Genomic DNA, 114064 nt, shown 5'->3' with positions numbered 1-114064 from the left:
CGACCACAACCGCCACCCCCGCCGTCGCGCCGCCACCGCCGCCGATGGTTGTCGGTTCGGCCACCCCGGGTCCGGCCGCCGAGCAACTGATCATCACCGACACCAAGGTCGGCACCGGCAAGGAAGCGAGCACCGGCGCCACCGTCTACATGCACTACACCGGCTGGCTGTATCGTCCACTGGCGAAAAACATGCACGGCAAGCAGTTCGATTCGTCGATTCCACGCGGCGAACCGCTCGACTTCGTGCTCGGCGCCGGCCGCGTCATCAAGGGTTGGGACCAGGGCATCCAGGGCATGAAGGTCGGCGGCAAGCGCACCCTGATCATTCCTTCCGAGCTGGCCTACGGCTCGCGTCCCTCGCCGGGCAGCGGCATCCCGCCGAATTCGGCACTGATCTTCGACGTCGAACTGATGGATGTGAAGTAAGCCATTTCGATTTGGTTTTCGATTTCGTAGGGCGGATTAGGCGGAACGCCGTAATCGGCCCTACGTGATTTAGAATTTGGCGGGAAGACGTTATTCGCGCGCGGGAGGAGTAGACTAACTACTCCCCATCGCGCGGAGGTTTTTTCCATGAAAATTGCCAACGACGTTACTGAACTGATCGGCCGCACCCCGCTGGTGCGGCTGCATCGATTGACCCAAGGCCTGGCCGCCGAAGTACTGGTCAAACTGGAATACTGCAACCCGGCCCACAGCGTGAAAGACCGCATCGGCCTGTCCATGATCGAAGCGGCCGAGGCGGCCGGCCAGATCCATCCCGACACCATCATCCTCGAACCGACCAGCGGCAACACCGGCATCGCGCTGGCGATGGTCTGCGCCGCGCGCGGCTACCGCTGCACGCTGGTCATGCCGGATACCATGAGCCGCGAGCGCCGCATGCTGCTGCGCGCCTACGGCGCCGAGTTGATCCTCACGCCGGGCAGCGAAGGCATGCTGGGCGCCATCCACCGCGCCGAGGCGCTGGCCGAGGGCGACCGCCGCTACCTGATGCCGCAGCAGTTCAACAATCCCGCCAATCCGGATGTGCACCGCCGCACGACGGCCGAGGAAATCTGGAACGACACCGACGGCCGCGCCGACATCCTGGTGGCCGGCGTGGGCACCGGCGGCACCATCACCGGCGTGGGCGAGGTGATCAAGGCGCGCAAGCCGGAGTTCCGCTGCATCGCGGTCGAGCCGGAGGCCTCGCCGGTGCTGGCCAAGGGCGTCAAGGGACCGCACCCGCTGCAGGGCATCGGCGCCGGTTTCGTGCCGGCCGTGCTCAATACGCGGGTGTACGACGAGATCATCGGCGTGAGCAACGACAACGCCTTCGAGACCGCGCGCCAGGCGGCCAGCCAGGAAGGACTGCTGGTGGGAATATCGTCGGGCGCGGCGCTGTGGGCCGCGCTGCAAGTGGCGCGCCGACCGGAAAGCGCCGGCAAGATGATCGTGACGATCATCCCGTCGTTCGGCGAGCGCTACCTGAGCACGGCGCTATATGCCAAGTTTGTTGATTAGTGCGCCGGCTCCTGCAGGCAGCACTCGTGCACCGTGGTGCCGAGCCGTACCTGCAAGGTGCTGTGCTGGATTGAAAAATCCTCGCGCAGTTGCCGGGTAATGTCATCGACCGCCATGTCGCCCGGATAACCGGCCGGCGTGACCAGTTGCGCGGTAAGGGCGGTCTCGGTGGTGCTCATCGCCCAGATATGCAGGTCGTGCACCTCGGTCACGCCGGGGCGGTCGCGCAGGAACTGCTCGATCTCGCCGCGATCGACATTGTCCGGCACGGCCGCCAGCATCATGCGCAGCGATTGCTTGAGCAGCGACCACGTGCTGTAGACGATGATGGCCACGATCACCATGCTGACCGCCGGATCGACCCAGTTCCAGCCGGAATAGCGGACGATCACGCCGGCCACCAGCACGCCCAGCGAGATCGCGGCGTCGGCGGCCATGTGCAGATAGGCGCCACGGATATTGATGTCGTCCTTGCTGCCCGACATGAACAACCAAGCCGAGAAACCGTTGATCAGAATGCCGACGCCGGCCACCACCGACACGGTCAGGCCGCCCACCGGCTCGGGACGGGCCAGTTGCTGCACGGCCTCGAAGGCGATGCCGCCGCAGGCGACCATCAGCAGCATGGCGTTGAACAGCGCCGCCAGCATCGAGGTGCTGCGCAGGCCGTAGGTGTAGCGCTGGTTGGGCAGGCGCTTGGCCAGGATCGCCGCGCCCCAGGCCAGCATCAGACCCAGCACGTCGGACAGGTTGTGGCCGGCGTCGGCCATCAGCGCGGTGGAGTTGGCCAGGAAACCGTAGAAGAACTCGACGCCGACGAAGGCCAGGTTGAGCACGATGGCGATGGCGAAGGCGCGGCCCATGGTGTTGGGATCGCCGTGATGGTGGTGGCCGTGCGCGTGATCGTGCCCGTGACCATGATCGTGGGAGTGGCCTTTCGCGGCCTTGGCGGGCGCGTGGCCGTGATCATGCTCGTGATCGTGGTGGTCATGGCCGTGATGGTCGTGGTGCTTGCTCATGCTTCGTTCCCGTTGGAAGGTTCGGCGATATGTTCCAGCATATCGTTCAGGACGTCGCTGATATGCGCATCGGCGGCGGAGTAGAAAACTTGTTTGCCTTGCCGCTCGGCCTTCACAATGCGCGCCGCGCGCAGCAAGCGCAAGTGGTGGCTCACGAGCGAACTGCTCAGTTCCAGGGAAGTGGCGATGTCGCTGACCGCGATCGGCGCCGCCACGCAGGCGAGCACGATGCGCAAGCGGGTCGGATCGCCCAGCAGGTGGAACAGGTCGGCCAATTGCGCGATGGCGGGATCGACGCCGGTATAGTCGTGTTGGCAGCTCATGTATTTTGTATAACTCATCATGTGAACAGGTATTCACATGTTAGCACGAAAAAAGAAACGCACAACGCGAAACGGCGGATCACGCGTCCGCCGACATCCCTTACTTCTGCAACTCCGCCTGCAACTGGTTGCGCACCTTCGGGTCCAGCTTCTCTATGGCCTTGGTCAACTTCTCCGCGTTGCGCAAGGCCAGCGTCTGCTCCGGCGTCAGCGCCTTGGCCTGCTCGATCACCGGCGCCGGCGGCGGTTTGGCAAACACCGCCTGCGCGCCGACGACGATCAGCGCACTGAGAATGGCGATGCCGGCGGCCGCCCCCAGCAAGCGCAACTCGCGCGGCGTGATCGCCGGCGACTGCGTGGCGATCGGCCGCACCGGACCGGGCGGCGTCGGCACATAGCCGGGGGAGGCCGGCACCGCCGACGGCTCGTTGGTCGCATCCAGCACCGCCTTGCGCGCCACCTCCGGCACCGGCGGCAAGCCGCCGGCCTGCCGCGCATGCCGGGTCAACTCAAGCGAGGCCGCGTCGATCGCCGCGATATGCCGCCCGACCGCCTCCTCCAGCACCGCCTCGTTCAGCGCCACCAGCGCAAAAATCGGATCGTCGATGTCGATCTTGACGCCGGTTTTTTCAAACACCAGACTCCGCAGCTTTTGCTGATCCATGGCCGCTTACCACTCGACCTTGTCGAGCTGCTCGAACAAGTCGCGGAACACCACCTTGATGCGCTGCTTTTCCATCACGTTGAACTTGTCGCTTTCGCGCACCTCGTTGGCGGTCAGGCGCGCGGTGTTCATCTTCTTGATGTCGGCGCCGAAGGTGTCGGCGTTGCGCGCCGACAGCACGATGCGCCCGCGCACGCGCGACGAATTGTCGGCGTAGGTCTGCGACTCGGTGAACTGCTTGCCGGACGCCGACTGCAGCAGGCCGAAGTGCTCGTTTTCCCACAGCACCAGCGGCACCTTGGTGGCCTTGGCGGTCGAGACGAAGCCCATCGCCGTGTCGTGCAGGGTGTCGCCGCCGCCGACGATGGTGTGGATGTAAACCTTGCGGCCCGATTCCTCGAGCAGCGCGAAGCAATCGTTTTCAAGCAGATAGCCCATCAGCGGCGAGAAGGTGTTGGCGCCGTTGTCGATGACGCAGTTGCCTTCCTCTTCGAGGATGTCGATCATCAGCGCGTCGAAGCGCTTGGGGTCGATGGTGCGGCTGTCGGTCATCACCGGCACGTGCTTGACGTCCATCGCCTTGTAGCGTGAAAACGTGGCGTTCTCCTGGTCGGTGTCGTAGCAGCGCAGCGGCTGGCGCTGCTCTTCCATGTCGCCGGCCGCGTCCTTGCTGGCGAGCCATTGCGCGAGGATGGTCGAGACCAATGTCTTGCCGATGCCGCCTTTGCCCTGGAGAATAAAATGTACCGTGTTTTGCATCTAAATCACCCCTGAATCTGCTTGGAATAGGCGCGCCATCGCGCTCGAACGCATCGAGAGTAATTGTTTTGTGGCAGGAAGGCAACCATCACGGGCGTGATGGCGCCGTCGGGGAGATAGCGCGCGTTAGTCTATGAAGCGCAGCAGGCCCTGCAACGCGTGGATCACGGTCTGTTCGCGCACGGCCTTGCGGTCGCCGGTGAAGACCAGGCGCTCGGTGTGGACGGTGTCGGCGTTGGCCCAGCCGAAGCAGACGGTGCCGACCGGCTTGCCCGGCACGGCGCCGGTCGGGCCGGCGATGCCGGTGGTCGAGACGGCCAGATGGGCGTTGCTCGAGCCGAGGGCGCCGCTCGCCATCGCCGCCGCCACCTCCTCGGAGACGCTGCCCATCTGCGCGATCAGCGCGGCCGACACGTCCAGCAGCTCGGTCTTGGAGGCGTTGGAATAGGCGATGAAGCCGCAATCGAACCAGGCGGTCGAACCGGCGATCTCGGTGATGGCCTGGGCCACGCCGCCGCCGGTGCACGACTCGGCGGTGGCCAGGATCAGACCCTTGTCCTGTAGCGCCTTACCGACCTGCGCGGCCAGGTCGAGGATGGTGGTGGCATTATCGGATTTCATCTCGGTACTCATGTAACTCTCCTTCTGAAGCGGCGTTCGGGAGCCGGCTGGGATATCCCGCAGGGGTGTGCTGCCACTGTACCATGCAGATTACAATCGTTGCCAGCGATGCACTGCTGATTAACAGCAAACCTAACTTTGCATAAAAACATTAGACCGGCGATTTGAACTTGCGTACACTCAATAGCACTGGGTGGCGTGTTCTGTCCAAAACAACGCGGAAACGCGCGCCCGTCAAGCAAGCCGAAGTCGCTTGCGGGAAGAAAGCGGACTGATCCGGCCAGAACGCCGGTTCGATAGCCCACCGGAGGCGCATCCCATGATAAGCCAGACCGATATTTTTCACGCACGCATCTTGATCGTCGACGACCAGGTCGTCAACGTGGAGCTGCTGGAATTTCTGCTCAAGTCGACCGGCTATGAGGCCGTCACCTCCACCACCGACCCGCGCGTGGTGGCCGACTGGCACAGCCGACATCGATACGACCTTATCATCCTCGACTTGCAGATGCCCGGCATGGACGGCTTCGAGGTGATGGACGCGCTGCGGCCGTTGGAGGCCGATTCCTGGCTGCCGGTGCTGGTGGTGACGGCGCAGCCGGACCATAAACTCAAGGCGCTCGAATCGGGCGCGCGCGATTTCCTGAGCAAGCCGATCGACCCGGTCGAGGTGCTCACCCGCATCCGCAATATGCTCGAGGTGCGCCTGCTGCACCGCGAGGCGCGCAACTACAATACGCGCCTGGAGCAGACGGTGCGCGAGCGTACCCTCGAGCTGCAGCGCTTCCGCAGCGCCATGGACGCCACCGCCGACGCCATCTTCCTGCTCGACGCGGCCACCGCCGAACTGGTCGACGTCAACGACGGCGCCTGCCGCATGCTCGGCTACCCGCGCGACGAGATGCTGGGCCAGACCGCCAGCCGGCTGGGGCTGGGCACGCAGGCCTTGCTGCGTGCGCAGGCGCACCGGCTCGACGACTACGCCGCCGCCATCGGCCAGCCGCGCACGCCGGAGCTGGCCGAACTCGAATTGATGCGGCGCGACCTGGTCTCGGTGCCGGTGGAGATCTACTGGCAACTGCTGACGCGTCCGGGCCAGTCGAACATCATGCTGGGCGTGGCGCGCGACATCAGCGAGCGGCGCCACGCCGAGGAGCTGCTGCAGCACATGGCCCATTACGACAGCCTGACGGGCCTGCCCAACCGCACGCTGTTCTTCCAGACCCTGGCCGACGCGATCTCGCTGGCGCAGGAAAAATCGTGGCGCATCGTGGTGCTGTTCATCGCGCTGGACCGCTTCAAGAACATCAACGACTCGCTCGGCGCCGCGCTCGGCGACGAGCTGCTGCGCCAGTTCAGCAACCGGCTGGTGCAATGCGTGCGCCTGCGCGACACGGTCGGGCGCATGGGCGGCGACGAGTTCGCGCTGATCCTGTCGATGCCGCGCGACCAGCAGGACGCCGTCCACACGGCCAACGAGGTGAGGGAGGCGCTGCGCCTGCCGTTCGACTTGAACGGGCACCCGGCGGTGCTGAGCGCCAGCATCGGCATCGCCATGTACCCGGATGACGCCACCGATCCCGAAACGCTGCTCAAATACGCCGACACCGCGATGGAGCGCGCCAAGCAGGCGGGCCGCGACGGCTACCGCTTCTTCACCGCCGGCATGAACGTGCAGGTGCTGGCGCGGCTGGACATGGAGCTGGCGCTGCGCCGCGCGCTCGACAACGACGAACTGCTGCTGTACTACCAGCCCAAGGTGAACCTGCACACCGGCGCCATCGCCGGCGCCGAGGCGTTGCTGCGCTGGCAGCGGCCCGGTTTCGGGCTGGTGTTCCCGTCCGAGTTCGTGCCAGTGCTGGAGGATACGGGCCTGATCGTGCGCGTCGGCGCCTGGATCATCGACGCCGCCTGCAAGCAGATCGGCACCTGGCTGCGCAGCGGCGTCGGCGCCGTGCGCGTGGCCGTCAACGTCGCCAGCCGCCAGTTCATCGAGGGCGACCTGGAACAGGTGGTGCGTTCGGCGCTCGTGCGCCACGAGGTGCCGCCGGAGCTGCTGGAACTGGAGCTGACCGAGACCGCGCTGATGTCCAACGCCGAACGCACGATCATGGTGCTGACCAATCTGAAGGCGATCGGCATCAAGGTCGCGATCGACGATTTCGGCACCGGCTACTCGTCGCTGGCGTATCTGCAGCGCTTCCCGATCGACAAGCTCAAAATCGACATCGCCTTCGTGCGCGAGATCACCACCAATCCGAACGACGCCGCCATCGCCACGGCCATCATCAGCATGGCGCACAGCCTCAAGCTGCGCGTGATCGCCGAGGGCGTGGAGACGCGCGCGCAGCTCGAATATCTGCGGCGCAGCCGCTGCGACGAAATCCAGGGATATTTTTTCAGCCGTCCGGTGGCGCCTGCCGACATGGGGGTGCTGGTCGAATCGGGGCGCTGCCTGCCGGTCGATCCGGCCGCGCCCAACCAGCCGGCGCAAACGCTGCTCATCGTCGACGACAATCCGGATATATTATGGTCGCTCGACCAGCTGTTCCAGCGCGACGCCTACCAGATTTTGACGGCCGGATCGGCCACCGAGGCGTTCGAGCTGCTGGCGCTGCACCCGGTGCAGGTGATCCTGTGCGACCAGCGCCTGCCGGGCATGAACGGCACCGAGTTCCTCGGCCAGGTCAAGGACATGTACCCCGAGACGATACGCATCATCCTGTCCGGCTACATGGGGCTCGACGCGGTGCTCGACTCGGTCAACCGCGGCGCCATCTACCGCTTCTACACCAAGCCGTGGGACGACACCCAGCTGCGCGACAACATCCGGCTGGCGTTCCACCACTACTGGCTGATGCACGGCAGCGGGCGCAGGGTGGGGCAGCCGGACGAGGATGTGACCGCGCTTCAGGACGTGAAATGATCGAAGCCGCCAAGTTTGAGGTCTAGCGGCTGTCCTGCGGCGTCCACCAGGCGCAGGCCCGGTTGCGCCTCGATGCTGCCGACGCGCGTGACCGGCGTGGCCACGCTGCCGGCGGCCGCGATGACCGCCGCGCGCGCCGACGCCGGCGCGGTGAAGCACAACTCGTAATCGTCGCCGCCGGCGGCGGTGTACACGCGCCGCAGCTCTTGCGGGAAGGCCGTCAGCGCCTCGCCGGGCGGCAGCGCGTCCACATTCAAGGTCGCGCCGACGTTCGACATCGCCAGGATATGACCGAGATCGCCGACCAGGCCATCGGAGATATCGATGGCCGCGCGGGCGATGCCCTGTTCGGCCAGCACGGCGCCCAGTTCCACCCGCGGCACCGGCGTGTGCATGCGCACCGACGCCGTATGCAGGCTGGCCGCGTCCATCGATTGTTCCAGGCGGTAGCCGGCCAGCGCCAGGCGCGCGTCGCCCAATGTTCCCGACACCCAGATATCGTCACCCACTTGCGCGGCATTGCGGCGCAACGCCTGGCCGGGGCGCAGCTCGCCGAACACCGTGATGCAGATGGTCAGTGGACCTTTGGTGGTGTCACCGCCTATCAGCTCGATGTTGAAGGCGTCGGCCAGCGCGAACAGGCCTTGCGCGAAGCCGGCCAGCCACGCGCGGTCGGCCAGCGGCAGCGCCAGCGCCAAGGTGAAGCCCACCGGCCGCGCGCCCATCGCCGCCAGGTCGGACAGGTTGACGGCCAGGCTTTTGTGGCCGAGCCGATACGCGTCCTCGCCGGCGAAGAAGTGGCGGCCCTCGACCAGCATGTCGGACGAAATCGCCGTCTGCATGCCTGGGGTGGGGGTGAGCAGCGCGCAGTCGTCGCCGATGCCGAGCGTGGCCCGGCCCGGCTGCTGCGGGCGCTGGAAGTATTCCTTGATGAGGTCGAATTCGGAGAGCATGCCGTATTGTACCCAGCCGGCTGGCGAAGGGTACAAAAATGCGCACGACGAGGCCCGCATTGAGCCCCCAACGCTTCGATATACGAAAACGCAATGGGTTGCGTTAAAAGCATGATACCAGTTTCATAATTGACAAGGATAGACTTGAATTGCGCACACTATTGCGTGGACCCCGTTGGCACGGGCGTCAGGGACCTGTTGGACCCGAGCGGCGTTCCGGCCATAGCTGGAATGTGCTTTATATCGAGCCGACAGCATAAGAGGGCACCGCCCGATAATATTAGAGGAGACTAGCTGTGCGAAACGACCATAGAAAAACGATTTTGGCTCAAGCTTGTGCGCTGGCAATGGCAGCGCCATTTGCCGCGAATGCGCAAGAGGCCAACCCTGCCAGTGCGAGCGAGGACACGAACACCCCGGTCAGCGTTGTCATCAGCGGTCAGCGAGCGGCGTTGAAGTCGGCGCGCGATCTCAAGCGGGACGCCAATCAGATCGTCGACTCGATCCAGGCAACCGATATCGGAAAACTGCCGGACGTGAATGTTGTCGAGTCGCTGCAGCGGGTCGCCGGGGTTCAGATCCAGCGCCGCTATGGTGAGGGAGGCACGGACTACGACCATCGCACCGAGCCCGCGATGACGATCCGTGGCATTACACAGGTCCGCAACCTGATCGACGGACGAGACTTTTTTACGGCCAGCGGCGGTCGGGCGCCGGACCTGGAAGGGCTCCCCTCCGAACTCATGGCCGGCGTTGATGTCTATAAGAACGCAGCGTCCAACTTGATCGAAGGCGGTATCGGCGGCGTGGTCAACATCCGCACGCGGATGCCATTCGACTCGAAAGAAGACCTCAACGTTCTTACGCTCAAGTCCAACTACTACGATCGAGCTCGTAAATCTTCACCCTCGGTGTCGGGCCTTTTGAGCCGGCGGTTCAATACGGGCGTCGGCGGCATGGGCATCCTGGTGAATGCAACGGTCAGTGAGACCTACTACCGCCAGGATGCCGTTCTTCAACAGCAGCAGCACTGTCTTACCGCGACGGTTGGAAGATGTTCGAACGACCCGGCGCAAGCTCCCTCGGCGGCGAAGGTCGCGGCCTTCAATTCGATGCCTAACACGGGAGGCCTCTCCGAACTCTATGTGCCGACCTCGTTCGAAATGTACGCGGACTCGGGTAGCCGAAAGCGCGAGGGCCTGGCGCTCGCCTACCAATGGCAGGTGAACGACGACATCCTTTTCACGGCGCAGAATCTTTATTCGAAATATAGGTTTATTCGTCGCGGAGAATACATCTACGGCGACGACAAGAACAGCGACCCGCACGCGGCGGCGGGTTCCACCTGGACTTGGGCAGCCGATGGCAGCGCGACGAGCGGTATTTTGTCGCCGCAAATTTTCTCGGCCTCCCGCTTTGACCAGGATGTTCGCAATCGCACCAACTTATCCGCCGTGAACCTTAAGTGGCGCATCTCGGACAAGCTCAGGTCGAAGACCGACTTCGCTTACCAACGCGCCAACTATGACGCTGAGCGCAATGGCGACTCCGTCAAGCTTTACGACAACGAAAGCAGAAGCGTTGCTAACATCCCCAATCTGAATCTGGCCTTCGACGTGCGCGGCAAGATCCCCGCCTTTTCAATCATCGATCCAGCCAACCCAAGCGCCCCCTACGCGCGTTTTGGCGATCCGAAGAATTGGTACTATGAGTGGCTTGCCAATGGGTTCGACCGCCATGAGCTGAAAATGTCGGCGCTGAGCCAGGATTTCGACTACCACCTGAGTAATGGCTTCTTTTCCAAGCTGCACGCCGGCATACGCCTGGCCGATACCAAGGTGCACTTGCGGGGTAACTGGAAGAATACCGGCGTCTGTAACGATACGGGCACCAATCCTAGCTGGGGGGCATGCCCGCTGATTCCAGTGGCGCAACATCCGAATCTCGCCTACGTTGGGCCCCCAAGCAACTTCATGAAGCCGGGCGTTGGTTTCCCCGTTGCGGTGTTCCCCGAGTACGCCGATCCCAACTCGAGCGTTTACGATCGAACCGTCAAGACTTACGCGCAGCTATTCGACGGAAAGCCAAATTCTTATACGTTCGATACGTCGTTTGCTCCCGGGGATATCAACGAGCAACGCGAAAAGACGCGGTCCCTTTTCCTGACAGGGGACTTTAGTACAGCCGTATTCGGTTACGAACTCGATGGCACCGCCGGTGTCCGAGCTGTAAGGACCGATCAGACTTCCATAGGCTTTATCCAGGAAAGCACCGGGGCGCGCCAGGCGACTCTCAAGAATAGCTACTCGAATATTCTCCCTAGCCTCAACACACGCCTGCACGTGAACGACGATTTGCAGCTCCGCTTCGGCTATAGCAAGACGATGACGCGGCCAAACTTTAGCGATATGGCCGCCCATGTCCAGCTGAATCCGAACATCCCCTCGCAGTACAACGCCAACGGACGCCCGACCGGCAGTTCCGGTAATCCCTTCCTGCAGCCAATGACTGCGACTGCGTATGATTTGACGTCGGAATACTATTGGGGGCCGTCCAATCTGGCGTTCCTTGGTGTATTCAAGAAGGATATCAAGGGTTACCTGGCCGGCGGCATCGAGCCGATGAATTTCGGTGGAGTTATCTACGATGTTGGAACCAGCATCAATCTGGGTAAGGGTTCGGTCAAAGGCATTGAAGCCGGCTTTACTCAATTCTTCGATTTCCTTCCGGGCCCGTTCAGTGGATTGGGCGTACAGGCCAACTATACCTATGTGGACTCGAAAGTTGAGATCAAACCCGGGTCTCTCGCTCCCTTGCCGAAGTTGTCCAAGAATAGCTATAACTTGATCGCCCTCTATGAATTGGGAGCTATACAGGCCCGTGTGGCGTACAACTGGCGTTCCGCTTACCTGGACCAAATCAATGGTAGCGGGGTTTTTGGTGCTAACCAATATGCAGCGCCCTATTCGTCTATCGATGCTTCGGTGAGCTACCAAATTAACAAGGTCTTCACGCTTTCGGCGGACGCCGTTAATTTGAACAACTCCATGTACCGTACGTATGTCGAGCGGCCCTCGGGCGGGCTGTTGTGGCAACTTAACGACCGCCGGTATAGCGTGTCGCTGAAAGCCAGCTTCTAGCATCTCGCGGGGTTCCCCACGCAAGGCTGACATGAGCGAACGCGCCGCGCGTCTTTCCGCGGCGCGTACTTCCAGTCTGGTGAGGGTCACCAGGAATGAAGTATTGCAACCAAAGGATTCCAACCATGATCTCCCGCTCACTGCGGATTTTTTCGTTACCGGTTTTAATGGGATTGTGTTCCCTGCAAAGCGGTGCGCATGCCGGAAACAACGAGGAAAAGCCGGAGTATGTGTCCGCCGTTGTCAACGTCGACCGGCGGCATGCGGGTCCTCCCTTCGAAGGATGGGGAACCGCACTGGCCTGGTTTGCCCATGTGTCAGGGAGATTCGCCGAGCCACATCGTACGCAATTGGCCGATTTGCTCTATGGACGGGACGGTCTTGCACTTAATATTGCGCGGTACAACATTGGCGGCGGCAATGCGCCCGAGACGCCCGCGTATTTGCGCCTCGGCGGAGATGTCCCTGGATTCTGGCGCAAGCCGGGTGAGCGATCCGGGACCGACGGGTGGAATCCGGACTCCGAAGATGCCTGGGAATGGTCTGCGGATATGGGGCAGCGCTGGTGGCTTGATGCAATAAAAGCCCGCGTGGCACCGCAAGAATTGATACTCGAGGCGTTTTCAAACTCCCCGCCATATTTCATGACGCGCAGCGGTAAAGTTTCCGGTAACGTCAATGCGTTGGACGACAACCTTCTTCCAGGCTTTGAAACCAAATTTTCGAAGTATTTGGCGCGGGTAACAGCGGAGCTTGAGCGGCGCCATGGTGTTCGTTTTAGGACATTGTCTCCGGTCAATGAGCCCAATACGCCCTATTGGTTTTCCACCAACACACAGGAAGGCGCGCATTGGTCGCCGGAAGCGCAGTCGCGAATTTTTATTGCGCTGGCTCGGGTGTTGAACGAATACGGCATGCAGACAGAAATAGCCGGGCCGGACGAAACCAATCCCCAGACTTTTTTTGTCGATTGGGCTGGTTTGTCAGCCGATGCGAAAGCCGTCATCCGGCAAATCAACGTCCATACCTACGAATGGATCGGAAAAAGTGGGGTGAGGGATATTGCGGAAGTTTCTGGAAAACGGTTGTGGATGTCGGAAGCCGATCTATCGCCCAGCAATGTGCGCGAAGACGTCAACGACATGCGTCCAGCCATCGCGCTGGCCCAGCAGATAATCACCGACATCAACAGCATGAACCCCAGCGCTTGGGTTCTATGGCAAGCCATAGAAAACAGGTCTTCCTCCGATCCCAAGAACAGCTCTAACTGGGGATTAATCAAGGCCGACTTTTCGAATCTGGAGCGACCGGAATATCAGGTAACGAAGAAATTCTGGGCGTTTGCGAATTTCACCAAATTCATCAGGCAAGGATATCGGTTCTTGAAATCTGACAACCCGGATGTGTTAGTTGCTGAAAATCCCAAGACGAACGAAGTGGCGATCGTGATGGTCAATCCAGGTATAGTTTCGCGCAGGCTGGACATCCGGCTGCCAGACGCAAAACGCGGCAAATTGACATGCAAAACTTTTATTACGCAGGCAAAAGATGACCTCACGACTTTGGAACCTGCGCCATGCGCCGCCAGGTTGTCCGTGTTTTCCCGCCCCATGTCGGTGGTGACTGTCGTTGCGACGCCCCAAAAATAAGGTGTTTCCTCCGATCCTCGTAGCGACGCTTGAGCGATCACCGGGCTTCACCCGGCAAAACGATTGATAATTTCAATCGAAATAACTATTTCGATAGCAAATTAGGATGATCTGGCAAAAATGATTATATTGAAGCTATTGATAGCCTAAAGCCGCTAAAAACGCCGAAAATTCGGTCAATTGCCCCCGGGAACGATAAGTTCTGCCAATAACCGTTATCACCGTTGGTGAAAATACCTACTTAAATGAAAGAATTGGTCTGATAAAATCGTAGGCTTTCCGACCGCACAAACAGGAAGGCAGCACAGCATGGATTCGTCATCTGAGAAAAAAGAAGAAATTCGTCAACAATTGCGCGTCGCAGCGCTCGAGTACCACGAGTTCCCGACCCCAGGCAAAATCAGCGTTACGCCGACCAAGCAACTGACCAACCAGCGCGATCTGGCCCTGGCCTACTCCCCGGGTGTGGCCGCCCCGTGCGAAGAAATCGTCATCGACCCGGCCGCCGCCTATAAATACACCGCGCGCGGCAACCTGGTGGCCGTTATCACCAACGGCACCGCCGTGCTGGGCCTGGGAAACATCGGCCCGCTGGCCGCCAAGCCTGTCATGGAAGGCAAGGGCGTGCTGTTCAAGAAGTTCGCCGGCATCGACGTCTTCGACATCGAGATCAACGAGCTCGATCCGGACAAGCTGGTCGACATCATCGCCTCGCTCGAGCCGACCTTCGGCGGCGTCAACCTGGAAGACATCAAGGCGCCCGAGTGCTTCTACATCGAGCGCCAGCTGCGCGAGCGCATGAAGATCCCGGTCTTCCACGACGACCAGCACGGCACCGCCATCATCGTCGGCGCGGCCATCATGAACGGCATCCAGTACGTCGGCAAGGACATCAAGAATTGTAAACTGGTGGTCTCCGGCGCCGGCGCGGCCGCGCTGGCCTGCCTGGACCTGATCGTCGACCTCGGCTTCCCGCTGGAAAACATCTACGTCACCGACCTGGCCGGCGTGGTCTACAAGGGCCGCACCGAGCTGATGGACCCGGACAAGGAACGCTTCGCGCGCGACACGTCGGCCCGCACCCTGGCCGAAGTGATCCCCGACGCCGACATCTTCCTCGGCCTGTCGGCCGGCGGCGTGCTCAAACAGGACATGGTCAAGGCCATGGCCTCGAACCCGCTGATCCTGGCGCTGGCCAACCCGAATCCGGAGATCCTGCCGGACGACGTCAAGGCCGTGCGCGGCGACGCCATCATCTGCACCGGCCGCTCGGACTATCCGAACCAGGTCAACAACGTGCTGTGCTTCCCCTACATCTTCCGCGGCGCCCTCGATTGCGGCGCCACCACCATCACGCGCGAGATGGAGATCGCCGTGGTCCACGCGATCGCCGAACTGGCGCACGCCGAGCAGTCCGACATCGTCGCCACCACCTACGGCTTCACCAACCTGTCGTTCGGCCCGGAATACCTGATCCCGATGCCGTTCGATCCGCGCCTGTTGATCAAGATCGCGCCGGCCGTGGCCAAGGCGGCCGAGGAGTCGGGCGTCGCGACGCGTCCGATCAAGGACCTGCAAGCGTACGCCGACAGCCTGCAGCAATTCGTCTACCGCAGCGGCACCTTCATGAAGCCGTTGTTCCAGGTGGCCAAGAAGACCGAGATGGACCTTAAGCGCATCGTCTACGCCGAAGGCGAAGAGGAGCGCGTGCTGCGCGCGGTGCAGGTCATCGTCGACGAGAAGCTGGCGCGCCCGATCCTGGTCGGCCGTCCGGCCGTGCTGGAGACGCGCATCGCCAAGTTCGGCCTGCGCCTGAAGCACGGCGTCGATTTCGACGTCATCAACCCGGACCACGACGACCGCTATCGCGACTACTGGCAGACCTACTACGACATGACCAGCCGCAAAGGCGTGACGCAGGAATACGCCAAGCTGGAAATGCGCCGCCGCCACACCCTGATCGGCGCCATGATGATCAAGAAGGGCGACGCCGACGGCATGATCTGCGGCACCTTCGGCACCACCCAGCTGCACCTGCACTACATCGACCAGGTGCTGGGCAAGCGCGAAGGCGCCTGCGTCTACGCGGCGATGAACGTGTTGATCATGCCGGAGCGCCAGCTGGTCATGGTCGACACCCACGTCAACGAGAACCCGACGGCCAACGAGCTGGCGGCCATCACCGTCATGGCGGCCGAGGAGATGCGTCGTTTCGGCCTGTCGCCGCGCGCCGCGCTGCTGTCGCACTCGAACTTCGGCTCGTCCAACAGCGAGTCGGCGCAGAAGATGCGCGCCGCGCTGGCGCTGGTCAAGAAGCTCGATCCGACCCTGGAGATCGACGGCGAGATGCACGGCGACACCGCGCTCGACTCGAAACTGCGCCACGCCATCATGCCGGAATCGACCCTGACCGGCGACGCCAACCTGCTGGTGGCGCCGAACATGGACTCGGCCAACATCGCCTACAACCTGGTCAAGACGGCGGCCGGCAACGGCATCGCGGTCGGCCCGATCCTGCTCGGCTGCGCCCAGGCGGTGCACATCCTGACCCCGTCGGCGACGGTGCGCCGCATCGTCAACATGACCGCGCTGTGCGTGGTCGACTCGGTGGCCCAGCGCAAGGTCTAACCCGCGCTGCGCGCCAAGCCGGCCGCGTTCCCCTCGGGGTGCGGCCGGTTTTTTTATTGTGCGGAGTCTGTAACTAGATGTAATTTATGTAATGTTCGCTTCCCCCGCGAGCCGCGGGATGTGACGACCCTGTTACAATAACCGACTATTTTTACTTAGATTTTTTGCCACATACTATGACGACAACAAAAAAAGCTCTGATCACAGGCATCACCGGTCAAGATGGCGCCTATCTGGCCGAACTGCTGCTGGAAAAAGGCTATCAGGTCACCGGCACCTATCGTCGCACCAGCTCGGTGAACTTCTGGCGCATCGAAGAGCTCGGCATCCAGTCGCATCCGAACCTGAACCTGGTCGAATACGACCTGACCGACCTGGCCTCGAGCATCCGCCTGATGCAGACGGTGCAGCCGGACGAGGTGTACAACCTGGCCGCCCAGAGTTTCGTCGGCGTATCGTTCGACCAGCCGCTGACCACCGCCGAGATCACCGGCGTCGGCCCGGTCCACCTGCTCGAGGCGATCCGCATCGTCAATCCGAAGATCCGCTTCTATCAGGCGTCGACCTCGGAAATGTTCGGCAAGGTGCAGGCCGTGCCGCAAAAAGAAGACACCCCGTTCTATCCGCGCAGCCCGTACGGCGTGGCCAAGCTGTACGCGCACTGGATGACGGTGAACTACCGCGAGTCGTATGGCATCTTCGGCTCGTCGGGCATCCTGTTCAACCACGAGTCGCCGCTGCGCGGGCGTGAATTCGTCACCCGCAAGATCACCGATTCGGTCGCCAAGATCCATCTGGGCCAGCTCGACGTGCTCGAGCTGGGCAACATGGACGCCAAGCGCGATTGGGGCTACGCCAAGGAGTACGTCGAAGGCATGTGGCGCATCCTGCAGGCCGACGAGCCGGACACCTATGTGCTGGCCACCAACCGCACCGAGACCGTGCGCGACTTCGTCAGCATGGCGTTCAAGGCGATCGACGTGGCCATCGAGTGGAGCGGCGCGGCCGACAACGAGATCGGCACCTGCAAAAAGACCGGCAAGGTGCTGGTGCGCGTCAATCCGAAGTTCTACCGTCCGGCCGAAGTCGAGCTGCTGATCGGCGACCCGGCCAAGGCCACCGAAAAACTGGGCTGGACGCCCAAGACCACGCTCGAAGAGCTGTGCCAGATGATGGTCGACGCCGACCTGCGCCGCAACAAAGCCGGCTTCTCCTTCTAAGGCGGACGCGGTGACGGCGGCGTTGGAGGGCAGCGAGGGCACGGGCAAGCGGGCGTTGATCACCGGCCTGTCCGGCTTCACCGGCTGGTACGTCGAGCAGGAGCTGCGCGCGGCCGGCTATCAAGTCTTCGGCACCGTTTCCCCGGACGGCGCGCCGGCCGAGGGGCGCTACCCGATCGACCTGAACGACCGCGCCGGCCTGGCCGCCGTGGTGCAAGAGGTGCGGCCGGACGTGGTGGCGCACCTGGCCGCCATCGCCTTCGTCGGCCACGGCGACGTCGAACAAATCTACCGCGTCAACGTCGCGGGCACCCGCAATTTGCTCGAGGCGCTGGCCGGCCTGGATAAAAAACCGTCGGCCGTGCTGCTGGCGTCGAGCGCCAACATCTACGGCAACACCGACGTCGGCGTGATCGGCGAGGACGTCCCGGCGGCGCCGGCCAACGATTACGCCGTCAGCAAGCTGGCGATGGAATACATGGCGCGCCTGTGGCAGGACAAGCTGCCGCTGATTGTGGCGCGGCCGTTCAATTACACCGGCGTGGGCCAGCACGAGAACTTCCTGCTGCCGAAAATCGTCTCGCACTTCCGCCGCAAGGCCGCCGACATCGAGCTGGGCAACCTGCACGTGTGGCGCGACTTCTCCGACGTGCGCATGGTGGCGCGCAGCTACCGCCGCCTGCTGGCCGCGCCGGCCGCCGCCGGCCAGGCGTTCAACATCTGCTCGGGCCACGCTTATTCGCTCGGCGAGGCGCTCGACATGATGGCCGACATCGCCGGCTACAAGATCAACGTCCACGTCAACCCCGCCTTCGTGCGCGCCAACGAAGTGGTGCGGCTGGTGGGCGACAACAGCCGCCTGGCCGCCGTCACAGGTCCGGTCGCCACCGTGCCGCTGGCCGACACGCTGCGCTGGATGTACCAGGCTTGAGCGCCGTGGGCGCCACGCCCCGGCTGCGCGTCGGCCTGTCCACCACCACCGTCGAACCGGTGCTCACCGGCGGCCGCCTGGACGGCATCGGCGTCTACAGCCGCGCCTTGCTCGAGCACCTGCCCGGCGCCGGCTGCGAGGTGCTGCCGTTCAGCTTTGCCCCGCCCGGCGACGCCGGCCGCCTGACGGTGGGCCGCGCGCTGCCGCTGTCGTTTCCGCTGGCGACCCTGGGCGATCTGATCCTGCCGGCCGGCGTGCACCTGCACGCGAGCCGCGTGATGGGCAAGGACGCGCCGCCGCTGGACCTGTTCCACGCCACCGACTACCGCATCGTGCGCATGGATTGCCCGGTCGTGGCGACCCTGCACGACGCGCTGCCGATCTCCCATCCCGAGTGGTGCAGCCCGAAGATGCGGCGCCTGAAGAACTGGCTGCAGGCCAGGGCCGCCCGCAAGGCGCGGCATGTGATCACCGGCTCGCGCTATTCGATCCGCGAACTGGTCGAGTGCTTCGGCGTCGACGAGCGCCGCATCAGCGTGGTGCACCACGGCGTCGGCGCCGAATGGTTCGACGCCCCGGCGGCCGAAGCGCGCGACGCGACGCTGGCGCAGTATCGGCTGCAGGCCGGCTACTTCCTGTTCGTCGGCACGCTGCAGCCGCGTAAAAACATCGCGCGCCTGCTGGAGGCCTATCTGGCGCTGCCGCCGGTGCTGCGTTCGGCGCGCCAGCTGGTCATCGTCGGCGCGCCGGGCTGGCGCAGCGAGGAGCTGGTCAACCGCGTCAAGGCGGCGCGGCAGCGCGGCGAGAACGTCGTCTGGCTCGACAAGCTGACCGACCATGGCCAGTTGCGCCACCTGTACGCGGGCGCCGGCGCCTTCGTCTTCCCGTCGCTGTACGAGGGTTTCGGCCTGCCGGTGGTCGAGGCCTTCGCCAGCGGGATTCCGGTGGCCACCTCCAATGCCACCTCGATGCCGGAAGTGGCGCAGGGCGCCGCGCTCGAATTCGATCCGCTGTCGGTGCCGGAGATGACCGCCGCCATGACGTCCATCGCGCGCGACGACGCGCTGCGCCAGCGCCTGGTCGCCGCCGGCCGGCGCCGCGCGCTCGAACTGACCTGGGACGAGGCTGCCCGCCGCACCGCCGCCGTGTATCATGGCGTCCTGTCACACTAACGCCACATAACCCCGGCTGCGCCGAGCAGCCCGACCACCAGCCATGCGCGTCCTTCATTTCTACAAGACCTACTACCCCGACACCTGGGGCGGAATCGAGCAAGTCATCCGCCAGATGTGCGTGGGGACCGGCCGCCTCGGCGTGACCAACGAAGTGCTGACCCTGACCCGCGACAGCGGCCCGGCGCAGATCGAGTTCGAGGGCCATACGGTGCACCGCGTGCGCATGGACTTCGAGATCGCCTCGACCGGCTTTTCGTTCGCGGCGATCCGCGCGCTGGCGCGCCTGGCGCGCAAGGCCGACGTGATCCACTACCACTTTCCGTGGCCGTTCATGGACATCGCCCACTTCATGGCGCGCATCGACAAGCCGAGCGTGGTGACCTATCACTCGGACATCGTGCGCCAGAAGAACCTGCTGCGCGTCTACGGCCCGCTCAAGCGCCGCTTCCTGCGCAGCGTCGACGCCGTCATCGCCACCTCGCCCAACTACCTGGCCTCGTCGCCGGTGCTCAAGCGTTTCGAACACAAGACCCGCACCATCACCTACGGCCTCGATAAGAGCATCTATCCGCAGCCGTCGGCGGCGGTGATGGACAAGTGGCGCGAGCGCTGCGGCGGGCGCTTCTTCCTGTTCGTCGGCGTGCTGCGCTACTACAAGGGCCTGCACATCCTGCTCGACGCCATGGCCAACATCGATTATCCGGTGGTGATCGTCGGCGCCGGGCCCATCGAGCAGGAACTCAAGGAGCACGCCGCCCGCCTGGGGCTGACCCACGTGACCTTCGTCGGCGCGGTGGAGGAGGAGGACAAGATCGCGCTGCTGCGGCTGTGCTACGCGATGGTGTTCCCGTCGCACCTGCGCTCGGAGGCGTTCGGCATCTCGCTGCTGGAGGGCGCGATGTTCGGCAAGCCGATGATCTCGAGCGAGATCGGCACCGGCACCACCTACATCAACATCGACAACGAGACCGGGCTGGTGGTGCCGCCCAACGATCCGCAGGCCTTCAGCGGCGCCATGCGCCTGCTGTGGGAGCAGCCGGAGCGCGCCGCCGAGATGGGCCGCCGCGCCGAGGCGCGCTACTGGGAGCTGTTCACCGCCGAGCGCATGGCCGAGAACTACCACGCGCTGTACCGCGAGTTGTCGGCGCGCCACGGCGGCAAGCGCGCGGCCCCGCGCGACCGCGCTGTTTGATCTGGCACAAATCTTTCGGGGAGGCCGGCGGCTATCATGGTCACCGAACTCCGCGCCCCGCCGACGGTCCTCATTGATGGCGCTACCAAGATGGTGCCACCCCCTGTGCGACGCAACGACGTCTGCCGGGCGGGAGTTCACCACGTTGTCCTTGTCTCCAAGCCACCAGCCGCCGACGGCGCCCCAAGCCGCCCACTCCGCAAGCAGGTAGAATACCGCCATCGCCCCAATCTGACGGAGAACCGCGTGCGCTGCCTGGTCATCGAAGATGAAGTAGAAACCTCGAACTACATCTGCAAGGGCCTGCGCGAAGCGGGCTATCTGGTCACCGCCTGCGCGACCGGTCCGGACGGACTCGATCACGCCACCGGCGAGCAGTGGGACCTGATCATCCTCGACCGCATGCTGCCGGGCCGCATCGACGGCCTGTCCATCGTCGACAAGCTGCGCGCGCTGGGCAAGCAGACCCCCGTCATCATCGTCAGCGCGCTGACCACCATCGACGCCCGCGTGACGGGCCTGCGCGGCGGCGCCGACGACTACCTGTCCAAGCCCTTCGCCTTCTCCGAGCTGCTGGCGCGCGTCGAGGCGCTGCTGCGGCGCAGCGCCCCCGGCGCCGACAGCACCCAGCTGCAGGTGGCCGACCTGACCCTGGACCTGCGCACCATGCGCGTCACGCGCGGCCCCAGGGTCATCACCCTGCAGCCGCGCGAGTACCGGCTGCTCGAGTACCTGATGCGCAACGAGAACCAGGTCGTCACGCGCACCATGCTGCTCGAATCGGTGTGGGACTACCACTTCGACCCGCAGACCAATGTGATCGACGTCCAGATCAGCCGCCTGCGCGCCAAGGTGGACAAGGATTTCCCCGTCATGCTGATCCACACCTTGCGCGGCGTCGGCTACCGCATGGGCGCCGGCGCGGCCGGCGACACGGGGCAGGCGCTTGACTGATTCGTCTTCCTCGGCCCCCACGGCCCCCTTGTCCAGCCGGTCCGGCGGGTTGCCGGCCAAGCGGCCTTTCGGCCCGCTCGGGCGGGCCTCGATCGCCGCCAAGCTGGCGCTGGGCTACGGCCTGCTGGGCACCTTTTCGATCGTGGTGGTGTCGGCGGTGTTCTACACCGGCACCATCGGTGTGCTCGACGATAACCTCGACGGCAAGATCGTCATGCAGTCGGAGCGCCTGCTCGAACACGCCGGCTTCCCCGGCCACGGCTCGCTGGTGGAGGAGGTGCGGCGCCAACTGGCCGACGGCATCGACACCGACCGCGAGATATTCCAGCTGCTCGGCGGCGACGGCCTTCCCGCCGCCGGCAATCTCGACGCGGTGCCGCCCGGCGCCGCCACCGGACCGGGGCGGCGTGCGGCGGCCATGCTCACCACCGTCGTCCAGCGCCACGGCCATGACCGGCCGGCACGCCTGTACCTGCGGCCGATGGCCGACGGCGGCCTGCTGATCGTCGGGCGCGACCTGAGCGAGCAGTACGCGGTGCGCGAGGTGATCTGGCGCGCGCTGCTGGCCGGCGCCGGCGTCTCGCTGCTGCTGACGGTGGGCGGCGCGCTGCTGTTCCGCCGTGGCATAGAGGGGCGGCTGGGCGAGATCCGCCGCACCGCCGCCCAGATCGAGGCGGGCAACCTCAGTCACCGCATTCCCGTCTCCGGCGGCGACGAGTTCGCGCTGCTCAACCGCGATATCAACCGCATGCTCGACCGCATCGAGCTGCTGATGGAGGGCATCCGCCACGTCTCCAACGCCATCGCCCACGACCTGCGCACGCCGCTCAGCCGCATCCGCGGGCGGCTCGACGACGCGCTGCGCCACGAGATGACGGTGCCGCGCCTGTCCGGCGCCGCCCACGACGCCATCGACGACATCGACGATCTGATACGCCTGTTCGAGCGCCTGCTGCAGATCGCCGAGGCCGAATCGGGCATGCGCGCGCGCCTGTTCGAGCGGCTCGACCTGGGGCGGGTGGTGGCCGACATCGGCGAGATGTACGAGGCCATCGCCGAGGATGGCGGCATCGCGCTGACGGTCGACGCGCCGGCCTCGCTGTACGTCGACGGCGACCGCAACCTGCTGGCCAGCGCCGTCGCCAGCCTGCTCGACAACGCCATCAAGTACGCCGGGCCGGGCGCCGCCATCCGCGTGCGGGCCGGCCTGCACCACGGCCAGGCGTCGATCGCCATCCACGACAACGGCCCCGGCATCCCGGAGGCGGAACGCGGCAACGTGACGCAGCGCTTTTATCGCCTCGACAAAAGCCGCCATTTGCCCGGCAACGGCCTGGGATTGTCCATCGTCAGCGCCACCGCCACCTCGCACGGCGGCTCGCTGGCGCTGGAGGATGGCGCGCCCGGACTGGTCGCGCGCATCCTGCTGCCGCTGGCGCCGGGGTGACGGCGAGGGGGCGCGGCGCCAAGCTATCCTACCCGTAATGTGGCCGCAAGCTTGCGGAGAGGCGTGCGCTCCTATCATGGATACACGATCACTCGACTCTCCAAGACCATGCATGATTTAAGCGACATCGCCCACTGGCTGCAACACCACCCGATCCACCACGACTCGCTGGTGCACAGCACCCTGCCCGATCCGACCTTCGTCACGCGCGGCGAGACGGTGGTCTCCTTCAGCACCAACAATTATCTGGCGCTGGCCAACCATCCGCGCCTGGTGGCGGCGGCCAAACAGGGCCTGGACCGCTACGGCGTCGGCAACTGCGAATCGCGCCTGCTGGGCGGCGACCTGGAAGTCTACCGCGAGCTGGAACGGCGCCTCGGGGCGCTCAAGCACAAGGGCGACGCCGTGCTGTTCGTGACCGGCTACATGACCAACATCGGCGTGCTGTCGTCGATCGTCAAGGCGGCCACGCTGGCGCGGCTGCACGGCTTCCGCACCAAGAAGCGCCACAAGTACGCCTACTACTCGGACGAGTTCAATCACATCAGCATCCGCGAAGGCATCCAGATGTCGGGCGCGCTGCGCTACAACTACCGCCACTGCGACATGAACCACCTGGAGGCGCTGCTGAAGTCCGGCGCCGAGGAGGGCACCACGCCGCTGATCGTCAGCGACGGCGTGTTCAGCATGGAGGGCACGATCGCGCCGCTGCCGGACCTGGTGGCGCTGGCCGAGCGCTATGGCGCGCTGCTGTACATCGACGACGCCCACGCCACCGGCATCCTGGGCGCCAACGGCGGCGGCACCTCCGAACATTTCAACTGCTACAGCGAGAACATCATGCAGATGGGGACCTTGAGCAAGGCGCTCGGTTCGATCGGCGGCTTCGTCGCCGTCGAGCCCGACGTCGCCGACGTGATCCGCCTGACCAGTTCCGCCTACGGCTTCACCTGTCCGCCGCCGCCGGACCAGGCGGCCGCGCTGCTGGCGGCCCTGGATTTACTGGAGGAGGAGCCGCAGCGCCGCCAGCGCCTGTGGGACAACCAGCGCTATTTCATCGAAAAGATGGCGCCGCTGGGCTACACCATCATCTCGACGCAGACGCCGATCCTGCCGGTCTTGATCGGCGACGCCGAGACCTGCCAGCGCTACGCCATCGAACTGCGGCGCGAGGGCATCCACGTCGACGCGATCCAGTTCCCGGCCGCGCCGGTGGGCCAGGCGCGCCTGCGTTTCATGATGAACGCCGGCCATACCCGCGCGCAGATCGACCACGTGGTCGGCGTGATGGCGCGCATGGCGGGACGCGAGTTGCGCCTGGTGGCCTGAGGCCTACCACTCAATGCTCTGCCCAGCGCTCCTTGACCTCAAGGAGCGCGGGCATCTGTTTCAGGAACAGGTCGACCAGCTCCGGCTGGAAATGCTTGCCGCGCTGCTGCAGCAAATGCTCGGCCGCCTTCTCCACCGGCCAGGCCTCCTTGTAGGGCCGCGCCGACGTCAGCGCGTCGAACACGTCGGCGATGGCGACAATGCGCCCCACCAGCGGAATCCGTTCGCCGGCAAGGCCGTTCGGATAGCCGCTGCCATCCCATTTTTCGTGGTGCGTGACCGCCAGCTGGTGCGCCATCGCCAGCATGCCGTGCGCGTGCTTGCCGATGATTTCGCCGCCGATCGCGGCGTGCGATTGCATGATCTTCCATTCGTCCGCGTCCAGCGGCCCCGGTTTGCGCAGGATGCTGTCGGGGATGCCGATCTTGCCGACGTCGTGCATCGGGGCCGCGTGCAGCAGGTCGTCCGCCTCGGCCTCGCCCATGCCCAGCGCCAGGCCGAGGATGCGCGAATAGTGGCTCATGCGGATCACGTGGCGGCCGGTCTCGTTGTCCTTGTATTCGGCGGCCAGGCCGAGGCGCTGGACGATCTCCAGGCGCGTGCGTTTGAGTTCGTCCACGCGCACCAGCGACAGGTGGGTGCGCACGCGCGCGCGCACGATCGCCGGGTTGACCGGCTTGGTGATGTAGTCGACGGCGCCGGCGTCGAAGCCGACCAGTTCATCGTCGCCCTCGGTCAGCGCGGTGACGAAAATGACCGGGATGTCGGCGGTGGCGCCGCCGGCCTTGAGCGCGCGGCAGACGTCGTAGCCCGTCATCCCCGGCATCATCACGTCCAGCAGGATCAGTTGCGGCAGCTCCTGGCGCGCCAGCTCCAGCGCGCGCGCGCCGTCCTTGGCGTACAGCAGGCGGTAATGGTCCTGCAGGATGTGGCGCAGCAGTTGCAGGTTGTTCGGTTCGTCGTCGACCGCGAGGATCAACGGCATGTTCGGTTGGTGCGTCGTTATCATTGATTTTCCTCCGCCAGGCTTTCAAGCATGGCTTCCAGTGTCGCGTGCGCGAGCGGTAAGTCGAAGTCGTTCAGGGCGTTCTCGATGGCGGCCAGCTGCCGGGTCAGCGCGGCCGGCGCGCCGGCGCCGTCGATGCCGGCCGCCAGCGCCGCCAGCGCGGCGTCGTTCAATTCCCCGCGCTTGAGCGCCGGCAGCAGCAGGGCGGCCTTGGCGCGCACCAGCGCGGCGTCGTAGGCGGCCGGCGGCGTTGCGTCCACCGTTGGCGGCGGCCGTGGCGCGGACCAACCCGCGCCCGCGCCGGCGTGCCTGCCGGTCTGGTCGCCGGCCGCCTCCAGCGGCAGCCTGACGTGGAAGGTGGCGCCCTGGCCCGGCGCGCTCTCGGCCCAGATCCGTCCGCCCATCAGGGTGACCAGCTGGCGGCTGATGGTGGTGCCCAGCCCGGTGCCGCCGAAGCGCCGCGTCATCGAGGCGTCGGCCTGGGTGAACTGGTCGAAGATCGCCTGCAGCCGTTCCGGCGCGATGCCGATGCCGGTGTCCCGCACTTCGATGCGCAGGCAACCGTCGTCGCGGCGCGCGCGCAGCGTGACCGTGCCGGCCTCGGTGAACTTGATGGCGTTGTCGACCAGGTTGCCGATGACCTGGCGCATGCGCAACTGGTCGCCGCGCAGCCACGCCGGCAGCGCGGTGTCGTAATCGACCTCGATGCGCAATCCCTTGTTGCGGGCGTTGCCGCCGAAGGTGGACGCCAGTTCGTCGATCAGCTCCGCCAGGTTGTAGTCGGCGTTCTCCAGTTCCACCGCGCCCTTGTCCAGCTTGGCCGTGTCGAGCACGCCGTTGAGCAGGCGCAGCAGCGAGCGGCCGGCCTTGTGCACGGTGCCCAGCTGGTGGCGCTGGCTGGCGTCGAGATCGGTGTCGAGCAGCACCTTGGTGAAGCCGAGGATGGCGTTGAGCGGGGTGCGGATCTCGTGGCTCATGTTGGCGACGAAGCTGGCGCGCGCCGCCGCCGCCCGTTCGGCGATCTCCTTGGCCTCGCGCAGTTCCTGCTCCATCTGATGGCGTTCGGTGATGTCGAGGATCACACCGTCGATCCAGACGATGTCCGGCCGGTCCTCGTCGCGCGTGACGGCGCCGTTTTCCCACACCCAGCGGGTGCCGCCGCCGGCGTGGACGATGCGGTATTCGATCTTGTAGGGGGCCAGCGCGGCGATGCTGCGCCCGATCTCCGCCGCCACACCGGCGCGGTCCTCGGGCATGATCAGCGAGCTCAGTTTGCGGGTGCGGCCGGCGCCGGTGAAATCGCTGGCGGGGTGGCCCGTCAGGCGCTCGATGCCGTCGCTGATGAACAGCGGTGGCGCGTCGAACTCCATGCTGCTGCGGAAGGAGATGCCGGGGATGTTGCCGACCAGGGAGCGCAATTGCAGTTCGCTGTCGCGCAGGGCCTGCGTGATGGCGCGCCGCTCGGTGATGTCGGTGATGAACAGCACGAACAGATCGCGCTCGGCCAGCGCCGCGTGGCCGACCGCCAGCCGGATCGGCACGATGGAGCCGTCCTTGCGCACGCCCAGCACCTCGCGGCCCTTGGTGGTGAGCGTGGCGGCGTCCTCGCCCAGGTATTTGAGCAGGCCCTCGCGTTCGGCGCGCTCCTGGTCGGCCATCAGCAGGCGGATATCGCGGCCGACGATCTGGCCGCGCGTCCAGCCGAAGATGCGCTCGGCCGAGATGTTGAATTCGTGGATGGTGCCGGCGCGGTCGATGGTGATGACGCCGTCGATGGTGGTGGTGAGCAGCGCGCGCATCCAGCTTTCGCTTTCGCTTTTCTGGCGGAACAGTTCGCGGTAGCGCAGCAGGCCGTTGGCCGACATGATGAAGATGGTGATGGCGACGGTGATCAGGCCGATCGCCAGCGCCAGGAAGGTGGCGCGTTGTTCCGGCACGGCGCCGGCCGGCAGTTGGCCGACGAAGCGCGCCGCCGCCATGCCGGTGTAGTGCATGCCGGCGATGGCGCAGCCCATCACGCTGGCGCTGATCAGATCGAGCACGTGGCGGTGCAGCCGGCCGCGCAGGGTGCGCAGGCCGAAGCGGATCCAGATCGCCAGGGTGGCCAGCACCACCGCCACAATGATCGACATCGCGAACATCGCCGGATCGTAACGCAGGGCGAGGTCCATTCGCATCGCCGCCATGCCGGTGTAGTGCATGGCGCCGATGCCGGCGCCCACCAGCAGGCCGCCGCTCAGCAAGGTGGCGGTGGTCAGGTGGCGGCGGCTGATGATCGCCAGCGCGACGCCGGAGGCGCCCAGGCTGGGCAGCACCGACAACAAGGTGGTGCCGGGATCGTAGTCGACCACGGTGCACAGGTTAAAGGCGAGCATACCGATGAAGTGCATGGCCCAGACACCGCAGCCCAGCGCCAGGCTGCCGCTGCCAAGCATGACGATGCGCAGGCCGCGCCCCCGGCTGGTGCTGGCGTGTGCCAGGCCGATTACTTGCAAAGCCATCCATGATGAAAAGATGGCAACCAGGATGGAGAGCGCGACCAGCGAGGGGGTGTAGGTGCCGTAATTGATCAGCGATGGATCGGCCGGCGGCGAGAACAGTTGCGGCAAAGAGTTGATAGTCATGAGATAGCTGGTGCTGCATGGTTACTGCAGAACCGCGACCATATCATATAAAAAACCGCCCGTAGGCGGTTTTTGGGGAACTGTTGTTTCGCGCCTTGCGGCCGGCGGTCTGCCGGGATCAGTTCAGGTGCCGCTTGAAGAAGGCGTCGGTGCGGCCGTTGGCCAGGGTCGCGGCGTTGGCGTCGTAGTGGTCGCCGCCCGGGCGGGCGAAGGCGTGGTTGCAGCCCGGGTAGGTGTGCATCTCGATGTTGGCGTTGTCCTTGAGCGCGGCGTGGATGGCCGCCTGCGCGTCCTTGCCGATGTATTCGTCCTCGCCGGCCAGGTGGTAGAGCAGCGGGCGTTTGATGGCGGCGCCTTCGGCCGCGTAGTTTTCGGTGGCGCCGCCGTAGTAGGCGACGAAGGCGTCGGCGTCGGCGCGGGCGGCGGTGAGGAAGGTCATCAGCCCGCCGAGGCAGTAGCCGGTCACGCCGACCTTGCCGGAGGCGCCGGTCATCGCGCGGGCGGCGGCCACGGTGGCGGCGATGTCGCCGACGCCGGCGCCGACGTCATAGGCGCTGTACAGCGCGAAGCCGCGCTCCCAGTCGCCGGGGCTGGACTCGGACATGTCCAGGCCCGGCGCGGCGCGCCAGAACAGGTCGGGGCCGACGGCGATGTAGCCCTTGGCGGCGTAGTCGTCGCAGATGCCGCGGATGCCGGCGTTGACGCCGAAGATCTCCTGCAGCACCACTATCACCGGCGCGCCGCCACTGCCGGCCGGACGCGCGACGTAGCACTGGAAGCTGCCGTCGGCGACCGTGACGGTGAGGGATTCTTTAAGGGATGCGTTCATGTTTTTGCTCCGTTGTATTAGCCGCCGCCAGGCCGTCATGGCCTGGCGATGGAGTACATGGTAAGGCCGATTTTCGTCGCTGGGAACGGCCATTCCTGCAAAGTTGGATTGCAAAATTGCCTATCCCGCCATCAGGGGGCGGGCGGCCATCCCCTAAGTGATACGGGCCTCCCTTCCGGTGTGCGGGATGGCGATTTCCGGCGTCGGATTGCGTTTTTTGCAAAACTGCTCAATACTTGCCGGGTTGATCCGCATATGGCCGGGTCTCCACGATGAGACAGATAAAAAACGATGGCCTTTTTCACCAAGAAAAAGATCGCGCTGGCGGTTGGCGTGATCGTGATCGGCGGCGCCGCGCTGGCGTTCTATTCCAAAAGCCAGACCCCCGTGGTGGAGCCGCCACGATTCCGCGTCGCTGCCGTCGATACCGGCACCATCACGCAGACGGTGACGGCCACCGGCACCATCAACCCGGTCGCCCTGATCAACGTCGGCTCGCAAGTCTCGGGCACGGTCAACGTGCTGAAGGCGGATTTCAACGACCGCGTGAAAAAGGGTCAGCTCCTGCTGACGCTCGATCCGACCATCTTCAACGCGCAGATCCGCCAGGGCGAGGCGCAACTGGCATCGGCGCGCGCCTCGCTGCGGCTGGCGCAGGCCACGCACCAGCGCAACCAGACCCTCGTGACGCAAAGCTTCATCTCGCCGTTGGCGCTGGACCAGTCCAAGCGCGAGGTCGACGTATCGCAGGCGAACATCCAGCTGGCGCAGGCGCAGCTGGCGCGCGCGCAGGCGGATTTGAACAACAGCGTGATCCGCTCGCCGATCGACGGCGTGATCATCAAGCGCACCGTGGACCTGGGACAGACGGTGGCGGCGTCGTTCACCACGCCGAACCTGTTCCAGATCGCGCAGGACTTGACCAAGATGCAGATCGATACCAGCGTCTCGGAGGCGGACGTCGGCGCGCTGAAGGAGGGACAGCAGGCCCGCTTCGTCGTCGACGCCTATCCCGACCGGGAATTCGAGGCGCGCATGCGGCAGTTCCGCCTGGCCGCCAACGTGGTGCAGAACGTCGTCACCTACAACGTGGTGCTCGACGTCGACAACCAGGACGAGCTGCTCAAGCCGGGCATGACGGCGCAGGTGCGTCTGCTGGTGGGCAACCGCGAGAACGTGCTGCGTATTCCGACCGCCGCGCTGCGCTTCCGCCTCAGCGACGAAGAGGTCGAGCGGCAGGCCAAGTCGGCCAAGGGCGCAAAGGCGGGCGCCGATGCCGACACCGCGCTGGACGCGCCGCCGCCGGACGACGATGGCGCCTTCCGCACCAAGGCCGATCTGACGCGCACCTTCAAGATCTACACGCTCGACGCCAGGAATCAGCCGCAGCCGATGGACATCAGGATCGGCCTGTCGAACTTCCGCTATACGGAGGTGGTGGGCGGCGCGTTGAAAAAGGGCGACAAGGTCGTCACCCGCGCGATCGTCGAGAACAAGGACGGTGTGCGTTGACCGCGGAAGCTGACAGCCCGCTCATCGACATACGCGGCGTCACCAAGAGCTACTTCTCGGGCGGCGTCGAGACCAAGGTGCTGTTCGGGATCGACCTGGCGGTGCCGCGCGGCGACTTTCTGGCGGTGATGGGACAGTCCGGCTCCGGCAAGTCGACCTTGATGAACATCTTCGGCTGTCTGGACCAGGCCACCGGCGGCAGCTACTTCCTCGACGGTGTCGACACGCTGACCTTGTCGCGGGCGGAACTGGCCACCATCCGCAACCGCACCATCGGCTTCGTGTTCCAGAGCTTTAACCTGATCAAGCGCATGAGCGTGGCGGAGAACGTCGCGCTGCCATTGATCTACGCCGGCGTCTCGCGCGCGAAGGCGCACGCCAAGGCGTTGGTGGAGCTGGAGCGCGTGGGATTGAAGGAGTACGCCAAGCGCACGCCGAACCAGCTGTCCGGCGGCCAGCAGCAGCGCGTGGCGATCGCCCGCGCGCTGGTCGGCGATCCGCCGCTGATCCTGGCCGACGAACCGACCGGCAATCTCGATACGCAGACCAGCGATGAGATCATGCGCTCGTTCCAGCAATTGAACGCGGAGCGCGGCATCACCATCCTGCTGGTCACGCACGAACCGGACATCGCAGCCTACAGCAAGCGGCTGATGCGCCTGAAGGACGGCCATGTGCTGTACGACGGCCCGGCCGCCGAAGGCTTGCGCGAGATGGCGCTGAGCCACGAGGCGGCCCTAGGCCATCCACCCGTCGCGACGACCAGCGTGGCGGCGCCATGAATCCTTTACAGATCACGATAGAGGCGTTCCGCTCGATGCTGGCGAACCGCCTGCGCACCCTGCTGACGATGCTGGGCATTATCATCGGCATCGCCTCGGTGGTGCTGCTGCTGGCCGTCGGCGACAGCATGAAACGCTTCATCGGCAAGCAACTGGAGCAACTGGGCACCAACATGCTGTTCATCTCCCCCGGCGGCGACCGCGCGCAGCAGCAGCGCCTGCGCAACGGCGCCGCGCCGGCCCTGACGATGCTCGACGCGGCGGCGCTGAACCGGTTGCCGTCGCTGGCCGGCGCGGCGCCGACCCTGCAGGGCGGCTTCGTTCTGGCGGTCGGCAACGAGAGCGCGTCGAAGACCGTGCACGGCGTCACGCCGGACATGTTCAAGATCCGTGGCTGGAAGATCGACAAGGGCAGCGCCTTCAGCGACGCCGACGTGCGCTCGGCCGCGCGCATGGTGGTCATCGGCCGCAAGATCGCCGACCAGTTCTTCTACAAGATCGACCCGTTGGGCAAATACATCCGCATCGAGAACGTCTCGTTCCAGGTGGTGGGGGTGCTGTACGGCGAAGGCAAGCAGGTCGACGGCGGTGATTTGAGCGACTACGTGCTGGTGCCGATCACCGCCGCCGCCGCCAACCTGGTGAAGATGCCGTTCCCCGGCAATGTGCACTACGTGGTGGCGCAGGGCAAGTCGGGCGGCAACCTGCAGGACGCCATCCAGGACATCAACGAAACGCTGCGCGACCGCCACCGCATCAAGTTCGAACAGCCGGACGATTTCCGCATCGATAACCTGGCCTCGTTCGCGGAAACGGCCAAGACCATCAGCGCCGGCCTGGCCGCGCTGCTTGGCCTGATCGGCGCGATCTCGCTGATCGTCGGCGGCATCGGCATCATGAACATCATGCTGGTGTCGGTGACCGAGCGCACCCGCGAGATCGGCATCCGCATGGCGATCGGCGCCAAGCCGCGCGACGTGCTGCTGCAGTTCCTGACGGAGGCGGTGGTCATCTGCCTGGTGGGCGGGGTGTTCGGGATCCTGCTGGCCACGGCGGCGGCGGCCGGCATCACCGCGACCGGTAAGTTCGACGTGTTCATCACCTTGCAGGCGGTGGTGGTGGCGTGCGGCTTTTCCAGCCTGGTGGGAGTGTTCTTCGGGTTCTATCCGGCGCGGCGGGCGTCGAAGCTGCTGCCGGTCGATTGCCTGCGCTATGAGTGAAGAAGCTCAATAGTCGAATTTTTTGCTGCGCGTGGCGCTCTTGAAGAACAGCACCGGGTCGCGGTCCTCTTCCAGCTTTTTGCGCCGCTCCCGCACCTCGCGCGCCTGCTGCGCGCGGCGCTCGTTGTGCTCGGCGATGCGCAGCTGCACCTGGAAACCCTTTTTGCTGTTGTCCAGCAGCCCCAGTTTTTGCCGCATCGCGGCCGCCCAGATGAAGAAAATGATCAGCAGGGAGAGCAGATAGACCGATTGCCAGATGCCATAATTCTGGCTGATGAAGGGAAACAGCGGCGCCGCGTGCTCCAGCCAGCCCTGGCCCAATACGCCCAGCACGGCGGCGCACGCGCCGAGCGCCACGGTCTTGGTGATCAACCAGCGGCTGGCTTTGATGCGTTGCTCCCAGAATTCCAAAGGAGCGTCTTGCGGAGCGGTGTCGAGGATATCGGTATTCATGGCGGCAGTTTTTTGGGCGCGGGTGGAGCGAAGGATATTATATGGCATATTTTCCCAAGAGAAACTAAAGTTGCATTTGATATGTATCAGGAAGGGCGACTGAGATGAAGAACAACTTGCTGTCGGCGGCGTTGGCGGCCGTGTGCGTCGCAACCGCGTCATCGTGGGCGATGGCGGCCGATTCCGCCAAGGCGCCGACGGAATCGGTCGTCGGCCCCGGCTGGGCCAACAATTCGGTCAACGCCGTGGTGTTCCGCAAGAATTCGCTCGTCTCGGACCAGCACACGCAATACGTCGGCTACTATGACGCCGAGCGCTACCTGGTGCTGGGCAAGCGCAAGCTGGGCACGTCGCGCTGGACCACGCAACGCACGCCGTATCGGGGCAACGCCGCCGACGCCCACAACGCCATCAGCCTGATGCTCGACGGCGCCGGCTATCTGCACGTGTCCTGGGACCACCACAACAACGCGCTGCGCTACGCGCGCGGCGTCAAGCCGGGATCGCTGGAACTGGGCGCCAAGCTGGCCATGGTCGGCGCCGACGAGGAGTCGGTGTCGTATCCCGAGTTCTACCGTCTGCCGGACGGCAACCTGCTGTTTTTCTACCGGTTGGGCGGTTCCGGCCGGGGCGACCTGGTCATCAACCGCTACGACGCGACGACGCGGCGCTGGTCGCGGCTGCACACCAACCTGATCACCGGCGAAGGCAAACGCAACGCTTACTGGCAAGCCTTCCTCGACCACAAGGGCACCTTGCACCTGTCGTGGGTGTGGCGCGAATCGCCGGATGTGGCCAGCAACCACGACCTGGCCTACGCGCGCTCGCGCGACGGCGGCGTGACCTGGGAGAAATCGGACGGCCAACCCTACACCTTGCCGATCAGCGCCGGCAGCGCCGAGTACGCGCTGCGCATCCCGCAAAACAGCGAGTTGATCAACCAGACCTCGATGGCCGCCGACCGCGACGGCAACCCCTACATCGCCAGCTACTGGCGCGACGCCGGCTCGACGGTCCCGCAGTACCACGTGGTATTCCACACTGGCGCCGGCTGGACGGCGCGTTCGCTCGATTTCCGCAAGACGGCGTTTTCGCTCAGCGGGCAGGGCACCAAGCGCATCCCGATCGCGCGTCCGCAAATCATGGTCGATGCCGGTCCCGGCACTGGCACGCCGGGCGGCCTGCTGGTGTTTCGCGACGAGGAACGCGGCAGCAAGGTGTCGGTCGTCAGCGTCAGCGATTTTGTCGGCGGCAAGTGGCAAGTCAGCGATCTGACCGAGGCGTCGGTGGGCGCGTGGGAGCCGAGTTTCGACACCGAGTTGTGGCGGCGCAACGGTGTGCTCAGCCTGTTCGTGCAGGACGTGCAGCAGGTCGATGGCGAGGGGCAGGCGGTGGCGCCGCCCAAGCCGGTGCGGGTGCTGGACTGGCGGCCGCGCTAAAGCCGCGTTGAAACAATACGTGACAAATCGGTACCGCCGGTAGCACGTATTTTGTTGTCGAGTGGTATTTGATTGGACTACCATTGATTCTTTAACGTCAAGAGTAGCCCATGAAATCCAAGCTTGCCCTCATGCTGCTGGCCGTCAGCGCCGCCGTCTGCGCCCAGGACCACGATACCGACAAAGCCGACAAAGCACAGCCGACGCCGGGCAAGGAACGCGCGGCCGATCTGCTGGCCAACGAGCGCGTCATCAAGGCCGATTCGCGCGTGAGCAAAACCGCGACCGTGACCATCAAAGGCAAGGCGGTGCCATACAAGGTCACGGCGGGCACGCAGCCGGTGTGGGACAAGGACGGCAAGGTCAGCGCGACCTTGTTCTACACTTACTACCAGCGCACCGACGTCGCCGACAAGAGCAAACGTCCGCTGGTGCTGTCGTTTAACGGCGGTCCGGGATCGGCGTCGGTGTGGATGCACGTCGCCTACACCGGCCCCAAAGTGCTGAACCTCGACGCCGAAGGCTATCCGACCCAACCCTACGGCGTACGCGACAACCCGCACTCGATACTTGACGTCGCCGACATCATCTTCATCGATCCGGTCAACACCGGCTTCTCGCGCGTGTTGGACGGCAAGAGCGACCGCGCGCGCTTCTTCGGCGTCAACGCCGACATCGCCTACCTGGCCGAATGGGTCAGCACCTTCGTTTCGCGCGAGGGGCGCTGGACGTCGCCGAAATACCTGATCGGCGAGAGCTACGGCACCTCGCGCGTGGCCGGCCTGGCGCTGGAATTGCAGAACGCCCAGTGGATGTATTTGAACGGCGTGGTGCTGGTGTCGCCGACCGAACTGGGCCTCAAGCGCGACGGCATCGTCGCCGACGCGCTGGCGCTACCGTACTTCGCCGCCACCGCGTGGTATCAAAAGGTGCTGCCGGCCGACCTGCAGGCGCGCGACCTGAAGGATCTGCTGCCGGAAGTCGAAGCCTTCACCGTCGACGAACTGCTGCCGGCGACCGCGCGCGGCGGCTTCATCGACCCGCAGACGAAGGCACGGATCGCGGCCAAGTTCGCGCGCTACTCCGGGCTGTCGGAAACCTATGTGCTGCAGAACAACCTGTCGGTGCCGGTGGACAGTTTCTGGAAGGAGCTGCTGCGCAAGCAGGGCAAGACCGTCGGCCGCCTCGACTCGCGCTACCTCGGCATCGACAAGAGCGATTCGGGCGACAAGGTCGATTACAACGCCGAACTGACGTCGTGGCTGCACTCGTTCACGCCGGCCATCAACCAGTATCTGCGGGTGGATCTGGGCTACAAGACCGACATCAAGTACAACCTGTTCGGCGACGTCCATCCGTGGGATTTCAAGAACGAGAAAACCGGCGAGAACCTGCGCCTGGCGATGGCCGCCAACCCCTACCTGAAGGTGATGATCCAGTCAGGCTACTACGACGGCGCCTGCACCTACTTCGACGCCAAGTACACGATGTGGCAGCTGGACCCGAGCGGCAAGATGAAGGACCGCCTGCGCTTTGAAGGCTACCGCAGCGGCCACATGATGTATTTGCGGTCGGAAGACCTGGCAAGCGCCAACGAGGATCTGCGCGACTTCATCCGCCAGGCGACACCGGCGCCCAACGCGCCGGCCAAGTACTAAACCGGTTCCCGGTCCGGCGCGGGCATGCGCCGACCGGGAATGCGGGCATACGGAACCCTAGCCTTACTTTACTGTTCTTGCTGATTGCGCTTGGCGATTTCGTTGCCGGCGTAGGCGCCGCCCACCGCGCCGGCGATGGTTGCCAGCGTCCTGCCTTTACCGTCGCCCACCTGGTTGCCCAGCAGGCCACCCACCACCGCACCCAGGCCGATGCCGACCGCGCTGTTCTGCGGCGCCGGTGCCGGAGCGCGCTGCACCGGTGCCTGCGCCACTTCGTTGCGGTCGTCATTGCGGCTTGCCTGGCGGGCCGGCGCATACGTGTGATGCACCACCGTGCGGCGCTCGACGATCTGGCGTGGCTGCGGTTGCGGCGGCTGTTGCGGTTGCACTTGCGCGGTCAGTGGCTGGTTCGCCTGCATCGCAGGTGCGGCTGCGCTGATCTCCGCCGCCGCGCTGCCTTTCGCTTGCGAGTACGGCAGCAAACCGAGAATGGAGGCGGCGCCGACCAGGCTGACGATGGTCACGGAAAACGCGGCGACGGCCAGCAACGGGTGCATGCGGTTAGGTACGGTATGTTCCATGTTCTTCTCTCCTGAATATCGCCATCTGTGGCGCTTGCTCCTATAACGGGGCGGGGAGGGAACGGGGTGACCTGGAAAGTGTTTCCGGAGTAAGCAGATGTTACGGCGCGTTCTTGGCGACGGTCCGGCGCTCCAGCCATTCGCGCCCGCCCCGATCGAGCGCGCGTTCCACCACGGCTGCGGGCAGGCTGTAGACGGTGGCCCAAGTGGCCCTGCCATCGGCGCCGTTCGACGGAAAGCTGCTGACTTCGACCGGCCAGTGATATTTGCGCTTCAAGCTCTTGACGATGGCCGCGAGCGAGGTGCGCCCTTGTAGCGGCGGGTTGCCGGCCTGGTCGCTATCGGAAAGCAGTACCGCCAGCACGGCGCCGCGCGCCGTCAACGGACCGGGAAAGGTGGGGGATTTCGGGGATTTGGTAGCCATTGCGACATTCTACGCCGGGGCGGACCCACGCTGCGGCGGACCCGCCCCACACTCGCCCGCTCAAGCGCGGGACTGACGCCTGCGCATGTAGCCGACCATGCCCAGTCCGAACGCCATCATCATGTACACGCTTGGTTCGGGCACGGCGGTGATTTGCACCGTGTCGATACCGATGTAGTTCGAGTTGGCGCCGAACAGCCCGCCGTCGGTGACCGTGTAGCGGAACGCGAACGCCCCGGTGGTCGGGCCGGTCAGGCCGCTCAAGGTGGCGCTGTAGCGGGTCCAGTCTTCCGGATAGCCGCCGACCTCCAGCGTGGGATTGATGCTGATGAGCAGGTGGGAGAACGTGCCCACGCTGGTCGCGGTGGTCCCGACGTCGGTGCCGCCGACGTTGCTGAAGCGGACCTCCAAGCGGTCCGGCCATTCCGAAAATTCGGCGGTGCGGCTGTGGAAGGACAGCGTGTCGCCATTGCGGTAGGTGGCGGTGGGCAGTATCAGCCAGGTGCTGATAGTGGAGAACTCCGCACCCGATTCAAAATTGGCGGCGAGATAGGAGTTCGGCGCGCCCTGTTGCGCTTCAAAGACGAACTCGTTGCCCTGGAACCAGTCGAGCGTGCCCGGCGGTTGACTCAGGTTGTTGACGGTCCAGCTTGCGGGCACGCCGGCCTCGAAGTTTTCGGTCAGTGGATCGGCCGAGGCGCCGGTACTCAGGCCCAGGATCGATGCCAATGCGAAAGCTGAAATCAAAGCGGATTTGAATGGAACAGCCATCTTAACCTCCAGTAATGTGGAAAACGGCGAGCGGGCGCCCGCCGTCATGGTCAAAATAGCATGCTTAACTTATTGTCATTAAACTCAAAACAACCCTGCCGTCGTTTGATCCTTACTTCGTCGCCCCGGCGGTGCCCGTCAGTGCACCTGGGCCATTTTGCCCAGCGCGACCTTCAGGCTGGCGCTGTCCAGCGAGTTGACCAGTTGCGGATGGTCGGCGAAAAAGGTCGCGACGCGCTCGACGACGCCCGGGTTGTGCTGCTGCGCGGTGCTGGCGATTTCGGCCACTTGCGGCGGCGTGATTTCCGCAACCTGCCCGGGTGTTAATGTGGCGTGGCCGTTGGCGGTGAACAGTTCGCCGACGCTGCCGGCGAGGGCGGTCAGCATCGCCGGACCGACGTCGTCCAGCAGCTGGTTCAGCAAGCCGGCCTGCACCTGCGGATCGCTGCGCACGAACAGCTGGCTGACCAGTTGGCCGAAAGGCGGCGTCTCGTTCGACAAAAAGGCGGACGTCAATCCTTGCGCGAGCGAAGAGCGCGGCGTATCGCCGACGACGTGCGAGAACGCCTGTGCGACGCCTTCCGGATCGGCCGCGGTTGGATGTCCCGCGAACTTCTGCAATAAGTTTCCGAGGTCAAAGCCCATGACTGCTCCCGAGTTAAAAAGCCCAGCATAAAGGACGCGTGGGACGGCGTCTGTTCGGGGCCTAACGAAGGGGTGGGCAGGGTTGGGGAAATTGTCTTTTTATACAGTATAATGGTGTACTTTAATTCGCATGCGACATTGTTTTTATTTTTATGATAACTTGCGTGTCTATTGGGAGAGAGCACATGCAAACAGAACAACGACACAACGCTTCGCTGAGCGCGGCGGTGGAACATGGAATTTGGCTGGCCGAGTCACAAGGGAGCGCGATCGCCTGGGCGTATATGCAAACGTATAAGGTCCCCACGGAAGCGATCCGCCGCGTGCTGGCCTATCCGGAGACCCGCCGCAAGAGCGACGCCATCCGCCGCCACCAGTGACGGGCCTGGCGCGCCAGCGCCATCCAACAAAAAACCCGCAGAGCCTGTTGGCGATGCGGGTTTTGTCGTTTGGTGAGGCAGGGTACTTCGTATTCGATTCATATTCATGGTGCCGGGAGCCGGAATCGAACCGGCACGCCTTGCGGCGCGGGATTTTGAGTCCCGTGCGTCTACCTATTCCGCCATCCCGGCAACGCGACCCGCATTATCACTGATTTGCCCCGCAGCCGCAAGCCTTGATGCGCACTATTTGGTTTTTAAGCAAGTGGCCGGCCGTCATCGCCGTCTGCGCCAGGTTCGACGCGGATCAAACATTCCCATCTTGTTTGGATGAGCCCGTCTTTTCAGGTGTGACAATGTATGCATGAACGACCATCGTATTCCAGCAAACAGTATAAACTTTAGCCACGCACCGGAAGGAATGGAGGGCGCTATGGAATTGTCCGAGAGAGTGGATATGCTGGCCGCGCGGGTCGATGCGCTGACTGAGCTGGTGAGCGCGGCGCACACCGAACAGCTCGAATCCCACGGCGAGCAACTAGGCGATCAGGACGGGCGTCTGGCGGCGCTGGAGCGGGTGTTGCGCACTCACAGTGAACTGGTCGGCGCGATGCGCAAGGAGGTCGCCGCGCTGACGGTCAAAGCGACGGTGCTGGAGGAGCGGTTGAACGGTCTGGTCTGGCGCTTGCAGACGCTCGAACACGAGGTCTCGCTATTGCGTGCCGACGTGGCGGCGCTTTCCGTCAGGGTAGACAACCTGGCCACGCAGGTTGACAAGGTCGATCAGCGAGTAGAAAGGGTCGACCAGCGCCTCGAGGCGGTCGATCAGCGCGTCGAAAGGGTCGACCAGCATCTCGGGGCGGTCGACCAGCGAGTAGAAAGGGTCGACCAGTGCCTCGGGGCGGTCGACCAGCGAGTCGAAAGGGTCGACCAGCGGATCAGCCGCGTCGAGCTGGCCATGTGGCTCTTGGTCGTCGTCAACCTTTCCCAACTGGTGCTGGCCCTGTCCCAGGGATGGAGCCGCTAGGCGGCCTTCAACAAGCGCTGTTGATGCTGCTGCTCCAGCAGCGCGAAGATGGCGTCCTTCGACAGTACATACTGGTCCATCAACACATCTTTGAGTTCGCTGATCTGCTCGCGGTAATCGTTGATCGACTGTAAGGTGTACGTGTAGAGCTCGTCCGCCTTGGCCTGAACCTGGTCGAGGTCGTTTTCCTTGTTCTTGAATTGCGAGTAGTCCAGCTTGGAGCGCGAGTACATCGACAGCTTGTTGACCATCATGTCGAGCATCGAGGTGGCCTTCTGGATATCGTTCTGGCTGCCGACCGAGATGCCGCGCGCGCCGTAGAACAACTCCTCCGCCGCCACGCCGCCGTATAGCTGGATCACGTCGCGCTCGAGCTCCTCGAGCGTGCGCAGCGCGACGTCGTCCGACGCCGACAGCACATAGCCGAGCGCGCCGAGCTTGGACACCGACTCGGTGCTGATCTTGAGCAGCGGCGAACGTTCCTTCACCTCGGCCAGCGGCAGGCCCTCGCGCAGCCACGGATCGATCTGCATGAAGAAATGGCCCAGCTCGTGCAGCGCGACCCGTTCGCGCTGGCGGGTCTTCTCGGCCGTGGTGGCGCGGTCGGTCAGGCCGATGGTGGCGCGCTCGAAGGCGCGGAACATCAAGTCGGTGTTGATCACGGTCTTCTCCTGGATGGCGATCATGCTGGCGCGCTCGACCACCGTCTGCAACAGCGCCGGGCTGAGGTTGGCTGTGATCTCGGCCACGTGGTCGAGGTTGAGCGCGTCCCAATCGACGCAACCGTGTGCCTTACGCGACAGGAAGGAACGCAGCAGCTCGCTGCGCTCGCCCTTGTTGGGCAGGCGGAAGTTGATCTTGACGGAGAAGCGGCGCAGCATCGCCTCGTCCATCTGCGAAGACGCGTCGTCGAAGTTGGAGGCCACCACCCAGATCACGCCGGCGCCCTGGTCGCTGCGTACGCCGTCGAGCAGACCGAGCAGCGTGTTGGCGGTGTCGTCTTCCCATTTCTTTTCGCCGCGTCCGCGCGGCATGAACAAGCCCTGCGCCTCGTCGAGGAAGATGATGCAGCTGCCGCGCGCGCAGGCCTTGCGGTGCAGCGCGTGCAGCGCCTTGGAGCCGCCGCCGATGTAGCCCGATTCGAGCGCCGAGGCCGACGCCTGGATCAGCGGCACGTTGAGGCGCTTGGCCAGGTAGCCGGCCAGCTTGGTCTTGCCGGTGCCGGCCGGGCCGGTGAGCATGACGTTAAACGGCTTGTCGATGTCGTGCTCGCGGTACACGGCGCGGTTGCGGATCATGTCTTCCAGGTGCAGCACTTCCTGTTTGATATCTTCCATGCCGATCAGGTCGTCCATATTGCCCTTGAGCTGGGAGGGATCGAGCACGGTGGCGCTGACGCCGGTGCCGGGGATGCCGTGGCGCAGCAGGAACAGCACCAGCCCGATCAGCAGGATATCGACCGCGTGGCGGCGCAGGAAGCCGCCGGCGCGCGCCAGCTTGCTGTCGTCCTCGTCGATCAGCACCGCCTTGTGCGACGCCAGGTAGTCCTCGCGCGCGATGGAATAGGGAATGTTATTGCGCAGCAGGACCTCGCGCTCCAGGCTCAGGTGCGAGGTGCTGGGCACCTTGATCACGCGCAGCATCGGGTCGCCCTTGAGCTTGAAGATATAGCGCGGCGCCTCCGACAGCGGCGCGGCCACCATCAGGTATTCGAGCCGCTCGCGTTGCGTGGCCAGCGCGGTGATCTGCGAAATGTCCTGCGAGCGCATGATCGGTCCGGTGTCCTGCGGCACGTCGCTGCGCCAGCTGAATAGCGCGGCGGCGGCGACCGCCAGCAACAGCAGCGCGGCGCGGACGTAATTGTTGCGTAGTGCGGATTGAAGTTTGTGAAGAGTAAACATGTGCGCTATCCAACCTGGAGTGGGCAGCTGTGTGTCGGGCTGGTGCGCGGGAGTGGGGCGCAGCAGCCGAGGCCGCCATTGCCGGTGCGCGGTGTGGCGCAGCCGGGTGTTGCTAAGGATTAACTTGGGACGAATCTTGTGAAACTAACATGCCGTGCGGCAACTCGTCGTAGGTGAACTATAGCGGTCCTTTTTCGTTTTGTCTCGCGTTTGCTCAACAAAAAAGCGTGTCGCGCAACAGCCGGCGGCGCGCGCGGACGCTGGCGCCGGGCGGGCCGGGGCAGGGTCGGGGCGCATTCCGTTCGTCGCGGTTTTTTGCTTTTGAAGACCGCCGTTTTACCGCTCGTCGCAAACGCCGGATCTTGGCGCCGGCTTTTGCTAATGTGATCACGTCAGCCGCTGAACAGCACATTCCAGCGGTGATCCCCGAGCAGTTTATGAACCAACAACCTTACGGAGCACACCATGAAAAAGACCCTGTTCAGCATCGCCGCCGCCGCCCTCGTCATGACCTCGCTGACCTCGATGACGGCCGCCCACGCGGAAGACAGCAGCGTGCACATCAAGGCCAAGCCGGCCCGCTACTACGTGACACCGGGCGAGTTCGCCGATTTCAAGAACGCGTATGAGTTGACCAACGGCCAGATCCTGCAGTTCACGCAGAACGGCAACCACTTCTACACGCAGCTCGACAAGGGCCAGCGCGTGCGCATCTTCGCCGCCTCGCCGACCGAGTTCGTCACCGAGGCGGGCACCCGCATCGTCTTCACCGAGCAGGGCGAGACGGTTGGCATCAGCAACTTTGAAAAGCTGCCGATGGCCGCCAAATTGCCCGCCAACACGATGATGATGGCGCGTCGCTGATGCGGCTACGCCCAGGGCGGGCGTTGCCTGGCGGCCGCCGGCGCCCGCGTTTTTTAGCCGCGTCTTTTAGTCGACCCGGCGGTACAGGCGGAAGCGCTCGGAGCGGTCTGCCGGGCGGCGGCCTTCCCAGATCAATACCCACTGCTTGCCGCGATGCTGCGGCTGGATCTCGCGGTTGTCGCGCACTTTGGTGCTGTCCTGCAGCAGCAACAGGTTGCAGCGCCCGCCCTCGACGCCGGTGAACGGCAGTTGCGCGTAGTAGGCGAACGAGGCGCGTTGCGCCGGTCCCACATTGGTTTCGATGCAATCGGCCTTCGACGGAATCTTCTCGGCGATCTGGCGCGCCACGCTGGCGTAGCTCTTGCTGTAGTTGACGTCCGGCAGGAACAAGGTCATCAGCAAGATCCAGATCAGGATCACGCCGCCGGACGACAGCACCACGGCGCGCCACAGCACGGTCGGACGGCGCGACACGCGCCAATGCACCAGCACGAACCAGCCGGCCGTGGACAGCAGCGCCACCGGCACGGCGACCAGTCCCACCTCCGGCGTAAAGCCTGGCACCAGTTTCAACGCGTTCTTGGCGAACTGCGCCGGCCAGCCGGTCAGCTTGGCGATCCAGAACAGCCAGATGACGGCCCCGCACAAGGTCAGCGCCATGACCGAGAACCAGTCGATGGCGTTGATGGCGCCGCGCTTCATCGTCAACAGGCCGAAGGCGGCCATGACGGCCAGCGGCGGCAGCAGCACCAGCAATTGGCCCTGCTCGGGCGTCTCGGTGGACAAGCTCAATAGCGTACCCATGGTGACGAAGGCCAGCGGTACGACGATGTGCAGCGCCAGGCGCTGGCGGCGCCAGGCCCAGACGGCCCAGCCGGCGAACGGCCAGGCCGGCCAGAAGAACCAGACCCCGACCCGGAAGAAGTATTTGAAGGCGACGATGGTGGGCAGCGCCACCTGGTTCAGGTTCCAGTCCATCCACGCCTGCAGCGGCTGCTGGTTGTACGGGCGCAGCGCCTCGGCCGGCACCAGCCACACGGCGGCGACGGCGGCGGCCACCAGCAGCGCCAGGCCGAGGTCGCGCAGCGCGCGCAGCACCGGCTGGGCCAGCAGGCGCGTGCAGGCGAACACGGCCAGCATGAGGAACACCGGCGTGACCCAGCCGCGCGTCAACGTCAGCAGGCCGATGGCCAGGCCGCTCAGCGCCGCGTTGCGCAGCGACGGCGCCTCGACGTAGCGCACGGTGCGGTACAGCATGAACGCCGTCAGCGACACCTGCAGCGCCTCGGAGGTGGTCTCGTGGCTGTGCAGCAGCAAGCCCAGGCAGCCGAGGTAGATCAGCACGGCGGCGTCGGCCAGCGTGCGGCCGAAGTCGTCGGGTTCGGGCTGGCCGCCGAAGGCCAGGCGCAGCGGTTGCGCGTCCTGGCGGCGGCCGAGGTTGAAGGTGGCGAACCACAGCGACGACACGCCGATCACGAAGATGGCGACGGTGCCGACGCGGGCGGCCATGACGTCGCCCAGCAGCCAGCCGAACAGTTTGATGCCGAGCGCGCCGATCCAGAACGCCAGCGGTCCCTCGTCGGGCATCGACAGGCCGGCGATGTTGGGCCACAGCCAGTCCTGCCAGGTGCCGTGCGCCATCGTCCACATGATGCCGAAGCTGGCGGCGTCGTCGTTCTTCCACGGATCGCGGCCGATCAGGCCGGGCAGGATGTAGAGCAGGCCGAGGGCGAACAGGGCCCAGCGTGGCAGCGCCAGGGTGGCGGCGGCGGGAAGACGAACTGGCTTCATCGATCAGTGTGCGAATTGAGGTAGACGGGAGTATGAAGGAAAACCGGCGGCAGGCGAGGCCGACAAACAAAAAAAGCAGCCAGAGGCTGCTTTTTTCGATCGCGGGAAGGAATTAACCTTGGGCGACTTGGGTCTTCGAACCGACGGCGCCGAATTTCTGGCGGAATTTCTCAACGCGGCCAGCGGTGTCGACGATTTTGTGCTTGCCGGTGTAGAACGGGTGCGACTCAGCCGACACCTCGATCTTGACCAGCGGGTATTCTTTACCTTCGTGCTGGATCTTTTCGCGGGTCTGGATGGTCGAACGGGTGACGAATTTGAAGTCGCACGACAGGTCGTGGAAGACAACGTCGCGGTATTCTGGATGGATTTCTGGTTTCATGTTTAAGTCTCGGTAGGTTTGGTAGCCAAACAGCACTTCGTCGGTCGCTCCTGCTTCTTGACCCGATTGCCGATCACTTGCCAGTGGTTTGGATGGTGCGACCGGGGATTATACAGCCGTAAACGGAAACAGGCAACCGAGGTTGCCTGTTTGTCATGATGCGCTTCGTTTTTCCCAACCCGGCATCGCGCGGCGGTTAAAACCGCTCGCGGCAAGGAGCGGCAACGAAGCCGTGGGCGGTTTTAACCGCCGCGCCGCATCATGTCGAAGAACTCACCGTTGTTCTTGGTGGCCTTCATCTTGTCGAGGATGAACTCCATCGCCTCGATCTCGTCCATCGAGTACAGCAACTTGCGCAGGATCCAGATCTTCTGCAGCTGGTCCGGCTTGATCAGCAGTTCCTCGCGGCGGGTGCCCGATTTGTTCAGGTTGATCGCCGGGTAGACGCGCTTCTCGGCCAGGCGGCGCTCCAGGTGCACCTCCATGTTGCCGGTACCCTTGAATTCCTCGTAGATCACGTCATCCATGCGCGAACCGGTCTCGATCAGCGCGGTGGCGACGATGGTCAGCGAGCCGCCTTCCTCGATGTTGCGGGCGGCGCCGAAGAAACGCTTCGGACGCTGCAGCGCGTTGGCGTCGACACCACCGGTCAATACCTTGCCCGAGGCCGGGATCACGGTGTTGTAGGCGCGCGCCAGGCGGGTGATCGAGTCCAGCAGGATGACCACGTCTTTTTTCATCTCGACCAGGCGCTTGGCTTTTTCCAGCACCATCTCGGCGACCTGCACGTGGCGGGTGGCCGGTTCGTCGAAGGTCGAGGCGACCACTTCGCCGCGCACCGAGCGCTGCATCTCGGTCACTTCCTCCGGGCGTTCGTCGATCAGCAGCACGATCAAGGTCACGTCCGGGTGGTTGGCGGTGATCGCGTGGGCGATGTGCTGCAGCAGCACCGACTTGCCGGATTTCGGCGAGGCCACCAGCAGGCCGCGCTGGCCCTTGCCGATCGGCGCGATCAGGTCGACGATGCGGCCGGTGATGTTTTCGGTGCCGTTGATGTCACGTTCCAGGCGCAGCGGCTCGTTCGGGTGCAGCGGCGTCAGGTTCTCGAACAATATGCGGTGCTTCGAGGCTTCCGGCGATTCGCCGTTGACCTTGTCGACCTTGACCAGCGCGAAGTAGCGCTCGCCATCTTTGGGGGTCCGCACTTCGCCCTCGATCGAATCGCCGGTGTGCAGATTGAAGCGGCGGATCTGGGAAGGGGAAATGTAGATATCGTCGGTGGAGGCCATGTAGCTGGCGTCCGGCGAGCGCAGGAAGCCGAAGCCGTCGGGCAGCACTTCCAGGGCGCCGTCGCCGAAGATCTGTTCACCGGATTTCGCGCGCTTTTTCAGGATCGCGAACATCAGTTCCTGTTTGCGCAGACGCGCCGCGTTGTCGATATCAAGACCGATGGCCATCTCCAGCAATGCCGAGACGTGTAGGGCCTTTAATTCAGATAGATGCATATGTGTTGAGTGTCCCGTGACGGGAAAGTAAAGGTAGGGGAGGGAACTGCGTGGTGTTGTCTGTTTAATTATAAAACGGGCCGCGGTCTGGCCGGGCCATCGTTTTCCGCCTGGTGAGCGACGCCGCCGCGGGCGCGGCGCCGTCGATGCAGGCAAATACTATCGTACTTAGATATTACTGTCGATGAAAGAAGTCAGTTGACCTTTTGCCATCGCGCCCACTTTTTGAGCGGCGGGAACGCCGTTCTTGAACAGGATCAGGGTCGGGATGCCGCGGATGCCGAACTTGGCCGGTACGGCCTGGTTCGAATCGACGTCCATCTTGGCGATCAGGATCTTGCCGTCGTATTCCTTGGCCACTTCTTCCAGGATCGGGGCGATGCTCTTGCAAGGACCGCACCATTCGGCCCAGAAATCGACCAGCACGGGGCGGTCGGACTTCAGGACGTCGGCGTCAAAAGAAGTATCGGTGATGTGTTTGATATTTTCGCTCATATATTCCTCAATCGAGGTCAGTGGGTCAATAACGCCTGGAGATTATGCCATGTTGTCCGCAATCGCCTACAACGTTGCCGGTTACAGGCGACAGATGGTGGCCAATTGCGCGAATTCAATGTCTTGGATGGGATGGCAACAAGGTCGGCAGGCGGGGATGGCTGAAATAATAACCCATTTTTTAAAAATGTGCGGCGGAATGTCGAAAGACCTCAATTGTCGTCGGCGAAGGTGGTGTTCGTCATGATCTGCTCGGTGATCTTTTCCAGCAACTGCCACAGGTCGGCCAGCAGCGCCCGCGCCCTGGCCGCGCTGGCCGGATCGTCCGGCGGCAGTTCCTCCAGCTCCAGCAGCAGCTCGCCCATGCCCAGCGCGCCGACGGTGCGCGCCGGCGACTTCAACCGGTGGCTCAGGTCGCGCACCGTGGTCATGTCGCCGCGCCGCAGCGCCGCCTCCATGCGGGTGATGACGTCCTGGCTGTTTTGCAGGAACTTGAAGGCGAACTTGCGCACCTTGTGCGGGTGGTAGCCCAGCAGCTTGGCCAGGATCGACAGGTCGATCACCGCCGGATCGCCGCCCAAGGTGGTCTTGAAGGCCGGGCGCGCCGGCGCCGCCGGCCGCTCGCGCGTGCTGTCGCGCTCGGGCAGCCAGTTGGCGATGGTCTGGTACATCAGCGCCGGCTGGATCGGCTTGGAGATGAAATCGTCCATGCCGGCCTCGATGCAGCGCACCCGGTCCTCGCTGGTGGCCGTGGCCGTCATGGCCAGCACCCGGATGTCGGCCAGGCGCGGGTCGGCGCGGATGCGGCGGGTCGCCTCCAGGCCGTCCATCAGCGGCATCTGCACGTCCATCAGCACGCAGTCGAAGGCGGTCTGGCGCAGCAGCTCGAGCGCCTCCATGCCGTTGGCGGCCAGGCACACCGACGAGCCGACCTCCTCGAGCATCTCCAGCGCGATCTGCTGGTTGAAGGTGTTGTCCTCGACCAGCAGGATGCGGGCGTTCTTGAGCGCGGCCATCACCGCCGCGCTGCGCGAGGATGCCAGCAGCTCGGCGGCGGCGTCCTTGACGCGGTCGATCAGCGCCGGCACGCTGGCGCTCGACACGCCCAGGCGCGCCGTGAACCAGAAGGTGCTGCCGTGGCCGGGCCGGCTGCGCACCCCGACCTCGCCGCCCATCAGCTGCGCCAGCTGCTTGCAGATCGACAGGCCGAGGCCGGTGCCGCCGTATTCGCGCGTGGTCGAGGTGTCGGCCTGCTGGAACGACTGGAACAGCTTTTCGATCTCGCCCTCGGACAGGCCGATGCCGCAGTCGCTCACCTCGAAGCGCAGCAGGCAGCCGTTGGCGTCGCCGACGACCTGGCGCACGCGCACGTCGATGCGGCCCTTTTCGCTGAACTTGATGGCGTTGTTGGTGTAGTTGATCAGTACCTGGCCGAGCCGCAGCGGGTCGCCGCGCAGCACCTTGGGCAGGGTCGGATCGAGGTCGAACACCAGTTCCAGCTCGCGGCTGGCGGCCTTGGGCGCGACCACCGTGGTCAGGGTCTGGATCACGTGTTCGAGCGCGAAGTCGACCTGCTCGATGGCCAGCTTGCCGGCCTCGATCTTGGAGATGTCGAGGATGTCGTCGATGATGCCCAGCAGGTGCTCGCCGGCGAAACGGATCTTTTCCAGGTAGTCGCGCTGGCGCGGATCGAGGTCGGTCTTGAGCGCCAGGTAGGCCATGCCGATCACGCCGTTCATCGGCGTGCGGATCTCGTGGCTCATGTTGGCCAGGAACTGGCCCTTGGTCTGGCTGGCCTCCTCGGCCACTTGGCGCGCCTGGTCCAGTTCCAGCGTGCGCTGGGCCACGCGCTCCTCCAGATGCTCGTTCAATTCGCGCAGCGCGTCCTCGCCGCGTTTGCGGTCGGTGATGTCGGTCAGGCTGGCCACCACCAGCGGCACGGCGCCGCCCTGGTCGGGAATCGGTTCGGCGTTGATCGACAGCCAGTGCACCGCGCCGTCGGGCTGGCCGATGCCCATCACCACGTCGCGCACCGACAGGCCGGTGACGATGGCCAGGCGCACCGGATGGCTGGCGGCGTCGAAGCGGGTGCCGTCCTCGCGCACCCCGCACCACAGGCCGCCGCCGTCGCCGCCACCGCCGTTGGCGCCGTTGGGCTCGATCGGCAGCGCGTGCGCCAGCATGCGCGCGGCGGCGGCGTTGCGCTCGAGGATGGCGCCGTTGCCGTCGACCATCACCAGGCCGTTGGTGACGGCGTTGAAGATCGACGCCAGGCGCTGGCTCGAGCCGCGCAGCGCGCCCTCGGCCTGGCGGCGCGCCGTGATATCGGTCAGCATGGCCAGGGTGCCGGCGTAGTGGCCGGCGTCGGAATTGATGACGGTGGTCGACAGCAGGCACCAGACGGTGCTGCCGTCGCTGCGGCGGAAGCTGACGTCGCCCTGGATCGCCTCGCCGGCCAGGCGCCGCTGCAGGTGGTGGTGCAGCTGCAGGCGGCCGTCGGCGTCCATGAAGTCGGTCATGGCGCGGCCCATGATCTGCTCGACGTCGTAGTCGAGCATGCGCGCCATGGTCGGATTGACGAAGGTGGTGCGGTCGTCGGCGTCGCTCATCCAGATGCCCTCGGCGGCGGTCTGCACGATCAGCCGGTAGCGCTCGGAGCTGGCCTGCAGCGCCTCCTCGGCGCGCTGGCGCTGGGTCATGTCGCGCAGCGCCATGATCACCAGCTCCTGGCCGCCCAGCTCCACCTGCGAGATGTGCACCATCGCCGGGAAGGTGCTGCCGTCGGCGCGATGGGCGCTCAGCACCCGGCCCGGCAGGTTGGCGCGGGCGAACAGCTCGCGCCCGCGGCCGTTGCTGCGCATCGCCTCCGGCGCCAGCTGGTCGACCGAACGCCCGGCCATGTCGCCGTCGTAGCCGAAGCTGGCGGCGCAGGCCGGGTTGGCGTGCCGCACCCGCCCGCTCTTGTCGGCGATCAGCACCGCGCCCGGCGTGGCGTCGACCACGGCGCACAGGCGCGCCTGCTCGGCGGCGGCGCGGTCGCTGATGTCGGCCAGGGTGCCGACCGCGCGCAGCGGCTTGCCGGCGGCGTCGCGCTCGATCACCATGCCGCGCATGAGCACCCACTTCCAGCTGCCGTTGTTGCAGCGCATGCGGTGCTCGCTGCTGATCTGGACGTTGCCGTCGGGCGGGGCGGCCAGGCAGTCCTGGATGCCGCGCTCGACCTGCGCCAGGTCGTCGGGATGGACATGGCCGCGCCATTGTTCGATCGACTGCGCGAACGGTTGTGCCAGCGGCCGCGCCGGCGTCGGCCTGGACGCCCCGGGGCCGCCGTCGTAGCCGAGCAGTTCGCAATAGCGCGCCGACAGTGTCAGGGCGCCGCTGTCGATGCGCCATTCCCAGGTGCCGGCGCCCGAGCCTTCCAGCGCCAGGCCGGCGACCCGCTCGGCGCTGTTTTGCTCGGCGCGCGCGGCGGCCAGCGCGGCCGATTGCTTGCGCAGGCGCCAGGCGCCGCCCAGGGTTACCAGCAGCAACAACGCGCCGAGCGCGAAGCCGCCGTAGCGCAGCAGCCGGTTCGATCCCTCCGGCTGGTACAGGAAGCCGTCGAGCTTGAAGCCGGCCGGCAGCATGCCTTGCTGGGCGTAGGCGCGGGCGATGGCGCTCCAGCGCTCCGGGTTGCTGTATCCGAGTTCGATCAGGTCCTGTTCCAGCAGCGTGGCGATCTGGCGCGCCTCGAACATCAGCAGCTCGCGACTGTTGCGCTCGGGATAGCGGGCCCGTATCAGGTCGGCGATCTCGCCCTGGTGCGCCATCGCGTAGCGCCAGCCGCGCAGGGTGGCCTCGCGCAGCGCCCGCGCGCGCGCCGGATGCTCGCGCAATTCGCTCTCGGTGGTGTAGAGCACGTCGCCGTAGAAATCGAGGCCGACGGCGCGCGGCGAGTAGATCGCGTAGGCCAGGTTGGTGCGTTCGAGGACGAACGGCGCCTCGGTGGTGTAGACCGACATGCCGTCGACGCGGCCCTGCAACAGGTCGTCGTAGTTGTGGGTATGGGCGGGCAGATGCAGGCTGTCGATGCGCACGCCCAGTTTTCTCAGGTAGACGGTCAGCTCTTCGTTGTTCGGCGCCAGCATGAGGCGGCTGCCGGCCCACGGGCGCGGCTCGCCGTCGGGGCCATGGCGCACCAGCAGCGCGGCGGCGGAATGCTGGAAGATCGAGGCCAGCACCACCACCGGCTGGCCGGCGCCGCGCGCCAGCAGCAAGCCGGTGTTGCCGACGCCGTACTGGGCGCCGCCGCCGGCGACGTTTTGCAGCGGGTCGCTGCCGGGCACCGCCTCGGCCAGGGTGACATCGAGGCCGGCGTCGCGATAGTAGCCCTGGTCCTGCGCGGCGTAGTAGCCGGCGAACTGGAACTGGTGCCGCCATTTGAGCTGGATGGTGACCTTTTCGGCCGCCTGGGCGCCATGCAGCGCGCCGGCCAGCAGCAGGACGAGCGCCGCCACCCGGCGCGGCAAACGGCGCCAGGAGCTCGGGCGAACGCGGGGACGGCTGTGCGGCAAGAGCTTCCCTTTCCGGTGACAGTGGGTGCCTGGAGGCAGCCAACTATAGCAGTTTTCACCGCCGTGATCTCATCGATAAGAAAAGAAGGCAATTGCGTCGTGGCGGGGCCGGGGCGCCCCGGAAAAGACACATTTGCGGCCCTAAAACAGCCCGCTTCCGGACCCGGGCGTGACATTCGGTGAGAAAGCGGCGCGCCGCGCGACTTGCCGGCTGGGAGTCACGCGCCGGCGCCTTGTTGGGCGAAACTGCCGGCGAACTGGTAGCGGTGGCCGGGATGCCACATGGTGGCGATGCTGGCGATGCGCCCGCCCGACAGCGTCTGGCGCTTGAGCACCAGGCAGGCCTGCCGGGTGTCGATGGCCAGCATGTCGGCGATGTCGCGCGGCGTGGCCAGCGCCTCGATGCTGTAGGTGGCGCCCTGCAGCGGCGCCGCCTTCATCAGGTATTCGTTGGGGGTGATGCTGGCGAAGTCCTGTTCCATGTAGTCGGGCGCGCACAGCGGATTGACCCAGCGGTCCTCGACCTGGATCGGCACCGCGTTCTCGAAGTGGATGATCACCGAATGGAACAGCGGGTGGCCGGCCGGCAGGTCGAACTGCTTGGCCATCAGCTCGCTGGCCTTGCCGCGCTCGAGCTGCTGCAGGCTGCTGCGGTGGACGTGGCCGCGCGCGCGCACCTCGTCGGCGATCGACTTGATCTCCAGCAGCGTGGCCTGGTATTTTTGCTGGGCGACGTAGGTGCCGGAGCCCTGGCGGCGGGTCAGCACCTGTTCGGCCGTAAGCTCGCGCACGGCGCGGTTGACGGTCATGCGGGAGACGCCGAATTGCTTGACCAGCGCCTGTTCGGACGGGATCACGTCGCCTTCCTTCCAGACGCCGGCCGCGATCCGGGCCAGCAAATGGTCTTTGATGCGCTGGAAAATAGGGGTGCCGTCCGGGATGGCCGGCGCGGCGCCTTCCTGCTGCTGTGGATCTCTTTGATCGTCCAAACGGGTTCTCCGGGCACGCCTCCGCAGGCGACAGAGCGGGCATTTTAGCACCCGGCACGGGTACAATTCAAAAGGAGGAATTCAACAGCAACGATTCAAAAGCAAGAGTTGGAGTGCGCCGCCTTGCGCCGCCCGATAGGATGGCATCATTCCAATTCAACGATGGAGTCCGCGATGGACAAGCTAAAAGACAACACCGCCGCCCGGACCGCCCCCTATGCCGACGAGCAGTCGCGCTGGGCGGCCGTGCAACAGCGCGACGCCGGCGCCGACGGCGTGTTCTGGTATTCGGTGCGCAGCACCGGCGTGTACTGCCGGCCGTCGTGCGGGGCGCGCCCGGCGCTGCGCAAGAACGTGGCCTTCCACGACAGCCGCGATGCGGCGCTGCAAGCCGGTTTCCGGCCTTGCCTGCGCTGCAAGCCCGAGCTGCCGCCGCTGGCCGAGCGCCAGGCCGCGCTGGTGGCCGAGGCCTGCCGCCTGATCGATGCCGCCGACGAGGCGCCCGACCTGGACAGCCTGGCCGCCGCCGTGGGCGTGAGCCGCTTCCACTTCCACCGGATGTTCAAGGCGGTGACCGGGATCACCCCGAAAGCCTATGCCCAGGCGCGGCGCGCGCGGCGGGTGCAGGACGGCTTGACGCGGCAGGGGTCCGTCACCGAGGCGATTTACGACGCCGGCTTCAATTCCAGCGGCCGTTTCTACGCCAATTCGCCGGCGGTGCTGGGCATGACGCCGACCGCCTTCCGCGCCGGCGGCGCCGGCACGGTGATCCGCTTCGCCATCGCCGCCTGTTCGCTGGGTGCGATCCTGGTGGCCAGCACGGCGCAGGGCATCTGCGCGATCCTGATCGACGACGATCCGGACTTCCTGGTGCGCGACCTGCAGGACCGCTTTCCCAAGGCGGAGCTGATCGGCGCCGAGGCCGAGTACGAACAGGTGGTTTCGCGCGTGGTGGGCATGGTGGAACGGCCCGAAATCGGCCTCGACCTGCCGCTGGACGTGCGCGGGACGGCGTTCCAGCAACGGGTGTGGCAGGTGCTGCGCGAGATACCGGCCGGGCGCACGGTCAGCTACGCCGAGCTGGCGGCGCTGGTGGGCTCGCCCAAGGGCGCGCGGGCGGTGGCCGGCGCCTGCGCCGCCAACGCGCTGGCGGTGGCGATTCCCTGCCACCGGGTGGTGCGCAACGACGGCTCGATTTCCGGCTACCGCTGGGGCGTGGACCGCAAGGCGGCGCTGCTGGACCGGGAGAGGCTGGGCAATGAGTAGCGACAATGGGGAGTTCGATTTCAGCGCCGGCGCGCCGGCGCGCCAGCCGCGCAGGACGCCACCGGCGGGCGCGCCGCCGGCCAGGCCGGGGGCGGGCGATGCCGCCGCACCGGCCGGCGCCGATACGGCCACCGATGCCGCGGCCGGCGCGCTGGCGCTGGCCAACGCGCGCCGGGCGGTCGGCGCGGCGGCCGGCATCGCCGCGCACGTGGCGGGGCTGGACTGGCAAGCCATCGCCGACGAGCTCACCGCGCACGGCTACGCCATCGTCCCCGGCATGCTGACGGCCGACGAAAGCGTCGCCATGGCCGTCCAGTACGAGCAGCCGCGGCTGTTCCGCAGCCGCGTGGTGATGGCGCGGCACGGCTTCGGCAGCGGCGAGTACCAGTATTTCCGCTATCCGCTGCCGTCGATGGTCTCGGCGCTGCGGCAGGCACTGTACGGACCGCTGGCCGCCATCGCCAACCGCTGGCACGAGGCGATGGACATCGCGACCCGCTTCCCGGCCGACCACGCCGACTTCCTGGCGCGCTGCCACGCCGCCGGCCAGGGCCGCCCCACGCCGCTGCTGCTGCAATACGGGGCGGGCGACTACAACTGCCTGCACCAGGACCTGTACGGCGAGCACGTGTTCCCGCTGCAGGCGGCCATTTTGCTCAGCGAACCGGGCAAGGACTTCGACGGCGGCGAGTTCGTGCTGACCGAGCAGCGCCCGCGCATGCAGTCGCGGGTGGAGGTGGTGCCGCTGCGGCGCGGCGACATGGTCATCTTCCCCGTCAACCACCGGCCGGTGCAGGGCGGACGCGGCATCTACCGGGTTGCCATGCGGCATGGCGTCAGCCGGGTGCGCGCGGCGGCCGACGCCAATCCCGGACCGCTGCGTCATACCCTGGGCATCATTTTTCACGACGCCACCTGAATATTAGAGGATTCCTTCGGTTTCCTCCGCGCACCATGTGCGCTTTGATACGCTGCCTGCGCGGTGGACGCAAGCGTGGTCAATTGAACATTGAAAAGCCGCAATGCTTGTTACTATTAGTTGCTACTACCTAATTGCACGACAACATTCCGGGGATTTGATGACCACCAACGACAACGCGCGCCGTATCAGCGCCCTGATTCAACAGCACCAGGCCGACATCGGCGCCGACTGGATCGCCAACCTGGAAAGCATGGCCTTCCGCAGCGACAGCGCCTCGCAGGAGCAACTGCGCCGCCACTGCCGCCAGTTGCTGGCGCTGCTGCCGGAAGCGACCCTGGGCGGCGGTTTCGACAGTATCGAGGGCCGCGCCTGGGACGAGGTGCGCGACCAGCTGACCGAGATCTCCGGCCAGCGCGCCAAGCAGGGCTCGACGCCGAGCGAGACGGCCACCTTCGTGTTCTCGCTCAAGCAGTCGCTGTTCGGCAGCCTGCGCCAGTCGCTGGCGGCCGAGCCGGAACTGCTGGCCGAGGCGCTGTGGAACGTCAGCACCCTGCTCGACCAGCTGGGTCTGTTCACCATCGAGGTGTTCCAGAAGAGCCGCGACCAGATCATCGTGCGCCAGCAGCAAGAGCTGCTGGAGCTGTCGACGCCGGTCGTCAAGCTGTGGACCGACATCCTGGCGCTGCCGCTGATCGGCACCCTCGACAGCGCCCGCACCCAGGTGGTGATGGAGAGCCTGCTCGAGAAGATCGTTGAAACCGGCGCCGCCATCGCCATCATCGACATCACCGGCGTGCCGACCGTCGACACGCTGGTGGCGCAGCACTTGATGAAGACCATCGCCGCCGCCCGCCTGATGGGCGCCGACTGCATCATCAGCGGCATCCGCCCGCAGATCGCCCAAACCATCGTCCACCTGGGCGTGAACCTGGACGACGTGGTGACCAAGGCCACCCTGGCCGACGCCTTCATCGTGGCGTTGGCGCGGGTCGGCTCGACCATTTCCCGCAAAGCGTGAGTCGCCGATGGAACGCATCCCTATTCTGCGCATCGGCGACCTGCTGCTGGTGACGATCCAGGTCGACATGCATGACCGCCTGGCGATGACCTTGCAGGACGACCTGACCGAGCGCATCGTCAAGGACCAGGCCAAGGGCGTGCTGATCGATATCTCGGCGCTCGACCTGGTCGACTCCTTCATCGGCCGCATGATCAGCAACACGGCGGCGATGGCGCGCGTGCTCGACGCCCAGACGGTGCTGGTGGGCATGCAGCCGGCCGTCGCCATCACCCTGGTCGAGCTGGGGTTGACCTTGCCGGGCGTGAAAACCGCGCTCAATGTCGAAAAAGGCATGGCCCTGCTTGGCAAGAGTTATCAATGAACGGTGCGTCGTCAGCGGACCCGGTCCGCTTCGCTTCGCCGTTGCTGGCAGCGGACCGTCTGGTGCGCACGAGCCAGACCCTGCCGTTGCGCACCGACGAGCATGTCGTGGCCGTGCGGCGGGTGGTGCGCGAGCACGCGCTGGCGTTGAAACTGAGCCTGGTCGAGCAGACCAAGCTGGTGACGGCCGCCAGCGAGCTGGCGCGCAACACCATTAAGTATGGCGGCGGCGGGATGGTCGTCGCGCAGCAGCTGACGGATGGCGTGCGCCAGGGGCTGCGGCTGGTGTTCGCCGACGACGGTCCCGGCATCGCCGACGTCACGCAGGCGCTGCGCGACGGTTACACCAGCGGCGGCGGCCTGGGCCTCGGCCTGGGCGGCGCCCAAAGGCTTGTTGACGAGTTCGACATCGATTCACGTAGTGGAGAGGGCACCGCGGTCGCGGTCGTCAAATGGAAAAAATAGCCAGTTCGTTCGACGGTCAGCAGTGGTTTTCGATGGTTCACCCGAGTGATATCGCCAGCGCCCGCCGTTGCGGCCAGCGCATGGCGCAGGAGGCCGGCTTCGACGATGTGCGCAGCGGCCAGGTGGCCATCGTCATCAGCGAGGCCGCCACCAACATCCTGAAACACGCCGGCGAGGGGCGCATCGCGCTCTCCCCGGTGTTTAACGGCGACGCCGCCGGCGTCGAGGTGCTGGCGCTCGACAAGGGGCCCGGCATCGCCAATCTTGGCCAGGCGCTGCGCGACGGCGTCTCCAGCGCCGGCACCGCCGGCACCGGCCTGGGGGCGATGCGCCGCCTGGCCGACGAATTCGACGTCTACGCCGTGCCCGGCAAGGGCGCCGTGTTCTGCATGCGGCTGTGGCCGCGCACCGGCGCGGGGGCGACGCTGGCATCGCCGGCGCCGTCCTTGTCGGGCGCTGTCTGCCTGCCGCTGGCCGGCGAGACCGACAGCGGCGACGCCTGGCTGGTGGCGCGCCAGCGGCACGCCATCGCGCTGATGGTGGTCGACGGCCTCGGACACGGACCGGAGGCGGCCAAGGCCGCGCGCGCCGCCGTCGATACGGTGGCGCTGCAACCGGGCCTGCGTCCGGCCGAGCAGATCGAGGTGTGCCACGCGGCGCTGCGGGCCACGCGCGGCGCGGCGCAGGCGATCGCGCTGCTGGACCTGGAGGCGCGCCAGCTGTCGTTCGCCGGCGTCGGCAACATCGGCGCCTGCGTGATCGACGGCGAGGAGCGCCGCCAGATGATGTCGCACAACGGCATCGTCGGCCACAATATTCGTAAAGTGCAGGAGTTCGTGCTGCCATGCCCGCCCGGCGCGCTGGTGATCCTGGCCAGCGACGGCATCGCCACGCAGTGGGACCTGGCGCAGTATCCGGGCCTGGCCGCATGCGATCCGTCCATCGTGGCGGCGGTGCTGCTGCGCGACCATGGGCGTGCGCGCGACGACGCCTGCGTGCTGGTGCAACGCTGTCCGGGAGAACGCTGATGCCGCTTACCCGCATTCTGCAAGTCGGCATCGACAGCGAGCCTGACGTGGTGCTGGTGCGCCAGCGCGCGCGCCAGATCTCCGGCCTGCTCGGCTTCGGCGTGCAGGACCAGGTACGGGTGGCGACGGCGGTGTCCGAGGTGGCGCGCTGCGCCTACGGCCGGCTGTCGGGCGGGCGCGGGCAGTTCGCGCTCGACCAGCGCGGCCCGGTCGCGCAATTGACCGTGTCGATCCGCGCCGAGGACCGGCCGGTGTCGGCGTCCGGTTCCGTCTCCGCCTTCGCCCCTCTCGTGGCGGCGCCCGGGTTGGAGATGGAGTCGGCGGCGGCGCAGTTCGACAACGCCGTCCTGACCGCCCGGCGGCTGATGGACGACTGCGAGGTCGAACACGCGGCCGGCGGCGGCCTGACGGTGGTCATGCGCAAGGACCTGCCGGCCGGCCAGCGCATCGACGCCGCCGGCCTGGCGCGCATCGGCGCCGAATTGGCGGCCAGCCCGGTGCAGAACACCTATTCGGAGATGCAGCAGCAAAACCGCGAGCTGGGTGCCGCCCTGGCCGAGCTGCGCGAGCGCCAGGACGACCTGCTGTCGCTTACGCGCGAGCTGGAAGACACCAATCGCGGCGTGGTGGCGCTGTACGCCGAGATCGAGGAGAAAGCCGAGCGCCTGCGCAAGGCCGACGAGATGAAGTCGCGCTTCCTGTCCAACACCAGCCACGAGCTGCGCACGCCATTGAGCTCGATCCGCGCGCTGGCCAAGCTGCTGCTCGACCGCATGGACGGCGACCTGACCCCCGAGCAGGAGCGCCAGGTTGGTTTCATCGCCAGCGCCGCCTTCGATCTGTCGGAGCTGGTCAACGACCTGCTCGACCTGGCCAAGATCGAGGCCGGCAAGGTCGAACTGGCGATCGCGCCGATCGACGTCGAAAATCTGTTCAGCACCCTCAAGGGCATGCTGCGGCCGCTGACGCGCAATCCCGACGTCGAACTGGTGTTCGTCGCGCCGGCGGCGCCTTGCCTGCTGTTGTCGGACGAGCCCAAGGTGGCGCAGATCCTGCGCAACTTCATCTCCAACGCGCTCAAGTTCACCCAGGCCGGCCAGGTGGAGGTGGCGCTGCGCGACGATGGCGGCGACCAGCTTACCTTCACCGTCAGCGACACCGGCATCGGCATCGAGGCCGACAACCTGCAACTGATTTTCGAGGAATTCAGCCAGATCGCCCATCCGCTGCAGGCCGGCGCCAAGGGCACCGGCCTGGGGCTGCCGCTGTGCCGCCAGTTGGCGCAGCTGCTGGGGGGCTCGGTGGAGGTGGCCAGCGTCATCGGCGCCGGTTCGACTTTTTCGCTGCACCTGCCGCGCCGATGCGCGGGCGCCGATGACGGCGCGCCATGAAAGACAAAGCCATGAACAACGACAGCATATTGATCCTGAATGTGGACGACAACGACGGCGCGCGCTACGTCAAGACGCGCATTCTGCACGGCGCCGGCTTCCGGGTGGTGGAGGCGGCCAACGGCACCGACGGACTGGCGCTGGCGCGCCAGATGCTGCCGGCGCTGGTGCTGCTGGACGTCAAACTGCCCGACATCAACGGCATCGAGGTGTGCCGCCGCATCAAGGACGATCCTTTGACCGCCGGCGTGCTGGTGTTGCAAACGTCGGCCGCGCTGACGGGGCGCGACGACAAGATCCGTGGCCTGGAGGGCGGCGCCGACAATTACCTGGCGGCGCCGATCGAGGCCGACGAGCTGGTGGCCAACGTCAACGCGCTGCTGCGCCTCCAGCGCACCCAGACGGAGCTGCGCAACAGCGAGGAGCGCTTCCGCCAGCTGACCGAGAACATCGAGGACGTGTTCTGGATGTTCGACCTGCAAAGCCGCGCGCTGCTGTACGTGAACAACGCCTACGACTCCTTCTGGGGACGGCCGGCGGCGCAGCTGCAGCAAAACACCGGCGACTGGCTCAACGCCATCCATGCCGACGACCGCATCGCCGTCGCCGCCCGCTGGGAGGGCGCGCAGCACGGCGAGCATTACGACGAGGAGTACCGCCTGCTGCTGGCCGACGGCACCTTGCGCTGGGTGCGCGACCGCGCCTTCCAGGTGCGCGACGCCGGCCACACGCCGTACCGGATCGCGCGCATCAGCAGCGACATCACGCAGCGTAAAACCATGGAGGGCCTGCTGCGCGCGGCCGACGACAACAAGAACGACTTCCTGGCGACCCTGGCGCACGAGCTGCGCAATCCTTTGAGTCCGATCCGCAACGCGGTAGCGCTGATGGGCGTGGCCGACGCCAGCCAGGTGGAGGTGCACCGCAAGGCGCGCCAGGTGATCATGCGCCAGGTGGGCCATCTGGCGCGGCTGGTGGACGACCTGCTCGACGTGGCCCGCATCTCCGAGGGCAAGCTGGCGTTGAGGCTGGAGGACCTGGAGCTGCAAACGGTGCTGGAACCGGCGCTGGAAACGGCCCGGCCGCTGATGGAGTCGCGCGGCCACACATTGATCGTGGCGGTGCCCCCGCAGCCGATCCGCCTGCACGGCGACCCGGTGCGGCTGGCGCAGACGGTCGGCAACCTGCTGCACAACGCCGCCAAGTTCACCGTGGTCGGCGGCGTGATCCGGCTGGAGGTGACGTTGCCGGCGCCGGACCGCGTGCGCATCGCCGTGCGCGACAACGGCATCGGCATCTCGACCGAAAACCTGCCGCGCATCTTCGACATGTTCGCGCAGGGCGCGTCGACGCACGACCGCGCGCACGACGGCCTGGGCATCGGCCTGTCGCTGGTGTCGAAGATGGTGCAAATGCACGGCGGGACGGTGTACGCGGAAAGCGCCGGCGCCGACCAGGGCAGCAGCTTCGTCATCGAGCTGCCGGTGCTGGCCGCGCCCGGCGCCGCACAGGCCGGGGCGCCCTTCGCGGCGGGCGCGGGTTCGCCCGTGCCGGTGTCGGCCAAAGGCCTGAACCGGTTGCTGGTGGTCGACGACAACGTCGACTCGGGCGAGGTGTTGAGCGATTTGCTGCAGGTGCTGGGTTACGAGGTGAGGCTGGCGCACGACGCGGCGGCCGCGTTGGCGGGCGCGCGCGAATTCGCCCCGCACGCGATGATCCTCGACATCGGCATGCCGCACGTCGACGGCTACGCGCTGGCGCGCATGCTGCGCGCCGATTCGGCGCTGTCGCGCATCCGCCTGATCGCGCACACCGGTTTCGGCTCGGCCGAGGACCGCGAGAAAACCGCCGCCGCCGGCTTCGATTTCCACCTCGTCAAACCGGCGGCGCTCGACGAGCTGCAGCAGACGCTGCGCCTGCTTTAAGCCGTCTGGACGCTTTTTTGCGTTTGATACAAGCGCGAGTAGATGCCGTTTTGCGCCAGCAGCGCGGCGTGGCTGCCCGCTTCGGCGATGCGGCCGCCGTCGAGCACCACGATGCGGTCGGCGTTCTCGATGGTCGACAGGCGGTGCGCGATGACCACCGTGGTGCGGCCCTTCATCAACACTTCCAGCGCCGACTGCACCAGCCGCTCGGACTCGGTGTCGAGCGCGCTGGTGGCTTCGTCGAGGATCAGGATCGGCGCGTTCTTGTACAGGGCGCGGGCGATGGCCAGGCGCTGGCGCTGGCCGCCGGACAGGCGCAAACCGTTTTCACCCACCGGCGCCAGGTAGCCGCCTGGCTGGCGCTCGATGAATTCGTGCGCGTGCGCGGCGCGCGCGGCCGCCTCGATGCGTTCCATCGACGGCGCCGGGTCGCCATAGGCGATGTTGGCCGCCAGCGTATCGTTGAACAGCACCACGTCCTGGCTCACCAGCGCGATCTGGCTGCGCAGCGACGCCAGCGTGTATTCGCGCAGGTCGACGCCATCGAGCCTGATGCCGCCGGAACTGACATCGTAGAAGCGTGGCAGCAGGCCGGCTAGCGTGGTCTTGCCGCTGCCGGAGCTGCCTACCAGGGCCACCGTCTCGCCGGCGGCGATATCGAGCGAGACGCGGTCCAGCGCGGGGCGCGCGTCCGGCGACAGCGGCTTGCCGTCGGCGCCGCGATAATGGAAGCTGACATCGTCGAGTTGCAGGCGGCCCTCGGCGCGCTCCAGCGTTTTGGTGCCGGTGTCGGCCTCGGTCTCGGTGTCGATCAGGCCGAACACCGATTCGGCGGCGGCCAGGCCGCGCTGCATCGGTTCGTTAATCTTGGTCAGGTTCTTGATCGGCGACTGCATCGCCATCAGCGCCGACATGAAGGCGACGAAGTCGCCCGGCGACAGCGCGCCGGCCTGGTTGCGGATCAGCGCGAAGTAGATCACCGACGACAGCGTGATTCCGATCAGCAGCATGATGATGCCGGAGTTGAGCGCCGACGTCGCCGCGTGCTTGACGGCCAGCTGGCGATTGGTCTTGACCACACTGTCGAAGCGGGTCTGCTCGTACTCCTGGCCGCCGAAGATCTTGACCACGCGCTGGCCGCTGATGCTCTCGTCGAGCACATTGGTCAGGTCGCCCATGGCCGCCTGCGCGCTTTTGCTCAGGTGGCGCATGCGGCGTCCGGTGAAGGTGACGATGGCGGCCACCAGCGGCAGCAGGCCGAGGCAGAACACCGCCAGCTGCCAGTCGACGACGAACAGCGTGATCAGGTAGCCGACGGCTTGCACCGAGTCGCGCACGGCGACGTTGACGACGTTGAGCACGGCCTGCGACACCTGCGCGGCGTCGAACGCCACGCGCGAGAGCGTGGTGCCGCTCGAGGACTGGTCGAAGTAGCCGTTCGGCAGGCGCATGATGCGGGCGAACATCTGCTCGCGCAGGTTGGCCTGCACGCGGCTGCTGAGCCACGCGGCGCCGTATTCGCCGACGAAGCTGGAGACCATGCGCATCACCGCCAGGCCCAGGATCACCGCCGGGATGGTCCACAGCGCCACGCGCGCCGGGTCGCTCGGCAGCAGGGGGGCGAGCAATTCCCGCACCCAGGCGAGGATGCCGGTGGCGGGGGCGCCGGCCGCGTTGTGGGCAGGCGCCAGCGCGTCGATCACGTTCTTCAACTGGTTGATCAGCAGCACGTCGGTGGCCGCCGCCACACCGACCGCGAACAGGGTGACGGCGACGATCCCGGCGTAGGGACGGAACTGGTTGAGCAGGCGGATATAGAGTAGGCGGCTGGACACGTGTGGCGTTCTGAGAGCGGCGAATCCGCCATTGTACCCCTCCCGCCCGGGCGCCAGCGTGTAAAACCCCGACACCCGGCGCGAGTTCGATTGACCCCGGCGCAAACTTGGTTACACTCTGATCTTGCTTCCGAATGGAGAGATTTGATGCGTACCGCCCCTTTGCAACGTTCCCCGCTGGCAGCGGCCATGGCTTTTGCCCTGTCCACCCTGCTGGCGCCGGCCCACGCCGACACCATCATCGACCACGCCAACGGCTACACGCTGACGGCGGCGGGCACCCTGCAGCGCTTCACGTCGCTGGGGTTCGACGATCTGGGGCGGGTGATCGCGGTGGGCAGCGAAAAGGACACGGCGGCCAGGCTGCCGGACGCGCAGCACATCGACGCCCAGGGCAAAACCCTGCTGCCGGGGCTGATCGACGCCCACGGCCACGTGTTCGAGCTGGGCGAGATCGCCTCCGGCGTCGACCTGTTCGGCGCGACGAGCCTGGGCGGCGCGGTGCGCGCGGTGGCCGAATTTAGCCGGACCCATCCGAAGAACGCCTGGATCGTCGGCTACGGCTGGAACCAGGAGGTGTGGAAGCTGGGCCGCTTCCCGACCGCCGCCGAGCTGGACGCCGTGGTCAACGACCGGCCGGTGCTGCTGCACCGGGTCGACGCCCACGCCAGCTGGGTCAACACCAAGGCGCTGGAAATGGCCGGCATCAATAAAGACACCCCTGATCCGGCCGGCGGCAAGATCGAGCGCGACGCCAGCGGCAAGCCGACCGGGGTGCTGGTCGACAGCGCCATGGAACTGGTGAACAAGGTGGTGCCGCTGCCGACGCCCGCGCAGGCGCGCGGCACGCTCGACAACGCGCTGGCGGCGCTGGCCAGGGTGGGCCTGACGAGCGTGCACGACGCCGGCATCAAGGTGGCGCAGGACGATCTGTATCGCGACTACGCCGACCACGGCAAGCTGACCACGCGGGTGTACGCGATGATCGGCGACACCGGCAGCGACTTCGACGAACTGGCCAGGGAAGGCCCGCTCAAGTCCTATGCCAACGACGTCTACGCGCTGGCGGCGGTCAAGCTGTATGCGGACGGCGCCCTGGGCAGCCGTGGCGCGGCCTTGATGTCGCCCTACAGCGATATGCCGTCGACCAAGGGCCTGCTGTTCCATCAGAACGACGAGATGCTGTCCAGGATGAACAAGGCGATGAAGGCCGGCTATCAGGTCAATATCCATGCCATCGGCGACGCCGGCAACCGCCAGATCCTCGACGCCTACGCGCAGCTGATCCCCAAATATGACAGCGCGCGGCTGCGCCACCGCATCGAGCACGCGCAGGTGGTGGCGCTGGAGGACATACCCCGTTTCAAGGCGCTGGGCATCATCCCGTCGATGCAGCCGACGCACGCGACGTCGGACCAGAACATGGCCGAACACCGCGTCGGCCCGGAACGCATCAAGGGCGCCTACGCCTGGCGCACCTTCCTGGACCAGGGCTCGAGGATCGCCTGCGGGTCCGACTTCCCGGTGGAGTCGCCCAATCCGTTCGAGGGCTTGCACGCCGCCGTCACGCGCCAGAACAACGCCGGCGTGCCGGCCGGCGGCTGGTACAAGAACCAGGCGATGACGATGAACGAGGCGTTCCGCTGCTTCACGCTGGACGCGGCCTACGCGGCCCACCAGGAAAACGTCATCGGCTCGCTGGAGCCGGGCAAGTGGGCCGATTTCATCCTGATCGACCGCGATATCTTCAAGGCGCCGCCGGAGCAGATCGGCAAGACGGTGGTGTTGCAGACCTGGATGGGCGGCAAGCGTGTGTATAAAAGGTAAGGGCCACGACACAAAAATCGTGGCTTGACTTGGTTGTCTATACAACTTATCCTTGTGGGCATCATCCACAGGAGGAGGCCCCATGACCAGCCATTTAGACAGCGATCCACGATTCGACGCCAGCCGCGAGATCCGCGCGCCCCGTGGTCCGGAACTGACCTGCAAGAACTGGGGCGCCGAGGCGGCCTACCGCATGATCCAGAACAATCTGGACAAGGAAGTGGCGGAAAATCCCAAGCATCTGGTGGTTTACGGCGGCATCGGCCGCGCCGCCCGCAACTGGGAGTGCTACGACCAGATCCTGGCCTCGCTGCGCGAGCTGGAAGACAATCAAACCCTGTTGATCCAGTCCGGCAAGCCGGTCGGCGTGTTCCAGACCCACGAGGACGCGCCGCGCGTGCTGATCGCCAATTCCAACCTGGTGCCGAAGTGGGCCAACTGGGAGCACTTCAATGAACTGGACCGCAAAGGCCTGTTCATGTACGGCCAGATGACCGCCGGCAGCTGGATCTACATCGGCACCCAGGGCATCGTGCAGGGCACCTACGAAACCTTCGCGGAAGCGGGGCGCCAGCATTTCGGCGGCGACCTCAAAGGCCGCTGGGTGTTGACGGCGGGCCTGGGCGGCATGGGCGGCGCGCAGCCGCTGGCCGCGACCATGGCCGGCGCGGTGTCGCTGACCGTCGAGTGCCAGCAAAGCAGCATCGACTTCCGCCTGCGCACCCGCTACCTGGACAAGCAGGCCGCCAGCATCGACGAGGCGCTGGAGTTGATCAAACTGCACAAGGCCAATGGCGACGCGATTTCGATCGGCCTGCTGGGCAACGCCGCCGACGTGCTGCCGGAGCTGGTGCGCCGCGCCAAGGCCGGCGGCGTGGTGCCGGACATCGTCACCGACCAGACCTCCGCGCATGACCTGATCAACGGCTACCTGCCGCAGGGCTGGAGCGTCGATGAATGGAAGGCCGCGCAGCACGACGAGGCGGCCCACGCCGCGTTGAAGGATGCGGCCACCGCCTCGTGCGCGGTGCACGTGCGGGCGATGCTGGACTTCCAGGCGCTGGGCGCCAAGGTGGTCGATTACGGCAACAACATCCGCCAGGTGGCGTTCGACCATGGCGTGCAAAACGCCTTCGATTTCCCCGGCTTCGTGCCGGCGTATATCCGCCCTCAATTCTGCGAGGGCCGTGGTCCGTTCCGCTGGGTGGCGCTGTCCGGCGATCCGGAGGATATCTACAAGACCGACGCCAAGATCAAGGAGCTGTTCCCGCACCACGCGCAGGTGCACCGCTGGCTGGATATGGCGCGCGAGCGTATTGCCTTCCAGGGCTTGCCGGCGCGTATCTGCTGGCTGGGACTGGGCGAGCGTCACATCGCCGGCCTTGCTTTCAACGAGATGGTGCGCAAGGGCGAATTGAAAGCGCCGGTCGTCATCGGCCGCGACCACCTGGATACCGGTTCGGTCGCCAGCCCGAATCGCGAGACCGAGAGCATGAAGGACGGCACCGACGCCGTCTCCGACTGGCCGCTGCTGAACGCACTGCTGAACACCGCGGGCGGCGCGACGTGGGTGTCGCTGCACCACGGCGGCGGCGTCGGCATGGGCTATTCGCAGCACTCCGGCGTGGTGATCGTCGCCGACGGCACCGACGCCGCCGCGCGCCGCCTGGCGCGGGTGCTGGTCAACGACAGCGGCACCGGCGTGATGCGCCACGCAGACGCGGGATACGAGACGGCGGTCGCCTGCGCCAAGCGCAACGGCCTCAATCTCCCCATGATCAAATAATTAGAGAACCTACATGACCCCCAACGCATTGACCTTGAAACCCGGCGCGATGACGCTGTCCGAACTGCGTGCCGTATGGACCGCCACCGCACCGCTGTCGCTGGCCGCCGAAGCCTGGCCGGTGATCGAGGCCTCCGCCGCCGCCGTGCGCGCCATCGTCGCCAAGGGCGACGCCGCCTATGGCATCAACACCGGTTTCGGCCTGCTGGCCAAGACCCGCATCCCCGACGACAAACTGGAACAACTGCAGCGCAACCTGATCCTGTCGCATTCGGTCGGTACCGGCGAGCTGCTGTCGGACGCCGTTTGCCGCCTGATCATGCTGATGAAGATCGGCAGCCTGGCGCGCGGCTATTCCGGCGTGCGCCCGCTGATCGTCGAGACGCTGATCGCGCTGTACAACGCCGGCATCATGCCGGCCATCCCGGCCAAGGGCTCGGTCGGCGCCTCGGGCGACCTGGCGCCGCTGTCGCACATGACCCTGGCCATGCTGGGCGTCGGCGACGTGCGCTTCAACGGCGAGATCACGCCGGCCGCCGACGCGCTCAAGGCCGCCGGCATCGCGCCGGTGGTGCTGGCCGCCAAGGAGGGACTGGCGCTGATCAACGGCACCCAGGTGTCGACCGCGCTGGCGCTGCATGGCCTGTTCATGGCCGAGCGCCTGCTGGAGGCGGGCATGGTTTCCGGCGCCTTGTCGCTGGACGCCGCCAAGGGCAGCGATTCGCCGTTCGACGCCCGCGTGCACGAGGTGCGCGGCCAGCCGGGCCAGATCGCCGCCGCGTCGATCTACCGCCAACTGGTGAGCGACAGCGCGATCCGCGCCTCGCACCTGGTCGGCGACGAGCGCGTGCAGGATCCGTACTGCCTGCGCTGCCAGCCGCAAGTCATGGGCGCCTGCTGGGACATCATCGGCAACGCCGCCCGCACCCTGCTGATCGAGGCCAACGCCGTGACCGACAATCCGCTGCTGTTCAAGGACGGCGAGCTGTCGGTGGTGGTCTCGGGCGGTAACTTCCACGCCGAGCCGGTGGCCTTCGCCGCCGACACGCTGGCGCTGGCGATCGCCGAAATTGGCAGCATCTCGGAGCGCCGCATCGCGCTGCTGATCGACGCCACTTTGTCCGGCCTGCCGCCGTTCCTGGTGCGCGAGCCGGGCCTGAATTCGGGCTTCATGATCGCCCATGTCACCGCCGCCGCGCTGGCGTCGGAGAACAAGTCGCTGGCCCATCCGGGCAGCGTCGACACCATCCCGACCTCGGCCAACCAGGAGGACCACGTCAGCATGGCGACGTACGCGGCGCGCCGTCTGGACGACATGGCGCAGAATACGGCGGTGATCATCGGTATCGAGCTGCTGGCGGCGGCGCAGGGGATCGATTTCCATCGTCCGCTGACGACTTCGCCGCACCTGGAGCACGTGCATGCGCAGCTGCGCCGGAATGTGGCCGTCTACGACCAGGACCGCTTCTTCGCGCCGGATATCGAGGCCGCCAAGGGCATGGTCATGCGCGGCGAGTTGAGCGCGTCGTGCAAGGATTTGTTTACATCGCTGCATCCATAACCGGGGGGCGCCATGGATTTTCAGTTCAAAGCAGGCAGCATTCCCTTGCTGGTGTCCATGCCACACGTGGGCACGGACATTCCCGACGACGTCGCGGCGACGATGACGCCGGCCGCCGTCGATAAGCAGGACACCGACTGGCATCTGGCGCGCCTGTATGATTTCCTTGGCGAGATGGGGGCGTCGACCCTGTCGGCGCGCTGGTCGCGCTATGTGATCGATTTGAACCGGCCGCCGGAGAACACCAACCTGTATCCGGGGCAGGACACGACGGGTTTGTGCCCGGTCGATACCTTCCATCGCGAGCCGCTGTATCTGAAGGGCCGGGTGCCCGACCAGACGGAGGTCGAGCGCCGCCTGGGCCTCTACTGGAAACCGTACCACGAGCGTCTGCGCGCGGAGCTGGACCGGTTGCTGGCGCTGCACGGCGCGGTGGCGCTGTGGGACGCGCATTCGATCGCCTCCCACGTGCCGCGCTTCTTCGAGGGCAAGCTGCCGGACCTGAACTTCGGCACCGCCGATGGCGTGACCTGCGCGCCGGGGCTGAGCGAAGCGGTGGTGTCGCGCGCGCTGGCGCAGGAGCGCTTCAGCGTGGCCGTCAACGGCCGCTTCAAGGGCGGGCATATCACGCGCTTCTACGGCAAACCGGGTGCGAACGTGCACGCGATCCAGCTGGAGATGTGCCAGTCGACCTATATGGATGAGGAAGCGCCGTACGGCTACCGGACCGACCGCGCGGACCAGGTGAGGGGGCTGCTGCGCGAGATGACGCAGGCGGCCGCCGACTGGGTGCGCCGATGAGTAAGCTCTTTGCCCGGAATGCACTGCTGCCCGATGGCTGGCGCGCCGATGTGCTGATCGAGTGGGACGCGGCGGGCACCATCACGGCCGTGCGCGCCGGAGCCACTCGGGAAGAAGGCGCCGAAACCGTCGAAACCGTCGAATACGCGCTGCCCGGCATGATCAACCTGCATTCGCACAGCTTCCAGCGGGCGTTGGGCGGGCGCACGGAAAAGGCCGGGCCGCACCAGGCCGGCGGCGTCCAGGACAGCTTCTGGACCTGGCGCGACCTGATGTACCGTTTCGCCCGCAACATCACCCCGGCGCACATCGAGGCCATCGCGGCCCAGCTGTTCTCCGAGTGCCTGCGCCACGGCTACACGTCGCTGTGCGAATTCCACTATGTGCAACGGGCGCCCGACGGCGCCATGTACCCGCGCCCGGCCGAGACGGCGGAGCGGGTGCTGGCCGCCGCACGGTTGGCCGGAATCGGCGTGACGATGCTGCCGGTGTTGTATAGTTATTCAGGTTTTGGCGAAAGCGCCCTGAAACCCGAACAGCAGCGTTTCAAGACCGACGTCGAGGACGTGCTGCGCGTGATCGAGGCGCTGGAACCGTTGCGCGATGCGCAAACCGAGGTCGGCGTGGCGCCGCATTCGCTGCGCGCGGCGTCGGTGGGGCAGATCAACGCGGTGCTGGCGGCATTGCCGTCCAGCCGCCCGGTGCATATCCACATCGCCGAGCAGCAGCCGGAGGTGCGGCAGTCGCTGGACTGGAGCGGGCGTCGGCCGGTCGAGTGGCTGTTCGACCACGTCGCCGTCGACCAGCGCTGGTGCCTGGTGCACGCCACCCACCTGACGCGCGGCGAGGTCGACCGGATTGCGGGCAGTGGCGCGGTGGCCGGCCTGTGCCTGACCACCGAGGCGAACCTGGGCGACGGCCTGTTCCCGCTGGAGGATTTCCTGGCGGCGGGCGGGCGCTTCGGCATCGGCAGCGACAGCCATATTTCGCAAAGCCCGGTGGAGGAACTGCGCTGGCTGGAATACGGCCAGCGCCTGCAGCACCAGCGCCGCAATATCGCGGTGTCGGCCACGGAGCGCAATGTCGGCGACTTTTTGTGGCAGGGCGCCTTGCGCGGCGGCGCGCAGGCGGCGGGACGGCCGGTCGGCGCATTGGCGCCCGGACGCCGCGCCGACGTGATCGTGCTCGATGACGATCACCCGAATCTGTATGGCTTGGCGCTGGACGAGATACTCGGCAGTTTCGTCTTCAGCGGCAACGACAATCTGGTCAAGGACGTCATGGTCGGCGGCCAGTGGGTAGTACGCAACCAGCAGCACGTGGCGCAGCAGGCGATCGCTGCGCGCTTCAAGCAGACGATGGCCGAACTGAGGGAGTTCCGATGACCCAGCTGATCCAGTATGCAAGCCTGATGCCCGCGCCATGGAAGAACGGCGGCGGCAGCACGACGGAAATCGCCGTCGCTCCCCCCGGCGCCGGTTTTGACGATTTCGACTGGCGCGTCAGCCTGGCGACGATCACCCAGGACGGCCCGTTCTCCGCCTTTCCGGGCATCGACCGCACCCTGGCGCTGGTCGACGGCGACGGCGTGCTGCTCGATTTCGGCGACGAGCGCGTGGTGCTCAGCCCCAGCGAGCCGCTGATCGAGTTCGCCGGCGAGGATGCGGTGCACGCCACCGTCACCGGCGCCAACACCACCGATTTCAATGTGATGACGCGGCGCGGCCGTTGCCGCCACCGGCTCGAAGCGTGCGTCGTGCGCGGCACGCTGGAGCTGAACCGGCGCGCCAGCACCACCTTGGTGTTCCTGGCCGACGGCGAGAGCCTGTCCGTCAGCAGCGCGCGCGAGCGCATCGCCATGGTGCGCTACGACATGCTGGTGATCGAATCCGAAGAGGTGTGGAGCATCGAGGCGGCGCAGGCGACCGTGTTCGTGGTCGACATCATCAATAACTAGAATAATCCGAAGGCATGGCATGACCGCGTGGGATGTGTTGTTTACCAATGTGCACCTGGCCACCATGGACGGCGGCTACGGCGAAATCCGCGATGCCGCCATCGCCGTCAAGGACGGCCGCATCGCATGGCTGGGACCTGTTACGGCGCTGCCGCCTGAAGCGCGGGCGGCGGCCACGCATGACGGCGAGGGCTGCTGGCTGACGCCGGGCCTGATCGACTGCCACACCCACATTGTCCATGCAGGCAACCGCAGCGATGAATTCGAGGCGCGCCTGAACGGCGCCACCTACGAGGATATCTCCCGCGCCGGCGGCGGCATCATGTCCACCGTGCGCGCCACCCGCGCCGCGTCGGAGGATGAATTGCTGGCGCAAAGCCTGCCGCGCGTGCGCAGCCTGCTGGCCGAGGGCGTGACCACCATCGAGATCAAATCCGGCTATGGCCTGACCCTGGAATCGGAGGCGAAGATGCTGCGCGTGGCGCGCCGTATCGGCCGCGACGAGTCGGGCAAATTCCCGGTCGATGTCGCCACCACCTTCCTTGGCGCGCATGCGCTGCCGCCGGAGTTCGCAGGCCGCGCCGACGACTACATCGCCGAAGTCCGCGCCATGATCGCGCCATTGGCCGAGGAGGGCTTGGTCGACGCCGTTGACGCCTTCTGCGAGCGGATCGGTTTTTCGCACGATCAGACGGAGCGCGTGTTCCAGGCGGCGCAGGCGCGTGGCTTGCCGGTCAAGCTGCACGCCGAGCAGCTGTCCGACCAGCGCGGCGCGCAGTTGGTGGCGCGTTACGGCGGCTTGTCGGCAGACCACCTCGAACATTTGACCGACGATGGCATCGCCGCGATGGCCGCCGCCGGCACGGTGGCGGTGCTGCTGCCGGGCGCCTACTACTTCCTGCGCGACACCACACCGCCGCCGGTGGCCGCCTTGCGCGCGGCCGGCGTGCCGATGGCCGTCGCCACCGACTGCAATCCCGGCACGTCGCCGATGACGTCCCTGCTGCTGGCGATGAACATGGCCTGCACCTTGTGGCGACTGACGCCGCTCGAGGCGCTGGCCGGCTGCACCGCGCATGCGGCCCGCGCGCTGGGCCGGCAGGGCGATATCGGCACGCTGGAACCGGGCAAGCGGGCCGACTTCGCGCTGTGGCGTATCGCCCGTCCGGCCGACCTGTCCTACGCCATCGGCATGAATCCCTGCGCGGGCGTGGTTAACGCCGGCGTATGGCGTTCGCCCCACGGCTAGGCGGCCGCGCGGCGGGTTTGCAAAAAATTGTTCCGTTACCGGGGCTTTCGGTTACATTATCCCGATCCCACAACCTGTAACAGGAACACCATGTTTGCCTTGAATTCCCTGCGCGTCGCCGTTTTGCTGTCATTTGGCGCGCAAGCGCTGGCGTTCGCCCAGGAACCGGTGCCGCCGACGCCTCCCGCGCCACCGGCGCCGTCGCCATCGACCGACGTGCCGGTGGTCGCCACTACGCCGTTGCAACCGGCCGCCGCGCCCGCGCCGGCCGTGGCGCCGCCCGCCGCCACCCGGCCTTTCGCGGAACTGGTGCGCGGCGCCAAACAGCACCCCGGCTTCCTCAACCTGTATCAAAAAGAAGAAAAGGTATGGATCGAGCTGCGGCCCGACCAGTTCGACCGTCCGCTGTTCATGTCGGTGAACATGCCGAACGGGCTGGGGGAGCGGGGCGTGTACGGCAGCCAGATGGGCTTCAGCCGGGTGGTGACGTTCCACCGCATCGGCAACCTGGTGCAGATGATCGCCAAGAACACGCAGTTCAAGGCCATCGGCGGCACACCCGAGGCAAAGGTGGTGGCGCAGGGATTCTCGGACAGCCTGGTGGCGATCGCGCCGGTGTCGAGCGGCCCCAATCCAAAGAACCAGTCGGTGCTGATCGACGCCAATATCCTGCTGTTCGGCGACATCCCCGGCTTTTCCACCCGGCTGGAATTCGCCTTCCGCCTGCCGTACGCGATGGATGCGCGCAACAGCAGTTTCACGTCGGTGCGCAGCGACGAGACGATGACGGGGTTCCAGGTCAACGCGCATTACGCGGTGCCGCGCATACCGGCCCCGCCGCTGGTCATGCCCGCCATTCCGGCGGCGATCGCCAGTCCGCCGACCACGCTGCCAGACCCGCGCAGCATGTTCCTGGGCTTTTATTACACGTTCATGCCGCTGCCGGCCGAACCGATGGCGAGCCGACGCGCGGATGACCGCGTGGGCCATTTCGTCACCACCAACCAGGACTTCTCGGACGACGTGACGCCGACGACGGCGGTGCATATGGTGTCGCGCTGGCGTCTGGAGAAGAAGGATCCGGCGCAGGCGTTGTCCGAGCCTAAGCAACCCATCGTTTACTGGATGGACGCGAACATCCCTGACAAGTACCGCGAGTCGGTGCGCCAGGGCATCCTGGTCTGGAACGCCGCGTTCGAGAAGATTGGCTTCAAGGATGCGCTGGTGGTCAAGCAGCAGACCGCCGCCGACCACTTCGACACGATGGACGCGCGCCACGCGTCGGTGCGCTGGTTCGTCGGCAGCGACGTCGGCTTCGCCATTGGACCGCGCCAGGTCGATCCGCGCACCGGCGAGATACTCGATGCCGATATCGGCATGTCCGACGGTTTTTCGCGCACCGTGCGGCGTGTGGTGAGCGAGGATGGCATGGGTGGCGCGATGGCTTTCGCTCCGCATGACGGCGACGCGGCCCACGAAGACCGCTGCGACTACATGCTTCAATCCGGGGACGAGATGGGTTTTGCCATGGGCCTGCTGGAGGCGCGCGGCGAGTTGGAAATGGGCAGCCCCGAGGCCGATGCGGTGGCGCAGGCTTATGTGCGCTCGGTGATCATGCACGAAGTGGGACACACCCTCGGCTTGCGGCACAACTTCCGCTCGTCGACGATCTACGGCATCAAGCAGTTGCAGGACCCGGTCTTCACGAAGGAGCACGGCATGACCGGCTCGGTGATGGATTACACGCCGTTCAACCTGGCGCTAAAGGGGGAGAAGCAGGGCGAGTATGTGACGTCCGCGCTGGGGCCTTACGATTACTGGGCGATCGAATACGCATATAAGCCGATCGAGCCGGCGCAGGAGAAGCAGGAGCTGGCGAGGATCGCGGCCCGCTCCAACGAACCGCTGCTGGCCTTCGGTACCGACCAGGATGCGGGTGGCTTCAACTCCGATCCGGACGTGAACCTGTTCGATCTGGGCAGCGATCCGCTGGCGTACTTCCAGCGCCGATTGGCGATTTCCCGCGAGCTGTGGGACCGGATACAAAACCGCACGCTCAAGCCGGGCGAGAGCTACGAATCGCTGCGCCGCAGTTTCGACTACGGCTTCCAGCAATTTGCGCGCACGATGCCGGTGGTGGTCAAGTACGTGGGCGGCGTCACCTATCTGCGCGACCATGCCGGCACCGGCCGAGCGACCTTCACCCCGGTGCCGCTGCCGCGCCAGCGGGCGGCGCTGACGATGCTGACCAACAGCCTGTTCAAATCCGACAGCTTCACCTTCACCCCGGCGATGATCAGCCGCCTGGGCGCCGATACCTTCACCATGCGCGGCAAGGCCGACGTGTCGGTGGGCGGCAGGGTGCTGGGCTTGCAGGCCGGCGTGCTCGATCAGCTGATGTCCGACGCCGTCGCCATACGCCTGGTCGATTCGCGCGAGAAGCTCGACAACCCCAAACTGGGCCTGGGACTCGACGAGTTGTACACCACCGTGCAGGACGCGGTGTGGAGTGAGCTCAAGACCGGCAAGGACATCACCGGCATGCGCCGCAACCTGCAGCGCGAGCATCTGAAGCGCGTCGCCGTCATGCTGCTGCGCGCCACGCCGTCGATGCCGGCCGATGCGCGCAGCCTGCAACGCGAGAACGCGCTGGCGCTGCAGCGTGATCTGCGCGGCGCGATGGCGCGGCCGGCGAGCCGCGAGGTCAAGGCGCATCTGTCGGAGAGCTACGAGACGCTCAGCCAGGCGCTGAAGGCGCCGATGCTGCGGGTGGGTACCTGATGGGGGGCTGGTTGGGCGGGGCGCTCCTGACGCTTGGACTGTCGATCGGCGGCGCGGCCGCCGCGCAGGATGGGGACACGCTGCATGTCGGCTCCAAGCGATTCACCGAATCCTATATCCTCGGCGAGGTGTTGACGCAGACGGCCGCGCCGCACGCCAAGGTGGTCCATTTGCAAGGGCTGGGCAACACCGCCATCGTGCTGGCGGCCTTGCAGGCGGGCCGCATCGACGTCTATCCGGAGTATCTGGGCACCATCGACCTGGAGATACTCAAGCACACCAAGGCCGCGCCGCTGGAGCAGATACGGCGCGAACTGGCGCCGATGGGTCTGGGCGTGGCGGTGCCGCTGGGGTTCAACAACACCTACGCGCTGGCGACGCGCGGCGACGCCGAGGGCGTGCATAAGCTGAGCGATCTGGCCGCGCGCGACAAGCTGCGTTTCGGGCTGTCGCATGAATTCATCGGCCGCGCCGACGGCTGGCCGGGACTGGCCGCCCGCTACGGCTTGAAGCAGCGGCCGGAGGGCCTCGATCACGGCATCGCCTACGAGGCCTTGATGCAGCGCCAGGTCGATGTCATCGATATCTATTCGACCGACGCCAAAATACGCCAGTACGGGCTGCGTGTGCTGGATGACGACCGCGCCTACTTCCCGCGCTACGACGCGGTGCTGCTGTACCGGCTCGACGCGGCGCGGCGCTTTCCCGCCGCGTGGAAGGCGATCGGCCAGCTGGAGGGACGCATCGGCGCGGACGACATGATCGCCATGAACGCCGCCGCCGAAATCGACGGCAAGAGCTTCACCAATGTCGCGCGCGACTGGTTGGCGGCGCGCGGCGCCAAGGCCGCCGGAACGGCCGGCACGACGGACGCCAAAGCGCCACCGGCGGCGCGCGATGGCCTGCTGACCAAGATTTTCGACAAAAATTTGTGGCCGCTGACGCGCCAGCACCTTACCTTGGTGCTGTTCGCGGTGGCGATGGCGTGCGTGATCGGCATTCCGCTGGGTGTGATGGCGGCGGTGTTCCCGCGCCTGCGGCAACTGGTGCTGGGGTTGACGGGCGTGCTGCAAACCGTGCCGTCGCTGGCGCTGCTGGCGCTGCTGATCCCCTTGCTGGGGCGCATAGGCACCGTGCCGGCGCTGGTGGCGCTGGTGGTCTACGCGCTACTGCCCATCGTGCGCAACACCTGCACCGGCGTGTTACAGGTATCGGCGGGGCTGCGGATGGCGGCGTTGGCGCTGGGCCTGCGGCCGTCGCAGCGCATGATGCTGGTCGAGCTGCCGCTGGCGCTGCCGGTGATCCTGGCCGGCGTCAAAACGGCGGCCGTGATGAGCGTGGGCACGGCGACCATCGCCGCCTTCATCGGCGCGGGCGGCTACGGCGAGCGCATCACGATCGGCCTGGCGCTGAACGACAACGACATGCTGTTGGCCGGCGCCATTCCGGCGGCCGCGCTGGCGTTGCTGACCCAGGCCGTGTTCGAGTTGCTGGAGCGGCTCGCCGTCCGTTCCCGCTCACAACGACAGTAATTCCGGCGGATAATCTTTCGCCAAATCAAGCTGCTCGTTTTTGTAAAGCAAATGTAAGCAGATTTGAAGCTGGGTAAGGTTTTGTAAGGCGGGAGGTAAGTCGCCGGCGGCGCGGCTATAGTGAACTCGTTGATTCAATCTCCCTCCCACTGACACCGGGTTCCTCCCACGGGCGCTTACGCCGCGTGGGATTTTTTTTGCCCTTTTATTGTCTATGCCTGCGCCGACAGCTCGGTCAGCGCCTCGCCGGTGACGCGGCAAATGCGCCACTCAGGCATGACGGTGGCGCCCATGCCCTCGTAGAGTTTGATGGCGTTGGTGTTCCAGTCCAGCACCGACCATTCGAAGCGGCCGCAGTCGCGTTCGACCGCCAGCCGCGCCAGCGCCACCAGCATCTGCTTGCCATAGCCCCTGCCACGGCAGGCTTGCTTGACGTACAAGTCCTCCAGGTACAGCCCCTTTTTGCACAGGAAGGTGGAGAAGTTGTGGAAGAACAGCGCGAAGGCGACGACCTCGCCGTTGGCCTCGCCGACCAGCGCCTCGCAGCCGGGCTTGTCGCCGAACAGGCTTTCGTGCAGCATGGACTCGTTGGCCACGACCATGTGTTCGAGTTTTTCAAACACCGCCAGCTCGAAGATCATGCCGAAAATGGCGGAGACGTCGGCCGGCTCGGCCGGGCGGATGGTCAGGTCGGAGTTGTTCATCAGGCTGCTTCTACACTTTCTTTTATAACAGGGGAATCGGATTTGAGCGCCCAGGCGACGCTCGACAAACACAATACCATGCCGATCCATTCCAGCGGTCCGGGACGGAAGTGTTCGAGCTGGATCGACAACAGCACCGAGATCACCGGTGTGACGACGGTGATGTAGACGGCCTTGTCCGACCCGATGCGGTGGATCAGGGTGAAATAGGCGGCGAACGCGATGACCGAGCCGAACAGCGACAGGTAGAGCAGGCCGCCCCAGTACTTCGGTTCGCTCGACAGGGTGAACGATTGGCCGGTGGCCAGCGCCCAGGCCGCGACGATCAGGGTGCCCCACATCATCGACCACGCCATCGTCAGCAGCACGTTGGACGACTCCACGCGCACCTTGACGACGATCAGGTTGCCGACGGTGCTGGCGACGGTGGCCGTCAGGGCCAGTCCCAGGCCTAGCAGGAAATGGCCTTCGCCGCCGGTCATGATGTCGTGCCACGCGCCCTGGATCGAGTGGAAGAACAGCAAGGTGACGCCGGCGACGGCGATGATGCCGGCGTTCCAGGTGCGCCAGCTGACCGGCGTGCCGAAGACGATGCGGTTGAGGATGGGACTCCAGAACACCATCAGCGCGAACAGCACGGCGACCAGGCCCGACACCAGATATTGCTCGGACGAATAGGTGCAGATGTAACTGAGCGCGAACGTGGCGCCGCCTTGCAGCATCAGCCAGCGCTGGGCGCGCCAGGACAGCATCAATTTGTCGCCGCGCACCGCGCACCAGGCGAACAGCGCGGCGGCGGACAGGCCGAAGCGGTAGGCCACCGAGACGGCCGGGGCGACGTCGCCCAGTTGCAAGGTGATGGCGAAGAAAGTGGAGCCCCAGATCAGGCAGGCAATAACGAAGAGCAATGGAGAGGACATCGAACAAGTATAGCTGGCTTATTGGCAACTTGCCTAGCGGCTATCTTTTTGACGATGCCCCGTCGCCGGCTCAACCGCGTTAGTAGGCGAGCCGGAAGCGGCGGTACAGAAAGCCCAGCACGAACAGCGGCCCGATCAGCAGGAAGCGCAGGTCGTCGAAGAACGATGGTTTCTTGCCTTCGATCTTGTGGCCGATGAACTGGCCGATCCATGCCAGCACGAAAATCGCCAGCGACAGCGGCAGCACCGCCTGTGGCGGCAGCGCGGCCAGCACGGCGAGCATGACGGCGGCCATCACCAGCATGCCCAGCGCGAAGGGTTTGGACAAGGTGAAGTAGTAGATCAGCGAGGCCACGGTCACCGCCACGGCCGCCAGCGGATGGATGGCCCATACCAGTCCCAGCAAGGTGAACACGATGACCGGCACGCAGATAAAGTGGATCACTTCGTTGGTAGGGTTCAGATGGCTCTCGCTGTACTGGGCGAGCAACAGATCGATGGTGCGCGGTTGCGGCATGGTGGTCTCCTGCGATTGTTTTTATGGCGCGGTCTGGCCGCCGGTAAATTCTACACCCGTTTTTCGGGCCTGCGGCCGAGGTCGCTTGTGCGGGCGCCGCGCCGTGGCCGGCTCCGGTAAAATGCCTGCATGCCCGACGACACCGATTTAATCTCCTCCTCGCTGACCGGCCTGGCGCCCGTGATCGACGCGCGCACGCGCATCCTGGTGCTGGGCAGCTTTCCCGGCGCCGCGTCCCTGGCCGCGCAGCAGTACTACGCGCATCCGCGCAACTTGCTGTGGCCGATCCTGTCGGCGTTGACGGGGGAGCCGCTGGCGGCGTTGCCGTATGCCGAGCGGTTGCCGCGTCTGCTCGCGCATGGGTTCGGGCTGTGGGATGTGCTGGGCGCGTGCGAGCGCGAAGGCAGTCTCGACTCGGCGATCCGCAAGCCGGCGGCCAACGACTTCGCGCGGTTGCGCGAGTTGTGTCCGTTGCTGGAGACGGTCGGCTTCAACGGCCAGACCTCGGGCAAGTTCGCGCCGCAGTTCGCGGCGGAGGGTTATCGCGCGGTGGTGTTGCCGTCGACATCGCCGGCCCATGCTTCGCTGACATTGGCAGAGAAACTGGAGCGCTGGAGAGTCTTGCTCTAGTTTCAATCGATGACATCCGCAAAGAAATCATTCATCAGTTGCTGAGCATCCTGTGGATGGCTATTTGAGAGGATGAACCGCCAAGCGGAGTCCCATGGCATTCAATATTGCCCGCAACGTCTTGAGCGAAGGATTGCCTTGTTTGGATAAAGTGCGATACATCGTGTTCGGATTGGAATCCGCCCGTCGCGCTATTTCCTGTATCCCACCAAATGCCTTGCTGAGCGTCCTGAGTGCCAGCATCAAATCCACCTCATCGCCACTTTCGAGTACGTCGTTGAGATATTCCGCCGCGAGGGCGGGGTCGTCGCGAAACATGGCGATGGTCGCTTCCTCATGGGGGCGATGTGTCTTTTCCATTTCGTATTTTCCAGTCACGCAGCATTTTGATCGCAGAAGCAATGTCATGATCTTGCGATTGCTTGTTTCCGCCGCAGGCAAGCAGGATGATCGTTCGGTCAACGAAGGCGTAGTAGATTCGATAGCCGGCACCGACATCAATACGAAGTTCTTGTATTCCGTCGCGAACGGACTTGTGATCGCCAGCCAGCCCCGTCTCCAAACGGGCGACGCGTCGAATGACCGCAATTTTCGCTTTACGATCACGCAACGAATCTAACCAGTCCTGATAGTGGTCTTTGCCATGCTCATCAAGATAATGGAGTATACGATACATATTAGCCTATAGGCGAATTTTCGCAAGCGGCCAGATGTGTGGAATTTGAAATCGGCCGAGTGGCTCAGCATCGCATGAGGTTTAGGTAGACCGGTTGGCCGGCGTCTGAGCGCCTTGGGATTTTATGTGATCGCGTGGATGCGATTCGCTTAGTTGGCGCCTTCCCGCACCACCACCCGCACCACCGTCTCCAGATAATCCTCGAACCCCATGCGCAGATAGACCTCGTGCGCCGGATTGGCGCGCATCACGTGCAGGAAGGGCGTGTCGCCGCGTAGCGTGTGGCGCCGGATCAGCTTGCCGATCAGCCGCTTGGCCAGCCCGCGTCCCTGGTGGTCCGGATGCGTGCACACGCCGCTGATCTCGCACAGCCCCGGCGCGCGCAGGCGTTCGCCGGCCATCGCCATCAGCCGCTCGCCGTCGAAGTAGCCGAAGTAGTCGCCCAGCTCGATGGTGCGGATGCCGAACGGTCCCGGTTTGCACAAGGTGGCCAGTTCCAGCGCCTGCTGCGCGTGGTGCGCTTGCAGCGGCTGCGCTTCGGGCGCGGGATCCTCGGCCGGCATGTCGCCGGCCCACACCATGCGGAACATCGTCGTTTCCGCGGCGATGCGCCAGCCGGGCGGGGCGGCGCCGGTCCAGTTTTCGCAGTAGAAGTGTTCGCCCGGCGCGCAGTGCGGCAGCAGCGCGTCGAAGTCCGGCGCGGCGCTGTCGGCGAAGGCGAGGATGGGCGAGAAGCCGGCGGTATAGCGGCGCGCGCCGCCGTCGCCGCTGGCGTGGCGGGCGTGCGCGCCGGTCAGCGTGTGCCAGAAGATACGGTCGAGGAGCTCATTGTTTTGCATTGCCTCCAGAATATCATTACTTGATTACTTTCGCTTCATAGGCGCGGATGCGGTCGAGCTTGGCGGCGTACAGGTCGTTTTGCCCGCGCGTGGTGCTATTCTCCAGCGCCTTCTTCATGTGCTTGTCGGCGGCGCGCAGGTTGCCCAGATGGTAGTGGCTCACCGCCAGCCAGTAGTGGAACTCGTGGTAGTCGGGGGAGCGCTCGAGCTCGCGCTCGAACAGGTTGCGGGCGCGCACGTAGTCGCCGAGATACATGGCCTCCATGCCCAGGTGGAAGAAGTGGAACGGCGGGTAAGGCTCGAGCCGCGCCAGCCGCTCGCGCACCGCCGCCGCCTCGGCCGGACGATGCAGCGACTCCAGCGTCTGCGCCAGGTTCGACAGGTAGATGGTGTTGTTGGGCGCGTACCGCAGCGCGTGGCGCAAGGTCTGCTCGGCCTGCATCTGGTCGCCGTGGCTCTGGTAGATGACGGCCAGCGTGTTGTAGGCGTTCATGAAAGCCGGGTCCGCCTGGACGGCTTGCCGCGCCGCCCAGTAGGCGTCGTCGATGCTGCCGGCCGACAGCAGTTCGGCGGCGCGGTTGTTGAGGTACATGGCGACGATGGTCTGTTCCTCGAGCAGGCGGGCGGTTTCGCGCGCCTTCGGCGGAATGGGGATGAAGTCGACCGTCAGCGCGTTCGCGTTGTTGACCTGGTAGCCGTCGAGGTAGGAGGTGCGTTTCTTGCCGAGCACCAGGTTGACGTGGTTGGCGGCGAAGTACAGATTGCCCGAGCGGCTCCAGCTTTCGTCCATCTGGATTTGCTGGAACTGGACCGTGAAGTTGAGCTCGCGCGCCAGCGCGGCCGTCATGATCACCAGCGACAGGCAGTTGCCGGCGCGCGCGTCGAAGGTTTCGGCGGCGTTGCGCGTCATGGCCGAGTCGTATTCGAGCTTGAGCTGGTCGCGCGTGTAGAGCGCGTCGAACAGCGCGCGGCGCGCGTCCTGGCCGGCGCCGCGATGCACGAGGTTGTGCTTGAGGTAGTCGCGCATGCGGTCGCTGAGGGCGAAGATGGCGTTGGTGTCGATCGGCGCGGCGGGGGCCTTGAACAGCTGGTCGTGGAATAGTTCGGATGCGGGCGCGCGTTGCGCCGGCGATTGGGTGGCGCAGCCGCCGACAAGGAGCGCGGCGGCGCACCAGAGCATGGCCCATGGCTTCATGACATGTCTCCCTTTGCTGCGGAGCACAAGGCCGGCGCCGCACCAGGCAGCGGACTCTGGGTTCCGCTTGGGGAAAGTATCGGCCGCTAATCCGGTGCTGTCAACGAGTATCCATGTTGCGTCGCGGGCGGCGCGGTGGCGGATTACGCTACGCTAATCCGCCCTACGTGCCTCCGCGTCAACGCACAAGACAGCGGCCGCCGGCAACGGCCGGCGGCGCATCCGATGGTAAGAGGAGCGTGAAACGCGGGGAGACACGTAGGGCGGATTAGGCGGCACGCCGTAATCGGCCACGAGCCGCCGGCGGCGCATGAAAATCACCCCAGCGGCCGCACATCGACCGGCTGCCCCTGGCCGTCGAAGCGCAGCGCGACCGACACCGTTTCGATGCCGATGCTGGCCAGCGCGTCGCGCAGGTCGTCGACCTCCACTTCAAGGTCGGCGGTGATGTCGAGCGGCTTGTCGCACGTGGCCAGCACATCCGATCCGGCCGACAGTTGCACCCGCAGCAGCATTTCATCATCGACATCGGTCGGCGCGATGATGGCGCTGACCTGCTCCGGGGCGTGCGATCCCAGCGCCTGGTTGAGCTCGGACAGGATGCGCAGCATGTCGTACTCGGACTGGCCTTGCGCGCGGGCGCCGAAGAACAGGTCCTGATAGAGGAAATTAAGCGTGAGGGCCGGGTCGGCGCCACGGCCGCGTCCCAGGCAGCGCGCCACCAGCGCGCCATATTGCTCCGTCCATTTTTGATAGCGCTCGGCGCGCTTGGCGAAGTGGGCGTCGGCCGCCTTCTCGCCGGCCGGCACCTGGTAGAAGGCGTCGTCGGCGCGTTTGAGCGAGAAGCCGAGCAGGAAGCGCAACTCGACGGCGCTGTCGTCCGGGCCGAAGCCGACGGGTGTCCAGCCGTTCGCCATGCTGCGCTCGAGCGCCGGCGCGGCGGTGATTTTTTTCTCCGTCAGCGACTGCGCCGCCTCGCGCACCATGCTGTGCAACTGGCCGTAGCTGACCCGTTCGAACTCGGTCAGGTCGTAGGCGTGGCTGACCAGCACCACCTTGGCCTTCGGGCTTTCCAGCCCGGCGTCGTTGAAGCTGGCGAGCAGCGCGTCGTAGGCGTCGCCGTCCTGGAAGTCGGCGGCCGGGTCGAGCCCGCCCTGGCTGTGCACGAACACCGGAATGGCGAAGGCATCGATCTCCATCTCGGGCGCGCCCTCGCGCCGCAGCAGCAGGCTGGCGGCGCCTTCCTCGACGGCGTTGCGCAGGTAGCGGTAGCCGTCGACCGACTCGTCGCGCGCCAGCTCGATGGCGCCGTACAGCACCTCGTCCTTGCCCTGGTTGAGCAGCTTGCGCAGCAGGCGTTGGAAGTCGAGCGCCTTTTGCGCCAGTTCGGCGCGGGTGCTCTCGGCCACGATATCGTTGTTGAATTCACCGTCCGACAGGTCCAGCGCGAGCGCGCACAGTTCGGTGGTTTGCTGCTCGTCCTTGAGTTCCGGGGAGTTGGCGGATTTGCGCGGTACGGGGCGCTTGTTCTTAGGCATGTAGGTGTGGTCGTCTTATCGTTCGTGGTGGAAGGCTTCGTGCAGTTCGTCGAGCAGGTCGGCGGTTTCGTCCTCGCTCAGGCCGAGGTGCCGGCAGGCCAGCGCGCCGCCTTTTTCCCATTCATACGACATGGGGCGGCCGTGGAAGCGTTCGATGCCCTTTTCGGCCAGCAGCGACAGCGCCACCAGCGAGCGCACGGCGTCGTCGGTGGCCGGGTCGTCGAGCACGCGGTAGTCGTGGTGCAGCAAAATCGCCCAGGAGACGTCCGGCGACAGCCCCCAGTTGCGCGCCAGCAGACAGCCGATGGCGGCGTGGTTGGTGCTGTAGCGCTGGTCCTCGACGGCCGTGAACGGCATCTCGGCCTCGTGGCAGGCGTCGGCGTAGGTGTCGGCGTAGTCGGTGAAGCGGTTCATCAACAGTGGCACGCCGATGTCGCAGAACAGGCCGAAGGTGTGGGCGATGTCCGGCGGGGCGATGCGCAGCTTGCGCGAGGTGAACACCAGCGCCTGGGCGCGCCGCGCCGACACTTCCCAGAACGCGTTCAGGTCCGATTCCTTGCCTTCGATGGCCTGGCGCGCGAGCAGCCCGGTCAGCAGCGCGGCGCACTGGTCGACGCCGAGGAAGTTGATGCCCTGTTCGACCGACTTGGCCTTGCGGGCGGCGCCGAAGAACGGCGAGTTGGCCAGCTTGAGCAGCGCGCCGGACATGCCGACGTCGTTGCCGATGATGCGGGCGATGCGGCGCGGCGACGGGTCGGACTGGGCCAGCTCGCGCTGCAGGTCGACAAGCAGACTTGGCCGTGGAGGAATACGGATGGAGCGCATCAGCGCTTCTTCCACCGCGTTTTCTACTGGCATGGCTTGGGCTGCAACTGTCGTCATGTTGTTCTTCAGGGGTAAAGGCTGCCCAGGGCCGGGTTGGACGGCCGGCGCAGGCAAATGTTAGGCGTGCAAATGGGCAGGCGTACGCGATATTATCGCCGCAAGCGCGCGCCGGTTGCGCGAATTTCTCCCAATATTATTGCTGTCCAGCTACATTTTGTCGTTAATTTTCGCCCGCGATACAATTTGATGTCGCTTCGATAACGATTCAGTAGCCCGTCCGTGGTCGCGCGATCCAGATTGGCCTTTACAATATCGCCCATGACCAATGTTATCGCAGGGATCAATTTCGCCGCGCCATCGCACGAGGTGGCGCGCCGGCTCATCGGCGCGACGGTGCTGGTCGACGGCGTCGGCGGACGCATCGTCGAAACCGAGGCCTACGACCGCGAGGAGCCGGCCTCGCATTGCTACATCGGCGAGACGCCGCGCAATTTCTCGATGTTCGGCCCGCCCGGGCGCAGCTATGTGTACCGCTCGCACGGGCTGCACTGGTGCCTCAATTTCGTTTGCCGCGAGGAGGGCCATGGCGCCGGGGTGCTGATCCGCGCGCTCGAGCCGGTGGCGGGGCTCGACCTGATGCGGGCGCGGCGCGGCATGGACGACGAGCGCCTGCTGTGCGCCGGACCGGGGCGGCTATGCCAGGCGCTGGGCGTGACGCGCGGGCACAACAACCTGCCGCTCGACGCGCCGCCGTTCCTGCTGCTGCCGCCCGATCACGCGTTGCCGGCCGGTGAGCCGATCGTCGTGCTAGCCGGCCCGCGCATCGGCATTTCGAAAGCCATGGAACTGCCGTGGCGCTTCGGCGTGGCCGGCTCGCGGTTTTTGAGCAAGCCCATGCGCGCCTGAGGCCGCGCCGGCGGCGGGCGTCGCCGCCGGCGGCCCGACCTTGAACACCGACACCGCCTGCGACAGGTGCACCGCCTGGTCCTGCAGGCTCTCGGCGGCCGCCGCCGCCTGTTCCACCAACGCCGCGTTCTGCTGCGTCACGTCGTCCATCTGGCCGACCGCCTGGTTGACCTCGGCGATGCCCAGCGCCTGCTCGGCGCTGGCGTCGCTGATGCGGGCGATGATGTCGTTGACCTCGCGCACCGAGTCGACGATGTCGCCCATGCGCTCGCCGGCCTGGTGCACCGAGGCGCTGCCGCTGTCGATGGTGGCCACCGAGGCCGCGATCAGGGTCTTGATTTCCTTGGCCGCCGCCGCCGAGCGCTGCGCCAAGGTGCGCACCTCCGACGCCACCACCGCGAAGCCGCGCCCCTGCTCGCCGGCGCGCGCCGCCTCGACGGCCGCGTTGAGCGCCAGGATGTTGGTCTGGAACGAGATGCTGTCGATGACGCTGATGATGTCGACGATCTGGCGCGAGCTGGCGCGGATCGACGTCATCGTCTGCACCGCCTGCTGCACGGCGGCGCCGCCGCGCTGCGCCATGTCGGTGGCGCTGGCGGCCAGCTTGCAGGCCTGCTGGGCGTTGGCGGCGTTCTGCTGCACCGCCCGGGTCAGGCTGTCCATCGCGCTGGCCGTTTGTTCGAGCGAGCTGGCCTGCATTTCGGTGCGGGTCGACAAATCGAGGTTGCCGCTGGCGATCTCGTGGGCGGCGGTGTCGATCGAGCGCACCGCCGTCAGGATGGTGCTCAAGGTTTGCGTCAGGTTGCTCATGGTTTGATCGAGCATGCGCGCGGTGTCGGCGATTTCATCGCGGCCGTCGTTGCGCCGGCCGGCGCCGAGGCGGCCCGCCGCCAGCGCCACGACCACGTCGGCGATGCCGCGGATGTCGCGCAGCATGGCGCCGCGCACGGCCACCGTCACGCCCAGCGACAGCGCGATCGACAGCAGCACGACGATACCCATGGTGGTGGTGAGGGTGGCGAAGTCGCCGGTGGCGCGGTCGTGCGCCTGTTCGCTCAACTGCTTTTGCAACGCCGACATTTTCGCCAGCTGGTCGTTGAGCTGCAGGAACTGGGTTTCCGCCTTGGCCATCGAGTTGGTGGCGATGCTCTGGTCCATCTGCGCCAGGTCCATCGTTTCGAGCACGGCCTTGCGGTAGGCCGCCAACGACTGCAGCGATTGCTCGATGATCTTGCGCTCGGCCTCGTTGACGCCGGATTCGGCGCCCAGCCGGCGCAGCCCGGCCTCGACGCCGGCGTGGCGCGCCTTGATTTGCTTGCCCAGGGCGTCGAGCCGCGACTGCGCGAAGCTGCCGTTGACCCAGGCCAGCAACTGGTAGATGTGGGCGTGCGCGTAGCGCGCCTCGCCGGAGACGTCGGCCGCCGCCTTGAGGCGCTCGGCGCGCACCTGCACCAGGTTCTCCATCGAGGCGTTCTGGCGGACCATGCCGTAGTAGCCGGCGGCGGCGGTGACGATCAACAGCACCAGCACCAGGCCGGGCGCGAGCAGCAGTTTGGGACCTATGCGTAATTTCTTCAACATGATGCTCTCCGGCGTGGGTGCGGGCTGCGTGCGAAGCTTGGTGGATAAGCGGCGCGCTGCGTCGTTATTGCTTCTTGTAGATGCCTGCCTCCAGCACGACGTCGCCGACGCGCAGGATGTAGGTGGTCTTCGGCTCGATCTTGCCGGTGGTCGGATTTTTGTACTGGTAGTCGACCCAGCCGCTGCCTTTTTTGGCGGCCAGCTCGATGATCTCGCGGCGGTATTTCTTGCCGCTGGCGTCGGGCACGTCGGTCAAGTCCTTGCCGACGATGGAGGGGTTGACCGGATGTGCCAGCACGATGCCGGTGTTGATGTCGCGCATGTCGACGTACAGCGAACCCTGGATGATGTCCGGGTCCTTGGCGCTGATCTTTTTGATCATCGCTTCCTTGCCGTTGGCCTTCATGAAGGCGGCGCCTTTTTCGGCCATGGCGATGGCGTCTTTCTCGGTCGGTTCGGCGGCGTGGGCGGCGGACAGGTTGAACAGGGCGGACGCGGCGACGGCGGCCGATGCGAAGTGCGCGAAGTGCGGTTTCATGGTGGGTCCTTGTCAGGTGAGGGGGATTGCTCGGCTAAACTTTACGCCCGCCCCGGTCGCCGGGATTGCGCTGCCGCAAGGTGTGGCCGCATGGCAATTACGACCGTGGTTTTATTGCCGCTTGCGCCCAGTCCTTAAATATTTCCAAGCGTCACTTGATTTTAGGCAATTTCAATGGCCCGTGGGCAGCCTAGCATGCAGTTTCCGCCACCCAACAAAAGCGATAGGAAACCGCCATGACCACCAACCTGATTTCGTCCGGGACCCCAAGCGCCGCGCAGGCGCCGAAGTTCAAACCCTTCATCCGCCAGACCATCGCCAACTCGCGCCAGTGGGAATGGATACCGCCCGATTTGCAGGAGGCGGTGCAGGTGGTGTCGCATGTGCTGCCGTTCCGCACCAACGAATATGTGCTCGACCATTTGATCGACTGGAACAACATCCCCGACGATCCGATCTACCGCCTGGTGTTCCCGCACAAGGACATGCTGCAGGCGGACGACTACGCCCAGTTGCGCGACCTGGTGCTGGGCCACGCCAACCCGCCGGCGATGGCCGAACTGGTGCGCAAGATCCGCATGCGCATGAATCCCCATCCGGCCGGGCAGATGACGCACAACGTGCCGCGCGTGAACGACGCGCCGGTCAAGGGCCTGCAGCACAAGTACAAGGAGACGGTGCTGTTCTTCCCCAGCGCCGGCCAGACCTGCCACGCCTATTGCACCTTCTGCTTCCGCTGGCCGCAGTTCGTCGGCATGGACGACATGAAGTTCGACGCCCGCGAGTCGCACGAGCTGGCGGCCTATCTGAAGCTGCATCCGGAGGTGACCGATGTGCTGATCACCGGCGGCGATCCCTTGATCATGAACACCCGCTCGCTCGAGGCCTACATCGAGCCGCTGCTGGTGCCGGAGCTGGCGCATATCCAGAACATCCGCATCGGCACCAAGTCGGTGGCGTACTGGCCGCAGCGCTTCGTGACCGACCGCGACGCCGACGATCTGCTGCGCCTCTTCGAACGGGTGGTCGCCAGCGGCAAGAACATGGCCATCATGGGCCACTACAACCACGCGGTGGAGCTGCGCTCGGAGATCGCCCAGCTCGCCGTCAAGCGCATCGTCGGCACCGGCGCCACCCTGCGCATGCAAGGGCCGCTGATCCGCCACATCAACGAAGACCCGAAAAGCTGGGCCGAGCTGTGGCAGACCGGCGTGCGCCTGGGCGCGATCCCCTACTACATGTTCGTCGAGCGCGACACCGGCCCGCGCGAGTACTTCGAGCTGCCGCTGGCGCGCGCGCACGAGATCTTCCAGGAGGCCTACCAGATGGTGTCGGGCCTGGCGCGCACCGTGCGCGGGCCGTCGATGAGCGCCTTCCCCGGCAAGGTGGTGATCGACGGCGTGGTCACCATCGGCGGCGAGAAGGTCTTCGCGCTGCAGTTCCTGCAAGCCCGCAATCCGAACTGGGTGCGCCGTCCGTTCTATGCCAAATACGATCCCAACGCGACCTGGATGGACCATCTGAAACCGGCCTTCGGCAAGGAGAAGTTCTTCTTCGAGGAGGAGGGCGGCAGCCGCAGCGAGTACGGCATCGAGACGCCCGGCCAGCGCAAGGTCATCCCGCTGATCTCGGCGCGGCAGGAGGCCGCCGCCGCCGCGGTGTCGGCCGGTTGCAGCGCACCGAACGCCGCATAGGGTGACGCCATGCTAACCGGGGAACGGACGCGGGAGGACCTGGTGTGCATGCCGCCACCCCCGACCCGCAATGCGGCCACAGGGGTCGGACCGCGTACGGGGGCCGACCCCGCGCCTCCGGTTCGCGGGTTGGGGGCGCCGGCGCCCAAACTGTCGGGAAGCGCGGTATTCCTGTTGGTGTTCCTGCCGTTCGCGCTGGGCCACTTCCTGTCGGCGCTGATGCGCACCGTGAACGCGACGGTGGCGCCGCAACTGGTGACGGCGCTCGCGCTCACGCCCGGCCAACTGGGGCTGCTGACCAGCGCCTTCTTTTTCGCCTTCGCGCTGGTGCAGCTGCCGGTCGGCATCGCGCTCGATCGCTGGGGACCGGCCAAGGTGCAGCTGCCGATGCTGATCGTGGCGGCGGTGGGCGCGCTGGCCTTTTCCGGCGGCGACACCTTCGCCGAGCTGCTGGTGGCGCGCGCCGTGATCGGCCTGGGCGTGGGCGGCTGCTTCATGTCGGCGGTGAAGGCGATTTCGACCTGGATCGCGCCGTCGCGCATGCCGTCGGTGCAGGGTTACCTGATCGCCGTCGGCGGCCTGGGGGCGGCGTCGGCCACGTTGCCGGTGCGCCTGGCGCTGCACTACACGGACTGGCGCGGCCTGTTCGTCGTGCTGGCCGTGGCGGCGGTGACCACCGGCCTGCTGATCCGCATGCTGACGCCGTCGCAGCCGGTCACTCCGGCCCAAGGGTCGGGCAGGGGCCCGGTGCTGGCGGCGATGGGCGAGGTGTACCGCCATCCGGCCTTCCGCGAGGCGACCATGCTGGTGTTGATCCCGCATACGGTGTTCTTCGGCATGCAGGGGCTGTGGATCAGCCGCTGGCTGACCGACGTGGCGCGTTTTTCGGACGAGGCGGTCGGCTACCTGCTGTATCTGAGCATGGCGGCTATCATCTTTGGAGCCATCGCGGTGGGCATGATCACTGAGTGGGCCGGCCGGCGCGGGGTGCCGCCGATCCGCGTGGCGGCGGCCGGCGTGGCGCTGTTCATCCTGGTGCAGCTGGGCTTCGTGTTCAACTGGTCGCCCAGCTTCCAGACCTTGTCGGTGCTGTTTACGCTGGTGGGCACGGTGACCGGCATCGAGTACGCGATCATCGCGCAGAACCTGCCCGCCAGCTTGACGGGCCGGGCCGCGACCTGTCTGAACCTGCTCATTTTCCTGGGCGCGTTCGCGGTGCAGGCGGGCTTCGGCATGGTGGTCGGCTGCTGGCGGCCCAACCTGATGCAGCAGTACCCGGCCCAGGCCTACCAGGTCGGCTTCGCGGTGCTGGTGTTGCTGCAGCTGCCCGGATTGGTATGGTTCGTGTGGCGGCACTGGAGACGGCCGGCGGGTTCCGGTAGAATGGATCTCCATTCCGGCAACCCGGCGACCAGCCCTCCATGACGCGATGACCAAACTTCAACAGGCCCAGAACGGAAACAGCGCGGACAACGCGTTCACCTCCCTGCCGCGCAGCTGGCAGGATTGGATCACGGAGAATCTGGCGCGCGCGTGCAGCCCGCTGGATATGGCGAACAGCATGGCCCGCTCGGGCCAGTACAGCATGGCCGCGGCCAGCGCCGCCATCGACGAAGCCCTGCGCATGCGGGCCCGGGCCGATGGCGGCGCCGGCGTCAGTGAGCCAGTGGCGGCGCGGAGCGTCTTCGTGGCGCCGCAGCAGATGCCCTTCATCGACATCGAACGCAATCGCGTCGCCGCCCCGGACCGCGAGGTGGAGCTGCTGTTCGTGCTCAAACAGCCGCAGGTGATCCTGCTCGGCAATGTGCTCAGCATGGAGGAGTGCGACGCCATCGTCGCCCATTGCGGCACGCGCTACACCCGCTCGACGGTCACCGGCGAGGCCGACGGCGCCAGCGTGGTGCACGAGGGCCGCACCAGCGAGATGGCCTTCATCCAGCGCGGCGAGGCCGAGGTGGCCGAGCGCATCGAGCGGCGCCTGGCGGCGCTGGCGCACTGGCCGGCCGAATGCGGCGAGCCGTTCCAGCTGCAGAAGTACAACAGCACGCAGGAGTACCGGCCGCACTTCGACTGGCTCGACCCGGACAGCAGCGGCCATCAGAGCCACCTGCAGCGCGGCGGCCAGCGCCTGGCCACCTTCATCCTCTATCTGAGCGACGTCGAGCAGGGCGGCGGCACCGTCTTCCCCGGCATCGGGCTGGAAGTTTTCCCTAAAAAGGGCAACGCGCTGTGGTTCCTCAACACCGACGCCAACCACCAGCCGGACCGCCAGACCCTGCACGGCGGCGCGCCGGTGGTCAGCGGCACCAAGATCATCGCCAACAAATGGTTGAGGCAGGGGCGCTACGGTTAGAATGTCGCAGACATCTTAACCAAGGAACTGTATGAGACTTGTGCGTTACGGCCGTCCCGGCAAAGAGAAACCAGGCCTGATCGACGACGAAGGCAAGTTGCGCGACCTGTCCGGCGTGATCGCCGACATCGGCGCCGAGCAGCTGTCGCCGAAGGCGCTGCGCAAGCTGGAGAAAATTCCGCAGGCGTCGCTGCCGCTGGTGCGCGGCAATCCGCGCTACGGCGTGCCGGTCGCGCGCGTCGGTAAATTCATCGGCATCGGCCTCAATTATTCCGACCACGCGGCCGAAATCGGCATGCCGCCGCCGAAGGAGCCGGTGGTGTTCATGAAGGCCGTCACCTGCGTCAATGGTCCGGACGATCCGGTGATGCTGCCGCAAGGGTCGAAGAAAACCGACTGGGAAGTGGAGCTGGGCGTGGTGATCGGCACGCGCGCGCAGTACGTCAGCGAGCAGGACGCGCTGAAATACGTGGCCGGCTATTGCGTGGTCAACGACGTCTCGGAGCGCGCGTTCCAGCTGGAGATGGGCACGCAATGGGACAAGGGCAAGGGCTGCGACACCTTCGGCCCTATCGGCCCGTGGCTGGTGACGCAGGAGGACATCTACGACGTGCAGAAGCTCGATCTGTACCTGGATCTGAACGGCAAGCGCATGCAAACCGGCTGCACCGAAACGATGGTGTTCTCGGTGGCGCAGATCATCAGCTATCTGTCGAAGTTCATGACGCTGGAGCCGGGCGACGTGATCGCCACCGGCACGCCGCCGGGCGTGGGCCAGGCGCGCAAGCCGCAGCGCTTCCTGAAGAAGGGCGACACGCTGCGCCTGGGTATCGCCGGCCTGGGCGAACAGCAGCAGGACGTCATCGCCTGGCAAGCCAGGTAGTGCTCATATCGTGTTGGCCGCCCTGCGCGGCGGCCGGCACATATGCGTAAACGCGGAGACACGTAGGGCGGATTAGCGCAGCGTAATCCGCCAAGCGCCGCCGACGGCGCATGACGAAATACGCGGCGTCGAGTCACAACACACTGGCGAACGCCCGCTTGACCGCATCGGCGAGCCTGGTGGTAATCTCCGCCAACTCCGCCTCGGTGCTGGTAAACGGCGGCGCCAGCAAAATATGGTCGCCCAGCCGGCCGTCGATGGTGCCGCCCATCGGATACACCATCAACCCCACCGCCATCGCCTGCTCCTTGATCGCCGCATGCAACTTGAGCTCCGGATCGAACGGCGCCTTGCTCTCGCGGTCCTTGACCAGCTCCATCCCGATAAACAGCCCGCGCCCGCGAATATCGCCCACGTGCGGATGCTCGCCGAACGCCTCGCGCAGCATGCGGCGGAAGCTGGCGCCGCGCACCGTCACTTCGCCCAACAGGTTGTCGCGCTGGATCACCTTCTGCACCGCCAGCGCGGCGGCGGCGGCGATCGGATGCCCCATGTAGGTATGGCCGTGCTGGAACGCGCCGCTGCCCTCCCGCAGGCGGTCGACGATATGCTCGCGCGCCAGCACCGCGCCGATCGGCTGGTAGCCGGCGCCCAGGCCCTTGCCCAGCACCACCAGGTCGGGCAGCGCGCCCTCCTGCTCGAACGCATACAGCGTGCCGGTGCGGCCCATGCCGCACATGACTTCATCGGCGATCCACAGGATGCCGTACTGGTCGCACAGCTGGCGCACGCCGCGGAAGTAGCCCGGCGTGGGCGGCACGGCGCCGGAGGTGGCGCCGACCACCGTCTCGGCGCAGAAGGCGATCACGCGCGACGGCCCGGCGGCGAGGATGCGCGCCTCCAGCTCGCGCAGCAGGCCGTCGGTGTAGTCGTCGACGCTCTGGTCCTTGGGGCGGTGCCGGTATTCGTAGCAGGGCGACACGCGCGGCACGTTCATCAACAGCGGCTCGAAGGGGCGGCGGCGCCACTCGTTGCCGCCGATGGCCAGCGCACCGAGCGTGTTGCCATGATAGCTCTGGCGGCGGGCGATGAAGACGCTGCGCTCGGTGTCTCCCGCCTCGACGAAGTACTGGCGCGCCAGCTTGAGCGCCGTCTCCATCGCCTCCGAGCCGCCAGAGACGAGGTAGACGTGATTGAGGTCGCCGGGAGCGTCGTTGGCCAGACGGGTAGCCAGTTCCTCGGCTGGTTCGCAGGTGAAGAAGGCGGTGTGGGCGTAGGCGTTGCGGTCGATCTGGGCGTGCATCGCGGCCAGCACGTCGGGATGGCCGTGGCCCAGCGACGAGACGGCGGCGCCGCCGCTGGCATCAAGATAGCTATTACCTCGGTTGTCGCGCACCGTCAGCCCGGAGGCACTGACGGCCAGCGGCGGCGGGCGGCGCAGGTTGCGGTGGATGATGTGGCTCATGGCGTCCTTTCTGGCGTGGGGAAGAGTGTGACCGACAGCAGAAGATAGCGCCGATCGGCTTGTATTCCCTTGATAAATGCCTGAACATAAGTAAATTGTTTCCCAAAGCCACAAGGAAGAATGATATGAGCGATCGACTGGGGCCGATTCCCTTCGCACACATGAGCGCGAGCCAGCAGGTGGCGGCGCAGGCGGTCATCGACGGCCCGCGCGGCGCGTTGTACGGGCCTTTCGTGCCGCTGATCCGCAGTCCGGAGCTGATGGCGGCGGCGCAGCGCATGGGCGAGTACCTGCGCTACCGCAGCGCCATCGGCACGCGGCTGACGGAGCTGGCGATCCTGGTGACGGCGCGCCAATGGAGCCAGCAGGTGGAGTGGGCGATCCACGAGCCGATCGCGCGCGACCACGGCATCGCCGACGGCGTGATCGCGGCGATCGCGGCGCGCCGGCGTCCCGACGGCATGGCGCCGGACGAGGCGCTGGTGCACGATTTTTGCGTCATGCTGCACCAGCGCCAACGGATCGACGACGACACGTACGCGGCGGCGCTGGCGATGTTCGGCGAGCACGGCGTGGTCGATTTGATGGGGATCAACGGGTACTACACGTTTTTGGCGATGGTGATGAACGCGGCGCAAACGGAGGTGCCGGCGTCGGCGGCCGTGCCGCTGCCGGATTAGCTTTATACTGTCACACAACGTTCAAGGAGTTCGTCATGACGGAAATCAATGTGAAGGAGGCGGTCAAAGCCGCCAAGGACGCGTTGCTTGAGTTATACGAGGATGATCCTCCGAAAGGGATGGCGCTGGAGGAGATCGAGAAGGTCCAGGACAACGGGCGTGAGCTTTGGGCGGTAACGCTGGGTTTTTTACGGCACACTGTGGTGGCTATGCCGATGCTGAACAATATCGGCGCGCTTTTTAATCCGGCGCCCAGCCAAATCGAACAGCGCGTTTATAAAACAGTCTTTATCGATGCAGCATCGGGCCAGTTTGTCAAAATGGATATTCGGCAGGTGTCGTAATGCTCAGCCTGGAGCAACAGTTGCTCAAGTGGGTGAGCAAACATGGCGCTCGTGGCATCCTTATCGATACCAATGTCTTGCTGTTATACCTATTTGGGAATTTGTTGCCATCGGCCATAGGCCAAAAGCGTTTGTCCAAATATGGCGTCGAGGATGCGGACTTGGTATGCCAGTTTGTTGGCCGATTTGGCCAAATTCTCACTACGCAGCATGTACTGGCGGAGACGAGCAATTTGGCCAGACAGATCATCGGCGGCGGGCTGAGACATGAAATGTGGTTGCGGCTTTATCCCTTGTTTTGTTTGGAAAAGCCCGGCTCGCTCAAGTCCTGCGATGTGGATGGCGCGGCGATCAATGCCGACCTGTTTGCGCGGCTAGGGTTGACCGATGCCGGTCTGACTTCTTTGGTACAGGCCAATACCTTGTTGTTGACTGACGATCTCGACTTATACGTTTCCGCTGTCTCGGCTGGTGGCGACGCCATCAATTTCACGCACATGCGCGAGGCAGCAGGCACGGTGTAGCGCTAGCGCTGAACCAGACGACCGAAAATGCTACGGACTAAAGAGGCTACAAGTGAAGCGCGTAATACTTGGCATTGATGCCGCATGGTCGCTAACCCAACCCAGTGGCGTTGCTGTCGCGGTAAACGAAGGCCAGCGATGGCGCCTGTTGGCGGTGGAGGCTTCCTACTCGTGCTTTATCAAGGGCAGAAGCCATTTAAAGCCTGCTGGCAGTTCGCCGAATGCCCGCGACCTGCTCTCTGCAGCGGCAGAAAAGGCAGAAGCACCTGTTGACCTGGTCGCAATCGATATGCCGCTTTCGCGCGTCCCGATCACGGCACGGCGCTTGTCGGACGATGCCATATCGCGCGCTTACGGGGCGAGGCATTGTTCTACCCATTCGCCAACGAGCGTCTGGCCTGGGGCAATCAGTGACCAGCTTCGAGCAGCTTTTACAGACGCCGGCTATCCATTGCTGACAGGCGAAATTCGATCGCCGGGGCTAATTGAAGTCTATCCCCATCCAGCGCTCGTTGAATTGGCGCAAGCACCCAAGCGACTGCCCTATAAATCTCAAAAAATTGGGAAATACTGGCCGGATGTGGAGCTTGGTAAGCGACGCTCCCTTTTGCTGGATCAGTGGTCTTATATCATCGGCTTATTAGATAAGGAAATCGAAGGCGTTTCAAATCTCATGCCTCCCCCACCTCCAACCACAAGGGGCGGCGCGCTCAAAGCATTTGAGGACAGGCTCGATGCGATCGTGTGTGCTTGGGTTGGGATCTGCGTGATCGAACATCGCGCCAGGCCATTTGGTGATCATGACTCGGCCATTTGGGTACCAACTGAGTATTTTTCCCAGCCACGCGATCCATTCTCAAAAGTCGCCGCCACCTAAACTCTAATTTGCCGCCAACTTGCCCCGTGAGATGTTTTTAGCTCGCGCTAGAATAGCGAGATGACATCCTCTTTATCTTCTTATTTCTCGCGGTTGCAGTCCACCTTACCGCCGGATGGCCCCGGTTTCAGCGCCGTGGTAGTACAAAATGGCGAGATCGCCTTTGAGCTGCATCATGGTTTGGCGTCGCTGGAGCTGGAGGTGCCGCTGTCGGCCCGGTCGGCGTACTACCTCGCGTCCGAATCCAAGCAGTTCATGGCGGCGGCGATCCTGGCGCAGGTGCGGGCGGGGGCGATCGGTCTCGACGACGATGTCTGCGCCCACTTGCCGGAGCTGGCCGGCTTCGAACAGCCGTTCGCGTTGCGCAGCCTACTTAACCACAGCAGCGGCATTCCCGACTATTTCCAATTTCTGCAGTGCCAGCCGGGTCGGCACGAGGACGACTACTTCCGCAACGCCGACATCCTGGCGCTGATCGCGCGCATGGATACGGTGGCATTCCCGAGCGGCAGCGCGCACCGCTACAGCAACAGCAATTACATCCTGCTGGCGGCGTTGCTGGAACGGTTGACGGGGCAAGCGGCGGCGCGCCACGTGCGCGAAACGCTGTTGCTGCCGCTGGGGATCACGCGCATGGGCTTCGACGACAATCGCGGCGCCGTGCTGCCGCAGCGGGTGGCCAGCTACGAGATCGACGAGGCGCGCCCAGGCGGCTACCGTCAGCATCTGGGCAACGCCAATACGGTGGGCGACGGCGGCATGTATGCGAGCACGGCGGAACTGGTGTTGTGGGAGCGTGAATGGCACCGCCAATGGGCGCAGCCGGACAGCCTGCTGCATGCGATGCTGCAACCGTCTCCGCTGGAGGACGGCACGGTGCCGGACTACCGCTTCGGCCTGGAGTGGACGCGGCGCGGCGGCCAGGATGTGGTCTTCCACGGCGGGGGACTGTGGGGCTTCCGCACGCTGCTGCTGCGCCTGCCGGCGCAGCGCCTGTCGATCATCCTGCTATCCAACTCCGACCGCGTGGAGCCGGAGTGGGAACAACTGGTCGACGCCGCCATGACCTAACGGCAACTCCGGGGTCAGGTCCACCATTGCTACACGAACTGTGCGGTAGCGGGTCTAAACGAGCCGGCTGAACCGCGCGCTGCGCTATCCGCCACCGTTACTGATGAACCCGTGTAGCAATGGTGGACCTGACCCCAGAGTTGCTTTACAGAATGCGCTTGAGCCAGGCGCTGATGTCGACGATTTCTTGCTGGCACAGCGAGTGCTGCATCGGGTATTCGTGCCATTCGACGTCGTAGCCGAGCTGCTTCAACGCGTCGCGCGATTGCTCGGCGCGCGCCAGCGGCACCACCGGGTCCATGCGGCCGTGCGCCATGAAGATCGGCGTGGCCAGACTTTCCTTGGTGTGCTCGGCGCCGGCCTTGGCGGCGATCGGCAGGTAGCCCGACAGGCACATCATGCCGGCCAGCTTTTCCTTCTGACGCAAGCCCGTTTGCAGGGTCATCGCCGAGCCTTGCGAGAAGCCGGCCAGGATGATGCGCGAGGTGGGTATGCCGCGCGCGTTTTCGCGTGCGATCAGCGCTTCGACCTTCAGCTGCGAGGCGCGCAGGCCCGCCTCGTCCTCCTGCCGTCCCAGGTCGCTGGCGACGATGTCGTACCACGAGCGCATGACGTAGCCGCCGTTGACCGTGACCGGCATCGTCTCGGCGTTGGGGAAGACGAAGCGGATCGCCGGCAGCCCGCGCAGGTCGAGCTCCTGCGGCATCGGCGCGAAGTCGTTGGCGTCGGCGCCCAGGCCGTGCATCCAGATGATGGCGACGCTCGGATTGGCGCCGGTTTCTTTTTCGATCGTTTGCAGCAGCGTGCTCATGGGGCTCCTTGGGGATGCGGATAGTCGTTGGGCAAAATATAGCAGGCCGGCGGCGCCGGCGGCGCCCAGCCACAGGCGGCGCGAGGCGCTCGGGCCGGCCATGGAAAATCGCTTCAGGCGGCCGGCTGCGGGCGCAGCGCGGATTTCGGACGGAACGCCTTGCACACGGCCGGGTCGGTTTCCATGTAGGGTCCGCCGATCAGGTCGATGCAGTAGGGCACGGCGGCAAAGATGCCGCCGGCGATGGTGGCGCCGTCGGCGTCCTTGAGCCCGCCCAGGGTTTCGGCGATGGCCTTCGGCTGGCCCGGCAGGTTCATGATCAGGGCCGCGTGGTCGGGCGTCTCGCGGATCACCGCCGTTTGCCGCGACAGGATCGCGGTCGGCACGAAGTGCAGGCTGATCTGGCGCATCTGCTCGCCGAAGCCGGGCATTTCCTTGGTGCCGACGGCCAGCGTGGCCTCCGGTGTGACGTCGCGCCGCGCCGGACCGGTGCCGCCGGTGGTGAGCACCAGGTGGCAGCGGTCGATGTCGACCAGATCGGTCAGCGTCGCTTCGATCAGCGCGCGTTCGTCGGCGATCAGGCGGGTTTCAAGGCGATAGGGGGTGGTTAGCGTGCGCGCCAGCCAATCCTCCAGCGCCGGGATGCCCTGGTCCTGATAGACGCCGCCGCTGGCGCGGTCCGAGACCGACACCAGGCCGATGACCAGCAATTGGGCGGGATCGACAGCGGTGACGCCGTCTGTGGTCGTATTACTCGTCATCCATTACTCGTCATCTTGCTCGCTGTCGTCGGCGTTGTCAGCGTCGTCGGTGGCCGTTTGCTTCTTCTTGCCCTCGACCTGCTTGAGGATCTGGAAGATCTCGCGGTAGGCCTTCGGCGGCTTGTTCTCGGCCTGTTCCTTGCGGGCGTTGCGGATCAGGGTGCGCAGCTGCTGCACGTCCAGCTCCGGATTCTCCGCCAGCAGCACGGTCAGCGCCTTGTCATCGGCAAGCAGCTTGTCGCGGCGGCGTTCCAGCGCGTGCATGGCGGCCGTCTCCGACTTGGAGGCGCCTTTCCAGCTGTCGATGGCTTTCTGGATCTCTGCCACTTCGGCCTCGTCGAGGGTGCGCATCTTCTTGCCGACGAACTGCATCTGGCGGCGGCGGCCCTCGTGGTTGGTGATCTGCTGGCACTCGAGGATGGCGTCGCGCACGTCCTCGGGCATCGGCACGCGCTTGACGCGGTCACGCGCCGCTTCGACCAGCGTTTCGCCCATTTTCTGCAGGGCGTCGGACTGGCGCTTCATCTCGGATTTGGAAGGGCGTTCGTATTCTTGCTCGAATTCGGTGGAGCTGAAGCCGACCGCGCCGCGATTTGGATTTACCATAATATCAACTTTCGGTGGGGCGTGTACCTGCCCCTGTAAACTGTAAACGACTGCTATGATAACTGTTTTAGCGGCCAACCGAAGAAAACAGCCCATGAGCGATACCCATTTCACCCACACCCAAGACCAGTTGAAGCAGCTCGCGCGCGATGTGCTGGCGTTTGCCAAGGCGCAGGGCGGCACCGATTGCGCCGTCGAGATCAGCGAAGGCAGTGGTTTGTCGGTGTCCGTCCGTAAGAGCAAGATCGAGACGATCGAGCAAAACAAGGACAAGGGTATGGGCGTGACGGTGTTCATCGGCCAGCGGCGCGGTAACGCCAGCACCTCCGATTTTTCGCCGGCGGCGCTGAAGGCGACGGTGGAAGCGGCCTACAACATCGCCCGTTTCACCGCCGACGACGATTGCGCCGGCCTGGCCGACGAGGACATGCTGGAACTGTCGCCGCGCGATTTGAAGCTGTTCTATCCCTGGGATTTGAGCACCGAGGAGGCTGTGGCGCTGGCCCAGCGCGCCGAGGCGGCGGCGTTCGACGTCGATCCGCGCGTGACCAATTCCGAGGGCGCCAACGTGCATGTGCAGCAGTCGCATTTCGTGTCGGCCAACTCGCGCGGTTTCATCGGCGGCTATCCGTTCTCGCGCCACACGCTGTCGGTGGCGCCGATCGCCGGCAAGGGCTCCAAGATGCAGCGCGACGACTGGTATTCGTCGGTGCGAGACTCTAAGAAGATGTCGTCGCCCGAGGCCATCGGCCGCTACGCCGCCGAGCGCGCGCTGGCGCGCCTGAACGCGCGCACCATCGACACGCGCACCTGCCCGGTGCTGTTCGAGGCGCCGCTCGCCGCCGGTTTGCTGGGCGCCTTCGTGCAGGCGACGTCCGGCGGGGCGCTGTACCGCAAATCGAGCTTTTTGATCGATTCGTTGGGCAAGCAAGTGCTGCCCAAGCACGTGCAGATCAAGGAAGACCCGCACATCGTCGGCGGCGTGGGGTCGGCGCCGTTCGACGACGAGGGCGTGCGTACCGTCAAGCGCGACGTGGTCAAGGATGGCGTGGTGCAGGGCTACTTCCTGTCGACGTACACGGGCCGCAAGCTGGGCATGAAGACGACCGGCAACGCCGGCGGCTCGCACAACCTGGCGTTGACGTCGACGTTGACGAAAAAGAGCGACGACTTCGTGGCGATGCTGAAGAAGATGGGCACGGGCCTGCTGGTGACCGAGTTGATGGGCCAGGGCACCAACTACGTGACCGGCGACTATTCGCGCGGGGCGTCGGGCTTCTGGGTCGAAAACGGCATCATCCAGTATCCGGTCGAGGAAATCACCATCGCCGGCAATATGAAAGACATGCTTGCGCAGATCGTCGCCGTCGGCACCGATACACTGGTACGCGGCAACAAGGAAACCGGCTCGATCCTGATCGAGAACATGGTGGTGGCGGGCGGCTGACGTTCAGCCGCCTCGCTACTTCGGCTTGCAAAGCACGCTGGACGGCAGGCCGCAGGCGATCAGCCGGCCCACGTCGGGATTGTCCAGATAATCCAGGTGGGCGCGGTCGGGGCGCTCAAGCAAACCCAGCCAGGTTGGCGCGTTGGACACGAGGACGTTGTAGACCGTGACATCCGCGCTCGCGTAGCGCTCCGCCGGCAGCGTGTACGACAACAGATCGTTGGGATCGGTCAACGCCACCAGGGTCAGGCTCCGGTTCGCCAAGGAGCGTGGCCGCCTTGCCAGACGCTCGTGCAACAGCACTTGCAAACTGTCGGGCGGCGCCGGCGCCACTTGGCGGACCGCGCCCGCATCACCTCCGGCGATCTGTTGATCCGCCAGCGACAGCAGCGGAATCGGATTGGCCGCCATCACCAGAAAACGCAAGCGATCGACGGCGCGTAACGCTACTTGCGACGCGCGCGAGCCGGTTTCCTCGTGCGTCATGCCCAGCAGCGTATCGAACAGGATCTTGCTGCCCAGGCTCTCCGACACCACCATCAGCGGCAAGCCGGCCGGCGCGTCGCTGGCGGCCAGCACCTGCAAAACCGCTGCCCGCATGCGGCGCTGGATGTCGTCGCGCGCCACGCCCTGATAGATCAAGGGGTCTGGCAAGCAATCGTCGATCAGCACATCCTTTACGCGGGCGTTGATGCGCGCGCGGATGAAGGGATACGGCGGCTCGCCCGCGCAGATGGACGACTTGTCGGTCTGGTCGTAGCACAGCTGGCGCTTGAGCGGCACCGTCAGCGGCGACCAGATCAACGCATCGAAGCGCAACCGGCCGGCCGGAGTCTCGACCGTCGACGGCACGATCTGGATCTGGGGATCGACGGCGGGGCTAGTGCGCGGCCGGGCATCGGGCGGCGTGGTCGCGTCTGTGAGCGCCTGCGTCAGCTGGGCGACCACTTGTGCCGCCCAGCCGGCGTCGTGCGTGCACATGCCGTGCACCAGCAACACGTCGGCGGTGCGCCCGTCGGCGCGCGCGGCGAGATCGATCAGGCCGGGAAATTGCGGGTTCGGCTCGGCAAATTGGGGCGGGCGGTAGGGGGTGGTGCAGGCGCCCAGCAGCAGTGCCAGGGCGGGCAATATGGCGCGCGCGAGCGCGCGGCGCATCGACGATATCAAGGTGATCATGCTGAACCTCCCGAAACGGCACGCGGGATGCGCCGTATGAGGTTCAGTGTATTTTTCCCTGCGACACGCACATTGTCGCGCCGCAGGGCTTCAGCTCAAGCGCCGTTCAGGCCGCCATGGCGGCGGCCCGGGCTTACAGCTTTACTGCTGCGCCAGCAGCGACTGCAACACCGGCTGTAACACCGCGCGGCCCAGCTCGGCGCTGCGGGCGCCGTTCCAGCCCGTGTCCGGGTCCGGATCGTTGGCGTTGTCCTTGAACGGCATCTCCAGGGTCAGCGAAAGACAGCCGAACGCGTGGGTGATGTGCGGCGAGCCCATCGTCAGCGTCTCCGGCGTGTACGGCGTTTCGCCGTAGCCGTACTCGTCCTGGAAGTCCGGGCTGGCGATCAGGAAGTTGTCGATGAAATACTGTTGCGCCTCGGCCTGCTCAGGCGTGAACTCCGGCAGCGATTCGCTGCCGGCAACGAACACGTACGGCAAGCCTTCGTCGCCGTGGATGTCGAGACACAGGTCGCAGCCGATCTCCAGCATCTTGTTTTTGACCAGGAACACTTCCGGGCTGCGTTCCATCGTCGGATTGAGCCATTCGCGGTTCAGGTTGGCGCCGGCCGCGTTGGTGCGCAGGTTGCCGCGCACCGAGCCGTCCGGATTCATGTTCGGCACCACGTAGAACACCGCTTCCTTCAGGCACTGGCGGCCGAACGGATTGGCCGGATCGAGCAGGGCGTCGACCATGCCTTCGACGAACCATTCGGCCATCGTCTCGCCCGGATGCTGGCGCGCGATGACCCACACTTTTTGTTCCGCTTCCGGATCGCCGATGACCAGCATGTTCAGGTCGCGGCCGTCGATGGTGCTGCCCAGGTCGATCTGCTTGACCAGCGGCGACAATTGCGCGTTGTCCAGCAGCGCCAGGTGGCGTTCCCACGAGTACGGCTCGAAGTAGGCGTAGTAGACGCTGTCGTATTCCGGCGTGTGGTTGATCGTCATGACCTGGCCGTCATAGGTGGTCGGCACGCGGAACCAGCTGTCGCGGTCGTAGCTGGCGACGGCCTGGTAATCCTTCCAGCCGTCCGGGTAGGCGGCCGAACCGGCGTTGAGGAAACGCAGGTTCAACGGCGTCGCCCGGGCACCCTGGACGCGGAAGTAAAACCATTGCGTGATGTCGGCGTGGGAATCCTTGCGGATGTTCAGGTCGATGGCCGCCGGATCGTCGGCGCGCACGACTTCGATGGCGCCGGCGTCGAATTGCTGGCTGATTTTGATAGACATTGCGTAAGTCCTGGTGGATTCAGTGTAAAGAGTATTTTTGCACTTTTGGCGCAGTGCCGACATCATACAGGCTCGCGGCGGCGCCGGGCGCCCGGCGATCGGTGGCCGCGCAAAGTGGCCCTGCGCCAGCGCAAGCCGGACGCCGGCCGGTTTGCTAAGTTGAAGTGACCTCAACGCCGCCCAGGAGCCCGCCATGAACCCGCCGCTATTCCAGGCCGACGACTTCCGCTACTATTTTTTCGCCCGCGGCGACAAGCGCATGCACATTCACGTCTCGCACCCGGACGGCACGGCCAAGTTCTGGCTCGAGCCCGAGGTCGCGCTGGCGTGGCACACCGGGCTGTCGAACAGGCAACTGCGCGACGCCGAACAATTCATCGTCGACCATGTTGTACAAATGCGCCAGATCTGGCGCACGTGGTTGCGCTAGCGCTTACGTCAGCCCGCCAAAGCGCTCGAAGAACGCAGGTTCGGCGGCGGGCGCGGCATCATCCTCGCGCCGCAGCACCACGTCGACATGCCGCTCGGCATCGGCGTACACCGCCTGATAAATACCGCGCGCCAGCTCGTAGGCCAGCGCGCCCGGCCACGGCGTTGGCAACAATTCCACCGGCAATTGTGGATCATGCAACTGCACGCGCCGGTAGGCATGGATCAGCAAGGTGCGGATCACAAACGCCTGCTCCGGCGTCAGCGCCGCTTGGCCGCCCTGTCCGCGCAGCGCGGCCAACAGCGGCTCGAAACGCGCGATAAAGCCCTCGTATCCCAATGCCACATCGCTGACATCCCAGCCGCTGGCCACTAGATCGCTCAACGGCCGGCCGGCGACCCGCTCCATCGACTTGGCCTGCACCACGAACAGTTTGCCCACCACGCCCAGCCGCTTGAGCAACTCGTTGAGCGCGCCGCCGTCGGCCGCCGGATGTCCCATGATGCCGGGCGCGATCACGCTATAGCCTTCCCACAGCAACTCCTTGCGCACGGCGCTGCGCTCGGCCGCGTTGAGCGCGCCGTCGCCGTTCAGCACCAAGGTCCAGCTGCCATCCCAATGCACATTGAGCGGCGCATAGATGCGGCGGTAGGCGTGCACGAAGCGCGCCATCGCGTCCGGCGTGATCGCGTACGAGCTGCGCCGGCCGTCGCGCTGCGCGCCCAGCCAACCCTCTTGCGCCAGGCGGAACACGGACGTGCGCAGCAGCCGGTCGTTGACGCCGAACGGCGCCAGCAACTCGATCAGGCTGCCGAGCCACACCATGCCGCCGTGCGGCACGATGGCGTCGCCGAAGATGGTCACCACCAGCGACTTCGAGCGCGGCGGGTCGCCGGCGAGGCAATCAGCTATCCATTCGGAATAATTCATAGGCAAACGTCGATTCTGTACACGGAAACAATAGTTTACTTTGCCTCGACTGCGGCGCAGCATTTATTTGTCGCCCGTTTCTTTAGGGATACTCTATTTTAATATGATCCAAAAAAACCGTAGCAAAATCATTTTGTGTATCGTAATATGATGTGACACGAGGAGACAGCTATGTACGCACAAATGGTGGAAACCGGCCTGAGCACTGTCCGCACGGCCGACGACATGGCCGCCGACGAGCGCGCCTTCCAGGCTCGCATCGACGACGGCGTCAAGATCGAGGCCAAGGACTGGATGCCGGACGCCTACCGCAAAACCTTGATCCGCCAGATCTCCCAGCACGCCCATTCGGAGATCGTCGGCCAGCTGCCGGAGGGGAACTGGGTCACGCGCGCGCCGACCTTGAAACGCAAGTCCATCCTGCTGGCCAAGATCCAGGACGAGGCGGGCCACGGCCTGTATCTGTACAGCGCCGCCGAAACCTTGGGCGTCTCGCGCGACGAGCTGCTGGCCGCCCTGCACAGCGGCAAAGCCAAATACTCCAGCATCTTCAATTATCCGACCCTGTCGTGGGCCGACATGGGCGCCATCGGCTGGCTGGTCGACGGCTCGGCCATCATCAACCAGATCCCGCTGTGCCGCTGCTCTTACGGGCCGTACGCGCGCGCCATGATCCGCGTCTGCAAGGAGGAGTCGTTCCACGCGCGCCAGGGCTACGACATCATGATGTCGCTGGCGCGCGGCACGCCCGAGCAAAAGGCGATGGCGCAGGATGCGCTCAATCGCTGGTGGTGGCCGTCGCTGATGATGTTCGGTCCCTCGGACGCCGAATCGGTCAACAGCGCGCAATCGGCGCAGTGGCGCATCAAGCTGTTCTCCAACGACGAACTGCGCCAGCGCATGGTCGACCAGACCGTCCCGCAGGCGGAGTTCCTCGGCCTGACGGTACCGGACCCCGACCTGAAATTCAACGCGGAGACCGGCCACTACGAATTCGGCGCCATCGACTGGAGCGAATTCCACAACGTCTTGAAGGGCAACGGCCCGTGCAACCGCGACCGCCTGCGCACCCGCGTCAAAGCCTGGGAGGACGGCGCGTGGTTCCGCGAAGCGTTGGTCGTCCACGCGGAAAAGCAGGCCACGAAAGCCGCCGCTTGAGCGGATCCACGTAGGGCGGATTAGCGAAGCGTAATCGGCCAAAAGCGCCGCCACGAGCATAAAAATTGAGGAGCACAACATGAGCAAAGAATGGCCCCTGTGGGAAGTATTCATCCGCAGCCAGCACGGCCTGGCGCACAAGCACGTCGGCAGCCTGCACGCGCCGGACGCCGAAATGGCCGTCAACAACGCTCGCGACGTCTACACCCGCCGCAATGAAGGCGTCAGCATCTGGGTAGTGCGCGCCGCCGACATCGTCGCCAGCAGCCCAAGCGACAAGGGCGCGCTGTTCGAGCCGGCCAACAGCAAGGTCTATCGCCACCCGACCTTCTTCCCGATGCCGGCCGAAGTCAAGAACCTGTAAGCGGAGCGCATCGTGGATAACAAAGTCAATTACCTGCTGCGCCTGGGCGACAACGCCTTGATCCTCAGCCAGCAGCTCTCGCAGCTGTGCGGCAAAGGCCCGGCGCTGGAAGAGGACATGGCGCTGACCAACGTCGCGCTCGACCTGCTCGGCCAAACCCGCCTGTGGTACGAATACGCCGCCGAATTGGAAGGCGCCGGCCGCGACGAGGACAAGCTGGCCTACCACCGCGACGCCCACGACTTCAAGAACTGCCTGCTCCTCGAACAGCCGAACGGCAACTACGCCGATACCATGATGCGGCAGTTCTACTTCGACACCTGGCACTACTTCCTGATCGAAGGGCTGACGCGCAGCGCCGACCAGCGCATCGCCGCCATCGCCGAGAAGTCGCTCAAGGAAGTCACGTACCACCTGCGCCGCAGCGGCGACTTGATCGTGCGGCTGGGTGATAGCACCGAACTGGCGCACGCGCGCACGCAGGCCGCGGCCGACGAGCTGTGGATGTACAGCGGCGAAGTATTCGCCTACGACGCCGTCGACGACGCGATGGTGGACGAGGGCATCGCGCCGCCGGCCGACGAACTGCGCGCGCACTGGCTGGCGCACGTGGCCGAGATCTTCGCCGAGGCCACGCTGACCATGCCGCCGGCCGACGCCTGGATGCAAAAGGGCGGCAAGCAGGGGCGCCACACCGAGCACCTGGGCTATATCCTGGCCGAGATGCAGTTCCTGCAGCGTGCCTATCCCGGCGCCGAGTGGTAGGAGTATCGAGATGACAGCCGCCGTTTTAGAGACCCCCGTGTTGAGCTGCGCGCAGGTCTGGTCCTGGCTGGCCGAGGTGTCCGATCCCGAAATCCCGGTCATCTCGATCGTCGACCTGGGCATCGTGCGCGACGTGCGTCTGGACGATGGAGTCTGCACGGTCACCATCACGCCGACCTATTCCGGCTGCCCGGCGATGCAGGTTATCGCCGACGCGGTCACCGAGGCGCTGCACGCGCATGGCGTTGTAGATGTGCGCCTGCAAAACCAGGTTTCGCCCGCCTGGACCACCGACTGGATGAGCGAGGAGGGCAAGGCCAAGCTGTCGGGCTACGGCATCGCGCCACCGGCCGAGCAGGTGATCGATGTCAGCGGCCTGAAAGGTAGTACACGCGGCGCGCTGGCGGCCATCTCGCGCCGCCCGCAGCCGCGCCTTGCCATCGCCTGTCCCAATTGCGGCTCGCGCCACACCGAGATCACCAGCCAGTTCGGCTCCACGCCCTGCAAGGCGCTGTACAAATGCCTGGACTGCCGCGAGCCATTCGACTACTTCAAGTGCCACTAACGACCATGAGCAAATTCCACCCGCTGACCGTCTCGCAAGTGCGCAACGAAACGCGCGACACCATCGCCGTCACCTTTGCCGTGCCGCCCGAGCTGCAAGACAGCTTCCGCTTCCAGCAGGGCCAGCACCTGACCTTGCGCGCCCTGATCGGCGACGAGGACGTACGCCGCTCGTACTCGATCTGTTCGGCGGTGCAGGAGGGCGCGCTGCGCGTGGCCATCAAGCGCACGCAAGGCGGGCTGTTCTCCAGCTGGGCCAACGACAGCATTAAACCCGGCGTGACGCTCGATGTCATGCCGCCGATGGGGCACTTCAACGTGCCGCTGGACGCCACCAACCACAAGCACTATTTGGCGTTCGCCGCCGGCAGCGGCATTACGCCCATCCTGTCGATCATCAAGACCACGCTGGCGGCGGAACCGCACAGCCGCTTCACGCTCTTTTACGGCAACCGCGCCTCGTCGTCGGTGATCTTCAAGGAAGAACTGTCGGACCTCAAAGACACTTACATGGACCGCTTGAAGCTGGCCTACGTCATGAGCCGCGAGCAGCAGGACATCGAATTGTTCAACGGCCGCATCACCAAGGACAAATGCGCGCAGTTCCTGCGGCACTGGGTGCGCGTGGACGATATCGACGTCGCCTTCATCTGCGGGCCGGAGGACATGATGCAGGGCGTATCCGAAGCGCTGCAGGAAGCCGGCATGCCGAAGTCGAACATCAAGGTCGAACTGTTCGCCGCCAGCATACCCAAACACCAGCATAAACCACGTGCGCTCGATCCAGCTGCGGCGCGCCACGAAACCGAAGTCACCGTCATCATGGATGGTAGCGCCAGCAGCTTCACCATGGACCAGGACAAGGAATCGCTGCTCGACGCCGGCCTGCGCGCCGGCATCGACATGCGTTATTCGTGCAAGGGCGGCGTGTGTTCCACCTGCCGCTGCAAACTGCTTGAAGGTAAAGTCGACATGGACGTCAACTACGCGCTGGAAGATTACGAGATCGCGCGTGGCTATGTCCTCAGCTGCCAGAGCTTCCCCATCACCGACAAAGTCGTCATCGACTTCGACCAGGCTGAATAAAAGAACGGAGACGTCATGAACTACGAGAACATCCTTTTTGAGATCAACGAAGGCATCGCCCAGCTCACGCTGAACCGTCCCGACAAACTCAACAGCTTCACGCAGGCGATGCACGACGAGGTGCGCCACGCCGTCCACAAAGTCGGCACCGACAAGAGCGTGCGCGTGTTGATACTCACCGGTGCAGGGCGCGGCTTCTGCGCAGGCCAGGACCTGTCCGACCGCGCGGTGGAACCTGGCGCGCGTGCCGTCGACCTGGGCGACTCGGTCGAGAAGAACTACGCGCCGCTGGTGCTGGCGCTGCGCGGCTTGCCGATGCCCGTCATCTGCGCCGTGAACGGCGTGGCTGCGGGCGCCGGCGCCAACCTCGCGCTGGCGTGCGACATCGTCCTCGCCGCGAAGTCGGCATCGTTTGTCGAGGTGTTCTGCAAACTGGGGCTGATCCCGGATACCGGCGGCACCTACTTCCTGCCACGCCTGATCGGCAGCGCCCGCGCCATGGGCCTGACCATGCTGGGCGAAAAACTCAGCGCCGAGAAGGCCGAAGCGTGGGGCCTGATCTGGAAGGCCGTGCCGGATGAGGAACTGGCCGCCGAAACCATGGCCATGGCGCGCCACTTCGCCACCGCGCCGACCAAGGGCCTGGCCTTCACCAAGCAGGCGCTGTACGCCAGTCCGCACAACACTTTGCAACAGCAGTTGACGCTCGAATGCGGAATGATGAGTGAGCTGGGGCGCACCGAGGATTACCGCGAAGGCGTCGCCGCCTTCATGGAAAAACGCGCACCGCAATTCCAGGGGAAATAAGCATGGCAGCTTTGAGCAAAGACCATCTGGTCGCCGTCATCGGCAGCGGCGCGATGGGCGCCGGCATCGCGCAGGTGGCCGCCGTCGCCGGCTACACCGTCAAGTTGTACGATACCCGCCCGGAAGCGGTGGCCAAGGCCATCTCCGATATCGCGCTGGTGTTCAACAAGCTGGTGGCGAAGGAGCGCATGAGCGCCGTCGCCGCAGCCGCCGCCATCGCCCGTCTGCGGGCCGCCGTCACGTTGGACGACGTGGCCGGCGCCGGTCTGGCGGTCGAAGCCATCGTCGAGAACCTCGACGCCAAACGCGGCTTGTTCGCCGAGCTGGAAGCGCTCATCGCCGACGACTGCATCCTCGCCACCAACACCTCGTCGATCTCGGTCACCGCCATCGCCGCCAAACTGCGCAAGCCGGAGCGTCTGGTCGGCATGCACTTCTTCAATCCGGTGCCTCTGATGGCGCTGGTCGAGGTGATCAGCGGCCTGGCCACCGACGCCGCCGTCGCGCAAACCGTGTGCGACACGGCCGCCGCGTGGGGCAAGAGCCCCGTGCACGCCAAGTCGACGCCCGGCTTCATCGTCAACCGCGTCGCGCGGCCGTTTTATGCAGAAGGTTGGCGCCTGCTGGGCGAGCAGGCCGCCGATGCCGCCACCATCGATGCCGTCATGCGCGAAGCGGGCGGCTTTCGCATGGGGCCATTCGAGTTGATGGACCTGATCGGGCATGACGTCAACTTCTCGGTCACGCAATCGGTGTTCAACGCCTACTTCAACGATCCGCGTTTCACGCCGTCGGTGCTGCAGCAGGAGATGGTCAACGCTGGATACCTTGGCCGCAAATCGGGACGGGGGTTTTACCTTTACGGCGATGGCGCCATCGGTGCGCCGCAGCCGCAAACCGAGGCCGCGCAGCCGGTGCCGGAATTCGTCAGCTACACCGTCGAGCAGGGCGCGAAGGCCGGCGCGCCGCGCGTGGCGGGCAGTTCGGTGGCCGACGCGCTGGCCGAGCGTCTGCGCGCGGCGGGTATCACCGTCACCCATCGGCAGTCGCCGGAGGCGCGCGGCCACGCCGCCGGTGCGGACGGCGCGCCGGCGTTCCACTGTAACGGCGCAGCCGTTTACCTGACCGACGGCCGCAGCGCCACCGAACGGGCGCGCGACAACCGGCATCCGGATACCGTCTTGTTCGACCTCGCGCTGGACTACGCCACCGCCACCCGCATCGCCGTCACCTGCGCCGATCAATGCTCTCCGGCCGCCTACCAGTCGGTGGTTGGCCTGTTCCAGGCCGCCGGCTTTGCTGTCACCCGTCTGGACGACGTTCCCGCTATGGCCGTCATGCGCACCGTCGCCATGCTCGCCAACGAGGCGGCGGACGCCGTCAACCAAGGTGTCTGTAGCGCCGAGGCGGCGGACACCGCCATGCAAAAAGGCGTCAATTATCCGCGCGGGCCGCTGGCGTGGGCCGATTCGGTAGGTATCGGCCAGATCGTCACGGTGCTGACCAACCTGGCCGCCAGCTACGGTGAGGACCGTTATCGCGTCTCGCCGCTGCTGCGCCGCAAGCACGCCAGCGGAGTCGGTTTTTATGCATAAGCCACTGCCTTCGATTCCGTCTTCGGCCGATGCGCAAGCGTTGGCGGAAAAAGTCGCCGACGCGATGTTCTCGCGCGATCCGGCCTCAAAGGGCTTGGGCATGACGATCAACGCGGTCGGTCCCGGCCGCGCCAGCATGTCCATGACCATACGCGCCGATATGCTCAATGGACACCAGAGCTGCCACGGCGGCTTTATCTTCACGCTCGCAGACAGCGCGTTCGCCTTCGCCTGCAACAGCTACAACCTGAACACGGTGGGCGCTGCCTGCACCATCGATTACCTGGCGCCGGGCAGGCTGCACGACGTTCTCACCGCCGAAGCGGTGGAGCTGGCGCTGAACGGCAAGAGCGGCGTCTACGACGTCAAGGTCAGTAATCAGGAAGGCCGGACGGTCGCGCTGTTCAGGGGCAAGTCGCTGCGTGTCGGCGGCGAAGTCATATAAATACGGAGGAGACACCGATGGTCCAACGCATCCCCGAGCCGTCCGATCTGGAACCGATCGAGCGCGCCAGCAAGGACGAGCTTCAAGCCTTGCAGCTGCAGCGCATGCAGTGGTCGCTAAAGCACGCCTATGACAACGTGCCGCACTACCGCGCCGCCTTCGATGCCGCCGGCGTGCATCCGGACGACCTGCGCACGCTGGGCGATATCGCCAGGTTCCCATTCACCGGCAAGAAGGAACTACGCGACAACTACCCGTTCGGCATGTTCGCCGTGCCGCGGGACCGGGTGGTGCGGGTGCACGCGTCGAGCGGCACCACCGGTAAGCCAACGGTGGTTGGCTATACCCAGAACGATATCGACACCTGGGCGAACGTGGTGGCGCGATCGATCCGCGCGGCCGGTGGGCGTCGCGGCGACATGGTGCACATCTCCTACGGCTACGGCTTGTTCACCGGCGGCTTGGGCGCGCATTATGGCGCCGAGCGCCTCGGCTGCACGGTCATCCCCATGTCCGGTGGCCAGACCGAGAAGCAGGTGCAACTGATCGAGGACTTCAAACCTTCGATCATCATGGTCACGCCGTCGTACATGTTGAACATCATCGAGGAGTACCAGCGTCAAGGCCTCGACCCCGTCGCCAGTTCGCTCAAGGTCGGCATCTTCGGCGCCGAGCCGTGGACCGACGCCATGCGCGCCGAGATCGAGCAGCGCGCCGGCATCGATGCGGTGGACATCTACGGCCTGTCCGAAGTCATGGGACCGGGTGTCGCCAGCGAATGCATCGAGAGCAAGGACGGTCCCGTGATCTGGGAAGACCACTTCTACCCGGAGATCATCGATCCAGACACGGGAGAGGTGCTGCCGGACGGCGAAGAGGGCGAACTGGTATTCACCTCGCTGAGCAAGGAAGCGCTGCCGATCATCCGCTACCGCACCCGGGACCTTACGCGCCTGTTGCCGGCCACTTCGCGTTCGATGCGCCGCATCGGCAAGATCACCGGCCGTTCTGACGACATGCTGATCATCCGGGGCGTCAACGTCTTCCCGTCGCAGATCGAAGAACTGATACTCAAGATGCCCAAACTGGCGCCGCAATACCAGTTGATCGTTTCCCGCGACGGCCATCTGGACAAGCTCGATGTGCTGGCCGAACTGCGCCCCGAAGCAGGCGACCTGCCGGTTGGCGAAACCGAGGCGCTGGCCCGGGAGCTGGAACAACGCATCAAAACCAATGTCGGCGTCACCACCAAGGTGCGGCTAATGGCCGCCAACGGCATCGAACGCACGCTGACCGGCAAAGCGCGCCGTGTCGTCGACCAGCGGCCGCGCGACCGCGCTTGAGAGGAAAACATGGTCAAGGTCTATGAGATCAATGGCGTCACCCCGGTGGTCCATCCGAGCGCCTACGTGCATCCCAGCGCGGTACTGATCGGCGACGTCATCGTCGGCCCGCGCTGCTATGTCGGTCCGCTGGCGGCGCTGCGCGGCGACTTCGGACGGCTGATCCTGGAAGAGGGCGCCAATCTGCAGGACACCTGTGTCATGCACGGCTTCCCCGGAGCCGACACTGTCGTCGAGCAGGACGGCCATATCGGACATGGCGCCGTGCTGCACGGCTGCCGCATCGGCCGCAACGCGCTGGTCGGCATGAACAGCGTAATCATGGATAACGCCGTCATCGGCGCGGACAGCATCGTCGCCGCCATGACCTTCGTCCGCGCCGGCATGGAGGTGCCGGCACGCAGCCTGGTGGTCGGCACGCCGGCCAAGGTGGTGCGTGAACTGCGCGAAGACGAAATTCAATGGAAGATCGCCGGCACCGGCCAATACCAGGAGCTGGCCGTGCGGTCCATGCAAACCATGCGCGAGGTCGACGCGCTGACCGAGGTGGAAGCGGACCGCAAGCGTATCGAGTGGGAAAGCTCGCTGCCGCTGCACCTGCACAAGAACGCCTCGGCATAAATCACGGAGAACACAACATGGCACGAATTTCACCCCCGGTATCAACCCTGCAAAGCCTGATCGGCGGCCGCTGGATCGGCCGCGAAGCCTCGACGCCGCTGCACAGCGCCTTGAACAACTCGCTGATCTATCACACCCACGCCGAGCGGATCGACTTCGGCGAAGCCGTCACCTACGCCCGCAAGACCGGCGTGCCGGCGCTGATGAAGCTGGACTTCCAGCAGCGTGCCGCGCGCCTGAAGGCGCTGGCGCTGTATCTGGTCGGCCGCAAGGAGGAGCTGTACGCGATCTCGCATCTGACCGGCGCCACCCGCGCCGACAGCTGGGTCGATATCGAAGGCGGCACCGGCACCTTGTTCGCCTACGCCAGCATGGGTGGGCGCGAACTGCCGTCGTCGAACGTGCTTCATGAAGGTCCGGCCATGGCGCTCGGTAAAAACGGCGGCTTCGCCGGCACCCACATCCTGGTGCCGCGCGGCGGCTTGGCGGTGCACATCAACGCCTTCAACTTCCCCATATGGGGCCTGCTGGAGAAATTCGCCCCGAGCTTCCTGGCGGCGATGCCGTGCATCGGCAAGCCCGCCACCGCCACCAGCTACCTGACGGAGGCGGTGGTGCGCATGATGCACGAATCCGGCCTGCTGCCGGAAGGCGCGCTGCAACTGGTCATCGGCGGCACCGGCGATCTGCTGGACCGCCTGGGCGGCGCCGACGTCGTCACCTTCACCGGGTCCGCCGACACCGCCGCAAAGTTGCGCGTCAACCCCAACCTGATCGCCAACTCGGTGCCCTTCACCGCCGAAGCGGATTCGCTCAATTGCGCCATTCTGGCGCCGGACGTGACGCCGGACGACGCCGAGTTCGACCTGTTCGTCAAGGAAGTGGCGCGCGAGATGACCGGCAAGGCGGGACAGAAATGTACCGCGATCCGTCGCATCATCGTCCCGGAGAACATGGTCGACGCGGTCGGCACGCGGCTGCGCGAGCGCCTGGCCAAGGTCAGTGTCGGCGATCCGTCGGTCGAAGGCGTGCGCATGGGCGCGTTGGCGTCCAGGGACCAGCAGCGCGACGTCGCCGAGCGGCTGGCGATGCTTGCGCGCGGTAACGAGGTCCTATTTGGTGAAGGCGACGGATTCAAGCCGGTTGG

Annotated in this window: 102 protein-coding genes and 1 tRNA gene (2 of these 103 only partly in view); 62 read left to right on the top strand and 41 right to left on the bottom strand. The window is 65.5% G+C overall.

The features are described 5' to 3' along the window. Positions 1 to 428: the 3' portion of an FKBP-type peptidyl-prolyl cis-trans isomerase gene (locus AC07P1_RS28920; protein WP_494699092.1), read on the top strand. Its footprint begins 97 nt before the window's first position; the window shows 428 of its 525 coding nt (coding positions 98-525); the start codon falls outside the window, past its left edge; the stop codon is at positions 426 to 428. A 147-nt stretch (positions 429 to 575) separates the two neighbouring features. Beyond that, entirely contained in the window at positions 576 to 1508 is a 933-nt protein-coding gene (gene cysK, locus AC07P1_RS28915; RefSeq protein ID WP_494699076.1) for a cysteine synthase A, read from the top strand. On the opposite strand, the gene AC07P1_RS28910 is transcribed toward cysK, so the two are convergent. From AC07P1_RS28910 to AC07P1_RS28890, 5 genes are all read right to left on the bottom strand, one after another. Continuing rightward, complete coding sequence (locus AC07P1_RS28910; RefSeq protein ID WP_494699075.1) at positions 1505 to 2527, bottom strand: cation diffusion facilitator family transporter; 1023 nt, start codon at positions 2525 to 2527, stop codon at positions 1505 to 1507. The genes cysK and AC07P1_RS28910 overlap by 4 nt on opposite strands. Continuing rightward, positions 2524 to 2850: an ArsR/SmtB family transcription factor gene (locus AC07P1_RS28905; protein WP_363509829.1), complete on the bottom strand. Its 327-nt coding sequence runs from the start codon at positions 2848 to 2850 to the stop codon at positions 2524 to 2526. Before AC07P1_RS28905 ends, AC07P1_RS28910 begins: the two co-directional genes overlap by 4 nt. 100 nt (positions 2851 to 2950) lie before the next feature. Beyond that, a complete protein-coding gene (locus AC07P1_RS28900; protein ID WP_494699074.1) occupies positions 2951 to 3514 on the bottom strand; it encodes a hypothetical protein in 564 nt (187 codons plus the stop codon). A gap of 6 nt (positions 3515 to 3520) precedes the next feature. Next, a complete protein-coding gene (locus AC07P1_RS28895; RefSeq protein ID WP_330918898.1) occupies positions 3521 to 4273 on the bottom strand; it encodes a P-loop NTPase family protein in 753 nt (250 codons plus the stop codon). Positions 4274 to 4399: 126 nt separating this feature from the next. Beyond that, positions 4400 to 4906, bottom strand: a complete 507-nt coding sequence (locus tag AC07P1_RS28890) for a CinA family protein (RefSeq protein WP_494699073.1) — start codon at positions 4904 to 4906, stop codon at positions 4400 to 4402. A 307-nt stretch (positions 4907 to 5213) separates the two neighbouring features. Between AC07P1_RS28890 and AC07P1_RS28885 the strand changes: the two genes are divergently transcribed. Beyond that, the gene (locus tag AC07P1_RS28885; RefSeq protein WP_494699072.1) at positions 5214 to 7820 is read left to right on the top strand and encodes an EAL domain-containing protein; all 2607 of its coding nucleotides are present in this window, start codon (positions 5214 to 5216) and stop codon (positions 7818 to 7820) included. Here the strand turns inward: AC07P1_RS28885 and thiL are convergent. Further along, positions 7805 to 8773: a thiamine-phosphate kinase gene (thiL, locus tag AC07P1_RS28880; RefSeq protein ID WP_494699071.1), complete on the bottom strand. Its 969-nt coding sequence runs from the start codon at positions 8771 to 8773 to the stop codon at positions 7805 to 7807. The genes AC07P1_RS28885 and thiL overlap by 16 nt on opposite strands. A gap of 296 nt (positions 8774 to 9069) precedes the next feature. On the opposite strand from thiL, the gene AC07P1_RS28875 reads away from it, so the two are divergent. The 10 genes from AC07P1_RS28875 (at position 9070) to AC07P1_RS28830 (ending at position 24438) form a co-directional block, all read left to right on the top strand. Continuing rightward, the gene (locus AC07P1_RS28875; RefSeq protein WP_494699070.1) at positions 9070 to 11913 is read left to right on the top strand and encodes a TonB-dependent receptor; all 2844 of its coding nucleotides are present in this window, start codon (positions 9070 to 9072) and stop codon (positions 11911 to 11913) included. A 125-nt stretch (positions 11914 to 12038) separates the two neighbouring features. Then, positions 12039 to 13562 (top strand): glycoside hydrolase, encoded by a 1524-nt coding sequence (locus AC07P1_RS28870; RefSeq protein WP_494699069.1) that lies wholly within the window; start codon positions 12039 to 12041, stop codon positions 13560 to 13562. A gap of 309 nt (positions 13563 to 13871) precedes the next feature. Further along, positions 13872 to 16190 (top strand): NADP-dependent malic enzyme, encoded by a 2319-nt coding sequence (locus AC07P1_RS28865; RefSeq protein ID WP_494699068.1) that lies wholly within the window; start codon positions 13872 to 13874, stop codon positions 16188 to 16190. 176 nt (positions 16191 to 16366) lie between these two features. Further along, positions 16367 to 17410, top strand: a complete 1044-nt coding sequence (gmd, locus tag AC07P1_RS28860; RefSeq protein WP_494699067.1) for a GDP-mannose 4,6-dehydratase — start codon at positions 16367 to 16369, stop codon at positions 17408 to 17410. A 10-nt stretch (positions 17411 to 17420) separates the two neighbouring features. Continuing rightward, on the top strand, positions 17421 to 18341 hold the full coding sequence (locus AC07P1_RS28855; protein WP_494699066.1) for a GDP-mannose 4,6-dehydratase: 921 nt from the start codon (positions 17421 to 17423) through the stop codon (positions 18339 to 18341). Positions 18342 to 18346: 5 nt separating this feature from the next. Continuing rightward, positions 18347 to 19513, top strand: a complete 1167-nt coding sequence (locus AC07P1_RS28850; RefSeq protein ID WP_494699091.1) for a glycosyltransferase family 4 protein — start codon at positions 18347 to 18349, stop codon at positions 19511 to 19513. Between the two features lie 43 nt (positions 19514 to 19556). Beyond that, positions 19557 to 20708, top strand: coding sequence for a glycosyltransferase family 4 protein (locus AC07P1_RS28845; protein ID WP_494699065.1), 1152 nt, complete (start codon positions 19557 to 19559; stop codon positions 20706 to 20708). A gap of 246 nt (positions 20709 to 20954) precedes the next feature. Beyond that, the gene (locus AC07P1_RS28840; RefSeq protein ID WP_494699090.1) at positions 20955 to 21662 is read left to right on the top strand and encodes a winged helix-turn-helix domain-containing protein; all 708 of its coding nucleotides are present in this window, start codon (positions 20955 to 20957) and stop codon (positions 21660 to 21662) included. Continuing rightward, a complete protein-coding gene (locus tag AC07P1_RS28835; protein WP_494699064.1) occupies positions 21655 to 23109 on the top strand; it encodes a sensor histidine kinase in 1455 nt (484 codons plus the stop codon). Before AC07P1_RS28840 ends, AC07P1_RS28835 begins: the two co-directional genes overlap by 8 nt. Positions 23110 to 23217: 108 nt before the next feature. After that, on the top strand, positions 23218 to 24438 hold the full coding sequence (locus AC07P1_RS28830) for an aminotransferase class I/II-fold pyridoxal phosphate-dependent enzyme (RefSeq protein ID WP_494699063.1): 1221 nt from the start codon (positions 23218 to 23220) through the stop codon (positions 24436 to 24438). A 10-nt stretch (positions 24439 to 24448) separates the two neighbouring features. Here AC07P1_RS28830 and AC07P1_RS28825 read toward each other — a convergent pair whose 3' ends face one another. From AC07P1_RS28825 to AC07P1_RS28815, 3 genes are all read right to left on the bottom strand, one after another. Next, the gene (locus AC07P1_RS28825) at positions 24449 to 25447 is read right to left on the bottom strand and encodes a response regulator (RefSeq protein WP_494699062.1); all 999 of its coding nucleotides are present in this window, start codon (positions 25445 to 25447) and stop codon (positions 24449 to 24451) included. Next, entirely contained in the window at positions 25444 to 28068 is a 2625-nt protein-coding gene (locus AC07P1_RS28820) for a sensor histidine kinase (RefSeq protein ID WP_494699061.1), read from the bottom strand. The genes AC07P1_RS28825 and AC07P1_RS28820 overlap by 4 nt, the downstream gene beginning before the upstream one ends. A gap of 118 nt (positions 28069 to 28186) precedes the next feature. Continuing rightward, entirely contained in the window at positions 28187 to 28897 is a 711-nt protein-coding gene (locus AC07P1_RS28815) for a dienelactone hydrolase family protein (protein ID WP_494699060.1), read from the bottom strand. Positions 28898 to 29188: 291 nt separating this feature from the next. On the opposite strand from AC07P1_RS28815, the gene AC07P1_RS28810 reads away from it, so the two are divergent. Genes AC07P1_RS28810 through AC07P1_RS28800 form a run of 3 tightly spaced genes read left to right on the top strand, consistent with a single transcriptional unit; the run spans position 29189 to position 32411 of the window. Further along, positions 29189 to 30409 carry an efflux RND transporter periplasmic adaptor subunit gene (locus AC07P1_RS28810; RefSeq protein WP_494699059.1) on the top strand — a complete coding sequence of 407 codons (1221 nt, stop codon included), beginning with the start codon at positions 29189 to 29191 and terminating at the stop codon, positions 30407 to 30409. Then, positions 30406 to 31191 (top strand): ABC transporter ATP-binding protein, encoded by a 786-nt coding sequence (locus AC07P1_RS28805; RefSeq protein ID WP_494699058.1) that lies wholly within the window; start codon positions 30406 to 30408, stop codon positions 31189 to 31191. Before AC07P1_RS28810 ends, AC07P1_RS28805 begins: the two co-directional genes overlap by 4 nt. After that, positions 31188 to 32411: an ABC transporter permease gene (locus AC07P1_RS28800; RefSeq protein ID WP_494699057.1), complete on the top strand. Its 1224-nt coding sequence runs from the start codon at positions 31188 to 31190 to the stop codon at positions 32409 to 32411. Before AC07P1_RS28805 ends, AC07P1_RS28800 begins: the two co-directional genes overlap by 4 nt. A 6-nt stretch (positions 32412 to 32417) precedes the next feature. On the opposite strand, the gene AC07P1_RS28795 is transcribed toward AC07P1_RS28800, so the two are convergent. Further along, complete coding sequence (locus AC07P1_RS28795; RefSeq protein ID WP_494699056.1) at positions 32418 to 32864, bottom strand: hypothetical protein; 447 nt, start codon at positions 32862 to 32864, stop codon at positions 32418 to 32420. A 104-nt stretch (positions 32865 to 32968) separates the two neighbouring features. On the opposite strand from AC07P1_RS28795, the gene AC07P1_RS28790 reads away from it, so the two are divergent. Both AC07P1_RS28790 and AC07P1_RS28785 read left to right on the top strand, forming a co-directional pair. Then, positions 32969 to 34303, top strand: a complete 1335-nt coding sequence (locus AC07P1_RS28790; RefSeq protein WP_494699055.1) for a BNR repeat-containing protein — start codon at positions 32969 to 32971, stop codon at positions 34301 to 34303. A 110-nt stretch (positions 34304 to 34413) separates the two neighbouring features. Then, positions 34414 to 35961, top strand: coding sequence for a S10 family peptidase (locus AC07P1_RS28785; RefSeq protein ID WP_494699054.1), 1548 nt, complete (start codon positions 34414 to 34416; stop codon positions 35959 to 35961). Positions 35962 to 36029: 68 nt separating this feature from the next. On the opposite strand, the gene AC07P1_RS28780 is transcribed toward AC07P1_RS28785, so the two are convergent. From AC07P1_RS28780 to AC07P1_RS28765, 4 genes are all read right to left on the bottom strand, one after another. After that, a complete protein-coding gene (locus AC07P1_RS28780; RefSeq protein WP_494699053.1) occupies positions 36030 to 36542 on the bottom strand; it encodes a glycine zipper 2TM domain-containing protein in 513 nt (170 codons plus the stop codon). Positions 36543 to 36642: 100 nt separating this feature from the next. Next, positions 36643 to 36966 (bottom strand): hypothetical protein, encoded by a 324-nt coding sequence (locus AC07P1_RS28775; protein WP_494699052.1) that lies wholly within the window; start codon positions 36964 to 36966, stop codon positions 36643 to 36645. 60 nt (positions 36967 to 37026) lie between these two features. Beyond that, positions 37027 to 37737, bottom strand: a complete 711-nt coding sequence (locus AC07P1_RS28770; RefSeq protein WP_494699051.1) for a choice-of-anchor J domain-containing protein — start codon at positions 37735 to 37737, stop codon at positions 37027 to 37029. 138 nt (positions 37738 to 37875) lie between these two features. Then, positions 37876 to 38382 (bottom strand): hypothetical protein, encoded by a 507-nt coding sequence (locus AC07P1_RS28765; RefSeq protein ID WP_494699050.1) that lies wholly within the window; start codon positions 38380 to 38382, stop codon positions 37876 to 37878. Between the two features lie 185 nt (positions 38383 to 38567). On the opposite strand from AC07P1_RS28765, the gene AC07P1_RS28760 reads away from it, so the two are divergent. Continuing rightward, positions 38568 to 38762 carry a hypothetical protein gene (locus AC07P1_RS28760; RefSeq protein ID WP_315220719.1) on the top strand — a complete coding sequence of 65 codons (195 nt, stop codon included), beginning with the start codon at positions 38568 to 38570 and terminating at the stop codon, positions 38760 to 38762. A gap of 107 nt (positions 38763 to 38869) precedes the next feature. On the opposite strand, the gene AC07P1_RS28755 is transcribed toward AC07P1_RS28760, so the two are convergent. Further along, positions 38870 to 38954, bottom strand: a tRNA-Leu gene (locus AC07P1_RS28755). Positions 38955 to 39195: 241 nt separating this feature from the next. Between AC07P1_RS28755 and AC07P1_RS28750 the strand changes: the two genes are divergently transcribed. Next, positions 39196 to 39789, top strand: a complete 594-nt coding sequence (locus tag AC07P1_RS28750) for a hypothetical protein (RefSeq protein ID WP_494699049.1) — start codon at positions 39196 to 39198, stop codon at positions 39787 to 39789. On the opposite strand, the gene AC07P1_RS28745 is transcribed toward AC07P1_RS28750, so the two are convergent. Next, positions 39786 to 41690, bottom strand: a complete 1905-nt coding sequence (locus AC07P1_RS28745; RefSeq protein WP_494699048.1) for an AAA family ATPase — start codon at positions 41688 to 41690, stop codon at positions 39786 to 39788. The two genes, AC07P1_RS28750 and AC07P1_RS28745, sit on opposite strands and share 4 nt — an antisense overlap. A gap of 465 nt (positions 41691 to 42155) precedes the next feature. Between AC07P1_RS28745 and AC07P1_RS28740 the strand changes: the two genes are divergently transcribed. Beyond that, positions 42156 to 42554, top strand: coding sequence for a gel scht (locus AC07P1_RS28740; RefSeq protein ID WP_494699047.1), 399 nt, complete (start codon positions 42156 to 42158; stop codon positions 42552 to 42554). Between the two features lie 66 nt (positions 42555 to 42620). On the opposite strand, the gene AC07P1_RS28735 is transcribed toward AC07P1_RS28740, so the two are convergent. The 6 genes from AC07P1_RS28735 to hutC all read right to left on the bottom strand — a co-directional run bounded on the left by AC07P1_RS28735 (position 42621) and on the right by hutC (position 52221). Further along, entirely contained in the window at positions 42621 to 44345 is a 1725-nt protein-coding gene (locus AC07P1_RS28735; RefSeq protein ID WP_494699046.1) for an ArnT family glycosyltransferase, read from the bottom strand. 112 nt (positions 44346 to 44457) lie between these two features. Then, positions 44458 to 44727, bottom strand: coding sequence for a type B 50S ribosomal protein L31 (locus AC07P1_RS28730; protein ID WP_090317457.1), 270 nt, complete (start codon positions 44725 to 44727; stop codon positions 44458 to 44460). A 242-nt stretch (positions 44728 to 44969) separates the two neighbouring features. Beyond that, positions 44970 to 46232 (bottom strand): transcription termination factor Rho, encoded by a 1263-nt coding sequence (gene rho, locus AC07P1_RS28725; protein ID WP_090317455.1) that lies wholly within the window; start codon positions 46230 to 46232, stop codon positions 44970 to 44972. A gap of 168 nt (positions 46233 to 46400) precedes the next feature. Continuing rightward, entirely contained in the window at positions 46401 to 46727 is a 327-nt protein-coding gene (gene trxA, locus AC07P1_RS28720) for a thioredoxin TrxA (RefSeq protein ID WP_090317452.1), read from the bottom strand. A 212-nt stretch (positions 46728 to 46939) separates the two neighbouring features. After that, the gene (locus tag AC07P1_RS28715) at positions 46940 to 51223 is read right to left on the bottom strand and encodes a PAS domain S-box protein (RefSeq protein WP_494699045.1); all 4284 of its coding nucleotides are present in this window, start codon (positions 51221 to 51223) and stop codon (positions 46940 to 46942) included. A gap of 275 nt (positions 51224 to 51498) precedes the next feature. Then, positions 51499 to 52221: a histidine utilization transcriptional repressor HutC gene (gene hutC / locus AC07P1_RS28710; protein ID WP_494699089.1), complete on the bottom strand. Its 723-nt coding sequence runs from the start codon at positions 52219 to 52221 to the stop codon at positions 51499 to 51501. A 222-nt stretch (positions 52222 to 52443) separates the two neighbouring features. Between hutC and ada the strand changes: the two genes are divergently transcribed. From ada to AC07P1_RS28670, 8 genes are all read left to right on the top strand, one after another. Further along, positions 52444 to 53535: a bifunctional DNA-binding transcriptional regulator/O6-methylguanine-DNA methyltransferase Ada gene (gene ada, locus AC07P1_RS28705; RefSeq protein WP_494699044.1), complete on the top strand. Its 1092-nt coding sequence runs from the start codon at positions 52444 to 52446 to the stop codon at positions 53533 to 53535. Positions 53536 to 53686: 151 nt separating this feature from the next. After that, positions 53687 to 54454: a 2OG-Fe(II) oxygenase gene (locus AC07P1_RS28700; protein ID WP_494699088.1), complete on the top strand. Its 768-nt coding sequence runs from the start codon at positions 53687 to 53689 to the stop codon at positions 54452 to 54454. 160 nt (positions 54455 to 54614) lie between these two features. Then, entirely contained in the window at positions 54615 to 55475 is an 861-nt protein-coding gene (locus tag AC07P1_RS28695; protein ID WP_494699043.1) for an STAS domain-containing protein, read from the top strand. A 7-nt stretch (positions 55476 to 55482) separates the two neighbouring features. Beyond that, positions 55483 to 55839 carry an STAS domain-containing protein gene (locus tag AC07P1_RS28690; protein ID WP_090317440.1) on the top strand — a complete coding sequence of 119 codons (357 nt, stop codon included), beginning with the start codon at positions 55483 to 55485 and terminating at the stop codon, positions 55837 to 55839. After that, positions 55836 to 56303, top strand: a complete 468-nt coding sequence (locus AC07P1_RS28685; RefSeq protein WP_494699042.1) for an ATP-binding protein — start codon at positions 55836 to 55838, stop codon at positions 56301 to 56303. Before AC07P1_RS28690 ends, AC07P1_RS28685 begins: the two co-directional genes overlap by 4 nt. After that, positions 56291 to 57331, top strand: coding sequence for an ATP-binding protein (locus AC07P1_RS28680; RefSeq protein WP_494699041.1), 1041 nt, complete (start codon positions 56291 to 56293; stop codon positions 57329 to 57331). The genes AC07P1_RS28685 and AC07P1_RS28680 overlap by 13 nt, the downstream gene beginning before the upstream one ends. Then, positions 57331 to 58722 (top strand): ATP-binding protein, encoded by a 1392-nt coding sequence (locus AC07P1_RS28675; protein ID WP_494699040.1) that lies wholly within the window; start codon positions 57331 to 57333, stop codon positions 58720 to 58722. Before AC07P1_RS28680 ends, AC07P1_RS28675 begins: the two co-directional genes overlap by 1 nt. Continuing rightward, positions 58719 to 60647: a response regulator gene (locus AC07P1_RS28670; protein ID WP_494699039.1), complete on the top strand. Its 1929-nt coding sequence runs from the start codon at positions 58719 to 58721 to the stop codon at positions 60645 to 60647. The genes AC07P1_RS28675 and AC07P1_RS28670 overlap by 4 nt, the downstream gene beginning before the upstream one ends. Here AC07P1_RS28670 and msbA read toward each other — a convergent pair. After that, complete coding sequence (gene msbA / locus AC07P1_RS28665; protein ID WP_494699038.1) at positions 60644 to 62482, bottom strand: lipid A export permease/ATP-binding protein MsbA; 1839 nt, start codon at positions 62480 to 62482, stop codon at positions 60644 to 60646. The two genes, AC07P1_RS28670 and msbA, sit on opposite strands and share 4 nt — an antisense overlap. 147 nt (positions 62483 to 62629) lie before the next feature. Between msbA and AC07P1_RS28660 the strand changes: the two genes are divergently transcribed. The 9 genes from AC07P1_RS28660 (at position 62630) to AC07P1_RS28620 (ending at position 75976) form a co-directional block, all read left to right on the top strand. Beyond that, positions 62630 to 64309 carry an amidohydrolase gene (locus AC07P1_RS28660; RefSeq protein ID WP_494699037.1) on the top strand — a complete coding sequence of 560 codons (1680 nt, stop codon included), beginning with the start codon at positions 62630 to 62632 and terminating at the stop codon, positions 64307 to 64309. Between the two features lie 82 nt (positions 64310 to 64391). Beyond that, a complete protein-coding gene (hutU, locus tag AC07P1_RS28655; protein WP_494699036.1) occupies positions 64392 to 66095 on the top strand; it encodes a urocanate hydratase in 1704 nt (567 codons plus the stop codon). Positions 66096 to 66108: 13 nt separating this feature from the next. Continuing rightward, positions 66109 to 67656, top strand: a complete 1548-nt coding sequence (gene hutH, locus AC07P1_RS28650) for a histidine ammonia-lyase (protein WP_494699035.1) — start codon at positions 66109 to 66111, stop codon at positions 67654 to 67656. A 12-nt stretch (positions 67657 to 67668) separates the two neighbouring features. Continuing rightward, a complete protein-coding gene (gene hutG, locus AC07P1_RS28645) occupies positions 67669 to 68457 on the top strand; it encodes an N-formylglutamate deformylase (protein WP_494699034.1) in 789 nt (262 codons plus the stop codon). Continuing rightward, positions 68454 to 69842 (top strand): formimidoylglutamate deiminase, encoded by a 1389-nt coding sequence (locus tag AC07P1_RS28640; RefSeq protein ID WP_494699033.1) that lies wholly within the window; start codon positions 68454 to 68456, stop codon positions 69840 to 69842. Before hutG ends, AC07P1_RS28640 begins: the two co-directional genes overlap by 4 nt. Further along, positions 69839 to 70414, top strand: coding sequence for a HutD/Ves family protein (locus AC07P1_RS28635; protein WP_363509991.1), 576 nt, complete (start codon positions 69839 to 69841; stop codon positions 70412 to 70414). Before AC07P1_RS28640 ends, AC07P1_RS28635 begins: the two co-directional genes overlap by 4 nt. A 19-nt stretch (positions 70415 to 70433) precedes the next feature. Continuing rightward, a complete protein-coding gene (gene hutI, locus AC07P1_RS28630; RefSeq protein ID WP_494699032.1) occupies positions 70434 to 71663 on the top strand; it encodes an imidazolonepropionase in 1230 nt (409 codons plus the stop codon). A gap of 90 nt (positions 71664 to 71753) precedes the next feature. Continuing rightward, positions 71754 to 74444, top strand: coding sequence for a zinc-dependent metalloprotease (locus tag AC07P1_RS28625; RefSeq protein WP_494699031.1), 2691 nt, complete (start codon positions 71754 to 71756; stop codon positions 74442 to 74444). Next, positions 74444 to 75976 (top strand): glycine betaine ABC transporter substrate-binding protein, encoded by a 1533-nt coding sequence (locus AC07P1_RS28620; RefSeq protein WP_494699030.1) that lies wholly within the window; start codon positions 74444 to 74446, stop codon positions 75974 to 75976. The genes AC07P1_RS28625 and AC07P1_RS28620 overlap by 1 nt, the downstream gene beginning before the upstream one ends. Before the next feature lie 212 nt (positions 75977 to 76188). On the opposite strand, the gene AC07P1_RS28615 is transcribed toward AC07P1_RS28620, so the two are convergent. The 3 genes from AC07P1_RS28615 to AC07P1_RS28605 all read right to left on the bottom strand — a co-directional run bounded on the left by AC07P1_RS28615 (position 76189) and on the right by AC07P1_RS28605 (position 78117). Beyond that, the gene (locus tag AC07P1_RS28615; protein WP_090317400.1) at positions 76189 to 76680 is read right to left on the bottom strand and encodes a GNAT family N-acetyltransferase; all 492 of its coding nucleotides are present in this window, start codon (positions 76678 to 76680) and stop codon (positions 76189 to 76191) included. Beyond that, positions 76680 to 77600: a DMT family transporter gene (locus AC07P1_RS28610; RefSeq protein WP_494699029.1), complete on the bottom strand. Its 921-nt coding sequence runs from the start codon at positions 77598 to 77600 to the stop codon at positions 76680 to 76682. The genes AC07P1_RS28615 and AC07P1_RS28610 overlap by 1 nt, the downstream gene beginning before the upstream one ends. 79 nt (positions 77601 to 77679) lie before the next feature. Further along, positions 77680 to 78117: an Mpo1 family 2-hydroxy fatty acid dioxygenase gene (locus AC07P1_RS28605; RefSeq protein ID WP_494699028.1), complete on the bottom strand. Its 438-nt coding sequence runs from the start codon at positions 78115 to 78117 to the stop codon at positions 77680 to 77682. A 129-nt stretch (positions 78118 to 78246) separates the two neighbouring features. Here AC07P1_RS28605 and AC07P1_RS28600 point away from each other — a divergent pair, with 129 nt between their 5' ends. Continuing rightward, complete coding sequence (locus AC07P1_RS28600) at positions 78247 to 78747, top strand: DNA-deoxyinosine glycosylase (RefSeq protein WP_494699027.1); 501 nt, start codon at positions 78247 to 78249, stop codon at positions 78745 to 78747. A gap of 60 nt (positions 78748 to 78807) precedes the next feature. Here the strand turns inward: AC07P1_RS28600 and AC07P1_RS28595 are convergent, their stop codons facing one another. The 6 genes from AC07P1_RS28595 to AC07P1_RS28570 form a co-directional block, all read right to left on the bottom strand. Beyond that, positions 78808 to 79107, bottom strand: coding sequence for a helix-turn-helix domain-containing transcriptional regulator (locus AC07P1_RS28595; protein WP_494699026.1), 300 nt, complete (start codon positions 79105 to 79107; stop codon positions 78808 to 78810). Continuing rightward, the gene (locus AC07P1_RS28590) at positions 79082 to 79423 is read right to left on the bottom strand and encodes a type II toxin-antitoxin system RelE/ParE family toxin (RefSeq protein ID WP_494699025.1); all 342 of its coding nucleotides are present in this window, start codon (positions 79421 to 79423) and stop codon (positions 79082 to 79084) included. Before AC07P1_RS28590 ends, AC07P1_RS28595 begins: the two co-directional genes overlap by 26 nt. Positions 79424 to 79572: 149 nt before the next feature. Further along, the gene (locus AC07P1_RS28585) at positions 79573 to 80262 is read right to left on the bottom strand and encodes a GNAT family N-acetyltransferase (protein ID WP_494699024.1); all 690 of its coding nucleotides are present in this window, start codon (positions 80260 to 80262) and stop codon (positions 79573 to 79575) included. A gap of 16 nt (positions 80263 to 80278) precedes the next feature. Continuing rightward, positions 80279 to 81457, bottom strand: coding sequence for a tetratricopeptide repeat protein (locus AC07P1_RS28580; protein ID WP_494699023.1), 1179 nt, complete (start codon positions 81455 to 81457; stop codon positions 80279 to 80281). A gap of 317 nt (positions 81458 to 81774) precedes the next feature. After that, the gene (locus AC07P1_RS28575; protein WP_494699022.1) at positions 81775 to 82995 is read right to left on the bottom strand and encodes a hypothetical protein; all 1221 of its coding nucleotides are present in this window, start codon (positions 82993 to 82995) and stop codon (positions 81775 to 81777) included. Positions 82996 to 83010: 15 nt separating this feature from the next. Continuing rightward, positions 83011 to 83877 (bottom strand): HDOD domain-containing protein, encoded by an 867-nt coding sequence (locus tag AC07P1_RS28570; RefSeq protein ID WP_494699021.1) that lies wholly within the window; start codon positions 83875 to 83877, stop codon positions 83011 to 83013. A 261-nt stretch (positions 83878 to 84138) separates the two neighbouring features. On the opposite strand from AC07P1_RS28570, the gene AC07P1_RS28565 reads away from it, so the two are divergent. Beyond that, a complete protein-coding gene (locus AC07P1_RS28565; protein WP_494699020.1) occupies positions 84139 to 84726 on the top strand; it encodes a DNA-3-methyladenine glycosylase in 588 nt (195 codons plus the stop codon). Here AC07P1_RS28565 and AC07P1_RS28560 read toward each other — a convergent pair. Continuing rightward, positions 84628 to 86307: a methyl-accepting chemotaxis protein gene (locus AC07P1_RS28560; RefSeq protein WP_494699019.1), complete on the bottom strand. Its 1680-nt coding sequence runs from the start codon at positions 86305 to 86307 to the stop codon at positions 84628 to 84630. The two genes, AC07P1_RS28565 and AC07P1_RS28560, sit on opposite strands and share 99 nt — an antisense overlap. Before the next feature lie 64 nt (positions 86308 to 86371). Beyond that, positions 86372 to 86845 (bottom strand): cache domain-containing protein, encoded by a 474-nt coding sequence (locus AC07P1_RS28555; RefSeq protein ID WP_494699018.1) that lies wholly within the window; start codon positions 86843 to 86845, stop codon positions 86372 to 86374. A gap of 236 nt (positions 86846 to 87081) precedes the next feature. Here AC07P1_RS28555 and AC07P1_RS28550 point away from each other — a divergent pair, with 236 nt between their 5' ends. The 4 genes from AC07P1_RS28550 to AC07P1_RS28535 are packed head-to-tail and all read left to right on the top strand — an operon-like array spanning position 87082 to position 91775. Beyond that, the gene (locus tag AC07P1_RS28550) at positions 87082 to 88539 is read left to right on the top strand and encodes a KamA family radical SAM protein (RefSeq protein ID WP_494699017.1); all 1458 of its coding nucleotides are present in this window, start codon (positions 87082 to 87084) and stop codon (positions 88537 to 88539) included. A 48-nt stretch (positions 88540 to 88587) separates the two neighbouring features. Then, on the top strand, positions 88588 to 89964 hold the full coding sequence (locus AC07P1_RS28545) for an MFS transporter (protein WP_494699016.1): 1377 nt from the start codon (positions 88588 to 88590) through the stop codon (positions 89962 to 89964). A 4-nt stretch (positions 89965 to 89968) separates the two neighbouring features. Beyond that, positions 89969 to 90892, top strand: coding sequence for a 2OG-Fe(II) oxygenase (locus AC07P1_RS28540; RefSeq protein ID WP_494699015.1), 924 nt, complete (start codon positions 89969 to 89971; stop codon positions 90890 to 90892). A gap of 31 nt (positions 90893 to 90923) precedes the next feature. After that, complete coding sequence (locus tag AC07P1_RS28535) at positions 90924 to 91775, top strand: fumarylacetoacetate hydrolase family protein (RefSeq protein ID WP_315220794.1); 852 nt, start codon at positions 90924 to 90926, stop codon at positions 91773 to 91775. A gap of 133 nt (positions 91776 to 91908) precedes the next feature. Here AC07P1_RS28535 and AC07P1_RS28530 read toward each other — a convergent pair whose 3' ends face one another. Further along, the gene (locus tag AC07P1_RS28530; protein ID WP_494699014.1) at positions 91909 to 93240 is read right to left on the bottom strand and encodes an aspartate aminotransferase family protein; all 1332 of its coding nucleotides are present in this window, start codon (positions 93238 to 93240) and stop codon (positions 91909 to 91911) included. Between the two features lie 125 nt (positions 93241 to 93365). Here AC07P1_RS28530 and AC07P1_RS28525 point away from each other — a divergent pair, with 125 nt between their 5' ends. The 5 genes from AC07P1_RS28525 to AC07P1_RS28505 are packed head-to-tail and all read left to right on the top strand — an operon-like array spanning position 93366 to position 96736. Beyond that, positions 93366 to 93920, top strand: coding sequence for a carboxymuconolactone decarboxylase family protein (locus AC07P1_RS28525; protein ID WP_494699013.1), 555 nt, complete (start codon positions 93366 to 93368; stop codon positions 93918 to 93920). 35 nt (positions 93921 to 93955) lie between these two features. After that, positions 93956 to 94264: a hypothetical protein gene (locus tag AC07P1_RS28520; protein WP_494699012.1), complete on the top strand. Its 309-nt coding sequence runs from the start codon at positions 93956 to 93958 to the stop codon at positions 94262 to 94264. Further along, positions 94264 to 94788, top strand: coding sequence for a PIN domain-containing protein (locus tag AC07P1_RS28515; RefSeq protein ID WP_494699011.1), 525 nt, complete (start codon positions 94264 to 94266; stop codon positions 94786 to 94788). The genes AC07P1_RS28520 and AC07P1_RS28515 overlap by 1 nt, the downstream gene beginning before the upstream one ends. Positions 94789 to 94840: 52 nt before the next feature. Further along, positions 94841 to 95665, top strand: a complete 825-nt coding sequence (locus AC07P1_RS28510) for a DUF429 domain-containing protein (protein ID WP_494699010.1) — start codon at positions 94841 to 94843, stop codon at positions 95663 to 95665. 60 nt (positions 95666 to 95725) lie between these two features. Next, positions 95726 to 96736 (top strand): serine hydrolase domain-containing protein, encoded by a 1011-nt coding sequence (locus AC07P1_RS28505; protein ID WP_494699009.1) that lies wholly within the window; start codon positions 95726 to 95728, stop codon positions 96734 to 96736. Between the two features lie 145 nt (positions 96737 to 96881). On the opposite strand, the gene AC07P1_RS28500 is transcribed toward AC07P1_RS28505, so the two are convergent. The 3 genes from AC07P1_RS28500 to yjgA all read right to left on the bottom strand — a co-directional run bounded on the left by AC07P1_RS28500 (position 96882) and on the right by yjgA (position 98914). Then, positions 96882 to 97547 (bottom strand): alpha/beta hydrolase, encoded by a 666-nt coding sequence (locus AC07P1_RS28500; RefSeq protein WP_494699087.1) that lies wholly within the window; start codon positions 97545 to 97547, stop codon positions 96882 to 96884. Between the two features lie 113 nt (positions 97548 to 97660). Continuing rightward, positions 97661 to 98308 carry a molybdopterin adenylyltransferase gene (gene mog, locus AC07P1_RS28495; RefSeq protein ID WP_494699008.1) on the bottom strand — a complete coding sequence of 216 codons (648 nt, stop codon included), beginning with the start codon at positions 98306 to 98308 and terminating at the stop codon, positions 97661 to 97663. Positions 98309 to 98311: 3 nt separating this feature from the next. Further along, positions 98312 to 98914 carry a ribosome biogenesis factor YjgA gene (gene yjgA / locus AC07P1_RS28490; RefSeq protein WP_494699007.1) on the bottom strand — a complete coding sequence of 201 codons (603 nt, stop codon included), beginning with the start codon at positions 98912 to 98914 and terminating at the stop codon, positions 98312 to 98314. A 94-nt stretch (positions 98915 to 99008) separates the two neighbouring features. On the opposite strand from yjgA, the gene pmbA reads away from it, so the two are divergent. Beyond that, positions 99009 to 100361 carry a metalloprotease PmbA gene (gene pmbA, locus AC07P1_RS28485; RefSeq protein WP_494699006.1) on the top strand — a complete coding sequence of 451 codons (1353 nt, stop codon included), beginning with the start codon at positions 99009 to 99011 and terminating at the stop codon, positions 100359 to 100361. Positions 100362 to 100376: 15 nt separating this feature from the next. On the opposite strand, the gene AC07P1_RS28480 is transcribed toward pmbA, so the two are convergent. Both AC07P1_RS28480 and AC07P1_RS28475 read right to left on the bottom strand, forming a co-directional pair. Then, entirely contained in the window at positions 100377 to 101537 is a 1161-nt protein-coding gene (locus AC07P1_RS28480) for a hypothetical protein (RefSeq protein ID WP_494699005.1), read from the bottom strand. 141 nt (positions 101538 to 101678) lie between these two features. Then, positions 101679 to 102809 carry a M14 family metallopeptidase gene (locus AC07P1_RS28475; protein WP_494699004.1) on the bottom strand — a complete coding sequence of 377 codons (1131 nt, stop codon included), beginning with the start codon at positions 102807 to 102809 and terminating at the stop codon, positions 101679 to 101681. Positions 102810 to 103002: 193 nt separating this feature from the next. Between AC07P1_RS28475 and AC07P1_RS28470 the strand changes: the two genes are divergently transcribed. Beyond that, positions 103003 to 103239: a DUF4160 domain-containing protein gene (locus tag AC07P1_RS28470; RefSeq protein ID WP_494699003.1), complete on the top strand. Its 237-nt coding sequence runs from the start codon at positions 103003 to 103005 to the stop codon at positions 103237 to 103239. A 3-nt stretch (positions 103240 to 103242) separates the two neighbouring features. Here the strand turns inward: AC07P1_RS28470 and paaX are convergent, their stop codons facing one another. Then, positions 103243 to 104169: a phenylacetic acid degradation operon negative regulatory protein PaaX gene (paaX, locus tag AC07P1_RS28465; RefSeq protein WP_494699002.1), complete on the bottom strand. Its 927-nt coding sequence runs from the start codon at positions 104167 to 104169 to the stop codon at positions 103243 to 103245. A 171-nt stretch (positions 104170 to 104340) separates the two neighbouring features. Here paaX and paaA point away from each other — a divergent pair, with 171 nt between their 5' ends. From paaA to paaZ, 11 genes are all read left to right on the top strand, one after another. Further along, on the top strand, positions 104341 to 105327 hold the full coding sequence (gene paaA / locus AC07P1_RS28460; RefSeq protein WP_494699001.1) for a 1,2-phenylacetyl-CoA epoxidase subunit PaaA: 987 nt from the start codon (positions 104341 to 104343) through the stop codon (positions 105325 to 105327). 79 nt (positions 105328 to 105406) lie between these two features. Beyond that, complete coding sequence (paaB, locus tag AC07P1_RS28455; protein WP_471704040.1) at positions 105407 to 105691, top strand: 1,2-phenylacetyl-CoA epoxidase subunit PaaB; 285 nt, start codon at positions 105407 to 105409, stop codon at positions 105689 to 105691. A gap of 12 nt (positions 105692 to 105703) precedes the next feature. After that, a complete protein-coding gene (gene paaC, locus AC07P1_RS28450; protein WP_494699000.1) occupies positions 105704 to 106456 on the top strand; it encodes a 1,2-phenylacetyl-CoA epoxidase subunit PaaC in 753 nt (250 codons plus the stop codon). A 10-nt stretch (positions 106457 to 106466) separates the two neighbouring features. Continuing rightward, on the top strand, positions 106467 to 107021 hold the full coding sequence (paaD, locus tag AC07P1_RS28445) for a 1,2-phenylacetyl-CoA epoxidase subunit PaaD (RefSeq protein WP_494698999.1): 555 nt from the start codon (positions 106467 to 106469) through the stop codon (positions 107019 to 107021). 5 nt (positions 107022 to 107026) lie between these two features. After that, positions 107027 to 108106 (top strand): 1,2-phenylacetyl-CoA epoxidase subunit PaaE, encoded by a 1080-nt coding sequence (gene paaE, locus AC07P1_RS28440; RefSeq protein ID WP_494698998.1) that lies wholly within the window; start codon positions 107027 to 107029, stop codon positions 108104 to 108106. A 15-nt stretch (positions 108107 to 108121) separates the two neighbouring features. Continuing rightward, positions 108122 to 108913, top strand: a complete 792-nt coding sequence (gene paaG / locus AC07P1_RS28435; protein WP_494698997.1) for a 2-(1,2-epoxy-1,2-dihydrophenyl)acetyl-CoA isomerase PaaG — start codon at positions 108122 to 108124, stop codon at positions 108911 to 108913. A 2-nt stretch (positions 108914 to 108915) separates the two neighbouring features. Further along, positions 108916 to 110508, top strand: a complete 1593-nt coding sequence (paaH, locus tag AC07P1_RS28430) for a 3-hydroxyacyl-CoA dehydrogenase PaaH (RefSeq protein WP_494698996.1) — start codon at positions 108916 to 108918, stop codon at positions 110506 to 110508. Next, entirely contained in the window at positions 110501 to 110953 is a 453-nt protein-coding gene (paaI, locus tag AC07P1_RS28425) for a hydroxyphenylacetyl-CoA thioesterase PaaI (RefSeq protein ID WP_494698995.1), read from the top strand. Before paaH ends, paaI begins: the two co-directional genes overlap by 8 nt. Before the next feature lie 17 nt (positions 110954 to 110970). Continuing rightward, a complete protein-coding gene (paaK, locus tag AC07P1_RS28420) occupies positions 110971 to 112296 on the top strand; it encodes a phenylacetate--CoA ligase PaaK (RefSeq protein WP_494698994.1) in 1326 nt (441 codons plus the stop codon). Positions 112297 to 112305: 9 nt separating this feature from the next. Further along, positions 112306 to 112917, top strand: coding sequence for a phenylacetic acid degradation protein PaaY (gene paaY, locus AC07P1_RS28415; RefSeq protein WP_494698993.1), 612 nt, complete (start codon positions 112306 to 112308; stop codon positions 112915 to 112917). Positions 112918 to 112934: 17 nt separating this feature from the next. Further along, positions 112935 to 114064: the 5' portion of a phenylacetic acid degradation bifunctional protein PaaZ gene (gene paaZ / locus AC07P1_RS28410; RefSeq protein ID WP_494698992.1), read on the top strand. The gene runs 934 nt beyond the window's last position; the window shows 1130 of its 2064 coding nt (coding positions 1-1130); it begins with the start codon at positions 112935 to 112937; the stop codon falls past the right edge of the window.

This window comes from Duganella sp. GW821-FHT07F09, assembly GCF_059418705.1.
The sequence above is the reverse complement of the archived record's forward strand: the minus strand, read 5'-3'. Positions and strand labels throughout refer to the sequence as shown.

Excerpts from the sequence above, each read along its gene's own strand:
- hutG (WP_494699034.1), top strand. The coding sequence starts at position 67,669 with ATGGATTTTCAGTTCAAAGCAGGCAGCATTCCCTTGCTGGTGTCCATG.
- rho (WP_090317455.1), bottom strand. The coding sequence starts at position 46,232 with ATGCATCTATCTGAATTAAAGGCCCTACACGTCTCGGCATTGCTGGAG.
- AC07P1_RS28580 (WP_494699023.1), bottom strand. The coding sequence starts at position 81,457 with ATGAAGCCATGGGCCATGCTCTGGTGCGCCGCCGCGCTCCTTGTCGGC.
- AC07P1_RS28795 (WP_494699056.1), bottom strand. The coding sequence starts at position 32,864 with ATGAATACCGATATCCTCGACACCGCTCCGCAAGACGCTCCTTTGGAA.
- AC07P1_RS28600 (WP_494699027.1), top strand. The coding sequence starts at position 78,247 with ATGCCCGACGACACCGATTTAATCTCCTCCTCGCTGACCGGCCTGGCG.
- AC07P1_RS28890 (WP_494699073.1), bottom strand. The coding sequence starts at position 4,906 with ATGAGTACCGAGATGAAATCCGATAATGCCACCACCATCCTCGACCTG.
- AC07P1_RS28685 (WP_494699042.1), top strand. The coding sequence starts at position 55,836 with ATGAACGGTGCGTCGTCAGCGGACCCGGTCCGCTTCGCTTCGCCGTTG.
- AC07P1_RS28640 (WP_494699033.1), top strand. The coding sequence starts at position 68,454 with ATGAGTAAGCTCTTTGCCCGGAATGCACTGCTGCCCGATGGCTGGCGC.
- AC07P1_RS28830 (WP_494699063.1), top strand. The coding sequence starts at position 23,218 with ATGCATGATTTAAGCGACATCGCCCACTGGCTGCAACACCACCCGATC.
- gmd (WP_494699067.1), top strand. The coding sequence starts at position 16,367 with ATGACGACAACAAAAAAAGCTCTGATCACAGGCATCACCGGTCAAGAT.
- AC07P1_RS28800 (WP_494699057.1), top strand. The coding sequence starts at position 31,188 with ATGAATCCTTTACAGATCACGATAGAGGCGTTCCGCTCGATGCTGGCG.
- AC07P1_RS28505 (WP_494699009.1), top strand. The coding sequence starts at position 95,726 with ATGACATCCTCTTTATCTTCTTATTTCTCGCGGTTGCAGTCCACCTTA.
- AC07P1_RS28690 (WP_090317440.1), top strand. The coding sequence starts at position 55,483 with ATGGAACGCATCCCTATTCTGCGCATCGGCGACCTGCTGCTGGTGACG.
- AC07P1_RS28675 (WP_494699040.1), top strand. The coding sequence starts at position 57,331 with ATGCCGCTTACCCGCATTCTGCAAGTCGGCATCGACAGCGAGCCTGAC.
- AC07P1_RS28545 (WP_494699016.1), top strand. The coding sequence starts at position 88,588 with ATGCCGCCACCCCCGACCCGCAATGCGGCCACAGGGGTCGGACCGCGT.
- mog (WP_494699008.1), bottom strand. The coding sequence starts at position 98,308 with ATGACGAGTAATACGACCACAGACGGCGTCACCGCTGTCGATCCCGCC.
- AC07P1_RS28670 (WP_494699039.1), top strand. The coding sequence starts at position 58,719 with ATGAAAGACAAAGCCATGAACAACGACAGCATATTGATCCTGAATGTG.
- AC07P1_RS28750 (WP_494699049.1), top strand. The coding sequence starts at position 39,196 with ATGGAATTGTCCGAGAGAGTGGATATGCTGGCCGCGCGGGTCGATGCG.
- AC07P1_RS28745 (WP_494699048.1), bottom strand. The coding sequence starts at position 41,690 with ATGTTTACTCTTCACAAACTTCAATCCGCACTACGCAACAATTACGTC.
- paaA (WP_494699001.1), top strand. The coding sequence starts at position 104,341 with ATGTACGCACAAATGGTGGAAACCGGCCTGAGCACTGTCCGCACGGCC.
- AC07P1_RS28550 (WP_494699017.1), top strand. The coding sequence starts at position 87,082 with ATGACCACCAACCTGATTTCGTCCGGGACCCCAAGCGCCGCGCAGGCG.
- AC07P1_RS28845 (WP_494699065.1), top strand. The coding sequence starts at position 19,557 with ATGCGCGTCCTTCATTTCTACAAGACCTACTACCCCGACACCTGGGGC.
- AC07P1_RS28820 (WP_494699061.1), bottom strand. The coding sequence starts at position 28,068 with ATGACTATCAACTCTTTGCCGCAACTGTTCTCGCCGCCGGCCGATCCA.
- AC07P1_RS28815 (WP_494699060.1), bottom strand. The coding sequence starts at position 28,897 with ATGAACGCATCCCTTAAAGAATCCCTCACCGTCACGGTCGCCGACGGC.
- AC07P1_RS28595 (WP_494699026.1), bottom strand. The coding sequence starts at position 79,107 with ATGGAAAAGACACATCGCCCCCATGAGGAAGCGACCATCGCCATGTTT.
- cysK (WP_494699076.1), top strand. The coding sequence starts at position 576 with ATGAAAATTGCCAACGACGTTACTGAACTGATCGGCCGCACCCCGCTG.
- AC07P1_RS28760 (WP_315220719.1), top strand. The coding sequence starts at position 38,568 with ATGCAAACAGAACAACGACACAACGCTTCGCTGAGCGCGGCGGTGGAA.
- AC07P1_RS28530 (WP_494699014.1), bottom strand. The coding sequence starts at position 93,240 with ATGAGCCACATCATCCACCGCAACCTGCGCCGCCCGCCGCCGCTGGCC.
- AC07P1_RS28780 (WP_494699053.1), bottom strand. The coding sequence starts at position 36,542 with ATGGAACATACCGTACCTAACCGCATGCACCCGTTGCTGGCCGTCGCC.
- AC07P1_RS28565 (WP_494699020.1), top strand. The coding sequence starts at position 84,139 with ATGACCAATGTTATCGCAGGGATCAATTTCGCCGCGCCATCGCACGAG.
- AC07P1_RS28910 (WP_494699075.1), bottom strand. The coding sequence starts at position 2,527 with ATGAGCAAGCACCACGACCATCACGGCCATGACCACCACGATCACGAG.
- AC07P1_RS28560 (WP_494699019.1), bottom strand. The coding sequence starts at position 86,307 with ATGTTGAAGAAATTACGCATAGGTCCCAAACTGCTGCTCGCGCCCGGC.
- AC07P1_RS28515 (WP_494699011.1), top strand. The coding sequence starts at position 94,264 with ATGCTCAGCCTGGAGCAACAGTTGCTCAAGTGGGTGAGCAAACATGGC.
- AC07P1_RS28635 (WP_363509991.1), top strand. The coding sequence starts at position 69,839 with ATGACCCAGCTGATCCAGTATGCAAGCCTGATGCCCGCGCCATGGAAG.
- trxA (WP_090317452.1), bottom strand. The coding sequence starts at position 46,727 with ATGAGCGAAAATATCAAACACATCACCGATACTTCTTTTGACGCCGAC.
- AC07P1_RS28540 (WP_494699015.1), top strand. The coding sequence starts at position 89,969 with ATGACCAAACTTCAACAGGCCCAGAACGGAAACAGCGCGGACAACGCG.
- paaX (WP_494699002.1), bottom strand. The coding sequence starts at position 104,169 with ATGAATTATTCCGAATGGATAGCTGATTGCCTCGCCGGCGACCCGCCG.
- AC07P1_RS28555 (WP_494699018.1), bottom strand. The coding sequence starts at position 86,845 with ATGAAACCGCACTTCGCGCACTTCGCATCGGCCGCCGTCGCCGCGTCC.
- AC07P1_RS28615 (WP_090317400.1), bottom strand. The coding sequence starts at position 76,680 with ATGAACAACTCCGACCTGACCATCCGCCCGGCCGAGCCGGCCGACGTC.
- AC07P1_RS28520 (WP_494699012.1), top strand. The coding sequence starts at position 93,956 with ATGACGGAAATCAATGTGAAGGAGGCGGTCAAAGCCGCCAAGGACGCG.
- AC07P1_RS28810 (WP_494699059.1), top strand. The coding sequence starts at position 29,189 with ATGGCCTTTTTCACCAAGAAAAAGATCGCGCTGGCGGTTGGCGTGATC.
- AC07P1_RS28620 (WP_494699030.1), top strand. The coding sequence starts at position 74,444 with ATGGGGGGCTGGTTGGGCGGGGCGCTCCTGACGCTTGGACTGTCGATC.
- paaH (WP_494698996.1), top strand. The coding sequence starts at position 108,916 with ATGGCAGCTTTGAGCAAAGACCATCTGGTCGCCGTCATCGGCAGCGGC.
- AC07P1_RS28525 (WP_494699013.1), top strand. The coding sequence starts at position 93,366 with ATGAGCGATCGACTGGGGCCGATTCCCTTCGCACACATGAGCGCGAGC.
- AC07P1_RS28865 (WP_494699068.1), top strand. The coding sequence starts at position 13,872 with ATGGATTCGTCATCTGAGAAAAAAGAAGAAATTCGTCAACAATTGCGC.
- AC07P1_RS28470 (WP_494699003.1), top strand. The coding sequence starts at position 103,003 with ATGAACCCGCCGCTATTCCAGGCCGACGACTTCCGCTACTATTTTTTC.
- AC07P1_RS28905 (WP_363509829.1), bottom strand. The coding sequence starts at position 2,850 with ATGAGCTGCCAACACGACTATACCGGCGTCGATCCCGCCATCGCGCAA.
- AC07P1_RS28765 (WP_494699050.1), bottom strand. The coding sequence starts at position 38,382 with ATGGGCTTTGACCTCGGAAACTTATTGCAGAAGTTCGCGGGACATCCA.
- AC07P1_RS28590 (WP_494699025.1), bottom strand. The coding sequence starts at position 79,423 with ATGTATCGTATACTCCATTATCTTGATGAGCATGGCAAAGACCACTAT.
- yjgA (WP_494699007.1), bottom strand. The coding sequence starts at position 98,914 with ATGGTAAATCCAAATCGCGGCGCGGTCGGCTTCAGCTCCACCGAATTC.
- AC07P1_RS28610 (WP_494699029.1), bottom strand. The coding sequence starts at position 77,600 with ATGTCCTCTCCATTGCTCTTCGTTATTGCCTGCCTGATCTGGGGCTCC.
- AC07P1_RS28790 (WP_494699055.1), top strand. The coding sequence starts at position 32,969 with ATGAAGAACAACTTGCTGTCGGCGGCGTTGGCGGCCGTGTGCGTCGCA.
- AC07P1_RS28785 (WP_494699054.1), top strand. The coding sequence starts at position 34,414 with ATGAAATCCAAGCTTGCCCTCATGCTGCTGGCCGTCAGCGCCGCCGTC.
- AC07P1_RS28660 (WP_494699037.1), top strand. The coding sequence starts at position 62,630 with ATGCGTACCGCCCCTTTGCAACGTTCCCCGCTGGCAGCGGCCATGGCT.
- AC07P1_RS28695 (WP_494699043.1), top strand. The coding sequence starts at position 54,615 with ATGACCACCAACGACAACGCGCGCCGTATCAGCGCCCTGATTCAACAG.
- AC07P1_RS28885 (WP_494699072.1), top strand. The coding sequence starts at position 5,214 with ATGATAAGCCAGACCGATATTTTTCACGCACGCATCTTGATCGTCGAC.
- AC07P1_RS28775 (WP_494699052.1), bottom strand. The coding sequence starts at position 36,966 with ATGGCTACCAAATCCCCGAAATCCCCCACCTTTCCCGGTCCGTTGACG.
- AC07P1_RS28740 (WP_494699047.1), top strand. The coding sequence starts at position 42,156 with ATGAAAAAGACCCTGTTCAGCATCGCCGCCGCCGCCCTCGTCATGACC.
- AC07P1_RS28680 (WP_494699041.1), top strand. The coding sequence starts at position 56,291 with ATGGAAAAAATAGCCAGTTCGTTCGACGGTCAGCAGTGGTTTTCGATG.
- hutI (WP_494699032.1), top strand. The coding sequence starts at position 70,434 with ATGACCGCGTGGGATGTGTTGTTTACCAATGTGCACCTGGCCACCATG.
- AC07P1_RS28730 (WP_090317457.1), bottom strand. The coding sequence starts at position 44,727 with ATGAAACCAGAAATCCATCCAGAATACCGCGACGTTGTCTTCCACGAC.
- paaI (WP_494698995.1), top strand. The coding sequence starts at position 110,501 with ATGCATAAGCCACTGCCTTCGATTCCGTCTTCGGCCGATGCGCAAGCG.
- AC07P1_RS28585 (WP_494699024.1), bottom strand. The coding sequence starts at position 80,262 with ATGCAAAACAATGAGCTCCTCGACCGTATCTTCTGGCACACGCTGACC.
- paaG (WP_494698997.1), top strand. The coding sequence starts at position 108,122 with ATGAACTACGAGAACATCCTTTTTGAGATCAACGAAGGCATCGCCCAG.
- AC07P1_RS28900 (WP_494699074.1), bottom strand. The coding sequence starts at position 3,514 with ATGGATCAGCAAAAGCTGCGGAGTCTGGTGTTTGAAAAAACCGGCGTC.
- AC07P1_RS28825 (WP_494699062.1), bottom strand. The coding sequence starts at position 25,447 with ATGATAACGACGCACCAACCGAACATGCCGTTGATCCTCGCGGTCGAC.
- AC07P1_RS28625 (WP_494699031.1), top strand. The coding sequence starts at position 71,754 with ATGTTTGCCTTGAATTCCCTGCGCGTCGCCGTTTTGCTGTCATTTGGC.
- AC07P1_RS28735 (WP_494699046.1), bottom strand. The coding sequence starts at position 44,345 with ATGAAGCCAGTTCGTCTTCCCGCCGCCGCCACCCTGGCGCTGCCACGC.
- AC07P1_RS28535 (WP_315220794.1), top strand. The coding sequence starts at position 90,924 with ATGAGACTTGTGCGTTACGGCCGTCCCGGCAAAGAGAAACCAGGCCTG.
- paaD (WP_494698999.1), top strand. The coding sequence starts at position 106,467 with ATGACAGCCGCCGTTTTAGAGACCCCCGTGTTGAGCTGCGCGCAGGTC.
- hutU (WP_494699036.1), top strand. The coding sequence starts at position 64,392 with ATGACCAGCCATTTAGACAGCGATCCACGATTCGACGCCAGCCGCGAG.
- ada (WP_494699044.1), top strand. The coding sequence starts at position 52,444 with ATGGACAAGCTAAAAGACAACACCGCCGCCCGGACCGCCCCCTATGCC.
- paaK (WP_494698994.1), top strand. The coding sequence starts at position 110,971 with ATGGTCCAACGCATCCCCGAGCCGTCCGATCTGGAACCGATCGAGCGC.
- paaE (WP_494698998.1), top strand. The coding sequence starts at position 107,027 with ATGAGCAAATTCCACCCGCTGACCGTCTCGCAAGTGCGCAACGAAACG.
- AC07P1_RS28870 (WP_494699069.1), top strand. The coding sequence starts at position 12,039 with ATGATCTCCCGCTCACTGCGGATTTTTTCGTTACCGGTTTTAATGGGA.
- hutH (WP_494699035.1), top strand. The coding sequence starts at position 66,109 with ATGACCCCCAACGCATTGACCTTGAAACCCGGCGCGATGACGCTGTCC.
- AC07P1_RS28770 (WP_494699051.1), bottom strand. The coding sequence starts at position 37,737 with ATGGCTGTTCCATTCAAATCCGCTTTGATTTCAGCTTTCGCATTGGCA.
- paaB (WP_471704040.1), top strand. The coding sequence starts at position 105,407 with ATGAGCAAAGAATGGCCCCTGTGGGAAGTATTCATCCGCAGCCAGCAC.
- AC07P1_RS28500 (WP_494699087.1), bottom strand. The coding sequence starts at position 97,547 with ATGAGCACGCTGCTGCAAACGATCGAAAAAGAAACCGGCGCCAATCCG.
- AC07P1_RS28480 (WP_494699005.1), bottom strand. The coding sequence starts at position 101,537 with ATGATCACCTTGATATCGTCGATGCGCCGCGCGCTCGCGCGCGCCATA.
- thiL (WP_494699071.1), bottom strand. The coding sequence starts at position 8,773 with ATGCTCTCCGAATTCGACCTCATCAAGGAATACTTCCAGCGCCCGCAG.
- AC07P1_RS28895 (WP_330918898.1), bottom strand. The coding sequence starts at position 4,273 with ATGCAAAACACGGTACATTTTATTCTCCAGGGCAAAGGCGGCATCGGC.
- pmbA (WP_494699006.1), top strand. The coding sequence starts at position 99,009 with ATGAGCGATACCCATTTCACCCACACCCAAGACCAGTTGAAGCAGCTC.
- AC07P1_RS28605 (WP_494699028.1), bottom strand. The coding sequence starts at position 78,117 with ATGCCGCAACCGCGCACCATCGATCTGTTGCTCGCCCAGTACAGCGAG.
- AC07P1_RS28575 (WP_494699022.1), bottom strand. The coding sequence starts at position 82,995 with ATGCCTAAGAACAAGCGCCCCGTACCGCGCAAATCCGCCAACTCCCCG.
- AC07P1_RS28475 (WP_494699004.1), bottom strand. The coding sequence starts at position 102,809 with ATGTCTATCAAAATCAGCCAGCAATTCGACGCCGGCGCCATCGAAGTC.
- AC07P1_RS28570 (WP_494699021.1), bottom strand. The coding sequence starts at position 83,877 with ATGACGACAGTTGCAGCCCAAGCCATGCCAGTAGAAAACGCGGTGGAA.
- paaY (WP_494698993.1), top strand. The coding sequence starts at position 112,306 with ATGGTCAAGGTCTATGAGATCAATGGCGTCACCCCGGTGGTCCATCCG.